At 69.1% G+C, this 97,573-nt stretch carries 85 protein-coding genes; 48 read left to right on the forward strand and 37 right to left on the reverse strand.

The genetic code is table 11. The features are described 5' to 3' along the window. Positions 1-78: 78 nt before the first annotated feature. On the reverse strand, positions 79-534 hold the full coding sequence (locus RHOFW104R8_RS05150) for a hypothetical protein (protein ID WP_068093058.1): 456 nt from the start codon (positions 532-534) through the stop codon (positions 79-81). Between the two features lie 229 nt (positions 535-763). Here RHOFW104R8_RS05150 and RHOFW104R8_RS16885 point away from each other — a divergent pair, with 229 nt between their 5' ends. The 3 genes from RHOFW104R8_RS16885 (at position 764) to RHOFW104R8_RS05165 (ending at position 2,628) form a co-directional block, all read left to right on the forward strand. Beyond that, entirely contained in the window at positions 764-1,225 is a 462-nt protein-coding gene (locus RHOFW104R8_RS16885; RefSeq protein ID WP_082823542.1) for a glycine zipper 2TM domain-containing protein, read from the forward strand. Between the two features lie 29 nt (positions 1,226-1,254). Then, complete coding sequence (locus tag RHOFW104R8_RS05160; RefSeq protein WP_068093056.1) at positions 1,255-1,671, forward strand: universal stress protein; 417 nt, start codon at positions 1,255-1,257, stop codon at positions 1,669-1,671. 135 nt (positions 1,672-1,806) lie between these two features. Continuing rightward, the gene (locus RHOFW104R8_RS05165; protein ID WP_068093052.1) at positions 1,807-2,628 is read left to right on the forward strand and encodes a ferritin-like domain-containing protein; all 822 of its coding nucleotides are present in this window, start codon (positions 1,807-1,809) and stop codon (positions 2,626-2,628) included. Between the two features lie 3 nt (positions 2,629-2,631). Here RHOFW104R8_RS05165 and RHOFW104R8_RS05170 read toward each other — a convergent pair whose 3' ends face one another. Together RHOFW104R8_RS05170 and RHOFW104R8_RS05175 are read right to left on the reverse strand one after the other, a co-directional pair. After that, on the reverse strand, positions 2,632-3,102 hold the full coding sequence (locus RHOFW104R8_RS05170; protein ID WP_068093048.1) for a DUF6491 family protein: 471 nt from the start codon (positions 3,100-3,102) through the stop codon (positions 2,632-2,634). A gap of 46 nt (positions 3,103-3,148) precedes the next feature. Then, complete coding sequence (locus RHOFW104R8_RS05175) at positions 3,149-3,880, reverse strand: hypothetical protein (protein ID WP_068093046.1); 732 nt, start codon at positions 3,878-3,880, stop codon at positions 3,149-3,151. A 121-nt stretch (positions 3,881-4,001) separates the two neighbouring features. On the opposite strand from RHOFW104R8_RS05175, the gene RHOFW104R8_RS05180 reads away from it, so the two are divergent. From RHOFW104R8_RS05180 to RHOFW104R8_RS05200, 5 genes are all read left to right on the forward strand, one after another. Next, complete coding sequence (locus RHOFW104R8_RS05180) at positions 4,002-4,919, forward strand: arginine deiminase-related protein (RefSeq protein WP_068093043.1); 918 nt, start codon at positions 4,002-4,004, stop codon at positions 4,917-4,919. A gap of 47 nt (positions 4,920-4,966) precedes the next feature. Then, positions 4,967-6,820, forward strand: coding sequence for a family 43 glycosylhydrolase (locus RHOFW104R8_RS05185; protein WP_201028728.1), 1,854 nt, complete (start codon positions 4,967-4,969; stop codon positions 6,818-6,820). Positions 6,821-6,857: 37 nt separating this feature from the next. Continuing rightward, positions 6,858-7,526 carry a glutathione S-transferase family protein gene (locus RHOFW104R8_RS05190; protein WP_068093040.1) on the forward strand — a complete coding sequence of 223 codons (669 nt, stop codon included), beginning with the start codon at positions 6,858-6,860 and terminating at the stop codon, positions 7,524-7,526. An 88-nt stretch (positions 7,527-7,614) separates the two neighbouring features. Then, a complete protein-coding gene (locus RHOFW104R8_RS05195; protein ID WP_068093036.1) occupies positions 7,615-7,944 on the forward strand; it encodes a hypothetical protein in 330 nt (109 codons plus the stop codon). A 92-nt stretch (positions 7,945-8,036) separates the two neighbouring features. Beyond that, entirely contained in the window at positions 8,037-9,650 is a 1,614-nt protein-coding gene (locus tag RHOFW104R8_RS05200; RefSeq protein ID WP_068093034.1) for an MFS transporter, read from the forward strand. Positions 9,651-9,702: 52 nt separating this feature from the next. Here the strand turns inward: RHOFW104R8_RS05200 and aceE are convergent, their stop codons facing one another. The 4 genes from aceE to rsgA form a co-directional block, all read right to left on the reverse strand. Then, positions 9,703-12,417 (reverse strand): pyruvate dehydrogenase (acetyl-transferring), homodimeric type, encoded by a 2,715-nt coding sequence (gene aceE / locus RHOFW104R8_RS05205; RefSeq protein ID WP_068093031.1) that lies wholly within the window; start codon positions 12,415-12,417, stop codon positions 9,703-9,705. A gap of 206 nt (positions 12,418-12,623) precedes the next feature. Beyond that, positions 12,624-14,915, reverse strand: a complete 2,292-nt coding sequence (locus RHOFW104R8_RS05210; protein WP_068093029.1) for an NADP-dependent malic enzyme — start codon at positions 14,913-14,915, stop codon at positions 12,624-12,626. Positions 14,916-15,027: 112 nt separating this feature from the next. Continuing rightward, the gene (locus tag RHOFW104R8_RS05215; protein ID WP_068093027.1) at positions 15,028-16,311 is read right to left on the reverse strand and encodes a flavohemoglobin expression-modulating QEGLA motif protein; all 1,284 of its coding nucleotides are present in this window, start codon (positions 16,309-16,311) and stop codon (positions 15,028-15,030) included. A gap of 126 nt (positions 16,312-16,437) precedes the next feature. Then, positions 16,438-17,493 (reverse strand): ribosome small subunit-dependent GTPase A, encoded by a 1,056-nt coding sequence (gene rsgA, locus RHOFW104R8_RS05220; protein WP_068093023.1) that lies wholly within the window; start codon positions 17,491-17,493, stop codon positions 16,438-16,440. Between the two features lie 169 nt (positions 17,494-17,662). Here rsgA and RHOFW104R8_RS05225 point away from each other — a divergent pair, with 169 nt between their 5' ends. The 4 genes from RHOFW104R8_RS05225 (at position 17,663) to grxD (ending at position 21,491) form a co-directional block, all read left to right on the forward strand. Then, entirely contained in the window at positions 17,663-18,907 is a 1,245-nt protein-coding gene (locus RHOFW104R8_RS05225) for an aminotransferase class I/II-fold pyridoxal phosphate-dependent enzyme (RefSeq protein WP_068093021.1), read from the forward strand. A gap of 7 nt (positions 18,908-18,914) precedes the next feature. Further along, the gene (locus RHOFW104R8_RS05230; RefSeq protein WP_068093018.1) at positions 18,915-19,526 is read left to right on the forward strand and encodes an SGNH/GDSL hydrolase family protein; all 612 of its coding nucleotides are present in this window, start codon (positions 18,915-18,917) and stop codon (positions 19,524-19,526) included. 93 nt (positions 19,527-19,619) lie between these two features. Then, on the forward strand, positions 19,620-20,486 hold the full coding sequence (locus RHOFW104R8_RS05235; protein ID WP_068093016.1) for a UDP-2,3-diacylglucosamine diphosphatase: 867 nt from the start codon (positions 19,620-19,622) through the stop codon (positions 20,484-20,486). 81 nt (positions 20,487-20,567) lie between these two features. Further along, positions 20,568-21,491, forward strand: coding sequence for a Grx4 family monothiol glutaredoxin (grxD, locus tag RHOFW104R8_RS05240; RefSeq protein ID WP_068093014.1), 924 nt, complete (start codon positions 20,568-20,570; stop codon positions 21,489-21,491). Positions 21,492-21,586: 95 nt separating this feature from the next. On the opposite strand, the gene RHOFW104R8_RS05245 is transcribed toward grxD, so the two are convergent. Next, positions 21,587-22,549, reverse strand: a complete 963-nt coding sequence (locus RHOFW104R8_RS05245; protein ID WP_235604368.1) for an aspartyl/asparaginyl beta-hydroxylase domain-containing protein — start codon at positions 22,547-22,549, stop codon at positions 21,587-21,589. Between RHOFW104R8_RS05245 and RHOFW104R8_RS17785 the strand changes: the two genes are divergently transcribed. Beyond that, positions 22,535-22,915, forward strand: coding sequence for a hypothetical protein (locus RHOFW104R8_RS17785; protein WP_235604367.1), 381 nt, complete (start codon positions 22,535-22,537; stop codon positions 22,913-22,915). The genes RHOFW104R8_RS05245 and RHOFW104R8_RS17785 overlap by 15 nt on opposite strands. 88 nt (positions 22,916-23,003) lie before the next feature. Here the strand turns inward: RHOFW104R8_RS17785 and RHOFW104R8_RS05250 are convergent, their stop codons facing one another. From RHOFW104R8_RS05250 to RHOFW104R8_RS05270, 5 genes are all read right to left on the reverse strand, one after another. After that, positions 23,004-24,386: a sulfotransferase gene (locus tag RHOFW104R8_RS05250; protein ID WP_082823543.1), complete on the reverse strand. Its 1,383-nt coding sequence runs from the start codon at positions 24,384-24,386 to the stop codon at positions 23,004-23,006. Continuing rightward, positions 24,383-24,985, reverse strand: a complete 603-nt coding sequence (locus RHOFW104R8_RS05255; RefSeq protein WP_068093007.1) for a 2OG-Fe(II) oxygenase — start codon at positions 24,983-24,985, stop codon at positions 24,383-24,385. Before RHOFW104R8_RS05255 ends, RHOFW104R8_RS05250 begins: the two co-directional genes overlap by 4 nt. Beyond that, entirely contained in the window at positions 24,975-26,849 is a 1,875-nt protein-coding gene (locus RHOFW104R8_RS05260; RefSeq protein ID WP_235604366.1) for a sulfotransferase, read from the reverse strand. The genes RHOFW104R8_RS05255 and RHOFW104R8_RS05260 overlap by 11 nt, the downstream gene beginning before the upstream one ends. Positions 26,850-26,888: 39 nt before the next feature. Then, entirely contained in the window at positions 26,889-29,747 is a 2,859-nt protein-coding gene (locus RHOFW104R8_RS05265; protein ID WP_082823544.1) for a TonB-dependent receptor domain-containing protein, read from the reverse strand. Positions 29,748-30,202: 455 nt separating this feature from the next. Further along, positions 30,203-30,994: an AMP nucleosidase gene (locus RHOFW104R8_RS05270; protein WP_068093004.1), complete on the reverse strand. Its 792-nt coding sequence runs from the start codon at positions 30,992-30,994 to the stop codon at positions 30,203-30,205. 195 nt (positions 30,995-31,189) lie between these two features. On the opposite strand from RHOFW104R8_RS05270, the gene RHOFW104R8_RS05275 reads away from it, so the two are divergent. Next, positions 31,190-32,134, forward strand: a complete 945-nt coding sequence (locus RHOFW104R8_RS05275; RefSeq protein WP_201028727.1) for a DegV family protein — start codon at positions 31,190-31,192, stop codon at positions 32,132-32,134. Positions 32,135-32,173: 39 nt separating this feature from the next. On the opposite strand, the gene RHOFW104R8_RS05280 is transcribed toward RHOFW104R8_RS05275, so the two are convergent. Further along, positions 32,174-32,956: an SDR family oxidoreductase gene (locus RHOFW104R8_RS05280; protein ID WP_068092997.1), complete on the reverse strand. Its 783-nt coding sequence runs from the start codon at positions 32,954-32,956 to the stop codon at positions 32,174-32,176. Between the two features lie 102 nt (positions 32,957-33,058). On the opposite strand from RHOFW104R8_RS05280, the gene RHOFW104R8_RS05285 reads away from it, so the two are divergent. Further along, entirely contained in the window at positions 33,059-33,268 is a 210-nt protein-coding gene (locus RHOFW104R8_RS05285) for a hypothetical protein (protein ID WP_068092993.1), read from the forward strand. 103 nt (positions 33,269-33,371) lie between these two features. On the opposite strand, the gene sppA is transcribed toward RHOFW104R8_RS05285, so the two are convergent. After that, complete coding sequence (gene sppA / locus RHOFW104R8_RS05290; RefSeq protein WP_068092982.1) at positions 33,372-35,252, reverse strand: signal peptide peptidase SppA; 1,881 nt, start codon at positions 35,250-35,252, stop codon at positions 33,372-33,374. Between the two features lie 36 nt (positions 35,253-35,288). Further along, positions 35,289-36,674 carry an MATE family efflux transporter gene (locus tag RHOFW104R8_RS05295; protein WP_068092979.1) on the reverse strand — a complete coding sequence of 462 codons (1,386 nt, stop codon included), beginning with the start codon at positions 36,672-36,674 and terminating at the stop codon, positions 35,289-35,291. Between the two features lie 106 nt (positions 36,675-36,780). Between RHOFW104R8_RS05295 and RHOFW104R8_RS05300 the strand changes: the two genes are divergently transcribed. Next, positions 36,781-37,977, forward strand: a complete 1,197-nt coding sequence (locus RHOFW104R8_RS05300) for a DUF3667 domain-containing protein (RefSeq protein WP_068092977.1) — start codon at positions 36,781-36,783, stop codon at positions 37,975-37,977. Positions 37,978-38,374: 397 nt separating this feature from the next. Continuing rightward, the gene (locus RHOFW104R8_RS05305; protein ID WP_068092975.1) at positions 38,375-40,549 is read left to right on the forward strand and encodes a primosomal protein N'; all 2,175 of its coding nucleotides are present in this window, start codon (positions 38,375-38,377) and stop codon (positions 40,547-40,549) included. A gap of 21 nt (positions 40,550-40,570) precedes the next feature. On the opposite strand, the gene tatC is transcribed toward RHOFW104R8_RS05305, so the two are convergent. The 4 genes from tatC to RHOFW104R8_RS05325 form a co-directional block, all read right to left on the reverse strand. Beyond that, positions 40,571-41,329, reverse strand: coding sequence for a twin-arginine translocase subunit TatC (gene tatC, locus RHOFW104R8_RS05310; protein WP_068092973.1), 759 nt, complete (start codon positions 41,327-41,329; stop codon positions 40,571-40,573). Continuing rightward, entirely contained in the window at positions 41,316-41,768 is a 453-nt protein-coding gene (gene tatB, locus RHOFW104R8_RS05315; protein WP_068092970.1) for a Sec-independent protein translocase protein TatB, read from the reverse strand. Before tatB ends, tatC begins: the two co-directional genes overlap by 14 nt. 27 nt (positions 41,769-41,795) lie before the next feature. After that, the gene (gene tatA, locus RHOFW104R8_RS05320; protein WP_068092966.1) at positions 41,796-42,038 is read right to left on the reverse strand and encodes a twin-arginine translocase TatA/TatE family subunit; all 243 of its coding nucleotides are present in this window, start codon (positions 42,036-42,038) and stop codon (positions 41,796-41,798) included. A 61-nt stretch (positions 42,039-42,099) separates the two neighbouring features. Then, positions 42,100-42,789: a lipid-binding SYLF domain-containing protein gene (locus RHOFW104R8_RS05325; protein WP_068092964.1), complete on the reverse strand. Its 690-nt coding sequence runs from the start codon at positions 42,787-42,789 to the stop codon at positions 42,100-42,102. 98 nt (positions 42,790-42,887) lie between these two features. Between RHOFW104R8_RS05325 and hemH the strand changes: the two genes are divergently transcribed. Continuing rightward, on the forward strand, positions 42,888-43,943 hold the full coding sequence (gene hemH, locus RHOFW104R8_RS05330) for a ferrochelatase (protein WP_068093079.1): 1,056 nt from the start codon (positions 42,888-42,890) through the stop codon (positions 43,941-43,943). Continuing rightward, positions 43,940-44,791, forward strand: coding sequence for an alpha/beta fold hydrolase (locus tag RHOFW104R8_RS05335; RefSeq protein WP_068092960.1), 852 nt, complete (start codon positions 43,940-43,942; stop codon positions 44,789-44,791). The genes hemH and RHOFW104R8_RS05335 overlap by 4 nt, the downstream gene beginning before the upstream one ends. 92 nt (positions 44,792-44,883) lie before the next feature. Here RHOFW104R8_RS05335 and RHOFW104R8_RS05340 read toward each other — a convergent pair whose 3' ends face one another. Continuing rightward, positions 44,884-46,611 (reverse strand): dipeptidyl-peptidase 3 family protein, encoded by a 1,728-nt coding sequence (locus tag RHOFW104R8_RS05340; RefSeq protein WP_068092957.1) that lies wholly within the window; start codon positions 46,609-46,611, stop codon positions 44,884-44,886. Positions 46,612-46,764: 153 nt separating this feature from the next. On the opposite strand from RHOFW104R8_RS05340, the gene RHOFW104R8_RS05345 reads away from it, so the two are divergent. The 5 genes from RHOFW104R8_RS05345 to RHOFW104R8_RS05365 all read left to right on the forward strand — a co-directional run bounded on the left by RHOFW104R8_RS05345 (position 46,765) and on the right by RHOFW104R8_RS05365 (position 51,540). Beyond that, positions 46,765-48,117: a TCR/Tet family MFS transporter gene (locus tag RHOFW104R8_RS05345; protein WP_068092954.1), complete on the forward strand. Its 1,353-nt coding sequence runs from the start codon at positions 46,765-46,767 to the stop codon at positions 48,115-48,117. Continuing rightward, positions 48,114-48,620 (forward strand): DUF1993 family protein, encoded by a 507-nt coding sequence (locus RHOFW104R8_RS05350; protein WP_068092952.1) that lies wholly within the window; start codon positions 48,114-48,116, stop codon positions 48,618-48,620. The genes RHOFW104R8_RS05345 and RHOFW104R8_RS05350 overlap by 4 nt, the downstream gene beginning before the upstream one ends. A gap of 152 nt (positions 48,621-48,772) precedes the next feature. Next, entirely contained in the window at positions 48,773-48,994 is a 222-nt protein-coding gene (locus RHOFW104R8_RS05355; protein WP_068092949.1) for a hypothetical protein, read from the forward strand. A 153-nt stretch (positions 48,995-49,147) separates the two neighbouring features. After that, positions 49,148-50,812 (forward strand): NAD(P)/FAD-dependent oxidoreductase, encoded by a 1,665-nt coding sequence (locus tag RHOFW104R8_RS05360; RefSeq protein WP_068092947.1) that lies wholly within the window; start codon positions 49,148-49,150, stop codon positions 50,810-50,812. A gap of 74 nt (positions 50,813-50,886) precedes the next feature. After that, complete coding sequence (locus tag RHOFW104R8_RS05365; RefSeq protein WP_068092943.1) at positions 50,887-51,540, forward strand: DsbA family oxidoreductase; 654 nt, start codon at positions 50,887-50,889, stop codon at positions 51,538-51,540. 6 nt (positions 51,541-51,546) lie between these two features. On the opposite strand, the gene RHOFW104R8_RS05370 is transcribed toward RHOFW104R8_RS05365, so the two are convergent. Then, positions 51,547-54,498 carry an EAL domain-containing protein gene (locus RHOFW104R8_RS05370; RefSeq protein ID WP_068092940.1) on the reverse strand — a complete coding sequence of 984 codons (2,952 nt, stop codon included), beginning with the start codon at positions 54,496-54,498 and terminating at the stop codon, positions 51,547-51,549. 205 nt (positions 54,499-54,703) lie between these two features. Here RHOFW104R8_RS05370 and dinG point away from each other — a divergent pair, with 205 nt between their 5' ends. From dinG to RHOFW104R8_RS05405, 7 genes are all read left to right on the forward strand, one after another. Then, a complete protein-coding gene (dinG, locus tag RHOFW104R8_RS05375) occupies positions 54,704-56,809 on the forward strand; it encodes an ATP-dependent DNA helicase DinG (protein ID WP_068092937.1) in 2,106 nt (701 codons plus the stop codon). Beyond that, positions 56,806-57,363 carry a HutD family protein gene (locus RHOFW104R8_RS05380; protein WP_068092934.1) on the forward strand — a complete coding sequence of 186 codons (558 nt, stop codon included), beginning with the start codon at positions 56,806-56,808 and terminating at the stop codon, positions 57,361-57,363. The genes dinG and RHOFW104R8_RS05380 overlap by 4 nt, the downstream gene beginning before the upstream one ends. Before the next feature lie 69 nt (positions 57,364-57,432). Next, positions 57,433-58,011, forward strand: coding sequence for an NnrU family protein (locus tag RHOFW104R8_RS05385; protein WP_068092931.1), 579 nt, complete (start codon positions 57,433-57,435; stop codon positions 58,009-58,011). 80 nt (positions 58,012-58,091) lie between these two features. Beyond that, entirely contained in the window at positions 58,092-58,289 is a 198-nt protein-coding gene (locus RHOFW104R8_RS05390) for a hypothetical protein (protein WP_068092927.1), read from the forward strand. Between the two features lie 117 nt (positions 58,290-58,406). Further along, positions 58,407-59,468, forward strand: coding sequence for an STAS-like domain-containing protein (locus RHOFW104R8_RS05395; RefSeq protein WP_068092925.1), 1,062 nt, complete (start codon positions 58,407-58,409; stop codon positions 59,466-59,468). 2 nt (positions 59,469-59,470) lie between these two features. Then, positions 59,471-60,070 carry a DUF938 domain-containing protein gene (locus tag RHOFW104R8_RS05400; protein WP_068092922.1) on the forward strand — a complete coding sequence of 200 codons (600 nt, stop codon included), beginning with the start codon at positions 59,471-59,473 and terminating at the stop codon, positions 60,068-60,070. A 55-nt stretch (positions 60,071-60,125) separates the two neighbouring features. Then, on the forward strand, positions 60,126-60,527 hold the full coding sequence (locus RHOFW104R8_RS05405; RefSeq protein WP_068092918.1) for a YchJ family protein: 402 nt from the start codon (positions 60,126-60,128) through the stop codon (positions 60,525-60,527). Positions 60,528-60,530: 3 nt separating this feature from the next. Here RHOFW104R8_RS05405 and ligB read toward each other — a convergent pair whose 3' ends face one another. Continuing rightward, positions 60,531-62,222, reverse strand: coding sequence for an NAD-dependent DNA ligase LigB (gene ligB, locus RHOFW104R8_RS05410; protein ID WP_068092916.1), 1,692 nt, complete (start codon positions 62,220-62,222; stop codon positions 60,531-60,533). Positions 62,223-62,315: 93 nt separating this feature from the next. Next, complete coding sequence (locus tag RHOFW104R8_RS05415) at positions 62,316-63,092, reverse strand: NRDE family protein (RefSeq protein WP_068092915.1); 777 nt, start codon at positions 63,090-63,092, stop codon at positions 62,316-62,318. A gap of 379 nt (positions 63,093-63,471) precedes the next feature. Here RHOFW104R8_RS05415 and RHOFW104R8_RS05420 point away from each other — a divergent pair, with 379 nt between their 5' ends. Both RHOFW104R8_RS05420 and RHOFW104R8_RS05425 read left to right on the forward strand, forming a co-directional pair. Further along, positions 63,472-64,692, forward strand: a complete 1,221-nt coding sequence (locus tag RHOFW104R8_RS05420) for a murein hydrolase activator EnvC (RefSeq protein WP_068092913.1) — start codon at positions 63,472-63,474, stop codon at positions 64,690-64,692. A gap of 119 nt (positions 64,693-64,811) precedes the next feature. Then, on the forward strand, positions 64,812-66,206 hold the full coding sequence (locus tag RHOFW104R8_RS05425) for a S41 family peptidase (protein ID WP_068092911.1): 1,395 nt from the start codon (positions 64,812-64,814) through the stop codon (positions 66,204-66,206). Between the two features lie 85 nt (positions 66,207-66,291). On the opposite strand, the gene rpoH is transcribed toward RHOFW104R8_RS05425, so the two are convergent. From rpoH to RHOFW104R8_RS05455, 6 genes are all read right to left on the reverse strand, one after another. Then, positions 66,292-67,155: an RNA polymerase sigma factor RpoH gene (rpoH, locus tag RHOFW104R8_RS05430; protein ID WP_068092909.1), complete on the reverse strand. Its 864-nt coding sequence runs from the start codon at positions 67,153-67,155 to the stop codon at positions 66,292-66,294. Positions 67,156-67,314: 159 nt separating this feature from the next. Further along, positions 67,315-68,037: a uracil-DNA glycosylase gene (ung, locus tag RHOFW104R8_RS05435; RefSeq protein ID WP_068092907.1), complete on the reverse strand. Its 723-nt coding sequence runs from the start codon at positions 68,035-68,037 to the stop codon at positions 67,315-67,317. Beyond that, on the reverse strand, positions 68,034-68,876 hold the full coding sequence (locus RHOFW104R8_RS05440; protein WP_068092902.1) for a response regulator: 843 nt from the start codon (positions 68,874-68,876) through the stop codon (positions 68,034-68,036). The genes ung and RHOFW104R8_RS05440 overlap by 4 nt, the downstream gene beginning before the upstream one ends. Positions 68,877-69,014: 138 nt before the next feature. Further along, entirely contained in the window at positions 69,015-69,995 is a 981-nt protein-coding gene (gene ftsX / locus RHOFW104R8_RS05445; protein ID WP_068092898.1) for a permease-like cell division protein FtsX, read from the reverse strand. Then, positions 69,992-70,669, reverse strand: a complete 678-nt coding sequence (gene ftsE, locus RHOFW104R8_RS05450; RefSeq protein ID WP_068092894.1) for a cell division ATP-binding protein FtsE — start codon at positions 70,667-70,669, stop codon at positions 69,992-69,994. Before ftsE ends, ftsX begins: the two co-directional genes overlap by 4 nt. A gap of 110 nt (positions 70,670-70,779) precedes the next feature. Continuing rightward, positions 70,780-72,513, reverse strand: coding sequence for a DEAD/DEAH box helicase (locus tag RHOFW104R8_RS05455; protein WP_068092891.1), 1,734 nt, complete (start codon positions 72,511-72,513; stop codon positions 70,780-70,782). 388 nt (positions 72,514-72,901) lie between these two features. Here RHOFW104R8_RS05455 and trxA point away from each other — a divergent pair, with 388 nt between their 5' ends. The 3 genes from trxA (at position 72,902) to RHOFW104R8_RS05470 (ending at position 76,805) form a co-directional block, all read left to right on the forward strand. Continuing rightward, positions 72,902-73,228 carry a thioredoxin TrxA gene (trxA, locus tag RHOFW104R8_RS05460; RefSeq protein WP_068092890.1) on the forward strand — a complete coding sequence of 109 codons (327 nt, stop codon included), beginning with the start codon at positions 72,902-72,904 and terminating at the stop codon, positions 73,226-73,228. Positions 73,229-73,415: 187 nt separating this feature from the next. Further along, entirely contained in the window at positions 73,416-75,218 is a 1,803-nt protein-coding gene (gene rho / locus RHOFW104R8_RS05465; protein WP_068093077.1) for a transcription termination factor Rho, read from the forward strand. Positions 75,219-75,437: 219 nt separating this feature from the next. Next, a complete protein-coding gene (locus RHOFW104R8_RS05470; protein ID WP_068092888.1) occupies positions 75,438-76,805 on the forward strand; it encodes a glutamate--cysteine ligase in 1,368 nt (455 codons plus the stop codon). A 77-nt stretch (positions 76,806-76,882) separates the two neighbouring features. Here RHOFW104R8_RS05470 and pyrC read toward each other — a convergent pair whose 3' ends face one another. The 3 genes from pyrC to hemB all read right to left on the reverse strand — a co-directional run bounded on the left by pyrC (position 76,883) and on the right by hemB (position 80,335). Next, positions 76,883-77,935 (reverse strand): dihydroorotase, encoded by a 1,053-nt coding sequence (pyrC, locus tag RHOFW104R8_RS05475; protein ID WP_068092886.1) that lies wholly within the window; start codon positions 77,933-77,935, stop codon positions 76,883-76,885. 855 nt (positions 77,936-78,790) lie between these two features. Next, positions 78,791-79,294, reverse strand: a complete 504-nt coding sequence (locus RHOFW104R8_RS05480) for a hypothetical protein (protein WP_153021679.1) — start codon at positions 79,292-79,294, stop codon at positions 78,791-78,793. Between the two features lie 48 nt (positions 79,295-79,342). Further along, the gene (gene hemB / locus RHOFW104R8_RS05485) at positions 79,343-80,335 is read right to left on the reverse strand and encodes a porphobilinogen synthase (RefSeq protein ID WP_068092882.1); all 993 of its coding nucleotides are present in this window, start codon (positions 80,333-80,335) and stop codon (positions 79,343-79,345) included. A 159-nt stretch (positions 80,336-80,494) separates the two neighbouring features. Between hemB and RHOFW104R8_RS05490 the strand changes: the two genes are divergently transcribed. The 4 genes from RHOFW104R8_RS05490 (at position 80,495) to RHOFW104R8_RS05505 (ending at position 84,388) form a co-directional block, all read left to right on the forward strand. Then, positions 80,495-82,129 (forward strand): protease pro-enzyme activation domain-containing protein, encoded by a 1,635-nt coding sequence (locus RHOFW104R8_RS05490; protein ID WP_068092879.1) that lies wholly within the window; start codon positions 80,495-80,497, stop codon positions 82,127-82,129. A 111-nt stretch (positions 82,130-82,240) separates the two neighbouring features. Continuing rightward, entirely contained in the window at positions 82,241-83,248 is a 1,008-nt protein-coding gene (glk, locus tag RHOFW104R8_RS05495; protein WP_068092876.1) for a glucokinase, read from the forward strand. A gap of 34 nt (positions 83,249-83,282) precedes the next feature. Beyond that, positions 83,283-83,966, forward strand: a complete 684-nt coding sequence (locus RHOFW104R8_RS05500) for an HAD family phosphatase (protein ID WP_068092872.1) — start codon at positions 83,283-83,285, stop codon at positions 83,964-83,966. Positions 83,967-84,070: 104 nt separating this feature from the next. Continuing rightward, positions 84,071-84,388, forward strand: a complete 318-nt coding sequence (locus tag RHOFW104R8_RS05505) for a hypothetical protein (protein ID WP_068092870.1) — start codon at positions 84,071-84,073, stop codon at positions 84,386-84,388. Between the two features lie 8 nt (positions 84,389-84,396). On the opposite strand, the gene RHOFW104R8_RS05510 is transcribed toward RHOFW104R8_RS05505, so the two are convergent. From RHOFW104R8_RS05510 to secB, 3 genes are all read right to left on the reverse strand, one after another. Continuing rightward, a complete protein-coding gene (locus RHOFW104R8_RS05510; RefSeq protein WP_068093075.1) occupies positions 84,397-87,414 on the reverse strand; it encodes a DEAD/DEAH box helicase in 3,018 nt (1,005 codons plus the stop codon). A gap of 101 nt (positions 87,415-87,515) precedes the next feature. Continuing rightward, the gene (locus RHOFW104R8_RS05515; protein ID WP_068092867.1) at positions 87,516-88,541 is read right to left on the reverse strand and encodes an NAD(P)H-dependent glycerol-3-phosphate dehydrogenase; all 1,026 of its coding nucleotides are present in this window, start codon (positions 88,539-88,541) and stop codon (positions 87,516-87,518) included. A gap of 9 nt (positions 88,542-88,550) precedes the next feature. Next, positions 88,551-89,054 carry a protein-export chaperone SecB gene (secB, locus tag RHOFW104R8_RS05520; protein ID WP_068092865.1) on the reverse strand — a complete coding sequence of 168 codons (504 nt, stop codon included), beginning with the start codon at positions 89,052-89,054 and terminating at the stop codon, positions 88,551-88,553. A 295-nt stretch (positions 89,055-89,349) separates the two neighbouring features. On the opposite strand from secB, the gene rpmB reads away from it, so the two are divergent. Further along, on the forward strand, positions 89,350-89,586 hold the full coding sequence (rpmB, locus tag RHOFW104R8_RS05525; protein ID WP_007513766.1) for a 50S ribosomal protein L28: 237 nt from the start codon (positions 89,350-89,352) through the stop codon (positions 89,584-89,586). Between the two features lie 10 nt (positions 89,587-89,596). Next, positions 89,597-89,764 carry a 50S ribosomal protein L33 gene (gene rpmG, locus RHOFW104R8_RS05530; protein ID WP_007513765.1) on the forward strand — a complete coding sequence of 56 codons (168 nt, stop codon included), beginning with the start codon at positions 89,597-89,599 and terminating at the stop codon, positions 89,762-89,764. Positions 89,765-90,120: 356 nt separating this feature from the next. On the opposite strand, the gene RHOFW104R8_RS05535 is transcribed toward rpmG, so the two are convergent. Beyond that, complete coding sequence (locus RHOFW104R8_RS05535; protein WP_068092863.1) at positions 90,121-91,314, reverse strand: acyl-CoA desaturase; 1,194 nt, start codon at positions 91,312-91,314, stop codon at positions 90,121-90,123. A 172-nt stretch (positions 91,315-91,486) separates the two neighbouring features. On the opposite strand from RHOFW104R8_RS05535, the gene RHOFW104R8_RS05540 reads away from it, so the two are divergent. The 6 genes from RHOFW104R8_RS05540 (at position 91,487) to RHOFW104R8_RS17295 (ending at position 97,300) form a co-directional block, all read left to right on the forward strand. After that, positions 91,487-92,251: an ABC transporter ATP-binding protein gene (locus RHOFW104R8_RS05540; protein WP_068092860.1), complete on the forward strand. Its 765-nt coding sequence runs from the start codon at positions 91,487-91,489 to the stop codon at positions 92,249-92,251. Further along, positions 92,248-93,018 carry an ABC transporter permease gene (locus RHOFW104R8_RS05545; RefSeq protein WP_068092858.1) on the forward strand — a complete coding sequence of 257 codons (771 nt, stop codon included), beginning with the start codon at positions 92,248-92,250 and terminating at the stop codon, positions 93,016-93,018. Before RHOFW104R8_RS05540 ends, RHOFW104R8_RS05545 begins: the two co-directional genes overlap by 4 nt. Beyond that, positions 93,018-94,373: a GldG family protein gene (locus RHOFW104R8_RS05550; RefSeq protein ID WP_068092854.1), complete on the forward strand. Its 1,356-nt coding sequence runs from the start codon at positions 93,018-93,020 to the stop codon at positions 94,371-94,373. The genes RHOFW104R8_RS05545 and RHOFW104R8_RS05550 overlap by 1 nt, the downstream gene beginning before the upstream one ends. Before the next feature lie 3 nt (positions 94,374-94,376). Then, entirely contained in the window at positions 94,377-94,868 is a 492-nt protein-coding gene (locus tag RHOFW104R8_RS05555; protein ID WP_068092852.1) for a hypothetical protein, read from the forward strand. Between the two features lie 5 nt (positions 94,869-94,873). Next, a complete protein-coding gene (gene mutM / locus RHOFW104R8_RS05560) occupies positions 94,874-95,701 on the forward strand; it encodes a bifunctional DNA-formamidopyrimidine glycosylase/DNA-(apurinic or apyrimidinic site) lyase (protein ID WP_068092848.1) in 828 nt (275 codons plus the stop codon). Positions 95,702-96,556: 855 nt separating this feature from the next. Next, the gene (locus RHOFW104R8_RS17295) at positions 96,557-97,300 is read left to right on the forward strand and encodes a DUF5343 domain-containing protein (protein ID WP_153021678.1); all 744 of its coding nucleotides are present in this window, start codon (positions 96,557-96,559) and stop codon (positions 97,298-97,300) included. The last annotated feature ends 273 nt before the right edge of the window (positions 97,301-97,573 follow it).

A 97,573-nucleotide genomic window follows, 5' to 3' on the forward strand; every position in this document is an offset into this window, starting at 1 on the left:
CAGCCGCCACAGTCTACGCGTCGCGGCGGGGGGAGGGTGCGCCGTCCGCCGCCCTCCCCCGCCGCGTCATTGCGGGCGTCAGCGCTCGTTGATGCTGAACTTGCCCACCGAAATGCCCAGGTTCACGCCTTCGCCGGTGCCGGACAGCGCCAGCGAGGTGGTGCCCTTGGTCAGCAGTTGCACGGTACCGCTCTTCACCACGCCGGCCTCGGCGCCGGCCTGCACGTAATCGCCATAGACGTCGGCGATGCCGTGCACCTTGCTGATCTCGCCCTTGCCGTTGTCGATGCGGTACTTGCCGGCCGTGAGGCCGCCGCCAACCAGCGTGATCTTCACGTTCGCACGCTGGCCATTGTTGCAGGTGATCGTGCCGCTGCCCTCGGCATGCTTGTAGAGCAGCGACCAGCCCTCGAGCTTGTAGCTGAGGTCGCATTTCACCTGCGCGCCTTCGGCCCGAGTCGGGGTCGCCGGCAGCAGCGTCGCACCGCCAGCACAGGCCAGCAGCAGGGTCAAGCCGAGAATGTGTCTGTTCATGGTTGTCTCCTTCGATTGCGGCGGAGGGGGATCCTCACGCCGGCGCAGGCGACGTCACGTCGCGAACCGTCCGGTGCGCCCGGACTCGCGATCGAGCATCGGCAAGCCGGCGTGACAGGCATGTGCAGGCACGCCGCACGTCGTCGTAGGATGCATCGCTGCATCCTTGATGTTTCGCTAACAAACTTCCGCGCAGACTGCCTGCCAGGTCCGACGACGAGGTGGTGCCATGAGAAAGCATTTGGTGTTGTCCGCGAGTTTCATCCTGCTGCTCGCCGCGACCCCGCTCGTACTGGCCCAGTCCGGCAGCGCTTCGCCCACAGCAGCGAGCACGGCCGGCACGCCACACCACACCACGACCAAGCACCACACCACGACGAAACATCACACCACGACCAAGCACAAGGCGTCCAAGCCCACCGCCGCGGCCGCCGCCCAGCCGAAGACCCGCACGGTGTGCGAAGACGTCGTGGTACAGGACACGCCGAAGGACAACAACCAGATTGCCGGCATGGCGATCGGCGCGGTGGCCGGCGGCCTGCTCGGCAACCAGGTCGGCGGCGGCAAGGGCCGCACGCTGGCAACCGTGGCCGGGGCCGTCGGCGGCGGTTATGCCGGCAAGAAGGTCCAGGAGCACCAGCAGGCGAAGAACACGCATACCGAGCGGCGCTGTCACGAAGTCACCGACTGAGCGGCTTGGCCCACGCGCAGGGAGGACGCATGCTCAAGTATTCGCTGGTCGGCTACGACGGCTCCAAGTCCTCGCAGCGGGCCTTCCGGTTGGCCGTCGCGCTGGCCCGAGCCTGCGGGGGCCGGGTGCGGGCGGTGTCCGTGCTGCGCGTCGTCGAGGGCGGCGCCGACCTCTGCGCCCTGATGATGACCGACTCCGGCACGCAACGCGTGCAGGAACTGCGCGACGAACTGGCCGCGCTGGCCCCGGACGCCGCCGACCTGGTCGACCTGGAGGTGGTGCACGGCAGCCCCGGCGACGTGCTGCTCAGCCAGGTCGAGCAGCATGGCGTGGACCACATCGTGATCGGCCACACCGAGCGCGGCGCGCTGGCGCGCTGGCTGCTCGGCTCGGTGTCCGGCAACGTGCTGGCGCGTGCCCATGTGCCGGTGACGGTGGTGCGCTGAAGTGCGGCGACGCCGTCGTGCGAGTCGGGCCGCGTTAATCCGGCGCGGCGCCCGCGTCGTATCCTGTGTCATCTTTCCGTCACACGGTCGCCTGCCGCGACGGCCGGCGACCGCCTTGCCCTGTGGGAAATCCGCTTGAGTTATTCCACCGCCCTGCCCTGGACCCTGGAAAGCATCGATCTGGACCGGATCGAGGTTGCGCGCATACGCCACGACGAGGACCTGTTCTTCCTGTTGTGCAGCTCGTCCTTCGTCGAGAGCGGCTCGGACCTGTACACGCAGAACCTGGTCCGCCACTTCGCCGGCGACGAAGAGCTGGGCACCTGGCTCAGCCAGCACTGGGAGCAGGAGGAACTGCAGCACGGCCGCGCGCTGGCCGCCTATGTCAGGAGGGTCTGGCCGGAGTTCGACTGGGACAAGGGCTTCGCCTCGTTCTGGCAGGAGTACGGCGCGGTGTGCACCGCCGAGCAGCTCGAACCCGACCGCGGGCTGGAACTGGCCGCGCGCTGCGTGGTGGAAACCGGCACCGCCAGCCTGTACCGCGCGCTCAACGAGATCACCGACGAGCCGGTGCTGAAGCTGCTGACCAACCACATCAAGAGCGACGAAGTCCGCCACTTCAAGTATTTCTACCAGCATTACCGGCTGTACCGCGAGCGCGGGAGCTTCGGCCGCTACCAGGTGTTCCGGGTGATCCTGCGCCGGGTCAACGAGATCAAGAGCGAGGACGGCGACATCGCGCTGCGCCACGTGTTCAACCAGTGCTATCCGCAGCACCAGGGCAACGAGGCCGAGTTCCGCCGCATCAGCGACCGCGCCCAGGGCCTGCTGCGCCGGCACATTCCAGCCGCGATGACGGTGAAGATGCTGCTCAAGCCGCTGGACCTGCCCGCGCGCCTGCAGAACGCGCTGGAAAAGCCGCTGGCGAAGGTCACCGAGAAGCTGTTCCTGCACTGACGTTCACGGCGATCCGGCAGGTTGGTCCTTGCTGCGCGCCTTGCTGTCGATCTGCCGCTGCTCCTGCTGCGCGACCTTCAGGCGCTTCACGTCGACCGGGCGGATCCGGGTGATCGTGCAGGGGAAATTGCGCGCCCCGGTGAGCACCTTGTCGAAGCCGACCATCACCTGGCCGAGGTTGGAGGTGAGCCCGATCGCGTTGACGAATTCCAGCTCGTGGCAGCCGCCGAGGTCGAGCAGCCATGCCTCGTTCGGCCGCGTGTAGACCACCAGCTCGGTGTCGCCCAGCGGCTCCCACGTGTACAGGCTGGAGTAGCGGAAGCTGCGCACCGGCGCGCCGGCCGCGGCGGCATACGCGGCCTGGCGCTCGTTGACGCGCTGCGTGTAGGGCGCGCCGGTGCAGGCGCCGAGCAGGATGGCCAGGGTCGTCGCCAGCAGAAGCCGCGTCTTGGTGGTCACGTCGTCGGATTCCATCGGCGGGATGCATGAAAACGCACGAGACGGCTTTTCGCGTACCCCGCTACTTCTTTTTCTGCTTGCCGACGGCAACCCACCTGGCCGGGTCGAAGCCGGCCACTTCGTAGACCAGGGTCTGCTTCTTCTCGCCGTCGACCAGGGTGACGTCCAGCGCGATCTTCTTCGCCTTGCGCAGCATCGCGATGAAGCCGTTGTCGTCGCGGACCATCAGCGCCGGCTCGCCGGTAGACGGCGCGAACGCCTTGATCCGCACCGGCTTGCCGTCGGCGGTGCCGGCGATGGTGCAGTTGCCGCGGCAGACGAAGCCGGGCTTGCTGCCGTACAAGAACACGCTCTGGCCCCACTCGGTGTGCCGGCGCAGCACCAGCCGCACACGGTCGCCGCCGGCGGGCTGGCTGTTCTCGATGGCGGCGGTGGACTGCGTGCCGCCGGCCATCGGCGCCACCTGGTACAGCCACAGCCCGGCCAGCCGGCTCTTCTCGCTGGCCTCGGCGTAGCGCTGCTCGATCGCCGGCAGGGTCTGCTGCACTTCCTTCGCCGCGTCGCTGTCCGGGAAGCGCTTGACGATGTCCTTGCCCATCGACACCGCCATCTCGTCGTTGCGGATGCGCAGCAGCTGGCGGTAGGTGTCGAGGTTGCGCGCCGCATCCGCCGCCTGCGCCTGCGCCGCCTGCTGTGGCGCGCCCGGTGCCGGCGCCCCGCCCTGCGAGCAACCGGCGAGCAGCGCGGCGACACAGAAAACCACGGCGGCGGAGCGGGAAAAGTCGGGATTCATCGGCGGGCTGCCTGGCGGGAACGGGAGGCTAGCTTGGAACGACCCGCCGCCGGCATGCAACCGGCGCCGCGCCAGGCCGGCCGGCAGCGGATATCCTCCGGGTTTCCGGAAGGAGCCCGTCTTGATCACCACCTCGCGCACCGCGTTCCTCGACGCCCATGCCGCACTGGCGCCGTTGCCGCAGGCCGCGGCGACCGCGCGGGCCGCGTTCATGGTGGCGCCGGCCGAATTCGCCCTGGCGCAGGAATCGGCGCGCGACAACCGCTACATGGACCTGAGCCTCGCGGTCGACCCGCTCAAGGCGCTGGCCCAGCATGCTGCGCTGGCGCAGGCGCTGCGCGCGGACGTGCCGGTGATCACCTTTCCCGGCGACCCGGCGACGCCCGACGCGGTGTTTCCGAACAACGTGTTCGCCACCGCGCCGGGGCGGCTGATCGTCGGCCGCATGCGCCACCCGGTACGCCAGCGCGAGGCCGCGCGCGCGGACATCCGCGGGTTCTTCGGCAACGTGCTTGGCTACCGCGAGATCGACCTGTCCGGCCGCAGCGACCTGGTTGCCGAGCTGACCGGTTCGCTGGTCATCGACCGTGCCCGCGGCATCGGTTATTGCGGCCTCAGCGAACGCTGCGACCTGGCCGGCGCCGAGGCGATGCACCAGGCGTTCGGCCTGCGCCTGACGTACTGCTTCGAGCTGGCCGAAACCGAGTACCACACCAACGTGGTGCTGACCCTGCTGGCCGGCCGCGCCGCGATCATCGCCGCCGACGGCTTCCGCGACCCGGCCGACGCGCAGGCCATCGCCCATGCTTGCGGCGATCGCGCAATCCGGCTCACCCCGGCGCAGAAGCAGGCCTTCGCCGGCAACGCGATCACCCTCTCCGACGACCGCGTGTGGATGAGCGCCCGCGCCGCCCGCTCGCTCACCGACGCCCAGCGCGAAGCGCTGGCCGGCTACGGTTTCGCGGTGGGCGCGGTGGAACTGGGCGAAATCGAGAAGGCCGGCGGCAGCCTGCGCTGCTGCGTGGGCGAGATCTACTGAGGCTGGTCCGCGTTGCACAGCCGGCATCGCCGGGGCATGCTCGGCGCATGCCAGCGTCGATACCTTGCACGCGCCTGCTCCAGCTGATCGCGCCCGCGATCCTGCTGGCCGCGGCGGGTGCGACGGCCGCGCCCGCCGTCACGGGCGGACGCACCTGGGCCAACCCGCTGGACATCGACTACCGCTACAACTACGAACAAATGAACCAGGGCATCTCGTACCGCACCGGCGCGGACCCCGCGTTCGTGCGCTACGGCGATGCGTACTACCTGTTCCTAACCCTGGCCGACGGCTACTGGCGCTCGACCGACCTGGTGCACTGGCGGTTCGTGCAGCCGGACAGATCGCCGTTCGATGGCCCGGTGGCGCCGGCCACCCTGGTCGCCGACGGCAAGCTGTTCCTGATGTCGTCGGCGATGGAACCGCGCCCGCTGCTGTACTCGACCGACCCGGCGCACGGCCGCTGGCAGTTCTGGACGCGCCTGCTGCCCGCGGTACCGGGCGCGGTGTGGGCCGGCCACGAGAGCGAAATGAAACCGGGCGACCTGCCGCCGGGGCCGTGGGATCCGGGCCTGTTCCGCGACGAGGACGGCAAGACCTACCTGTACTGGGATTCGTCCAACGTCTTCCCGCTGTACGGCGCGCAGATCGACCTGGCGCTGGACCACGCCGACGAGGGCGAAGGCAAGCGGATGGCCTTCGCCACGAAACCGGCCCCGCTGCTCAGGGCCGATCCGGCCGCGCACGGCTGGGAGCGCTTCGGCCGGGACCACACCGACACCCGCATCGCGCCCTACGTCGAGGGCGCCTGGATGAACCGCCACGGCGACCGCTACTACCTGCAGTACGCCGCGCCAGGTACCGAGTACAACGTCTACGCCACCGGCGTCTACGTCGGCAGCAAGCCGCTCGGGCCGTTCACCTACGCACCGTACAACCCGGTCGGCTACAAGCCCGGCGGCTTCGCCACCGGCGCCGGCCACGGCTCGACCTTCCAGGATGCCTGGGGCAACTGGTGGAACAGCGGCACCATGTGGGTCGGCCTGAACTGGACGTTCGAGCGGCGCGTCGAGCTGTTCCCCGCCGGCTTCCATGCGGACGGCCAGATGTGGGTCGACACGCGCTTCGGCGATTTCCCCCAGCGCATGCCCGACCGCGCCCTGCGCGAGGGGGAGAGCACCTTCACCGGCTGGATGCTGCTGTCGTACCGCAAGGCCGCGCGCGCCTCGTCGCAACTGCCGGGGCACCCGCCCTCCGCCGTCGCCGACGAGAACCCGCGCACGTTCTGGGCGGCGGCAAGCAACACCGCCGGGCAGACGCTCACGCTCGACCTCGGCGGCCTGCGCACGGTGCGCGCGGTGCAGGTGGACTACGCCGACTACCGGTCCGGCCGCTACGGCGACGCGCCCGACATCGTCGCCCGGTTCCGCCTCGAGGGCTCGGCGGACGGCCAGCGATGGATCGCCCTGGCCGACCTCTCGCACGAGACCCGCGACCGCCCGAACGCCTACCTCGAGCTCGCGCATCCGGCGCGCATCCGCTACCTGCGCTACGTGCACGGCCACGTCGGTGCACGCACGCTGGCGATCTCCGACCTGCGCGTGTTCGGCAACGCCGACGGCCCGCCGCCGCCGGCACCGGTGCTGGTCTCCGCCCGCCGCCTGGCCGACACCCGCGATGCCGAGATCGTGTGGAAGCCGGTGCCCGGCGCGGTCGGCTACAACGTGCGCTGGGGGCTGGCCGCCGACCGCCTGCACGAGACCTGGCAGCGCTTCGCCGACCAGCCGACCCGGCTGACCCTGCGCGCGTTGAACAAGGGCGTGACATACGTCGTGGCGGTTGAGGCGTTCGACGAGCGCGGCGTGTCGACGCTGTCGCGGGCCGCCGTGCTGCAACCCTGAGCTTGCGCGCACCCGTGCCGTGCGCTCTGATGCACGGATGATCGTCGTCCACCATCTGAACAATTCGCGCTCGCAGCGCATCCTGTGGCTGCTGGAAGAGCTCGGCGTGCCGTACGAGATCAGGTGCTACCAGCGCGATCCGCAGACCATGCTGGCGCCACCGGCACTGCGCGCGATCCACCCGCTGGGCAAGTCGCCGGTGATCACCGACGGCGAGCTCACCCTGGCCGAGTCCGGCGCGATCGTGGAATACCTCGCCGACCGCTACGGCGCCGGCACCCTGATCCCCGCGCACGGCACGCCCGCGCGGCTGCGCTGCAACTACTGGCTGCACTACGCCGAAGGCTCGGCGATGCCGCCGCTGCTGCTGAAACTGGTGTTCCGCCGGATCGAGACGAGGCCGATGCCGTTCTTCACGAAGGCGGTCGCGAAAGGCATCGCGCGCAAGGTGCAACGCAGCTTCGTCGACCCGCAGCTGAAACTGCACCTGGATTACCTCGAAGGCGAACTCGGCAAGAGCGAGTGGTTCGGCGGCGACACGTTCGGCGTCGCCGACACCCAGTTGAGTTTCCCGCTGGAAGCGTTCGCCGCGCGCGGCGGGCTGGATGACCGTTACCCGCGGCTGGCCGCCTTCCTGCAGCGCATCCACGCGCGGCCGGCTTACCGGCGCGCGCTGCAGCAGGGCGGCGAATACCGCCTCGGCTGAACGGGGCGCGACGCTGCGCGGCGCTGTTTACGCCTCGCTCACGAGGGCCCTGGCAGCCTCGGAAGCCCGCCGACGAGGAGAACACTCCATGCACAACCACGATATCGAGAGCCGACTCCGCGACGCCGGCGAGCGCGCCGGCGAACAGGCGCGCCGCTACGCCGACGGCGCCGCCGAGCGCGCGCATACCCTGTTCGAACGGGGCCGCGAGCTGGGCTCACGCTGGAACCAGCGCGGCGATTCGTACGGCCGCCGGCTGTCGCATGCGGCCGAGGATCTCGCCGACGAGGCGAACTACCACTACCGCCGCCTGCGCCGCCAGGCAAGCCGCCACCCGCTGGCCACGGCGGCGATCGTCGCCGGCACGCTCGGCGCCTTCCTGCTGCTGCGCCGCGCGTTCCGCAACGACGACGAATGAACGCGGCGCGCGCCGCCTGGGCGCGGCGCGCGCCGGCGGACGCCCGTCCGCCGCTGCTATGCTGGTAGCCTGTACGTCAGGCTGGCCGATGCATGCGTTCGAAGGACCTCACCTTCCACCATCCGGTGGCGTTCTGGCTCGGTTGCGCCATGGTGATCGCCGGCGTGCTGGCGCACCTGCCGATGCTGGCGATGGCCGCGCCGATGCACTACCAGCTCGCCGGCATGCCGATGGACAACGCGATGCTGGCCGGGATGGTGCTGGTGCCGCTGGGCGTGCTGCTCGCCGGTTACGGCCTGATGCCGCGGCTGGAACAGATGCGGCGCACGCTGCATCCCGACCGCGACCCGCTGCCGTTCCACGCCGCCGACCACGTACCACTCAACCGCGAGCACTGGAAGCTGGTGACCGTGCTGACCATCGCGCTGGCGGTGGACGTGATGAAGCCGGCGACGATCGGCTTCGTGATGCCAGGGCTGTCGGTGGAGTACGGCATCGGCGCCTCGACCGCCGGCCTGCTGGCGTTGTCGGCGCTGACCGGCACCGTGATCGGCTCGGTGGTGTGGGGCCGCCTCGGCGACCTGTTCGGCCGCCGCGCGACGATCCTGCTGTCGGCGCTGATGTTCATGGGCACCTCGATCTGCGGCGCGATGCCGGCGTTCGGCTGGAACCTGGTGATGTGCTTCATGATGGGCGCCGCCGCCGGCGGCATGCTGCCGATCACCTTCACCCTGATGGCGGAGACCATCCCGACCCGCCATCGCGGCTGGCTGCTGGTGGCGCTGGGCGGCGTCGGCACCTCGGCCGGCTACCTGCTCGCCTCCGGCGCCGCGACCCTGGTCGAACCCGGCTTCGGCTGGCGCGCGCTGTGGCTGCTCAACCTGCCCACCGGCACGCTGATCATCCTGCTCAACCGCTACATTCCCGAATCGCCGCGCTTCCTCGCGCTGGCCGGCCTGGAGGATCAGGCCCGCGCGGTGCTGCAGCGGTTCTCGGGCACGGCGGCACCGACGGCTGCGCCTGTCCACGCCGCGGGCGAAGCGGCCCGACCCGACCCGCATGCCTCTGCCCGCATCGGCATGCGCCAGCTGCTGCGCGGAAGGCATGCGGCGATCAGCTGGGGGCTGATGGTGTGCGCGGTGGCCTGGGGGCTGGCGAACTTCGGCTTCCTGCTGTGGCTGCCGGCAAACCTGGTCAACCTGGGCATCGACGCGCAGGCCAGCGCCGCGCTGCTGGCGCGCTCGGCGATCCTGGCACTGCCCGGCATCGGCGTGGTGGTGTGGTTCTACCAGCGCTGGAGCAGCATCCGCACCCTGGTGCTGTTCATCGGGCTGACCGCGCTGTCCCTGCTGTTCTTCTTCGCGATCGCGCTGGCCAACCTGCACTCGACGACGCTGACCATCGTCGGCACGGTGGCGCTGCTGCTCAGCATCAGCGGGGTGATCGCCACGCTGATCCCGTATGCGGCGGAGATCTACCCGGTGCACCTGCGCAGCACCGGCGCGGGGCTGATCGCCGGGGGCTCGAAGTTCGGCGGCATCCTGGGCGCGGTGATCGGCGTGGCCGGCCTGTTCGAGCACTTCATGCTGTCGGCGCTGCTGATCGCGCTGCCGATGGCAGTGGCCGGCTGGATGCTCGCGCGCAGCGGCATCGAGACGCGCGGGCACGGGCTGGAGGCGATCCAGCAGGCGCTGTCGGCGGAATAGCCCACAGCGAAAAGCCGCCCCTCGGGGCGGCTTTTCGGATCGCGCAGGGCGCTCAGACGGTCAGCGGGTTCGGCTTGTCCGGGTCGAGCTTGTACTCGCGGATCGCGCGCGCCACGTCCTTGGCGTTGACCTTGCCTTCCTTCGCCAGCGCGGCCAGCGCGGCGTGGGCGATCCAGTAGCGGCTGATCTCGAAGAACTCGCGCAGGTGCTCGCGGGTGTCCGAGCGGCCGTAGCCGTCGGCGCCCAGCGCGGTGAAGGAGCGGCCCTCGGGCACGAACGCGCGCACCTGGTCCACCACGCCGCGCACGTACTCGCTGGCGGCGATCACCGGGCCGTCGTGCCCGTCCAGGCACTGCGCGACGTGGGGCACGCGCGGTGCCTTCGCCTCCGGATGCAGGCGGTTCCAGCGTTCGCAGTCGAAGCCGTCGCGCGACAGTTCGCTGAAGCTGGGGCAGGACCACACGTCGGCCTTCACGCCGAAGTCGGCATCCAGCAGTTCGGCCGCGGCGATCGCCTCGATCAGCGAGCCGCCCGCCGCCATCAGCTGCACGCGCGGCGCGCCGTTCTTGCCCTTGCCCTTGGCCGTGCCGGCGCCCGAATCGCGGAACAGGTACATGCCCTTGACGATGCCGTCGTAGCAGCCCTCGGGCATGTCCGGATGGGTGTAGTTCTCGTTGGTGGTGGTGATGTAGTAGAAGACGTCCTGCTGCTCCTCGTACATCTCCTGCACGCCGCGATGCAGCAGCACCGCCACCTCGTAGGACCAGGTGGGGTCGTAGGCGCGGCAGTTGGGCACGGTGCCGGCCATCAGCTGCGAAGCGCAGTCGGAGTGCTGCAGACCCTCGCCGGGGAAGCTGGCGCCGGCGGTGGCGCCGATCAGGAAGCCGCGCGCGCGCTGGTCGCCGGCCGCCCAGATCAGGTCGCCCACGCGGCGGAAGCCGAAGAACGAGTAGTAGATGAAGAACGGCAGCATCGGCTGGTTGGACACCGAGTAGCTGGTGGCCGCCGCGATCCACGCCGACATACCGCCGGCCTCGGAGATGCCTTCCTGCAGCACCTGGCCGTCCTGCGCCTCGCGGTAGTACAAGAGCTGGTCGGCGTCCTGCGGGCGGTACTTCTGGCCGAACGGCGCGTAGATGCCGATCTGGCGGAACATGCCTTCCATGCCGAAGGTGCGCGCCTCGTCGGCCACGATCGGCACCACGCGCGGGCCGAGCTGCTTGTCGCGCAGCAACAGGTTCATGCCGCGCACCAGCGCCATGGTGTTGGAGATCTCGCGCTCGCCGGTGCCGGCGGTGATCTGCGCGAAGGCGGACAGCTCCGGCGCCTTGCACGGCACGTCGGTGCGGCGGCGGCGCTGCGGCAGGTGGCCGCCCAGCGCGCGGCGGCGCTCCGCCATGTATTCCACCTCGGCCGAGTTCGCGCCAGGGTGGTAGTAGGGCACGCTGTCGAGCTTGTCGTCGGCAATCGGGATCTGGAAGCGGTCGCGGAAGTGCCGCACCGCGTCGCCGGTCATCTTCTTCTGCTGGTGGGTGGGGTTTTCCGCCTCGCCCGAGCCGATGCCCATGCCGTAGCCCTTCACCGTCTTGGCCAGGATCACCGTGGGCATGCCCTTGGTGTTCACCGCCGCGTGGTAGGCGGCGTAGACCTTGTGCGGATCGTGGCCGCCGCGGTTGAGGCGCCAGATGTCGTCGTCGCTGAGGTTGGCGACCATCTCGCGGGTCTGCGGGTACTTGCCGAAGAAGTGCTCGCGCGTGTACGCGCCGCCGAACGCCTTGCAGGCCTGGTACTCGCCGTCGACGGTTTCCATCATCAGCTTGCGCAGCACGCCGTCGTTGTCGCGCGCCAGGAGCGGATCCCAGTAGGAACCCCAGATCACCTTGATCGCGTTCCAGCCGGCGCCGCGGAATACGCCTTCCAGTTCCTGGATGATCTTGCCATTGCCGCGCACCGGGCCGTCCAGGCGCTGCAGGTTGCAGTTGATCACGAAGATCAGGTTGTCCAGCCGCTCGCGGCCGGCCAGCGCGATGGCGCCGAGCGATTCGGGCTCGTCCACCTCGCCGTCGCCCAGGAAGCACCACACCTTGCGGTCGGACTTGGGCACCAGGCCGCGGTTCTCCAGGTAGCGGAAGAACTGCGCCTGGTAGATCGCCTGGATCGGGCCCAGCCCCATCGACACCGTGGGCATCTGCCAGTAGTCGGGCATCAGCCACGGGTGCGGGTAGGAGGTGAGCGAGCGCTGGCCGCCGATCACGTCGGCGCGGAACAGGTCCATCTGCTCCTCGCTGATGCGGCCTTCGAGGAAGGAGCGCGCGTAGATGCCGGGGCTGATGTGGCCCTGGTAGCCGATCAGGTCGCCAGGATGCTCGGCGCTGGGCGCGCGCCAGAAATGGTTGAAGCCCACGTCGTACAGCGTGGCCGAGGAGGCGAAGCTGGCGATGTGGCCGCCCAACATGCCGGGCTTGCGGTTGGTGCGCACCACCATCGCCATCGCGTTCCAGCGGATCAGCGAGCGGATGCGCCATTCCATCGCCGCGTCGCCGGGGCTCTTGGCCTCGTTCGCCGGCGCGATGGTGTTGACGTAGGCGGTGGTCGGGTCGAACGGCAGATGGCCACCGGAGCGGCGGGTGGTATCGACCATCTTCTCCAGCAGGAAATGCGCGCGTTCGGTGCCGTCGTGATGGATCACCGCATCGAGCGAGTCGATCCACTCACGGGTTTCGGTGGGGTCGATGTCCTGGTTGAGGATATCGTCGAGCTGATCCATGAAGATTCTCCGCGGCGCCGTTGCAGCGCCCATGCTTGAAGGGGGACACCCCGCCGCCGAGGACCGCGGCGGGATCAACGTCCAAGTCTAGCCGCTGGACCCGAAGGCCGCCAATTCGGCATCCATGCGCCGGCGGATGGCGACGGGTCGGCGGCGATGGGTTGGCGGCGATGGGTCGGTCGCTCGTCCGGAGCGGCCCGGCCCGGTCAGCCCGTGTGGCGATTCGCCGCGCGGATCTGCGCCTCGACGCAGGCCACCGCGCTCATGTTCACCACCCGGCGCACGGTCGACTGCGGCATCAGGATGTGCGCCGGCTTGGCCACGCCCATCAGGATCGGCCCGATCACCACGCCGTCGGAGAGCATGCGGGTCATGTTGTAGGCGATGTTGGCCGCGTCCAGGTTCGGGAACACGAACACGTTCGCCTTGCCCTCCAGCCGCGAGTTCGGGAACAGCTTCTCGCGCAGCGCGGGCACCAGCGCCACGTCGGCCTGCATCTCGCCCTCCACCTCCAGCCGCGGCGCGCGGGCGCGGATCAGTTCCAGCGCCTTGCGCATCTTCTTCGCGCCGCAGGTATCGAGGCTGCCGAAGTTGCCGCCGGACAGCAGCGCGATCTTCGGCGTGATGCCGAACAGCTTCAGCCGGATCGAGGCCTGCAACGTCGCCTCGGCGATCTGCTCGGGACAGGGGTCGTCCTGCACATGGGTGTCGAGGTAGAAGAAGGTACCCTTGTCGGTGGCCACCGCGGCCATCGCCGACGGCTCCACCACGCCGGCATCCAGCCCGATGATGTCGCGGATGTAGCGCAGCTTGCCCTGGTACTGGCCGACCAGGCCGCAGATCATCGCGTCGGCCTCGCCGCGCTCGACCATCAGCGAGGCGATCGCGGTGGGCCGCGAGCGCACCACCGCCTTGGCCATCGACGGGGTCACCCCGCGGCGCTCCATCAGCCGGTGGTAGTGCTGCCAGTAGTCGTCGAAGCGCGGGTCGGAGTTGATGTTGCAGATCTCGACGTCCACGCCCGGGCGGATGCGCAGGCCGGCGCGCTTGATGCGCTTCTCGATCACCTCCGGGCGGCCGATCAGGATGGGCTTGGCCAGCCCTTCGTCGACCACCACCTGCACCGCGCGCAGCACGGTCTCCTCCTCGCCCTCGGCGTAGACCAGCCGGCACGGCGCGGACTTGGCCCGCTCGAACACCGGCTTCATCAGCAGGCCGGTGCGGAACACGAAGCTGGTCAGCTGGTCGATGTAGGCGGCGAAGTCCGCGATCGGCCGCGTCGCCACGCCCGAATCCATCGCCGCCTGCGCCACCGCCGGCGGCAGCTGCAGCAGCAGGCGCGGGTCGAACGGCTGCGGGATCAGGTAGTCCGGGCCGAAGCTGGGCGGCTTGCCGCCGTAGGCGCGCGCGCTGACGTCGGACGACTCGCGCCGCGCCAGCGCCGCGATCGCCTTGACGCAGGCGATCTTCATCGGCTCGTTGATCACCGTGGCGCCCACGTCCAGCGCGCCGCGGAACAGGTACGGGAAGCACAGCGCGTTGTTGACTTGGTTCGGGTAGTCCGAACGGCCGGTGGCCATGATGCAGTCCGGCCGCACCGCCTTCGCCTCCTCCGGGGTGATCTCCGGGTTCGGGTTGGCCAGCGCAAAGATGATCGGCCGCGCGGCCATCGTGGCGACCATCTCCGGTTTCAGGATGCCGCCGGCGGAAAGGCCGAGGAACACGTCCGCGCCCTCGACGATCTCGGCCAGCGTGCGCGCCTTGGTGTCGCGCGCGTAGCGCTGCTTGTCGGGGTCGAGGTCGGTGCGCTCGTTGTGCAGCACGCCGTGGCGGTCGAACGCCAGGATGTGCTCCGGCTTCACGCCCAGCGCCACCAGCATGTCGAGGCAGGAGATGCCCGCCGCGCCGGCGCCGGTGGTGGCCACGCGGATGTCCTCGATCTTCTTGCCGACTACCACCAGCGCGTTGACCAGCGCCGCGCCCACGATGATCGAGGTGCCGTGCTGGTCGTCGTGGAACACCGGGATCTTCATCCGCTCGCGCAGCTTGCGCTCGACGATGAAGCACTCCGGCGCCTTGATGTCCTCCAGGTTGATGCCGCCGAAGGTCGGCTCGAGGCTGGCGATGATGTCGACCAGCTTGTCCGGGTCGTTCTCGTCGATCTCGATGTCGAACACGTCGATGCCGGCGAACTTCTGGAACAGCACGCCCTTGCCTTCCATCACCGGCTTGGCCGCCAGCGGCCCGATGTTGCCCAGGCCGAGCACCGCGGTGCCGTTGGTGATCACCGCCACCAGGTTCGAGCGCGCGGTGTACTCGGCCGCCGTGGTCGGATCCTCGACGATCGCGTCGCAGGCCGCGGCGACGCCGGGCGAATAGGCCAGCGACAGGTCGCGCTGGGTCAGCAACGAGGTGGTCGGGGTGACCTTGATCTTGCCGGGGCGCGGCAGGCGGTGGTACTCGAGGGCGGCGAGGCGCAGTTCTTCGGGAAGGCTCATGGATGCTTTTTTAGGGGTGAAGGGGGCGGCGAGCGCCTCGACGGGGAATGGCCTGTGATGTTAGCACCGGGGCGGACCTGCCTGGCCGGCACCTGCGACGCGACGACACGTCTCAGCCGCCCTGCAGCAGTTCGTCGCCCTGCACCCGGTTCATGTGGATGCCGTTGATGAACACCGAGAACGCCAGCTTGCCGGCCAGCCCGTGCACGTGCTGCATCCACGGCGGCAGCCAGCGCGGCGGCAGGATCGCGCCGGAGGCGAAGTGCGGCTGCAGCGCCACCACGTCGTGCAGGGTCAGCTTGCCGGCGAACAGGTGGCGCAGCAGGTCCATCCGCCGCTGCTTCAGCGCCCAGCGGAAGAACGTGTGCACGGTGAGCAGGCCGGAGAGGTAGACGTTGTCCTTGGCGAACGCCACGCCGCCGCCCGGCGGCACGCCGCGGAACACGCGCTGGGCCGAGTGGAAGCTGTCCGCCGCGCTCTGCCCGCAGGCGCTGAAATAGCGGTAGACCTCCACGAAATCGGCGCCGTTGAGCGCCATGTCGATGGCCAGGATGCGCAGGCTGATGCGCTTGAGCCGCGCGATGTCGATCGCGCCGGACATCAGCTCGGCGAACACCGCCAGGCCTTCCTGGGTCGCGGTGACCCGCGGCGAGGTGCGCGCCAGCGAGGCCAGCAGCGGCTGCCGCCGGCCGTTCAGCGCGGTCAGCGAATGCACGAACGCCTCGTGCGCCAACAGCTGGTGGCGGTCGTATTCGCTGAAGCAGGTGCCGCCGCGCAGGCGGATGCGGGTGGCGCCGGCGGCCGCCTTGGCGGTCAGCTCGGGGTCGACCTCGACCTTGATCGTGCCGGCGCCGAAGAACGCGTCCAGCGTGGCGGCCAGGTCCGCGCGCAGCTCGTCGGCCGGCATGTTCACGCTGGTGTCGTCGGCCAACAGGTCCGCGCCGAGCTCGTCGGACAGCTCGACGAAGTAGCGCGCCGCGTCCAGGTTGCTGCGCTGGCTGCCGGGGATGGCGTCGTCCGGACGCCCGTACAGCACGATCGACGGCGCGGTGAAGCCGCTGGTGCCGACCGATTCCAGCATCTCCGCGGCGATCCGCCACGACTCGGCGGTGCGCCGCAGGTAGTCGCCCAGCGGATCGATGTCCGCCGCGTCGCCGCCGCCTGCGGCCGTCTCGATCGCGGCCAGTTCGGCGCGCGCCGCGGCCAGGTCCGGCCGCACGTAGTCCACCTGCGGCAGCGCGAACCGGCCCTTGCTGTAATCCGCGATCATGCGGTTCTCCAGCGAGGCCGGCCACGCCACGGTCGGCAGGATGCGGATGCCGCGCACCGCCGCCAGCAGGCGCTGGTCGAGCGCCGCGTAGCGCTGCAGCGCGGCGTCCGTCGCGGGCGCGCTCACCGGCGCCCCGCGCGCTTCGACATGCCAAGCCCTGCCGTCATCTGCCCTCGATCTCCTGCATGGGCTGCCGGGCCCTGTCGTTCCGGCAGCGCGTCGAAATCCCGTATCCGCGGCTCGCCCACCGGCTCACTCCCGCTCGTGCCGCCCGCGATGCCCGTGCGGCCGCTCGATCGGTCGGCCGCCACGCTGGCGGCGCAGGCGCGCCTCCAGCGTGGCGGCCTGCTCCTCGCGCTCGTCGTGCAGCTTCAGGTAGTTGCGCCAGCGCGCCGCGGTCAGCTCGCCGTTGTCCAGCGCCGCCTGCACCGCGCAGCCCGGCTCGCTGCCGTGGCCGCAGTCGGCGAAGCGGCATTGTTCGGCCAGCAGCCCGATGTCAGCGAACAGGTCGAGGTTTTCCTCGCCGGTCAGCTTCAGCTCGCGCATCCCCGGGGTGTCGATCAGGCAGCCGCCCGAGGGCAGCTGCAGCAGGGCGCGGTGGGTGGTGGTGTGGCGGCCACGGCTGTCGTGGCTGCGCACGGCGGCGGTGGCCATGCGCGCCGTGCCGAGCAGGGTGTTGGTGAGGGTGGACTTGCCGGCACCGGAGGAGCCGACCAGCACCGCGCTGTCGCCCGGCTGCAGGTACGCCGCCAGCGAGGCCACGCTGGCCGGGTCCTTGCCGTTCAACGCATGGATCGGGGTGCCGGCGGGCAGCCGCGCGCGCAGGGCCGCGACCTGCGCCGCGGCGTCCTCGCGCACGTCCAGCTTGCTCAGCAGCACCACCGGCTGCGCGCCGGAATCCTCGGTCAGCGACAGGTAGCGCTCGATCCGCGCCGGGTTGAAGTCGCCGTCCAGCCCGGTCAGCACCAGCACGTAGTCGATGTTGGTGGCGATCAGCTGCCGCTCGTAGCGCTCGCCGGCGGCCGCCCGCGACAGTACCGTGCGCCGCGGCAGCACGCTGACGATGTGCGGCGGGGTGCCGGCGGCGACCTCGACAAAATCACCCACCACCGGCCGCTCGGCGGGATCGAGGCCGCGCTTGAGGAAACGCCCGTCCGGCTGCGCGCCGAACAGGTTCGCGCCGTCGTGCAGCTCGTAGCCGGCGCGATGCTGGGCCACCACCCGGGCCAGGCGCAGGCCGCCGGCCGGCAGGGCCTCGCCGCGCCAGCCGATGCGGCGCAGGCGTTCGATCGTTTCGGCGTCACTCATGGGAAGGATCAGTCGGCACGGTTCGCCGATTATGCCCTGCCCCGGGATGGCCCGAGGATGAACCGGAAATTGCCTCACGGGACCCTCGCGCTGCACTGCATCACGCTGCTAGCATCCCTCTTGCCGGCGGTTGCCGCCGGCCCACCCCCACTCGTTCAGGACTCCGGCGTTGGCTCCAATTACCCCCAGTGCGCACCTGGCGGACGTGCGCTACGAAATCCGCGGCGCACTGACCCGGCGCGCGCGCGAGCTGGAGGCCGCTGGCCTCGACATCATCAAGCTCAACATCGGCAACCCCGGCCGCTACGGTTTCGCGGCACCGGCGCACCTGCGCGAGGCGATCGCCGGCCACCTGCACGACAGCGAAGCCTACGGCCACGAACAGGGGCTGGAGCTGGCCCGCGAGGCGATCGCCGCGCAGCAGCGCGCGCGGGGTGCGCGCGGCGTCGAACCCGAGCGCATCTTCATCGGCAACGGCGTCAGCGAGCTGATCGACCTCAGCCTGCGCGCGCTGCTGCAGCCCGGCGACGAGGTGCTGCTGCCCAGCCCGGACTACCCGCTGTGGAGCGCCGCCACCATCCTCAACGGCGGCCAGCCGCGCTATTACCGCTGCCTGGCCCGTGACGGCCACCTGCCCGATCCGGACGAGGTCGAGGCGCTGATCACCCCGCGCACCCGCGCGCTGGTGCTGATCAACCCGAACAACCCGACCGGCGCGGTGTATCCGCGCGCGCTGCTGCAGCGGCTGGTGGATATCGCGGCACGGCACCGGCTGCTGCTGCTGTCCGACGAGATCTACGACGAGATCCTGTACGACGGGGCCAGCTTCCAGCCGCTGGCCGAAGTGGCCGGCGAGGTGCCCTGCCTCAGCTTCGGCGGCCTGTCCAAGGTGCACCGCGCCTGCGGCTACCGGGTCGGCTGGGCGAGCCTGTCCGGCAACCCCGCCCACACCGCGGCCTACCGCGACGCGCTGCAGCTGCTCGCCGCGCTGCGCCTGTGCGCGAACGTGACCGCGCAATGGGCGGTGCCGCCGGCGCTGCAGGCCGCGCCCACGATCAGCGCCCTCACCGCGCCCGGCGGCCGCCTGCACGAGGCGCGCCGCCTGGTGCTGGAAGGCGTCGCCGCCAGCGACTACCTGGAGCTGGCGGCGCCGCAGGGCGCGCTGTATGCGTTCCCGCAGGTACGCGCCGACCGCATCGCCCACTTCGACGACGAGGCCTTCGCGTTGCGCCTGCTGGAGGAGGAGTCGGTGCTGGTGGTGCCAGGCAGCAGCTTCAACGTGCCGTGCAGCCACCACTTCCGGCTCACCCTGCTGCCGCCGCCGGCGCAGCTGCAGGAGGTGTTCGTGCGGATCGAGCGGGTACTGGCGCGGATGGCGCGCGAGCAGTTGCCGCGGTCGGCCGCGGTCGCCTGATCCCACGATGCCGGCCGCGCTTCCCCGCTTCCTCGCCCTCGGCGACTCCTACACCATCGGCGAAGCGGTGGCCGCGCACGAAAACTGGCCGGCCACGCTGACGCAACGCCTGCGCCAGGCCGGCATCCCGCTCGACGGACCGCGGATCGTCGCCGTCACCGGCTGGACCACCGACGAACTGGCGCAAGGCATGAACGCCGCCGCGCTGGTGCCGCCGTACGACCTGGTCAGCCTGCAGATCGGCGTCAACAACCAGTACCGCGGCCGCCCGGCCGAGGATTACCGCGGCGAGTTCGCCGGCCTGCTGGTGCGTGCGGTCGGGCTGGCCGGCGAGCGCGCCAGCCGCGTGGTGGTGGTGTCGATCCCGGACTGGGGCGTCACCCGCTTCGCCCGCGAACAGGATCGGGACCCCGCCCGCATCGGCGCCGAGCTGGACGCCTACAACGCGATCGCCCGCGTCGAAGCCAGGCGCACCGGCGCCGGTTTCGCCGACATCACCGGCATCTCGCGCCGGCATCCCGAGCTGCTCGCTGCCGATGGCCTGCACCCCTCGGCCGCGCAATACGCCTTGTGGGCGGAGGCGATTGAGCCGGCGGTGCGCGCCGCCCTGGATTCGTAGCCGCCGCCGCAACCGCGCTGCAATCTGTCCGCCATCGCACGGTGACGTGGCGATCGCACACTGGCGCCCCGGGCCACCACCGGGGACCGTGCCATGAACAGCTTCCATTGCCGCAGCGCCTTCATCTCCGATGTGCACCTGGGCACGCCGGACTGCAAGGCCGCCTACCTGCTCGACTTCCTGCGCCGGCTGCGTTGCGAAAAGCTCTACCTGGTCGGCGACATCGTCGACCTGGAGGCGCTGTCCCGGCGCCACTGGTGGCATGCCGAGCACAGCGCGGTGATCGCCGAGGTGTTGGCGCTGGCGCGCCGCGGGGTCGAGGTGGTCTACATCCCCGGCAACCACGACGCGCCCATGCGCGGCCTGCACGGGCAGAACTTCGCGGGCGTGCGGATCGAACTGGACGCCGTGCACGTGGGTGCCGACGGCCGCCGCTACCGGGTCAGCCACGGCGACGAGTTCGACCCCGAGCGGATCGGCCGCCGCTGGATGCTGCTGCTCGGCGAGGCGATGCATCGCCTGATCTGCTGGAGCAACCGCCGGCTGCACGCGCTGCGGCGACGGCTGGAACTGCCGTACCTGCCGCTGTCGATCATCGTCAAGTCGCACGTGGGCAAGGCGCTGGCGTATATCCGCGCCTACGAGCAGCGCGTCGCCGACGACGCGCTGCGGCGCGGCTTCGACGGCCATATCTGCGGGCACATCCACTTCGGCCACGTGCGCGAGCTGGGCGGCGTGCTCTACCTCAACGACGGCGACTGGGTCGAGCACTGCACCGTACTGGTCGAGGACCACGCCGGCGCGATGGAGCTGATCCACTGGAGCGAACAGTCCACCGCGCTGGGCCGCGCCAGCCGCGAGCGGGTGTGGCCCTCGCCCGCCGCGGTGCTGGCGCTGGCGCCGCTGGGCACGGCGCGCCGCGGCGATCCGGACCCGGGCGAGCTGCATCGCGCCGCCTGAGCGGGCGGCCTTGAAGGCCGGCGGGAGCCCCGCATATCGGGGCGGCGTATCATGGCCGTCTTCCCTGCCGGAGTTATCCCCATGTCCCTCGACAGCGCCACCCGCGAACGTATCGAAACCCTGCTCAAGGACCACCGCGTGGTGCTGTTCATGAAGGGCAACCGCCAGCAGCCGATGTGCGGCTTCTCCGCGGCGGCCACCAACACGCTGAACGAGCTGCTGCCCGAGTACCACACAGTCAACGTGCTGGAGGATCCGGAAATCCGCGAGGGCATCAAGGCCTACGGCGACTGGCCCACCATCCCGCAGCTGTACGTGGAGGGCGAGCTGGTCGGCGGCGCCGACATCATCCGCCAGATGTACGGCAGCGGCGAGCTGCACCAGCTGTTCGGCCTCGCCGCGCCGGATCGCACGCCGCCGGAAATCACCATCACCGACGCCGCCGCCGAGGCGATCCGCCAAGGCACCGCGAACGCGCAGGGCGTGGCGCTGCACCTGGAGATCGGCCCCGACCACAGCGCCGGCTTCCAGCTGGCGCCGGCCGGCGAACACGACATCGTGGCCCATGCGAACGGCCTCGAAGTGCACTTCGACCCGGCCAGCGCGCAGCGCGCCAAGGGCATCGTGATCGACTGGGTCTCCACCGTGCAGGGCGAGGGCCTGAGCCTGAAGTTCCCCGGTGCGCAGGAGATCAAGCCGCTCAGCGTGCAGCAGCTGCGGGACCGCCTCGCCGCCAACGACCTCGTGCTGATCGACGTGCGCCCCGCCGCCGGCCGCGCCATCGCCGCACCGCTGGCGCGGGCGCGGGTGCTGGAGGAGGAAGGCTACGAGGCCCTCGCCGGCCTGCCGAAGGACACCGCGCTGGCTTTCATCTGCCACCACGGCATGTCCAGCCGCGCCATGGCCGAGCGCTTCGCCGCGCACGGCTTCGTCAACGTGTACAACGTCGAGGGCGGCATGGACGCGTGGGCGCGCGAGGTGGACCCGGGCGTGCCGCGTTACTGATCATCCGGCCGACCGCATCGCGTCGCGGAAGGCCCCGGCACGAGGCCTTCCGTTTGCCGGCGATCGGGCATTCCGCGCGAACTGCTCCCCCCGGCTCAGTCCCCGGGCAGGTCGCAGCTCCGGTTGAAATCGCCGATGCCGGCGACCAGTTCGGCAAGCGCGGCGCGTTCGGCTTCGCTCAGGTCGGGATTCCAGCAGTCCATGATCAGCACCACGCGCGTCTCGCCGCTGCGGTTCCACGCCTCGTGCTCGAACGTGTCGTCGAAGGTGACGCAGCGGCCCTCCTGCCACTCGTGAACCTCGCCGCCCACGTTCAGCGCGCAATCCGGCGGCACGATCAGCGGCAGATGGGTGACCAGCCGCGCGTTGGTGACGCCGCGGTGCGGCAGGATATGGGTGCCCGGCCGCAACACCGAGAACAGCGTCTCCGGCCCGTGCTCGCGAATGCGCGACAGCGGCATCCGCTCGATCAGCGCGGCGGTTTGCGGGCAGCGGGTGCAGTGCGCGTCGTAGCGCTGGCCGTGCCGGTAGAAGAAGTAGGCGTCCCACGCCGCCTGCTGCGCTCCGGAGGCGCGCAGCATGGTCCCCATGTCCTGCGGCGAGTCGACCTTGAGGAAGGCCTCCAGGTCGCGCGGCCGCTCCAGCACCGCGCGCAGCTCCGCGCGGATCGCCGCGGTGCCGGCCTCCAGCGCCTCGAATTCCGGGAAGCGTTCGCGCGGATAGTAGGGCTGGCTGGGGATGCCCGGGAAATACAGGAACTTCGGCTGTTGCCGCGGATCGGGCAGGTCCGCCGGCTGCTCGTGCAGGTAGATCGCCAGGCACTGTTCGACGCGCCGCAGTTCCGAACGGCCGTAGCGTTCGCGCAGCGGCTCCAGGATGCCGTCGAACAAGGCATGCCGGCCGGCATCGACGTAGCGCATGGCGTGCTTGACCGCGTCGCGCATCCCCGGCGCGGTGCTCGCGTCGCTGAGCCAGCGCCCCTGCGCCTGCGCAGAGCTGATCGCAGCGAAATACGCCACCAGCGCTTCGTGCGAGTGCCCGAGATGCTCCAGCGCCACGCCGAGTCGGAGCCGTACGGTGAAAAGCTGCGGCTCGAGATCAAGCGCCCTGCGCAGGTCGCCGGTGGCGCCCGCGTTGTCACCCGCCACCATCCGGGCCGTGCCCAGTTGATGCAGCACGCCCACGCTTTGCGGGTGTGCCTGGTGCGCAACAAGCAGATGCTCGATCGCCCGATCCGCCTTGCCAGTCGCAAGCTCGCGCATGGCCAGGAACTGCAATGCCTCGAGGTCGGTCGGTTCGATGCCAAGAAGGCGCACGAAAGCCTGCTCCGCCACCAGCTCGTCACCGTGATTCAAGGCGAAACGCGCGCGCTCACGGTAATGCGACGTATCGAGCAGCTGTTCATTCATGGTGGGTTTGCCTGACGGGCGATGCGCGACCATGCGCGTCTGGCACGGCTTGCGGACGGCAAGCATGATAGACCGTTATCGAAGCCCTGATCCCGGGGTGTCATCAGCCATCCGCATCCGCGAACTTTTCCGCCAGCTCGGGCACGAACGGCGCATACAGCCGCCAGCGTGCCACCGAGCGCCGATAGACCGGCTGGCGCGCCTGCCACATGCTGGCCGAGCTTATCGCGTATTCCCGCGACACCGGCTTGCTGGCTTCCTGCTCGCCGACTTCGCCGGGAAGGCCGAGAAATGCCCTCAGGCCAGCCATGGTTCGTTCGGGCTGTTCCACCATCTGCTCGTAGTCGACCGTGTGGATCGGCAGCACCATTCGTTGCCGCCAATGCTCCATCAGACGGTCACAGCCCGCACCAAAGGCGGCGATATCGTCGAAATCGTACGCGTAGTCGTTGTCCATGTGGCCGAACAGCTGGCTCCAGATCGACAGGGCGTTGTCGCGGCGATTGCGTCGGCAATGGATGATCCGCGCCTGCGGAAACAAGCTGGCGATCTGCCCGAGATAGCGGAAGTTCAGCGGGTGCTTGTCCACGTACCACGTCGCCGGCGCATCGTCTTGCCGAAGATGCGCCAGGTAGATCCTGCGCGCTTCGGCGAGCGCCTGCGGATCGGCGGCAAGGCCGTGTGTTGCCAGCTGGCCCGCCAGGTAGCCGATGAACGGCATTTCGCCGCGGTTGCGCACGGCCGGGTCGCGACCGAGGCGGTCAGCCACCAGCGTGGTGCCGCTGCGCACCATGCCGACGATGAATACCGGGATGCAGTCGGATTCCGCCTTTCCCGGCACTTGGGGCGCCCGCACCCGCAACTGGTCGGCGACGAACCTGTCCCAGTCTCCGCGCGCCCAGGCTATCGTGCTCCGCGCCAGCGCGTTCGCTTCGCGCAACAGCCCTGCTGCGCGCGCGTGATCGCCGATGTCGTCGCAGGCCTTGCCGAAAGCGAACAAGATGGATGCGCGCGCGCGCGCGGTCAGCGCCGGATCACGAAGATGCGTTTCAAACAGCGCGAAGTCGGGATGGCCAACATCGGTGTAGCGCGTAGTATTTGCCAGCGCCTGCAGCACGAACCACTCGTTGATGTTCACGCCGGTGCGCAGGGCTGCCAGATAGTGCGCGCGCGCCTCGTCGAATCGCCCCAGTTCGTGGGCGATACTCCCTGCCAGCGCGAACAACCGGGGACTTCGCTGACCGGCCCACAGCTGTTGCTCGCATACCTCGGCCGCCTGGGCGTGGCGACCGCACTCCCTGATGAACTTGGCACAATCGAACATGGCGTCCGGGTCGCCTGCATGCCTGTGCGCAAACTCCCGCATCGCGGTCGTGGCTGCCTCCAGCCGCCCCTGCGAACGCAGCTCCGACGCCCGCGCAAAGCTGCTTGCGGCGTCGCTGGCATCAGTGAGCTGAGGCATGGGAGGATGAATCGGGTCGCTCATGCCGGCGCCGGAGGAAAGAGCAGGTAGGTCGACAGAATGTACTTGTCGCCCGATATCGGCGGACGACCGGCATGCTGGAACATCCAATAGGGCGGAAACATGAGCAGGCGCCCGGTGCGGGCACTTACCTTGATGCCCAAGTCGCAGAATTCCGTTTCGCCGCCCTTTTCCACATCATTCAGGTACCAGAGAAAAACCATATAGCGGTTGGACACTTCCCCCAGCGAATCGAAGTGCGGCTGGAAGGCCTCGCCGCTGCCGGCGACGTAGCGCTTGATGCGCAGCGAATCCAGCAGCGTCGACGTCGGCACCGGGATGGTCAGTCCGAACTGCCGGTTGTACAGCGACAGGTAATCATCGATCTTCCGATAGAAGAAGCCCTTGAACGCATCGTCCGCCAATGGCGTGATGTCGAGTTCCGTCCACGAGCTCTCGTCCAGCCCGGCGCGCCAGCCCTTGCGGCGCGTCACATGGCGGTCCCTGGCCTGATGGAAGGAGGCGACCAACTGCTGGCAGAACGACACCGGCAACGAATCGTCGAAAACCTGCACGTAGCCGCGCAAGTCGCAGATGGGCGGGGAAACGGTTTCAGGCGTCATAGCCCCAATGCTCCATGACTTCCCGCAGAACCGGCAGCAATGGCTCGAATGCGCTCTCGTAGCGGCGCCACCGCCCCATCGCTTGCCTGTTGGGCGGTTGCGTCACCTGCGAATAACTTGGCGTACTGATGAAGCCTTTTTGCCGGGCATGCTGATGGAAATTGCGCAAGGGATCTGCGTCATCCAATCCGATGAAGCTGCCGATCCGCTCCACCATCCCGTCGAAGTCGTCCAGCAGATCCTCGTAACGCAGGTGCAGCACCTGCAGTCCCAGCAGCGCTTCGTGATGGATGACGTACTGCATGGCATGGACGTAACCGCGTGCAAGTCGTTCGAGCGACGAACACATCACCTGGAATCCGGGCGAACGGAAATCCTGCATGTAATTGCTGAGGATCACGTCGCAAGGATGGCGCAGCGCCAGAATGACCTTGGCGTCCGGGAACAGGCGCCGTATCAATGGCAGGTGCAACAGGTTCAGCGGGTTCTTGTCCACCAGCTGCTGCCCCGGCTTCAGCTGCACGACATCGGCCACCCGTGCCCAATATGCCTGCCGCAACGCTTCGCAGCGCGACTCGTCGAGTTGGCCCAGGGCCTCGGGGTAGAGCACGCCCCATCCCTGCAGCTCTTCCACCAGTTCCTGCATGAACGGGCGCTCGTCCATCGACGCCAACGCGGGATGGGCATCGAGCATCTGCTCCAGCATGGTGGTACCGGAGCGGGGGAAGCCCACCACGAATACCGGCGAAGGCCTCGCCGCGGGCGCCAGGCCGGTGGGCCACCCGGCCACGTCGGCCGCCGTCATCCGCACCAGCGCCGGCGCCAACGGCTCCACGCCCGGAGCCATAAGCTCGGGCACCAGCTGGGCGGCGGTTTCGAGTTGCGCCGCGTGGGCCTGGGCCAGGGCATGCATGACGGCCTCGGTGTCGCCGAGCCTGTCGCAGGCCTTCGCCAGCGCGAAGTAGAGGTTGCTGCGATGCCTGTGCTCGCGTATCTGCGCGATCAGTTGCTCCAGCTGATGTCTGGCGGCCGCCGGGTCGGCGCCGCGCATGGCCATCGTGCAGATGGCCGCCGCGACGTCCTCCCGCTCGCTGTCATCCGCCAGTGTCCGCGGTTCCGGCAGGCGCGCCAACAGGCTTCGCGCCTCGTCCAGCCGATTGACGCGCTCATACAACAGGATCAGCCTTGCGATCGTGCGCGGGCGTTCGCCGTCGAGCACCATCGCCTTGTCCAGCAGTTGCTCGGCCTCCGCCACGCGTCCCGTCTGCGAGAACAGCCAGGCCAGGTCGATGCGCAATTGCCCGTCCAGCTCCGGCCAGGCGCGCCAGTCCGCCAGCAGATGCTCCACCGCCAGGGTATCGCCGCATTCGTGCGAGACGAGCGCGGCGTTGATCCGCAAGGAAAGATCGCCGGGCTGGTGCAAGGCGGCGTCCAGCAGGAGATCGCGCGCCTGCACCAGCTCGCCGCGTTCCATGCACAACAGGCCCAGGTTGGCCTTGGCGAGGATGTCGTCCGGCTCCAGCCGCAGCGCCTGTTCATAGCATTGCTGCGCCTCCGCAAGACGCCCGACAGCACGCAGCAGGGTGCCGAAATTGCCCCAGTGCCTCCCCGCCTTCGGATAAAGCACGGTCAGCCGCTGGTAGGTTGCCAGAGCCTCGTCCATCCTCCCCTGTTGCTGCTGGGCGTAGGCCAGCCACAACAGCGCGGACTCGTCATCGGGAATGGCCTGCAGCCAACCCCGGCATTCGCGTTCCGCACGGACCGCATCGCCAGCCTCCAGCGCCTGCCGAATGCGTTCGTTGTTGCCGGTTACTGTCATGGTCTGGTCGCCGTGCTCCAGAAAAAAAAGCCGCGCGGCTTGCACCGCGCGGCTTCAATTCTAGCGAAACAGCCTGCTAGAGGATCAGAACTTCACGGTCACACCGGCGAAGAAGTAGCGGCCGATGGTGTCGTACGTGTTCACGTCGGTGTTCGCGTTGAGCACGTTGTTCTGGTACATCAGCGGCGGCTGCTTGTCGAACACGTTGTCAACACCGGCGTTCAGCGTGGTGTTCCACCGGGCGATGTTGTAGGCGACCGCGAAGTCGTTGTAGATCATCGTCGGCACCCGCAGGACCACGTTCGGCAACGATTGATCCGCGCTGAAGGTCTCGGTGGTATTGCGCGAACCGACGTTCAGGGCGCCGAAGTAGCGCATCTTCCACGTCGCGCTCCACGGGCCGGTGCTCCAGTTCAGCATGCCGACGCCGCGCCAGCGGGTGTAGTTGCCGTAGCCGTTGTTGTACATGCCCGCAAGGTGGTTGATCACGTCGCCGGCCTGGCCCGGGGCGGTATCGTTGTCGTACTTGATCAGGTAGGTGGTGTTCAACGACAGCGCGAAGTCGCCGATGTTGGTGCCGGCTACGTCGAAGTGCGGGATCTTGTACTTCCCGGTGAAGTCGATGCCGCTGGTGTTCAGCGTGCCCAGGTTCACCGTCGGCGAGTTGATGAAGAGGATCTGGCCCGTGTCGTCGCGGTGGATGAAGCTGCAGAACGGGCTGCTGCCGTTCGCGTAGCAGATCGACATGGTGTTCTGCACGCCGAGCGGGGTGATCGTGTCGTTCAGGTGCACGCGCCAGTAATCGGCACTCAGCGACAGGCCCGGGATGAAATGCGGGTCGTACACCGCGCCGAAGTCGAACGACTTGCCGTATTCCGGCTTCAGGTTGTAGCCGGCGGCCACCGAGCCCGACACCACGGCCGTGGTCTGACCCAGGCCCGAGCCCTTGAACGAACCGTTGGTCGGCACGTTCGCGCATGCGGCCGCATGGCCGCCGGTGTAGCCGATGCAGGGATCGGTCAGCTGCGGCGCCGAGCCGGCCGCGCCGGCGTACAGGTCGCTGATGGTCGGCGCACGGAACACGCCCTCCATCGTGCCGCGTACCAGCAGGTCGTCAACCGGGCGCCACTCGAGCGCCACCTTGTTGGAGGTGCGGCTGCCCGCCGAGGAATAGCTCGAATAACGCGAGCCCAGGGTCAGGTTCAGCGACTTGATGCCCGGCAGGCCGGTCAGCAGCGGCACGAACAGCTCGCCGTAGACTTCCTTCACGTTGAAGGAGCCCGCCAGCGGCGTGGCGCAGGCCTCCTGCGAGATGAAGCAGGTGCCGCCGGTGCCGCTGGTCCGGGCGATGTAGTCGACCTGGGTGTTCTGGTAGTCCTTCTCGTAGTCGGCGCCGACCGCCAGCGAGACCGTGCCAGCCGGCAGGCTGAACAGGTCGCCGTTCGCGTTGACTTCGGCGCGGCGGGTGGTGATCAGGGTATGGCCGAACGGAGCCGCCGCATAGTTGCCCAGCGTGCTGACCGTCTGGGGGTCATTCACGTTGAAGATGTTCAGCGGGGTGCAGCCGGAGACCGGCGCGGTCGGCGTGCCGCAGGTCACCTTGCCGGAAACCGGGTCCAGGAACGACGGACCCAGGGCCGACTTCAGGCCGTTGTAGTACACGTAGCCATGCTGAACCGTATCCTGGCCGACGTGGCCGTAGTTGAGGTCAGCGGACCACTGCCAGCTGGTGTCGCCCACGGAGCCCTTCAGGCCGGCGTCCACCTGGCCGGTCTGGGTCGCGAAATCCTCCATGCGCTGGCCCAGCGTGGTGAAGCGGCTGCGGAAGGTCCTGCCGCCCGGCCCGAAATTGATGCCGAACGGGTTGTAGTAGTTCTGGGCCGAGACCACCACGCCGTCGCTCTTCGCGTCGAATGGCAGCGGGGCGATCGCGAAGTGCGAGCTGGTCTTGTTGTAGAAGAAGTCCAGATGGGCCTGGAGATTGTCGGTCACCTGGTAGGTTGCCAGCGCAAACGCGTTGAAGCGTTCCTGCGGCGTGGTGATCAGGTTCACCGCCTGGTAGTTGAACGAGTCGGTCTTGGAGTTGTACGGACGATAGTCGCTCGTCGAGGTCTTGCCGTTCACCGGATGCGCCAGCGTGACCGGTCCGGTCGGCAGACTGACGTAGCCGTTGGGGTTGCGGCTGGAACCGCCGTGATACACCGAACCGCTCGACAGGTAGGTGGCGTACTTGGAGAAGTCGCGCTTGGCCGAGGAGATTTCATCGAACTTGTTGTAGTCGATGCCCGCCGTGATGCTGCCCTTGTCGCCGGCGGTGCCGAAGAGGGCCGAGAAGCCGCGGCGGGTACCGTCGTTGTGGTCGGATTCGCCGACGTTGGCGCTGAGCTCGAGGCCCTGGAAATTCTTGCGCAGGATGAAGTTCACCACGCCGCCGATCGCGTCCGAACCGTACGTGGCCGACGCACCGTCCTTCAGGACTTCGATGCGGTCGATCATGCTGGCCGGGATCGCGTTGATGTCGTTGCGGGCGACGCGGTGGCCGTTCACCAGGATCAGGGTGCGCTGGGAGCCCAAGCCACGCAGCGATACGGTCGAGGCACCGTCACCACCGCCGTTGTTGACGTTCGGGTTGGTCGCCGCGCCCGCTACCGCGGGGAGTTCCTGCAGCAGATCGCCGGCCGTCAGCTTGCCGCTGGACTTGATCTCCTCGCGCGTCACGGTAGTGACGGGGTTGGCCGTTTCGAGGTCGACGCGGCGAATGCGCGAACCGGTGACCACCACGGTCTGCAGCGTCTTGGCATTCTGCTGATCAGCCGGCTGGTTGTTTTGCTGACCGCTCGTATCCTGCGCGAAGGCCGAAGTGGACACGCCCACCGCGATGACAGCACCCAGCGAAAGGCCGAGACGGACCGCCGAAGAAAGTTTCTTGACCCCAAGTTTCATGAAAGCACCCTCCGATTAATTATTTAATGCGTCAGTAAAACCAATTCCCACAAGGCGATTGTGAGTTGACGTGACCTTCTCTCGGCTCCTGCTGAGTGCCAGGCCATGGGAACTCCCGATCCGGGCCGATACTAACAGGGAAATAACACTGCGAGAACACAGCAGCCTCGCGATGGCCAGTACCGCGGAGGGCACCGGAAAGCGTTACGGCTGGCTTGTCGACCCTTCAGCCCGCTCCACGTGTGATCCGTCTTTATTACGCTTCATTTACGCATTGTCAACAAATTTTCTATAGCAAGAATTTACGCATTCACGATTATCTTGTGCGTAAAAACTTACGCATAGACCCTGATTGCGATCATCATCGCGATTCCCTGTCGATGCGCGCAGTAATAACTTGCGATACAGCTTGACTTGCCCCGCATCCGACCGCCGACCAAGGAGCGTCGTGCCCCCTACTCGTTCTCCCCGTCGGCCTCGAAGCGCAGGTGCTTCACGCTGCGGCCGTTGCGGCGCACCAGCTTGAGTGCCTCGATGCCGATGCGGATGTGCGCCTCGACGAATTCCGAGGTGATCCGGCGGTCGCTGGCCTCGGTCTTCACGCCTTCCGGGATCATCGGCTGGTCGGACACCAGCAGCAGCGCGCCGCACGGGATGCGGTTGGCGAAGCCGGCGGCGAAGATGGTGGCGGTCTCCATGTCCACCGCCATGCAGCGGGTGCGCCGCAGGTAGTCCTTGAACGCCTCGTCGTGCTCCCACACGCGCCGGTTGGTGGTGTACACCGTGCCGGTCCAGTAGTCGTGGCCGAGGTCGCGGATCATGGTGGAGACCGCGCGCTGGAGCTGGAACGCCGGCAGCGCGGGCACCTCCGGCAGCAGGTAGTCGTTGCTGGTGCCCTCGCCGCGGATCGCCGCGATCGGCAGCACCAGGTCGCCGAGCTGGTTCTTCTTCTTCACCCCGCCGCACTTGCCGAGGAACAGCGCGGCCTTCGGTCCGATCGCGCTGAGCAGGTCCATCATGGTGGCGGCGTTGGGGCTGCCCATGCCGAAGTTGATCAGGGTGATGCCGTCGGCGGTGGCGCTCGGCATCGGCCGGTCGCGCCCCTGCACCTCCACGCCGTGCCATTGCGCGAACAGCTCCACGTAATGGCCGAAGTTGGTCAGCAGGATGTGCTCGCCGAACTGCTCGAGCGGCACGCCGGTGTAGCGCGGCAGCCAGTTGGAGACGATTTCCTGTTTGCTTTTCATGGATGAAGCGATACCTGGTGGGGTTGCCGGCGACGCCACGCCGGCGGAATGCCAGACACATGCGGTGGTCATTCTAGGGCCGGACCATGCGCCACGGCCCCCGGCATCCCCGCGCCATGGGCACTTTTTCCTGTGACCGCAGTCACTTGTGCCATGTTATGTTGCACTTGCCATTCATGACGGGGGAGGAAACGTATGCGGATGGGCCTGGCAATCGACGCGGCCTGCGACCTGTCGCAGGCGTTCCTGCAACAGCACAATGTTGCGGTGATGCCGATCACCGTGAGGGTGGACAGCGAAGTCTTCATGGACGACCGCAAACCGGCCGAGATCCAGCGCTTCATCGATCGCCGCCTGGGCAGCCGCAGCCATTCGGCGGAGACCGAGCCGTGCCCGGTGGACGAGGTGCAGAAGCTGTTCCTGGAGAAGCTGGTGCTGGAGCAGGACTGCGTGTTCTGCCTGACCATCACCGCCACCCGCAGCCCGATCAACGAGCACGTCAACAAGGCCAGTTTCGGCATCCTCAAGAACTACCGGCAGGTGCGCGAGCGGGCCGGCGTGCCCGGCCCGTTCATGATGCGCGTGATCGACACCCGCAACATCTTCGCCGGCGCGGCACCGGCGGTGTACGAGGCGGCCCGGCTGATCGCGGCCGACGAGACGCCCGGGCTGATCCGCGAACGGCTCACCCACCTCGCCAACCACACCTACGGCTACATGTTGCCGCGCGACCTCTACTACCTGCGCGCCCGCGCCAAGAAGAAGAACGACCGCAGCGTCGGCCTGGTCAGCGCGATGCTGGGCTCGGCGCTGGACATCAAGCCGATCCTGCGCTGTTTCCGCGGCGAGACCGGCCCGGTCGGCAAGGTGCGCGGCTTCGAGCAGGGCGCGGAGGCGCTGTTCGGCTATGCCGCACAGCGCGTGCGTGCCGGCCTGCTGGTGCCGATGGTCTGCGTCAGCTACGGCGGCGACCTCGAGGTGCTGCCGCACCTGCCCGGCTACACCGAACTGCGCGCCGTCTGCGAAGAGCACGGCGTCGAGCTGATGGAAGCGCCGATGAGCATCACCGGCATGGTCAACGTGGGCGAAGGCGCGGTGACGGTCGGCTTCGCCGCCGAGGAGCACGAGGCCGAGTTCTGACCGCCGGCTGCCGCGGCGTGACGACGGACGGCCGGGTGTTCAGAACCCGTAGTTGAGGAACCCGCCGTCCACCGCCAGCACCTGGCCGGTGATGTAGCTGGCTGCCGGCAGGCACAGGAAGGCGATCGCCGCGGCCACTTCCTCCGGCTCGCCGATCCGCTTCAGCGGCGTGCGGTCGAGCACCTCGTCCAGGTAGTCGGCATCGGCCAGCGCGGGATCGGTGCGCTGGGTGCGGATGTACCACGGCGCCACCGCGTTGACGCGGATGCCGTCCACCGCCCACTCGGCGGCCAGGTTGCGGGTGAGCTGGTGCAGCGCCGCCTTGCTCATGCCGTAGGGCGCGCCGGTGCGCACGTGGGTGACGCCCGACACCGACCCCACGTTCACGATCGCCGCATTCGCGTGCTGCACCAGCTGCGGATGCGCCAGCCGGCACATCTCGAACGCGGAGAACAGGTTCTGCTCGAAGATCGCGCGGTAGTCGTCCTCGCGGTAGTCCAGCGCGGCGGCCGGCTGGTTGCCGCCGGCGTTGTTGACCAGCAGCGAAACCGGCGCGCCGAGATCGGCGATCCAGTCGAACACGGCCAGGCGCTCCTCCGCGTCGACCAGGTCGGCGCCGAACGCCAGCACCTCGACGTCGGCGAACTCGTCGGCCAGCTCCACCCGCACCTGCTCGAGGTAATCCTCGTCGCGCGCCACCAGCAGCAGGTCGGCGCCGCGCCCGGCCAGCTCGCGCGCGGTGGCGTGGCCGATGCCCTTGCTGGCCCCGGTGATCAGGGCGGTGTGGCCATGCAGATGCCAGGCGTCGAGGCGGTTGTCCATGCGCGCAGCTTAAAGCGTCGATCACGCCGCGCCTAGGCGGCGCCTTGCCTGCGGCAGGGCATGGCGGGACACTCGGCCGGTCGATCCCGCGCGAGAACCGCCATGAAACCGCTGCCGCTCCTGCTCTGCGTCCTTGCCCTCGGCGCCTGCTCCGGCAAGCCGCCGGAACCCCAGGCCAAGCCGGCCGCGGCCGACACCGCCACGCCGTTCGACGCGCTGAAGGCGGACGAGCAGCGCGCGAAGGACGTGCAGAAGGCCGTCGACAAGCAGGCCGAGGAGCAGCGCAAGCAGATCGAGGCGCAGGAACAGTAGCGATTGAACACTCGCGTAGGAGCCCGCTGGCGGGCGATGCTTCTGCTCTGAATATCCAGAAAAGAGCATCGCCCGCCAGCGGGCTCCTACGAGGCGGCAGCGCTCAACGTGGGCTGCACAGGCAATCCGCGTAGATGTTCGGCGTGCCGGCCTTCGCGCTGCGCAGCAGTTCGAGTTCCGGCGCCAGCGCCGGCAATTGGGCGAACCAGGGCGGCAGGCGCACGCCCCACGACTGCAGCAGACGCACGCCGGCGCCCTGGTTGAGCCCGATCAGGAAACGCTCGAAGCCACCTAGCGGCGCCTCCACGTAGCGCACCGGGTAATCCTTGCCCAGCCTGGCCAGGCCGGCCGCGTCGGCGACGGCCGCGTCCAGCCCGCCGAGCCGGTCGACCAGGCCGCGCTCGATCGCCTGCTTGCCGGTCCACACCCGGCCCTGCGCGATCGCGTCGATCGCCTCGTAACTCTTGCCGCGCGCCTTCGCCACGTTGCCGACGAAGTCGCGGTAGCCCTTGTCGATGATCGCCTGGATCACCGCGCCGACCTTCGGGTCGAGCGGGCGGCTGATGTCGAATGCGCCGGCCATCGGCCCGGTGCCGACGCCGTCGCTGCGGACGCCCAGCTTGGCCAGCGTGTTCGGCACCGTGTAGTACATGCCGAAGATGCCGATCGAGCCGGTGATGGTGTTCGGCTCGGCGTAGATGCGGTTCGCGTTCATCGCAATCCAGTAGCCGCCGCTGGCCGCCACGTCGCCCATCGACACCACCACCGGGATGCCCGCGCTGCGGGTCAGCTCGATCTCGCGGCGGATCTGCTCGGCCGCGTAGACCTCGCCGCCGGGCGAGTTGACCCGCAAGACCAGGGCCTTGGTCTTGCGATCCTCGCGCGCGCTGCGGATCAGCGCCGCGGTGGATTCGCCGCCGATCGAGCCGGCCGCGCGCTTGCCGCCGGCGATCTCGCCCTCGGCCACCACGATCGCCACGCTGGGCGCGAACGCGCCGCCGTCGCGCGGCAGGCCGGCGGCGTAACGGCCCAGATCGACCTGGCGGAAGCTGTGCCCTTTCCTGTCGGCCGGCACGCCTTCCCTGCGCATCATCGCGATCAGTTCGCTGCGCGTGGCCAGCCCGTCCACCAAGTGCTGGTCCAGCGCCAGCTGCGCCAGGTTGCCGCGGGTGCCGGCGATATGCTGCGGCAGGTTGTCGACGTCGTCGCGCAGCGTCGCCGGATCCAGCCTGCGCATGGCCGCCACCTCGTCGAGCCAGCCGTCCCACAGGCCGCCCATCCAGTAGCTGTCGGCCTGCTTCGCCTCGGCCGAGGCGTGGTCGAGGATGTACGGCTCGGCCGCGCTCTTGAACTCGCCCACACGGAACAGGTGCACGTCGACGCCGAGCCTGTCCAGCAGGTCCTTGTAGAACAGCCGGTAGTTGGCCAGCCCGGTGATCATCACGCCGCCCTGCGGGTCGACCAGCAGGCGGTCGGCATGCGCGGCCAGGTAGTACTGGCCCTGGTCCAGGTTCACCGCCCAGGCCACCACCGGCTTGCCTGCAGCGCGGAAGCGGTCCAGCGCCGCTCCCACCTCGCGCAGCGCGGCGAAGCCGCCGCCCTGCAGCTCGTCCGGCAGCAGCAGGATGCGGCTGATCCGCCGATCCTTCGCCGCCGCGTCGATCGCGTCGACCAGGTCGCGCAGCTGCACCTGCTTCGGCTGCTCGCCGGACAGGCCGGCCAACGCACGCTGCAGCGGATCGATGCTGTACTGCTCGACCAGCTGGCCCTGCGGCCGGATCACCAGCACGCTGTCGTCCTGCACCGCGCGCTCCATGCGGCTGCCGAACACGCCCGCGGTCAGCAGCAACAGCAGCACGGCCAGCACGCCGAAGAACACCAGGTTGAGGATCACCAGCCGCAGCAGGTTGATGCCGCGGCCAAGCGAGCGCAGGAAGGCCCGGAAACCGTTGCGGCGAGGCGGTAGCGGTGGCGGAAGCGTCATGGAGGTATCCGGAATCGTCGGGCCAAGCGTAGCCGGTCAGGCCAGCGCGGTCACCGGCGCATGGCGGCGCCAGCGCTGCCTCCACGCGCTGCGCCAGAAGCGGGTGAACAGCATCGCGGCCGCCACCGACAGCCCGGCGATCAGGCCGACCCACATCCCGCGCGCGCCCATGCCATGGTGGAACGCCAGCCACCAGCCCACCGGCATGCCGACCATCCAGTACGCGAACAGGGTGATCGCCATCGGCACGCGGGTGTCCTTGAGGCCGCGCAGCGCGCCGTTGGCGGCGACCTGGATGCCGTCGGAGAACTGGAACAGCCCGGCCAGCATGATCAGCTGCGCGGCCAGCGCGATCACCTTCGGCTCGTGCGTGTACAGCGAGGCGATGAAGTGCGGCAGGCCCAGCATCAGGCCGGCCGAGAACAGCTGGGTGACCAGGGTCAGGCCGATCCCGCAGAAACCGGCGTAGCGCACGCCGCGCTCGTCGCCGCGGCCCACCGCGTTGCCCACGCGCACGGTGATCGCCATCGCCAGGCCGAGCGGGATCATGAAGAACAGCGAGGCGATGTTGATCGCCACCTGGTGGCTGGCGATCACGTCCTCGCCCAGCGTGGCGATGATCAGCGCGGTGGCCACGAACAGCCCGGCCTCGGCCAGCAGGGTCACCGCCATCGGCAGGCCGATATGCACCAGCTGGCCGATCCGGCCCAGGTCCGGCCACTGGAAACGATCGAACAGGCCCAGCCCGCGATAGTTGCGCCGCAAGACCACGTAGACGCCGAACGCCAGCAGCTCCAGCCACAGCACGATCGCGGTGGCCATGCCGCAGCCGTGCGCGCCCTGCGGCGGAATGCCCAGCTTGCCTAACATCAGCACGTAGCCCAGTGGCACCAGCAGCACCAGACCGCCCAGGCTGAAGTACATCGACGGCCGGGTCAGCGACAGCCCTTCGGACAGGCCGCGCAGCGCGAAGTAGCAGGTCAGCGCCGGGGCGCCCCAGCTGATCGCCAGCAGGAAGCGCTGCACGTCGTGGCGAAGGCTCGCCGTCACCCCGATCAGCTCGATCAGCGGCCCCGCGTGGCGCACCGCGAACCACAGCAGCGCGCCCATGCCCAGCGCCAGCCACAACGCCTGGTGGAACACCGCGCCGACCTCGCCGCGGCGCCCGGCGCCGTCGAGCTGGGCCACCGACGGCGGCACCGCCATCATCATGCCGATGCCGCAGACGATCGCCAGCGACCAGATGCTGGCGCCCACCGCCACCGCGCCCAGTACGTGCGCGCTGACGTGCCCGGCCAGCACCGCGTCGATCACGTTGCTGCCGACCGCGGCCAGCTGGGCACAGATCAACGGCAGCGCGAGACGCACGGTGGCGCGCACCTCGTGCAGCAGATGGGCGCGCTCGGGATGGAAGGGTTTCATCGGCACAGCAGACTCCAGGGCCGGTCATTCTACCTGAGCCATAGGTCACGCCCGGCCGGCCGCCGCGCTGTGCGAAGATCTTCCGCTGTCGCGAACGGGAACCTCGATGAAGCAGCTGATCAGCTACGAAGGCTTGCGTTGCGCCAACTGCGGCGCCGCGATGCAGGGCGAGTTCTGCCACGAGTGCGGGCAGTCGATCCACAGCGTGCTGAAGCCGATGCACCACATGGTCGAGGAAACCGTCGAGACGGTGCTGCACATCGACGGCCGCATCGTGCACACGCTGCCGCCGCTGCTGCTGAAACCTGGCTTCCTCACCCTGGAATACTTCGCCGGCCGGCGGGTGCGCTACATCGCGCCGTTCCGGCTGATGTTCGTGCTGTGCCTGCTGTCGTTCTTCGTGTTCCACTTGGCGATCGACCAGGTCGCCGGCAAGATGCCTGCGAACGGCCGCCCCCTGCTGAGCGTGGACAGCCGGGCGATCGAGACCGCCGCCAGCCCGGCCGGGGTGCGTGAGGCCTTGCAGAAGGAACTGGATGACCTGCAGAGCGCCCGGGCGACCGGCATGCTGCCGCCGAACCTGCTGGAACAGGCCGATGTCGCCGAACGCGACCTGCGCCGGAAGGCCGACCGCCGGCTGGCCGAACTCGGTGCGGCGCCGGTCCCGACCGCCGCCGTGGCGGCGAAGCCGCCGGAAGCCGCGAAAACCGCCGCCGCTCCACCTGGCGATGCCACGCGCCGGGCGATCCGGCGGGAATCGTCGCCGGTCCGCATCGGCTGGCTTCCCGACGCCGCCAACGCGCGCCTGACCGAGCTGGGCCACCACCTCCAGGACAACTTGCAAACCTTCAGGCATGGCGATACCGCGGCCAGCGCCGAGGCGAAGCAGCGGATGATCAACGGCGTCTTCGGCACGCTGCCGCCGACCATGTTCGTGCTGATCCCGGTATTCGCGGTCCTGCTCAAGCTGTTCTACGTGTTCCGCCGGCGGCTGTACATGGAACACCTGATCGTGGCCCTGCACAGCCATGCGTTCATGTTCCTCAGCCTGCTGCTGGTCACCCTCGCCGGCATGCTCTCGACTTGGCTGCAGCCGCATGCGGCCTGGGCCGGTAACGTGCTGGGCTGGCTGCAGGCCGCGCTGATCCTGTGGATTCCGGTCTACCTGCTGCTCACGCAGAAACGGGTCTACCGCCAGGGCTGGCCGATGACCCTGCTGAAATTCTGGTGCATCGGCTGGTGCTATTTCTGGCTGCTGGCATTCGCGCTGATGGTGGCCTTGCTGCTCGGCGCGGCCCACTGAGGCCACTTCCGGGCCACGAAGCCGGGGTTTTGCACAGCGTCATGGACCTGTCAAGGCGACCGGGGGTGGTTTGTCAATTGTGTGAACTGCAACCGAACAAAATTTTCAAGCCATTGAGAAAGATAGATATTTTTATCTGACCAAAACCTCGTCAGACTGTCGAAAAAGGCGCTGCGGCGCGCTTTGAGGCTCCCCCTCCCCGCTGCATCCACAGACTTATCCACAGCTACTGTGGATAAGCGCAAAAACTTCCCGGGGATAGCCACTTAGCCCCAATTCCTCGATAACCGGGCAGCAAGTTCGCGCAACTCCAGCAGGCACGCCACGCTTGCCGTCACCAGCTTCGCCACGGGCCCGGCGACGGCCGCAGCTACACTGTGCCGCCACGAGGTAGTCCATGCCCGCCGTCCTTCGCGTCGCCCTGCCGGTTCCCCTGCCCAGCCTGTTCGATTACCTGCCGCCCGCGGCGGGCGAGGCCCGCGTGGGCAGCCGGCTTCAGGTGCCGTTCGGGCGGCACCGACTGGTCGGCGTGGTGGTGGCGATCGAGGCCGAGGCGGCGGTCGGCGGCGGCCGCCTGAAGCAGGCGCTGCGGCTGCTCGACGACGACGCGCTGCTCGACGCCGAACTCATGCAGACGCTGGCCTGGGCCGCCGACTACTGGCTCGGCGCGCCGGGCGAGGCCTACGCCAATGCCTTGCCGCTGGCCCTGCGCGAGGCGAAGCCGCTGCCGCCGATCGGCGACGAATACTGGTCGCTCACCGGCGCCGGCCGCAGCGCCCACGATGCCGGCAGCCGCCGCGGCGGCAGCCGGGCGCTGCTGGCCCTGCTCGGCGGCGGTGCGCTGAGCGCGCAGGAGCTGGGCGAACGCCAGAGCGGCTGGCGCGAGGCGGCGCGCCGGCTGGCCGCGGCCGGCCTGCTCGAACGCAGCGAACGGCCGCCGCCCGATCGCCCGGCGCCGCCATCGCTGGCACCGCAACTCAGCGACGAACAGCAACAGGCGGTCGCCGCCGTAAGCGCCAGCCTCGGCCGCTACCAGCCGTTCCTGCTCGACGGCGTCACCGGCAGCGGCAAGACCGAGGTCTACCTGGCGCTGATCGAGCAGGTGCTGGCGCAGGGCAAGCAGGCGCTGCTGCTGGTGCCGGAGATCGGCCTGGCGCCACAGACCGAGCGGCGCCTGCGCGAGCGGCTCGGGGTGAACGTCGAGGTACTGCACTCGAACCTTTCCGAAGGCGACCGCGCGCGCGCCTGGCTGCGCGCCCGCGCCGGCGGCGCGCGGGTGATCCTGGGCACCCGCTCGGCGGTGTTCACGCCGCTGCCGCAGGCCGGGCTGATCATCGTGGACGAGGAGCACGACGGCGCCTACAAGCAGCAGGAAGGCTTCCGCTACCACGCCCGCGACCTCGCCCTGGTGCGCGCCCGCACGCTGGGCGTGCCGGTGCTGCTGGGCTCGGGCACGCCCTCGCTGGAATCGCTGGCCAACGTCGACGCCGGCCGCTACCGCAGCCTGCACCTGCGCGCCCGGCCCGGCGCGGTGCGGCCGCCGCAGGTGCAGATCATCGACATGCGCGCGCAGCGGCTGGAGCACGGCATGTCGCCGGCGCTGCTGGCGGCGGTGGCGGAGACGGTGGCGCGCGGCGAGCAGGCGCTGGTATTCCGCAACCGCCGCGGCTACGCGCCGGTGCTGCTGTGCCACGCCTGCGGCTGGCACGCCGGCTGCCCGCGCTGCGAACATCCACTGACCCTGCATGCCGCCCGGCGCCAGCTGATCTGCCATCACTGCGATTATCGCCAGCGCGTGCCGGCCGCCTGCCCCGCGTGCGGCGCAGGCGACCTCAAGCCGCAGGGCCAGGGCACCGAGCGGCTGGAGGAGGCGCTGGTCGCGCAGTTCCCGCAGGTGCCGGTGCTGCGGGTGGACCGCGAGACCACCCGCCGCCGCGACGCGTTCGAGCAGCTGCTGGCCATGCTCGAGGACGACCGGCCGGCGATCCTGGTCGGCACCCAGATGCTGGCCAAGGGCCACGACCTGCCCAACCTCACCCTGGTCGCGATCGTGGGCGTGGACGAGGGCCTGCACAGCATCGACTTCCGCGCCGGCGAACGGCTGGCGCAGCTGGTGGTGCAGGTAGCCGGCCGCGCCGGCCGCGCGCGCAAGCCCGGCCGCGTGCTGCTGCAGACGCACCAGCCGGAACATCCGCTGCTGCGCAGCCTGCTGGCGCAGGGTTACGCCGCCGCTGCGCGCGAGCTGCTGGCCGAACGCCGGCTGATCCAGCTGCCGCCGTACAGCCACCAGGTACTGCTGCGCGCCGAGGCGCCGCAGCGCGAGCAGGTCGAGGCGTTCCTCGCCGCGGCGCATGCCGCGCTGCCGATCAACGATCAGTTGCAGGTCGCCGGGCCGATGCCCGCGCCGATGCCGCTGCGCGCGGGCCGCCATCGCGGCCAGCTGCTGCTGGAGGCCGCCAGCCGGCAGCTGCTGCACGCGATGCTGCGACCGTGGCAACTGGCGCTGACCGCACTGCCCCCGGCACGCAAGGTGCGCTGGTCGCTGGACGTCGACCCGATCGACCTGTATTGAACGCTCCGCGTCGAACCGGGCTCATCCCGCGCCGGGCTTCAGCGAGCCCGGCTTCACCAGCCAGCGCACCGCCAGCATGCCCAGCTCGTAGAGCAGGCACATCGGCACCGCCAGCATGATCATCGAGGTGATGTCCGGCGGGGTGATGAAGGCGGCGATCGCAAACGCGCCCACGATGGCGTAGCGCCGGCTGCTGCGTAGCTTGTCCAGGTCGACGACGCCCACCGCAGCGAGGATCACCACCGCCACCGGCACCTCGAAGCACAGGCCGAAGGCGAAGAACATCAGCATCACGAAGTCGAGGTAGTGGGTGATGTCGGTCATCATCTCCACCCCCTGCGGCGTGATCGCGGTGAGGAAGCGGAACGCCGCCGGCAGCACCAGGAAATAGGCGAACGCGCAGCCCAGGTAGAACAGCACCAGTGCCGCAGCGAGCAGCGGCCGGGCCAGGCGCTTCTCGTGCTTGTACAGGCCCGGGCTGACGAAGGCCCACAGCTGGTACAGGATCATCGGCATGCTGATGAACAGCGCCGCGTAGAACGCCAGCTTCAGCGGCGTGACGAACGGGCTGGCCACCTCGGTGGCGATCAGGTGCGCGCCCTCGGGCAGCCGCGCCACCAGCGGCGCGGCCAGTTCCGCGTACAGGCGGTTGGCGAACGGCACCAGCGCCAGCAGCACCGCCAGCACGGTGGCGCTGGCCTTGAGCAGCCGCGAACGCAGTTCCAGCAGGTGCGAGAACAGCCCCTGCTGCAGGTCGACCTCGGGCTCAGGCGTGGCCATGCGGCGGCTCCCTGGCGGCCGTCGCGGCGGTGCCCGCGAACAGGTCGCCGGTGGCAGGGTCCGGTGCGCCTTCCGGCAGGTTTTCCGCCGTGGCTTCCGCTCCGAGGGCAGGGCCGGCTGCCGCCGCGTTCGCCGCGCCGGTCACGGCTTCATGGTCAGGCGCCACGACGACGTGCTGCACGTCGCGCACCTTCTGCACGGCGGCGTCCAGTTCCGCCTGCGCCGCTTCCGCCTTCGCGGCGGCCTCGCGCGCGGCGCGCTTGATTTCCTCGACCTGCAATTCGCGCTCCACCTCGGCGCGCACGTCGTCCCAGCCGCTGCGCATGCGCCGCAGCAGCGCGCCGGCCGTGCGCGCGGCGCCCGGCAGTTTCTCCGGGCCGAGCACGATCAGCGCGATCAGCGCGAGCAGCACCAGCTTGCCGAAGCTGATCTCGATCATCGCCGCGAACCCGCCCGTCGCCGCGGCTTACTTCGCGTCGCTGGAGTCGCGCTGGCCTTGCGTCGCCTTGTCGGCGGAGGCGGCCGGCGGCGGATCGGCGCGCAGGCGCTCGGCCTCTTCCTTGCGCTTGGCCTCGTCCTCGTCGCCGTTGAGGCCTTTCTTGAAATCCCGCATGGCGTTGCCGAGATCGGAGCCGATGTTGCGCAGCTTGCCGGTACCGAAGATCACCACCACCACGACCAGCAGGATTATCAGATGCCAGATGCTCATGTCTTACCTCGAAAACGGACCGGACCGGAAATTCCTTCGCGCGGCGCGCCGGTCTTCCGTATCAGCGCGAAGTGTACTCCTCAAGCCGGTCGCGGAAATCCACCACCGGCGTCGGCACGTTGCTGACGCCGCCTTCGAAGATGCGCCGCGGCGTGATGCCGGCGCCGTAGATCGCGGCGTTCGCGTCGTAGTCGATGCGCAGCGCCGAGCCGTCCAGCGCCACGCCGGCGAACAGGCCGCGGCTGCGCGAGTACGAGTAGATCTCGGCCTTCATCTGCGCGTCGGTGGATGCCGTGGCGGTGCGCCCGACCGGGCCGGCCGCGGCGGACGCGTCGGCGCCCAGGGTGAACTTGCCGTTGACGATCGAATCCACGCCGCGCTGGGTGCGGAACACCAGGATCACGTCGGTCGAGGACACGCCGACCTGGAAGCCCACGCTGCCGCCGGTCATGGTGATGAAGCTGGGGTTGGACCAGGTGCCATCCGGACCCTTCACCGAGATCAGCCCCTCGCCGCGGCGGCCGCCGAAGATGAAGCCGGCCTTGATCATGTCAGGGATCACCGCGATCGCCCTGGCGTTTTGCAGCAGGTCCTGCGGGATCGACTTGTCCGGCGCCTGCATGATGTCGTTGAGCACGCGCACGGCGTTGCTGGCGCGCACCAGCGGCGGATCCTCGGCGTGCACGGCCATGGCCGGCAGCAACAGGGCCAGTCCGGCCAGCAGCAGGCGTTGCAACGATGTCTTCAACATGGGGCAGCTCCACGCTCGGGTTCGGGGGAAGGCGCGGCGCCACGCGGTACGCCGGGCTTGTGGCAGACTGCGCGGTTCCAGCGGCCACGACTGTCATGATGCCACGCAGCAACCACTATACCGGCGTTGCCGAGGATTCCGACGCGCCGGTCGTTCAGTCCGTTCAGGCTGGCGTGCTGCTGGTCAACCTGGGCACGCCGACCGCGCCGACCGCCAGCGCGGTGCGGCCGTACCTGGCCGAATTCCTGGGCGACCCGCGGGTGATCGACTACCCGCGCTGGCTATGGTGGCTGATCCTGCATGGGGTGATCCTGCGCGTGCGGCCGCGGCGCTCGGCGCACGCCTACGCGCGGATCTGGGACGACCGCGGCTCGCCGCTGCGCTACGGCAGCGAGGCGCTGGCCGCCGGCCTGCAGGCCGAACTGGACCGGCAACGGCCCGGCACGCTGCGGGTGGCGCTGGCGATGCGCTACGGCGAGCCGTCGGTGGCGCATGCCATCGGACGGCTGCAGCGCGAGGGCGTGCGCCGGCTGCTGGTGCTGCCGCTGTATCCGCAGTACTCGGCCACTTCCACCGGCTCGGTGATCGACGCGGTGGCGGACGCCTTCAAGCGGCTGCGCTGGCCGCCGGAGCTGCGCATCGTCAACGACTACCACGACGACCCCGGCCACATCGAGGCGCTGGCCGCCGGCATCGAGCGCTGGTGGGCGGCGAACGGCCGCGGCGAGAAGTTGCTGCTGTCGTTCCACGGCATCCCCGAGCGCTACGTGCGGCTCGGCGATCCGTACGCGGAGCAATGCCGACGCACCGCGCAGCTGCTGCGCGAACGGCTGCAACTGGGCGAAGACGGATTGATCGTCAGCTTCCAGTCGCGGGTGGGCCGCGAGCGCTGGCTGCAGCCGTACACCGACGCCACCGTGCGCCGGTTGGCCGCCGACGGCGTGCGCAAACTCGACGTGGCCTGCCCCGGCTTCGCGGTGGATTGCCTGGAGACGCTGGAGGAGATCGCGATGCAGAACCGCGACTTCTTCACCGCCGCCGGCGGCGAGGCGCTGCGCTACATCCCCGCCCTCAACGACAGCGCCGGGCAGGTGGCCAGCCTCGCCGCACTGGTGCGCCGGCAGCTGGGCGGCTGGCCGGAAGCCGCCGCGTGACGACTCCCGCCGAGCGCCGCATCGCGCTGCCGCACCTGTCATTGGCCGCGCAGGTGTGGGGCGACGACACGCGCCCGCCGCTGCTGGCGCTGCACGGCTGGCTCGACAACGCCGGCAGCTTCGCGCATCTGGCGCCGCGGCTGGCCGCACGCTGGCGGGTGATCGCGCTGGACCTGCCCGGCCACGGCCACTCCGGCCATCTCGCCACTGGCGCCAGCTACCACTACGTCGACCATGTGCAGGCCGTGCTGGCCGCCGCCGACGCACTGCGGCTGGATCGCTACGCCCTGCTCGGCCACTCGCTGGGCGCGGGCATCGCCGCCCTGGTCGCCGCGGCGCGGCCCGAGCGGATCGAACGCCTGCTGCTGATCGAAGGCCTCGGCCCGCTCGGCGACGACGGCTCGCACACCCTGCAGCGCTTCCGCGACGCACTGGCCCCGCGCGGCGACAACGGCAAGCCGTTGCGGGTGTTCCGCGACGTCGATCTGGCGATCAGCGCGCGCAGCCTTGCCAGCGGCCTCTCCGCCGCGCTGGCGCGACTGATCGTCGAACGCGGCCTGGTCGCAACCGACGGCGGCTGGCGCTGGCGCAGTGACCCGCGGCTGACCCGCCCCAGCGCCGCGCGCCTGGCCGAAACGCAGGTGCGCGCGCTGCTGCGCGGCATCGCCGCGCCCACCGCCCTGCTGCTGGCGCGACCGGCCACCTCCTACCTGCCCAGCGCGCCGATGCAGGCGCGTGCCGAGTGCGTGGCGAACATCACGGTCAGCCATCTCGACGGCGGCCACCACCTGCACCTGGAACACCCACAGGCCGTCGCCGACTGGATCGGCCGATCACGAAACCCGTAGGAGCGCACCCTGTGCGCGATGGCTCTTCGTCGCGTGCACGTGGCGGAAAGCATCGCGCACAGGGTGCGCTCCTACGGAAATTACCCGCGACGTCAGGGTTGCTTCAGCCCCAGCACGTCGAGGCCCTGCTCGAAGCGGATGTCGACCGGGATGTGCGCCTGGTCGAGCCGCTTCAGGTCGCCGGCCAGTTCGGCGTCGACGGCACCCATCTGGTCGGTGAGCTGCTTCGCGGCCTCGTAGTCGCCGTCGCCCTGGATGGTCAGCAGCTTCGCCGACAGCGCGTTCATCGCCGCGGTCATCTTGTCGAAGTCGACGCGGTAGCGGCCGGTCTTTTCGTCGCGGCTGAACGCGCCCTGCTGCTTGAAGAAATTGAAGCGCACCATGTTCGCCTTGGCGTGCGCGTCGCTGGCGCCGAAGCGCACCGAGCGCAGGATGCCGGCGAGGAAGGTGACGTAGTTGTCCATCAGCTTCGACTTGTCCAGCTCGCCCTTGCCGGCCAGCTTGCTGACCATGTACAGGCCGAGGATGTCGGCCTTGCCTTCCTCGAAGCTGGAGGCCTGGTCCTTCAGCGCCTTGCGCACGGTGCCCTTGCCGTCCAGCCCGCTCTTGCCAAGCACGTTCTTGATGCCCAGCCCGTGCGCCACCTCGTGGAACATGGTGTTCTGGAAGAACGCGTCGAAGCTGAGGTTCTTCTGCTGGTCGTCGGCGATCAGCGCCTTCGCGATCGGCAGCATGATCCGGTCGAACTTCGCCTGCATCACGTTCTCCAGCTGCAGCCGGCGCGCACCCTTCTTCAACTGCACCTGCTCGTCGTTGGGCAGGTTGATCGCGATGGTCTTGGCGCCGGAGTTGGCGTCGCCGCCGTAGTAGATCGCGAAGTAGGCGTTGAGGTCGGCGTCGGAGCCGGGCTTCTCCGCCTTGTACTTGTCGGCCACCGGCAGCTCGCGCTGCAGTTCGGGCAGGTACCCGGCGAAGCGGGCCAGCTTCGCGCTCCAGGCCTGGTCCTTGATCAGCACGTAGGATTCGTAGCTGGCCTTGTAGCCGTACAGCTGGTCCTCGTAGGTCTCGATCGGGCCGATCACGATGTCGACCGGGTTGTGCTTCATATCCATCCAGGCAAAGTCGCTGGCCTGGTAGTCGTCGCTCAAGAGCGCGTCGGCACGCAGCGTGAGGTACTTGCGAAAGCCGGGGTCGCGCGCCAGCTTCGCGGCTTGGCGCAGCAGGCCGGCGGTCTTCTCCAGCTCGGCCTTGTACGCCTCGTGGTAGGGCACGGTGATCAGCTGGCCCTGGGCGTCGCGGCGCAGCAGGGTGTACAGCGAGGTCTTGTCCTTCAGCGAGGACTTTTCGAACTCGGCCTTGCCCATGTCGGCCGGATAGAACTGCGCGCCCGGCGGACGCGCGCCGACGCCGTCGACGAACGGCTGGTCGTTGTCCAGCCGGTCCCACGGGCCGTAGTTGATCTCGGCGAATTCGCGCGTGGCCGGGTCGGCGATCTTCTGCAGCAGCGCGTTCTTGTCGCCCCATGCCTGCTGCCAGTAGATCGCGTTCATGCTGTCGGCCGCCTCGACCAGCAACGCGATCATCTTCTTCTGCCTGGCGTCGAACTTCGACAGGTCGGCGCCGAGCTTCACCGTGGCGTAGTCGGCCAGATGCCGCTGCACCGCGGTGCCGGTCCCGTCGCCGGTGGGTGCCAGGGCGGGCGCGCTGGCGGTCGGCGCCGGCGCCAGCTCTTCCTTCGACACCGGAGCCGGCGTGTCCTGGCGGGAGGAGCAGGCGGCCAGCGCCAGCAGCAGGCATACGGGCAACAGGCGTCGGACCATGGCGATTCCTTGGCGGGGGATGGCCCATGGTATCGCGCTCTCCGCCATGTCGGCGTCCGCGCGTTGCGTGCCGCATCGCGGCGCCTGACGAGCTGCACGTGCCGCATCGCCGGCGTTCGGCTATCGTGCGCCTCTCCCAGCCACGCCATGTCCATGGACCAGCCGTCGACTCCCGCCGAACCGCGCCACCGTGCCGTACTGGCCTTCATCTACGTCACGGTGCTGCTGGACATGCTGGCGTTCGGCATCATCATCCCGGTGTTGCCGCACCTGATCGAGCAGCTGGCCGGCGGCGGCATCGCGAAGGCGGCGTGGTGGGTGGGCATCTTCAGCACCGTGTTCGCGATCGTGCAGTTCGTGTTCTCGCCGGTGCAGGGCGCGCTGTCGGACCGCTACGGACGACGCCCGGTGATCCTGGTTTCCAACCTGGGCCTGGCGGTGGATTTCGTGGTGCTGGCGCTGGCGCCCACGCTGTGGCTGCTGTTCCTGGCACGCATCCTGCTCGGGATGACCGCCGCCAGCTTCAGCACCGCCAATGCCTATATCGCCGACATCACGCCGAAGGAAAAGCGCGCCGCCGCGTTCGGCATCCTCGGCAGCGCGTTCGGGCTGGGCTTCATCATCGGGCCCGGCCTGGGCGGGTTCCTTGGCGGCATCGCGCTGCGCCTGCCGTTCTGGGTGGCGGCGGGGCTGGCGCTGTGCAACTTCCTGTACGGCTGCTTCATCCTGCCCGAGTCGCTGCCGAAGGAGCGCCGCACCCACCGGCTCGAACTGCACAGCGCGCATCCGTTCGGCTCGCTGAAGCTGCTGCGCCGCTACCCGCAGGTACTCGGCCTGGCGGTGGTGCTGTTCCTGGTTTACCTGGCGCACTACGTGCTGCAGACGGTGTTCGTGTTGTACGCGGACTACCGCTACCACTGGGGCCCGCAGGCGGTCGGCTACGTGCTGATGCTGGTCGGCGCCTGCGACGGCGCGGTGCAGGCGCTGCTCACCGGCAGGCTGGCGCCGCGCTTCGGCGAACGCCGCGTGCTGCTGGCCGGCATGCTGTTCGGTGTGGGTGCGTTCCTGGTGATGGGTGTCGCCGATACCGGCTGGGTGTTCCTGCTCGGCGTGCCGCTGCTGGCGCTGTGGGGGCTGGCGATGCCGCCGATCCAGTCGATCATGACCCAGCAGGTCGACCCTTCCGAGCAGGGCCGGCTGCAGGGCGCGATCAGCAGCCTCGGCAGTTTCGCCGGCATCTTCGGGCCCTATCTGTTCGCCCAGGTCTTCGCGCTGTCGATCGCCCCGGCTTTGCCCGTGCACCTGCCCGGTGTAGCCTTCGTGCTTTCCGCCGCCCTGATGCTGGCCGGCATGCTGATCGCTGCCCGGGTGACGCGAAGCCTGCCGATTGCCGCCGCTCCGCGGCCGGCCGAGCCGGTTCCCGCCGTGTTCCCCGGTGACCTGCCCCCGCTCGCCACCGCCCATCCCTCCGAACCCCCTCACCCACCACAGGAAGATCACCCATGACCATCTCGATGTACCAGGTCGCCGTTCCCGTCTTCGTCCGCGCACTGGGCAACCTCGCCCACGTGCTGAAGAAGGGCGAGCAGCACGCGAAGTCGAAGAACGTCAGCGACGAAGTGCTGCTGCAGACCCGGCTGATCCCCGACATGCTGCCGCTGATCAAGCAGATCCAGATCGCCTGCGACATGGCCACCCGCGGCACCGCCCGCCTGGCCGGCGTGGAGCCCAAGAGCTTCGAGGACAACGAGACCACGCTGGAGCAGGCCCACAGCCGCATCGAGCGCTCGATCGCGTACATCGAGAGCTTCAAGCCGGAGCAGATCGACGGCAGCGAGACCCGCGCGATCCACCTGAAGATGCGCAACGGCGAGATGAACTTCGAAGGCCAGGCCTACCTGCTGCATTTCACCCTGCCGAACCTGTTCTTCCACTGCACCACCGCCTACGACATCCTGCGCCAGGCCGGCACCGACATCGGCAAGACCGACTTCATCGGCAACACCTGAACAGGCGGCATGGCGGCGGCCCACGGCAGGGTCGCCGCAGCCAAATGCAAAAAATGTGATGTACTCCGCATTTTGCCACCGGCTGATGGCTCGACTTCTGCTTGAAGGGAAAGGACACCTCCACCGTCCCTCCCTTTATTCGAGCAAGCGTCATGGAACAGATCAAATGCATCATCGTCGGCGGCCCGCAGCATGGCCTGGTGCTCCGCCATCCGTGGGACCGGCGCCGCCCGGTCCCGTTGTGCGTGACCGCCGCCGATGGCGAGCCGTGCGTCGTCGCCGCCCGCCGGCATGACCGAAGCATGCGTCCGCACTACCTGCTGCTGCACCCCCGCGCCACGGGCGAACAAATCCTGACCATGCTGGCGGCATGAACTGACCCGCCGGGTCACTTCGGGGCCGCGCCGCACGCGCTGGCGGCCGCCCGGGGACCGGACACGAGGCCGCAGGCCCTGCTGCGCTTGTCGAGTGCGCGCCATCGCATCGACAATAGCCGATCGGGCCAACGCCCATCTTTCCGGGCCCCCATGCTGCGACTGACCGACCTCAAGCTGCCGCTCGATCACGGCGAGGCCGCGCTCACCGCCGCGATCCTCAAGCGGCTGGACATCGACGCCGCCGCGCTCACCGGCTACAGCGTCGCCCGGCGCGGCTACGACGCCCGCAAGCGCGGCGCGATCATGCTGATCTACGCGCTGGACATCGACACCCCGCGCGAGGCCGAGCTGCTGCAGCGCTACGCCGACGACCCGCATGTGCAACCCACGCCGGACACGAACTACCGCTTCGTGGCCCAGGCGCCGCCTCGACTGGAGCACCGCCCGCTGGTGATCGGCTTCGGCCCCTGCGGGCTGTTCGCCGGATTGGTCCTGGCGCAGATGGGCTTCCGTCCGATCATCCTCGACCGCGGCAAGGAAGTGCGCGAGCGCACGAAAGATACCTGGGACCTGTGGCGCAAGCGCCAGCTGCACCCGGAGTCGAACGTGCAATTCGGCGAGGGCGGCGCCGGCACGTTCTCCGACGGCAAGCTGCACAGCCAGATCCGCGACCCGCAGCACCACGGCCGCAAGGTGCTGACCGAATTCGTCAAGGCCGGCGCGCCGGAGGAAATCCTCTACGTCAGCAAACCGCACATCGGCACGTTCCGGCTGGTCTCGATGGTGGAGAACATGCGCGCCACGATCGAAGCGCTGGGCGGCGAGATCCGCTTCAGCCAGCGCGTGGACGACCTGCTGATCGACACCGACGCCGCCGGCGAACGCCACATCCGCGGCGTCGCCCTGGCCAGCGGCGAGCAGTTGCGCGCCGACCACGTGGTGCTCGCGCTCGGCCACAGCGCGCGCGACACCTTCGCCATGCTGCACGCGCGCGGCGTCTGCCTGGAGGCCAAGCCGTTCTCGATCGGCTTCCGCATCGAGCACCCGCAGTCGGTGATCGACGGCTCGCGCTTCGGCCCGCAGGCCGGCCACCCGATCCTCGGCGCCGCCGACTACAAGCTGGTGCATCACGGCAGAGGGGGGCGCTCGGTGTACAGCTTCTGCATGTGTCCCGGCGGCACGGTGGTGGCCGCCACCAGCGAACCCGGCGGGGTGGTCACCAACGGCATGAGCCAGTATTCGCGCAACGAGCGCAACGCGAACGCGGCCGTGGTGGTCGGCATCGACCCATCCGATTTCGCGCCCTACGACTCCACATCTGATGAAAGCGACGGCGGCCCGCTCGCCGGCATCGCCCTGCAGCGCGCACTCGAAAGCCACGCCTATATGCTGGGCGGCGAAAACTACAGCGCCCCGGCGCAACTGGTCGGCGACTTCCTTGCCGGCCGCGCCTCGCGCGAATTCGGCGACGTGCAACCCTCGTACAAGCCCGGCGTCACCCTGGGCAGCCTCGACAGCGCGCTGCCCGGCTACGCGATCGCCGCGATCCGCGAGGCGTTGCCCGCGTTCGAACGGCAGCTTCGTGGTTACGCGATGCACGACGCCATCCTAACCGGCGTCGAGACGCGCACCTCCTCGCCGGTGCGGATCAGGCGCGACGACAGCCTGCAAAGCCTCAACACCCGCGGCCTCTACCCCGCCGGCGAAGGCGCCGGCTACGCCGGCGGCATCCTGTCCGCCGCGGTGGACGGCATCAAGGTGGCCGAGGCGGTGGCGCTGAACATCGCCGGCAGCCAGGTTTCGTCCTGCGCTTGATTGCGCCCGTGGCGGCCGCATCTTGATCGGGTCCGCGGCACCCGCGCTGCCCGCCTCACGATGAAGGTATCCCGATGTCCACGCCCGCTCCTCTCCGCATCGACTTCGTTTCCGACGTTTCCTGCCCGTGGTGCGCGATCGGGCTGGCTTCGCTGCAGCAGGCGCTGGCGAAGCTGGAGGGCGAGGTCAGCGCGGAGATCCACTTCCAGCCGTTCGAGCTGAATCCGCAGATGGCGGCGGAGGGCGAGGACGCCGTCGAGCACCTGGTGCGCAAGTACGGCAGTTCGGCCGGGCAGATCGCGGCGAACCAGGAGGCGATCCGCGAACGCGGCGCGGCGCTGGGCTTCACCTTCGACATGGATCGGCGCGGCCGCGTCTACAACACGTTCGACGCGCACCGGCTGCTGCACTGGGCCGAGTTGGAAGGCCGCCAGCTCGCGCTGAAGCAGGCACTGCTGCGCGCGTACTTCACCGACGGCGAGGATGTCGGCGCGCACGACACGCTGGCGCGGCTGGCCGGCGAGGTCGGCCTGGACATCGAACGCGCGCGGCAGATCCTGGCCAGCGGCGAGTTCGCCGACGAGGTGCGCGCGCAGGAGGAGTTCTTCACGTCGCGCGGCATCCATTCGGTACCGGCCACCATCGTCAACAGCCGGCACCTGATTTCCGGCGGGCAGCCGCCGGAGGCGTTCGAGCGGGCGCTGCGGCAGATCGCCGCCGCGGCGTAACCCGGCTCACGCGCCGGCGGCGTGCGGCTCCTGCGGCGGGGTGATCAGCGCCGGATGGCCGAGCAGATAGCCCTGGCCCATCTCGCAGCCCATCGCCATCAGCGCGCCGTGCTGGATCGCCGTCTCGATGCCTTCGGCGATCACCTGGATGTTCAGCGCGCGGGCCAGCGCCAGGATCGCGGCCACCACGGTGGTGCTGGAGGTGTTGGCGCCCTTGTCCAGCTCGTTCACGAATGCGCGGTCGATCTTCAGGATGCGCAGTGGCAGCGAGTGCAGGTAGCTGAGCGAGGAGTAGCCGGTGCCGAAGTCGTCCAATGCCGCGCCTACGCCGATCGCGCGCAGGCGGTCGAGGGTGGCGCGCACGTGCTCGGGATTGTCCAGCAGCGCGCCTTCGGTGACTTCTATCACCAGCCGCGACGGTGACAGGCCGGTGCGCTCCAGCAACCGGACCAGGCGCCGGTCGAAATCCGCATGGCGCAGGTGCAGCGCCGAGACGTTCACCGTTATGAAGACGTCGGTGCGGTGCAGCTGCAGCAGCCGCCTGCAGCTGAGTTCGAACATGCGCCAGTCGATCGCCTCGACCAGGCCGCTGTCCTCGGCGATCTTCAGGAAATCGCCCGGCCGCAGCAGGCCGCGCTGCGGATGGTTCCAGCGGATCAGCGCCTCGTAGCCGACCACCCGGTCGCTGCCGTCGAGCGCGCAGATCGGCTGGAAGTGCGGCTCGAACTGGTCGTGCAGCAGCGCCTGGCGCAGCTCGCCTTCCATCGCCAGCACGTCGACCACGTCCCTGGCCAGCCTCTCGTCGAACAGCTCGTAGCGCTTGCGCCCCAGCTCCTTGGCCCGGTACAGCGCGATGTCGGCGTCGCGCAGCACCTCGTCGGCGCCCGCGTGGCGGCTTTCGCCAACCGCGATGCCCACGCTGGCGGTCACCTGCAGCTCCTTGCCCGCGACCAGCATCGGCGCGCCCAGCGCATCCAGCACGCGCTGCGCCACGATGGTGGCCGCCGACGGCAGGTCGTCCTGTTCCAGCAGGATCGCGAACTCGTCGCCGGACAGCCGCGCCACCAGGTTGGGATGACGCACGCAGCCGGCCAGCCGCGTCGCCACTTCCTTCAGCACCTCGTCGCCGGCGAGGTGGCCGAGGCTGTCGTTGATGATCTTGAAGCGGTCCACGTCCAGGTACAGCAGTACGCAGCGACGCGGCGGCTCGCGCCGCATCGTGGCCAGCGCGCGGTCGATGCGGTCGCGCAGGTAGCTGCGGTTCGGCAGCCCGGTGAGCGAGTCGTGCATGACCTGATGGCGCAACTGGTCCTGCATGCGCTCGCGCTCGATGATTTCCTTGCGCAGCGCCAGCGTGCGCTCCTCCACGCGGTGTTCAAGCTCCTCGTAGGCCTGCTTCAGCGATTCGGCGGAGCGGCGCCGGGTGAGGCTGTTGGCGACCTGCGAGGCGACGAAGCTGAGCAGTTCCTGGTCGGCCGGGCCGTACGCCACGTCGGCCCGGTAGCTCTGCACGGAGACCAGGCCGATCACTTCGTCGCCGACCATCAGCGGCACGCCCAGCCAGGATTCGGCCGGCGAGTTCATGCGCCCCGGCGCAATCTCGCCGCGGCGCTCCAGTTCCTCGATGTCCGGATTCTCGACGCGCAGCGCCCGGCCCAGGCGCAGCACGTACTCGCTCAGGCCGCGTCCCAGCGGACGTTCGGCCGGCGGCGCCAGCACCGCGTCCACCGAGTAGGGAAAGGCCAGCCGCCGGCCGTCGTCGGAGAGCAGCGCGATGAAGAAGTTCTCCGCGTTCAGCAGCTCGCCGACCACCGCGTGCACGCGCCGGTAGAACGCGTCCTGGTCGACGTCCGCCGTCGCCAGCTCGGCGAGCTGGAACAGCGCCGACTGCAGGTGCTCGGCGCGCTGGCGCTCCAGGATCTCCAGCTGCAGGCCGCGGTTCGCCTCGGCCAGCTGCAGCGTACGCAGTTGCACGCGCTGCTCCAGCTCTTCCTTGCCCTGCTTGCGCTCCAGCGCGGTGAGGATGTGACTGCCGACGAACTGCAGCAGAGCGAGGTCCTCGTCGGTGAAGCCGATGTCCGGGCGATAACTCTGCACCACCAGCACGCCACACGGCTGGCTGCCGCGCAGCATCGGCACGCCGAGCCAGTCGTGGCTGTCCGGACCGATCAGGGCCACCGGCCCGGCCACCTGGCTGCGCAATTCCTCGGCGTCGCCCATGCGGGCCTTGCCATCGCTGATCACGTGCCAGGTCAGCGTGTGCTCGATCGCGCTCAATGGCAGGTCACGGCCGACCTCGAACAGGGGTGGCGACTTGACATCGACGAAATACAGGAAACGGATCGTGCTACGCGCGACATCGTGCAGCACGATGAAGAAATTCTCCGCGTACATCAGCGTGCTGACGATCGCATGGATGCCGCGCAGCATGTCCGGCATGTCGCGCTCGGAACCGGCCAGGTCGGAAATCGCGAACAACGCGCGCTGGAGCGCCTCGGAACGTTCGAGCTGCTCGTGCGAATCCTGCAGCTCGGCCCATTCCATGGCGCGCCGCAGGTGCTGGCCGGCGAGCCGCAGCGGCGCCTCCAGATCGTCGAAAAAACCGCCGGCCGCCGGTTCGTCCAGCTGCAGCAGCAGCAAGGCCGGCTGCGGCTGCACGCACAGGCGGACCGCCACGCGCGATCCGTCCGGATGCCGGTGCGGGGCGGTCGCGCGAACGGCGCCGGCCAGCCATGCCTCATCCATCGCGGCCGGCAACGGCGGCACGCTGCGCCAGGTTGCGCCATCGTCCAGCCCCCACACCACGCAGGCGGCGGAACAGCCCGGCAAGGCCTGCGCCAGCTCGGCGATCGCGCCGGCCACCTCGTCCGGCGCATGCGCGGCGGTCAGCCGGGCCAGCCAGCCCAGCTGCAACGATCCTTCGTACGACATCGACCCGACGGCACCGTCATGCTTCATCGATGAGCTTCCCCCTTGCCCGGGCGTCCCCTCGCCCATCGGTCGAACCGCTCCTGCCGACCGCATGGCGACGCCGGGCTATCGCCAGCCTGCCTGCATGCGGGTGAACGCGCAATACCGATAAACTGCCGCCTGCCGTCCGGCGTCACGCTCGCCGCCGCCATGCACCTCGCATCATCAGCGCCACAGGCTTCCGATCCACCGCATGCTCGCCGACTCCACCAAAGACGCCATCCGCGCCGCCTACACGCGCCTGAAGGACGGCCTGCCGGATTTCCGTGCGCGCGCCTCGCAGGGACGCATGATCGCCGAGGTGGCCAAGGCACTGGCCACCGAAGGCGGCGTGGCGGTGATCGAGGCTCCCACCGGCACCGGCAAGTCGATGGCCTACCTGATCGCCGGGGTGGCGGTGGCGCGCTTCCAGAAGAAGAAGCTGCTGATCGCCACCGCCACCGTGGCGTTGCAGGAACAGCTGGTGCAACGTGACATCCCGCTCTACCTCGGGCTCAACGGCATCGAGGCGAAGGTGGCGCTGGCCAAGGGCCGCGGCCGCTACCTGTGCCCGCGCAACCTGCTGATGGCGCGCAACAGCATCAACGACAGCGCACAGATGGGCCTGGCCGGTTTCGATGCGGATCTCGCGCTGTGGAGCAAGCCGCCGCAGGCGCGCGACAAGCAGGCGCTGGCCAAGCTCGGCGCCGCGTTCGACCGCAACGAGTGGGACGGCGACATGGACGGCGCGCCGGAGCCGGTCAGCGACTTGCTGCGGCCGATGATCACCACCAGCGCCGGCGGCTGCACCAACCGCAAGTGCGGCCAGTTCATGATCTGCCCGTTCTTCGCCGCGCGCCGCGCGGTGGACGACGCCGAGATCATCGTAGCGAACCAGGACCTGGTGCTGGCCGACCTCACCATGCCGGGCGAGGATGAGAGCTGGGGCGGCGTGATCCTGCCGCGTCCGGACGAAACGCTGTACGTGTTCGACGAAGCCCACCACGTGCCGGGCAAGGCGATCGACCGCGGCGCAGCCGAGGTCTACATGACCGCCACCGTGCGCCAGCTGAGCCGGCTCGGCCGGCAGGTGCACGCGGCGTATTCGCTGACCGACAAGGAAAGCCTGGGCAAGCTCGCGCTGGATGCCGGCGACGCGAAGCTGCAGGAACTCAGCGACGCGCTGGAGGAGCTGGAAAAGGCCATCCGCCTCGGCTGGCTGCCCGACCCGGCCGAGACCGAGCCGATGTACCGCGGTTCGCTGGGCCAGCTGCCCGAGCCGTGGGTGGAGCACGCGCGCATGCTCAGCCTGCTCACCGGCGAGGTGCAGCGCTGGCTCGGCGCGGTGCGCCGCGCGGTGGTCGAGATGACCGACGGCGGGCCGACCCAGGAGGCGCTGTCGCGCGAGCTGGGCATCGCGCTGGAACGCATCGGCCGACAGGCGGCCTGCTGGCGCGTATGGTCCGGCGACGATCCCGACGACGCGCCGCCGCTGGCGCGCTGGGTCACCCTGGGCGGCGACCAGCAGTTGGTCTGTCACGCCTCGGCGGTCTCCGCCGCCGGCCTGCTGCGCAGCGTGCTGTGGGGCAACGCCAGCGGCGTGCTGCTGACCTCGGCCACGCTGAGCGCCGGCGGCAATTTCCGCGGCTTCGCCGATGCGGTGGGCCTGCCCGACGACGCGGTGACGCTGAGCCTGCCCTCGCCGTTCGACCTCGCTGCACAGGCGCGGCTGGAAGTGCCGGCGATGCGCAGCCTTCCCGACGCGCGCGAAGCGCACGCCGAGGAAATCAGCGCGTGGCTGGCGGAAAACCTCGACTGGGATGCCGGCAACCTGGTGCTGTTCACCTCGCGCGCCAAGCTCGACCGCGTGCTGCAGAAGCTGCCGATCGCGCAGGTGCGCAGGGTGCGCGCGCAGGGCTCGCTGGGCAAGTCGCAGCTCGTCGCCGAGCACTGCGCCGACATCGAGGCGGGCAAGGGCAGCACGCTGTTCGGGCTGGCCTCGTTCGGCGAGGGCCTGGACCTGCCCGGCAAGCTGTGCGAGACGGTGGTGATCACCCAGCTGCCGTTCGCCGTGCCTACCGACCCGGTCGGCGCCACCTATGCGGAGTGGCTGGAATCGCGCGGGCGCAACCCGTTCATCGAGGTCAGCATCCCCGAGGCCACGCGCCTGCTCACCCAGTACTGCGGCCGCCTGATCCGCAACGAGACCGACCACGGCCGCATCGTGCTGCTGGACCGCCGTGTGGTCACCAAGCGCTACGGCGCCGGCATGCTGAAGGCGCTGCCGCCGTTCCGGCGCGTCATCGAGAGAACCGCATGATCATCCGCCTGGCCGATTGCCCGCCGCAGCCGTGGAAGAACGGCCTGGGCCGCACCCGCGAAATGGCCGTCCAGCCGACCGTCGACGGCAGCGGCGGCTTCCTCTGGCGGATCAGCGTGGCCGAGGTCGACAGCGCCGCGCCGTTTTCCTCGTTCCCCGGCATCGACCGGCAGATCGCGCTGCTCGACGGCGCCGGCTTCACGATGGCGCTGGACGACGGCCGCGTGCACGCGCTGACCACGCCGTTCGCGCCGTTCGCGTTTCCCGGCGAGGCGAAGGTGGACGTGGCGCTGGCCGGCGGCCCCACCCGCGACTTCAACCTGATGCTGCGCCGCGGACACGTGCGCGGCGGCATCGAGGTGTGGCGGGATGCGGGCGCGCGCGCAGCCGACGCCGCCACCGTGCTGGTGTACTGCGCCCGCGGCACGATCGGCAGCGCCGACGGCGTGCTGCAGGCGGGCGACGCCTGGTGGCGCTCGTTGCCCGCGTCCGCAGCGCTGACCTTGCAGCCGGGTGCGCTGGCGCTGGTCGTGCGGATCGAGGCCGTCGCCTGACGACTGTCACTATGGCGGAGGGCGCCACGCCCCTACGCTTGTCACTCACCGTCCCCTGGAGTTTCGACCATGCCCGTGCTGATCCTCGGTCTCGTGTTGTTCCTCGGTGTGCATTCGCTGCGCATCTTCGCCGACGGCTGGCGCAACCGGCAGCGCGCGCGACTGGGCGAGCTGCGCTGGAAGGGCCTGTACGCGCTGGTATCGCTGATCGGCTTCGCGCTGATCTGCTGGGGCTTCGGCCTGGCGCGCCAGCATGCGGTGCTGCTGTACGTGCCGCCGCTGGCCCTGCGCCACGCCAACGCGCTGTTCACTTTGATCGCGTTCGTGCTGGTGGCTGCCGCCTATGTCCCGCACAACCATCTCAAGGCGGCATTCGGCCATCCGATGCTGCTCGGCGTGAAGGTGTGGGCGTTCGGCCACCTGCTGGCCACTGGCATGCTGCATGACGTGCTGCTGTTCGGCGCCTTCCTGCAGTGGGCGGTGGTGCTGTTCATTGTGTCGCGCCGGCGCGACCGGCTGGCCGGCACTGTCTACCCGGCGGGCAGGCTGCAAGGCGACATGCTGGCCGTGGCGATCGGCGTCGCGGCCTGGGCGGCCTTCGCACTGTGGCTGCATCTGTGGCTGATCGGAGTGAACCCGATGCCGTGAGGGGTGTCGGGAGTCACCCGCGCGCAGGCCTCGGCCTGCGCTACAGTGAGCGTCGTCCAACCCTTCGCGAGGATCGGCGCATGGCTGCCTTCCTGCTCTGGCTGTTGCTGCTGGTGTTCTGCTGGCCGCTGGCGCTGCTGGCGCTGGTGCTGTACCCGATCGTGTGGCTGCTGTTGCTGCCGCTGCGCCTGGTCGGCATCACCGTGGGCGCCGTATTCGCCTTCCTCGACGCCCTGCTGATGCTGCCGGCACGCGTGCTGCGCGGGCGCCCGGTCTAACACCGGCTCCGCCCTTTACGCCGGTGTCTCGCTGGTTTGAAGGGCCAAAGCCCTTCATAACTTTACAATGGGGCCAAATAACTATCCAATAAGCACCGCATACTTTATGGTGCACGCATGGCCCGACCCAATCGTTCTGCGGAAATTGATGCATCACTGCTGGCCCAGCTCCAGAGCCATCCCAACGACCTGGTACGCGTCGTCGCCGAAGTGCTCGGCCTAAGCCGCGCCGCCGTAGCTACGCGTGCTCGCGCGCTGATCAGCGAGGGCTATCTGGCCAAAGTCGGAACGACACGGCCAACTTATCGTCTCGGCAGCTCCCGCCGCGCCACTTTTCGCTATCTGCTGCATGGTCTCGCCGAAGATCGCGTATGGACACGTGATGTTGCGCCGATGCTGAAAGGGCTGCCGGCGAACGTCGTCGACATCAGCCACCACGGTTTGACCGAAATGGTCAACAACGCCATCGATCACTCCGAAGGAAAACACCTCAGGGTTCTCGTGGATCGCAACGGCCGCCAGATTGCCATGATGGTGGCGGACGATGGCATCGGCATTTTTCGCAAGATCACTCGCGCGCTGGATCTTCCCGACGAACGGCTGGCATTGCTTGAGCTTTCAAAAGGAAAGTTGACCACCGACCCAAGGCGCCATTCGGGCGAAGGCGTGTTTTTCACTTCGCGCATGTTCGACCGTTTCCAGATTGCTTCCGGCGACCTGGTTTTCGACCACGACGATGGAGCGGGCGACGACCTGCTTTTCGACATTGACATGCGCCGTGTCCGCCATGGCACGACGGTGCTTATGGAAATCAGGGCCGACACCACCAGGACGGCCAAGGAAATTTTCGACCAATTCTCCACCGGGCCGGACGATTACACCTTCGCCAAGACAGTCGTTCCTGTCAGGCTGGCCAAGGTTGGTGACGAGAACCTGATCTCGCGCTCGCAAGCCAAGCGCCTGATGCAACGGGTAGAGCGATTCCGCACCGTGGTACTCGACTTCGAAGCGGTCACCAGCATCGGCCAGGCCTTTGCGGATGAAGTGTTCCGTGTCTTTGCGCACGACCACCCCGATGTGACCCTGGTTCCGGTGCATGCGGTTCCCGCGGTTCAGCAGATGATTCGTCGAGCTGAAGTCGCACGCGATGCAGAAGGCGATCAACTCCCGCTGCTCTGACCATGGCCATCAAACCGTACTCGCCCGCCTGCGAGCGCAACCGCGAACCGATCCTCGGCGTGCTGCGCGAGTATTTCGCCGACCGCCGGCACGCGCTGGAGATCGGCAGCGGTACCGGCCAGCACGCGGTGCATTTCGCTGCGGCGCTGCCGCAGTTGAGCTGGCAAAGCTCCGATCGCGCGGAAAACCTGCCCGGCATCCGCGCCTGGCTGGACGAGGCGGCGCTGCCGAACACTCCGCCGCTGCTGGAACTGGACGTCGAACGCGCCTGGCCGCCAGGCCCGTTCGACGCGGTGTTCAGTGCCAACACCCTGCACATCATGGCCTGGCCCGAAGTACAGCAGTTGTTCGCGCAGTTGCCCGCGATCACCACCGGCGATGCGGTGCTGGCGATCTACGGCCCGTTCAACGACCGGGGCCGCTACAGCAGCGACAGCAATGCGGCGTTCGACGCATGGCTCAAGGCACGCGGCACGCACATGGCGATCCGCGACGCCGAAGCCGTGGACGCGCTGGCCGACGCCGCCGGTTTCCACCTGCTCGCCGACGTCGCGATGCCGGCGAACAACCGCTGCCGCGTGTGGCGGCGCCACCACGGCTGAGCAGCGCCTGCACGGCATGCCTGCATAACCGCACCGAACCGGGTACAAAGGCGGCATGAAGTCGATCGACACGCTGACCCCCTGCCCCTGCGGCAACCCGGCCGGTTACAGCCAGTGCTGCGGCCCGCTGCACGACGGCGCCATCGCCGCCACGGCCGAGCAGCTGATGCGCTCGCGCTACAGCGCCTACGTGCTCCGGCGCGAGGACTACCTGCTGGCCAGCTGGCATGCCGACACCCGCCCGGCCTCGCTGCGCCTGGCCGCGCAGCAGCCGCCGCCGACCTGGCTGGGGCTGGAGGTGCGCCGCCAGCAGGTCGTCGACGACGACCACGCCGTCGTGGAGTTCGTCGCCCGCTACCGCCTCGGCGGCGGCCGCGCGCAGCGCCAGCACGAGACCAGCCGCTTCGTGCGCGAAGACGGCCGCTGGTACTACCACGACGGCGAGCTGAAGAGCTGACGCTCAGAAACCCTGCACGCCGGCCGCATGCAGGCGCGTGGCCAGCGTGCGAACCTCGGAGCAGGCGAAGAACGCCACCAGCTGGTTCGCGCGGCCGCTGCCGAGGCCCTCCAGCGCCTGCCAGTCGTTCGCCCCGCGCGCGCTCAGCGCGGCCCAGTCGGGAAGCCCGTCAGCCACGCTGGAGGGCACGCCCAACGCCTGCAGCCAGCGCGCGAACGGGCGATCGCGCGCATCGGCGAAGGAACGAGCCAGCAGCGCGGCGCGCGCCGGACCGAGGCCCGACACGGTGGCGAGTCGGGCCGGCGTGAGCTCCATCCAGTCCAGCAGGCCGTGCACCAGCCCGGCGTCGATCAGCGCCTGCCAGGTATCCGCACCGAGCCCCTCCAGCTGCAGGCCCTGCCGGCCGCCCAGCCATACCAGCCGCGCACGGAACTGCTGTTCGCAGCCCGGCGTGGCCTGCCAGCAGGTCAGCGGGCCGTGTTGCGCCGGATCCGGCGGCGTCACCGCCACCCGCTGCTGCGCGCGCCACGCCACCGACTGCAGGCGCGGGATGGTCAGCCCGGCCAGCGCCACCTCGACCTGGTCGCCGGGGCGGATGTCGAGTTGCTGCCAGCGCCTGAGCGAACCTACGCTGACCCGCTGCACGCGACGGTCGTCCAGCTGCACCGGCGCCAGCTCCAGCACCGGCGTGATGCGACCGCTGCGGCCCACGGTGAATTCCACCGCGCGCACTTCGGCCAGCGCCGACGCGGCCGGATACTTCCACGCCACCGCCCACTCCGGCGGCACCGCCGGCCAGCTCGCGGCCGGTGGCCGGCGGCCCTGGCGCAGTACCGTGCCGTCGGCGGCGAACGGCATCGCGTGGCGATACCACCGCTCGCGCCACTGCTTCACGTCATCCGGCGTGGCGACCGGCCGCGTATACGCCACGCTGTCGGCCAGGCCCATCGCCGCGAGCCCGGCCAACCGCGCCGGCATGTCGGCCGGCCCGCTGGGCCAGTCCCACACGAACAGGCCGATCCGCGCCGCGCTGTCGGCATCCAGCGAGCGGCGCGCCAGCGCGCCGGCCACCGCCGAGCGCGCGTTGGCACCGCCGTCGTCGGCCTGCACGTGGCCGGGCAGGCGCCAATACAGCTCGCCCTGCAACACCACCCGCGCCGGCGCGTGCGGCAGGCGCTTGGGAATCGCCTCGATCGCCTGCGCCGGCTGCGTCCAGTCCGAGCCCTGCAAGCCGTCGCCGCGGCTGGTCGCCTGGCGCAACTGGCCATCCACGTACAGCAAGGTGACTGCCACGCCATCGACCTTCGGCTGCACCCACAGGTCGCGGCCGCCGCGCGCGTGCATCCATGCGCTGATCGCCATGCCGTCCGGCAACTTGGCCAGGCCGGTTTGCGCCACCGGCGCACGTACCCGGCCGCCGGCGCCGGCCAGAGGCGCCAGCGGCACCGGTGCCTGGGCGGGGAAACAGTCCTGCCATGCAGCGAGGCGTTGCATGGCCTGGTCGTAGACCGCATCGCTCACCGGCGATCGCCCGCCGGCCCGATACGCGCGGTTCCAGCCGTCCAGCCGGTCATGCAGCGCGGCCAGTTCCTGCCGCGCCTGCGCCGGCGACCAGTCCGGGCAATCGGCCGCGTGCGCCGCGCCGGCGATGGACAGCACGATGCCGACGACCCGCGAAAACCATCCCCTGCGCATGCGCCCGCTCCGTTCCGTGGACCTGGCGACAGGCTAGCCGCCGGCCGCACGCACCGGCAGCCGACGATGCCGATCGCTCGCGTAGGCGCCAGGCTAGCGGTGCAGCGCGAACGGGCCGAAGCGCAGCATCGTCTCGCCGTGGAAGCGGCCGTCCGGGCCGAAGCGCCGTTCCGCGATCACCCCCTCGCCGTCATGGCCGATCGCCACCACGGTGCTGGCGCGGGTACCGTACTGCTCGCCGCGGATGAACGCGGGCGACAGCAGGCGCTCGCGCTCCAGTCCCACGCCGGTATCGGGCAATTGCGCATCCGGCGCCTGCCGCTCGTCGGCAAGCGCCTCGAACAGCGGCGCGAAGTCCGCGTCGCCGCCGGCGTCGATCCACTGCTGCAGCCGCTGCATCAGCGCGCGGGTCTTCGGCCACGGCGTGTTGAAGTCGGCGTTCGACAGGCCGTGCACGCCGGGGCTCACCGCCTGCGCCCTCGGCTCGGGGCGATTGCCGAGATAGAACGCCTCGCGCGCATCGAAGGTGAGCAGGTTGAACGGGCGGTAGTCGGCGGCCGCGCGCAGCAGCCGTCGGGCGTGCGCGGCGGCATCGGCGTCGCCGATGAGGTAGTCGGTGGCGAGCAGGCCGCGCGAGGCGCCCAGCTGCGGATCGCGCGGGTCGCGCACATTGGTCACCACGCAGCAGCGGCCGCCGTCGGTGACCCCGAGCCAGGTACCGCCCGCCTCGAGATCGCGCCCGCCGACGATCGGCGCATCGTCCCAGCGTGCCAGCGCCGCGCTGGGACGCGCGTGGAACTCATCGCGGTTGCCGGCCAGCAGCAGGCGCCAGCGCGGGTGGGCGTCCCAGGCGAAGGCAATCAGGCACATCGCGGCGACCCGGACGGGGCAGGCCGCGCCGGCATCCGGTGGCGGTCGCCGCGGATGGCGTCGAACGCGCCGTCACGCGCGGGCGGGCCGAAGCCGCCGCCGTCGAGTCCGGAAACCGGTGCATGGAGTATGGAGTCGCCTGGCTGCGCCATCGTGTCTTCCGTCGTGGGCGTACCGGGCGCATGCCCGCCGGTGACACCGTCGCGGCACGCGGATGGACGCCCACTAAAGCACAGCTGTTGCGACGCGTCAAAAGGGATTTGGACGGCCATACGCTTTCGGTTTTGAGCAGCCATCGGCGAGATCCACCCGGGAAGTCGCCGGTCAGCCGTGGCGAGGTCGTCTCGCCTGGGCCAGCCGGCTCGGTGATAATCCGGACATGCCCAAGCCCGCCCGCCTGCTTCGCCACGCCCTGCCCATCCTTGCCATCGGCCTGGCCATCGCTTTCGCGCCACCCGCGCTGCAGGCGCGCCAGGACGGCAGGAGCCGCAGCGAGCAGGTCGAGGCGAAGCAGAAGCTGGCCGAACTGCGGCACCGGATGGAAGCGCTGGCGAAGGAGCAGGCCGACACCGCCGCCCGCCGCGACAGCGCGAATGCGGAGCTGGCGCGGCAGGCCAATGCGCTGGCCGGTGCGGCGCGCGCGGTGCGCCAGACCGATGCCGAACTGGCCGCCAAGCAGCGGCAGCTGGACCAACTGCAGCAGCAGCGCGCCGAACTGGGCAGGAAACTGGACGGCCAGCGCGCCGCGATTGCCGACCTGCTGCGCGCCACCTACGCGCTCGGCCACGGCTCGGACCTGCGCCTGCTGCTGGGCGACGAGGACGTGGCGCGAATCGCGCGCGCGCTGGTGTACTCGAAATATTTCCAGCAGGACCGCGTGCGGCGCGTGCAGCAGCTGATGGCCGACCTGGCTCAGCTGCAGGAATTGGAGCGTGCGATCACCGCCGAACAGCAGGCGCTGCAGGCGGCCAGGACCCAGCGCGAGCAGCAGGCTGCGGTGCTGGCGCAACAGCGCGCCGCGCAGCAGAAGCTGGCCGCCGCCACCGACGCGCAATACCGGGACCAGGCGCAGCGGCTGGCCGCGATGAAGCAGAACGCGCAGTCGCTCAACCACCTGCTCGAGAAGCTGCAGAAGGCGATCGATGAAGCCGCCGCCCGTGCCGCTGCCGAGCGCGCGGCGGCGGCGCGCAAGCATCCCGGCCACAAGCCGCCACCACCGGTCGAGGTCGGCGGCGCCGTCGCCAATATCCGCGGCAACCTGCCGTGGCCGGCCAGCGGCGTGGTCAACAGCTACGGCAACGGCGTGCTGATCAAGGCCGGCGGCGGCAGCGAGGTGCATGCGGTGGCACGCGGGCGGGTGATCTACGCCGGCTTCCTGCGCGGCTACGGCATGCTGCTGATCCTCAACCACGGCAACGGCTGGATGAGCATGTACGGCAACAACGAGGCCCTGCTGCACGATGTCGGCGACCAGGTCGAGGCCGGCCAGGCGATCGGCACCGCCAGCGCGCCTACCGGCGTCAACACCGGCGTGTATTTCGAGCTGCGCAGGAACAACCAGCCGGTCGATCCGCGCGGCTGGCTGGCCCAGCGCCGCTGACGCGGCCGGCATGGCGTCGCGGGCTGCCGATGAATTACGCTGGCATTCCGTTGTCAAAGCCGGAAGCCATTCCTTCCGTCGCGTGACAACGCGACGTCGCCGCCGTACGGAGCCACCCCATGCGTCCTTCCCCCCGCCGCCCGTTCGCCCTGTTGCTGGCCGTGCCGTTCCTGCTGCTGGCCGTGCCGGGCGCCCGCGCGCAGAGCGCACCGGCCGGGGCCGGCACGGCCGCGCCGCCGGCCAACCTGCCGGCCGCCACCAGCAGCGCCGCCGCGCCGGCCAGCGCCAGCTCCGCCGACCAGGTGGACCTGGACGACATCCGCAATTTCAGCCGCGTCTACGAGGTGGTGCGCCAGGCCTACGTGGAGAAGGTCGACAACAAGACCCTGATGAAGGCCGCGATCACCGGCATGCTCAGCGGGCTCGACCCGCACAGCGAATACCTCGACAAGGACGGCCTCACCCAGCTCAACGAGGACACCACCGGCGAGTACAGCGGCCTCGGCATCGAGGTGCTGCAGGTCGACGGCGGCCTGCGCATCGTCTCGCCGATCGACGACACCCCCGCGGCGCGCGCCGGCATCAAGCCGGGCGACAGCATCGTCAAGGTCAACGGCACCGTGGTCGACACGCAGAACGTGGACGAGATGTTCAAGCAGCTGCGCGGCAAGCCGGGCAGCAAGATCGACCTGACCATCGTGCACCAGAACAGCGACAAGCTGATCGACCTGCACCTGGTGCGCGAGAACATCGCCATCAGCAGCGTCAAGGTGCGCGAGCTGGAACCGGGCTACGTCTACGTGCGGGTCAGCCAGTTCCAGAGCGATACCGCCACCGACCTCGAGAAGAAGCTGGGCCAGCTGATCGCGAAGAACGGGCCGCCGAAAGGCGCCGTGTTGGACCTGCGCAACAATCCCGGCGGCCTGCTCACCGCGGCAGTCGGCGTCAGCGACGACTTCCTCGACGCCGGCACCATCGTCACCACCCGCGGCCGGCTGCAGGACGCGAACATGAGCTTCAGCGCCCACCCCGGCGACCAGCTGGCCGGCGCGCCGATGATCGTGCTGACCAACAACGGCACCGCCTCCGCCGCCGAGATCGTCTCCGGCGCGCTGAAGGACAACCACCGCGCGCTGATCATGGGCCAGCGCACGTTCGGCAAGGGCGTGGTGCAGACGGTGCTGCCGCTGGATGCCGATCACGCGGTAAAGATCACCACCGCGCGCTACTACACACCGAACGGCACCTCGATCCAGGCCGAGGGGATCAAGCCCGACATCGCACTGGCCGATCTTTCCGTGAACCCGTCCGACCGCGGACCGGTGCTGATCAGCTCGGAAGCCGACCTGCCCAACCACCTCGCCAACGAGAAAGCCAAGGCCGGCAGCGACATCAACGACGACGGCAGCGCCGCCGACGCCAAGCTGGCCACCAGCGACTACGCGCTGTCGCAGGCGCTGAACGTGCTCAAGGGCATGGCGCTGCGCCAGCCCGCCGGCGCCGCGCGCCGCTGAACGCCACGCCGCCCGCCCGGACATGCAAACGGCCCCTTGCGGGGCCGTTTCATTGTTGCGGCGGCGGCAGCCTTGGCGACTAGGCTCAGGCCGCCGCGACGAACAGGCCGCGCATCTTCTTCATGGCGTTCGCCTCGACCTGGCGGATGCGCTCGGCGGAGACGCCGTACTCGTCGGCCAGGTCCTGCAGCGTGGCCTTGTCGTCATCCAGCCAGCGACGCTGGATGATGTTCCGCGAGCGCTCGTCCAAATGGCTCAGCGCGTCGCTCAGCGTCTGCATCTGGTTGTCGGCGTAGTCCTCGTCGGCTACGTTCTCGTACGGGTCGGCGCCGTCGTCGACCAGGAACGCCGCCGGCGCCGGCTTGGCGTCGTCGTCGGCATCGGCCGGAGCCTCGAAGCCGATGTCGCGGCCGGACAGTCGCGATTCCATCTCGCGCACGGTCGCCTCGGGCACGCCCAGGTCCTTCGCCACGGTGCTCACTTCGGCCGCGTTCATCCAGCCCAGGCGCTTCTTGCTCTTGCGCAGGTTGAAGAACAGCTTGCGCTGTGCCTTGGTGGTGGCGACCTTGACGATGCGCCAGTTCTTCAGGATGAACTCGTGCATCTCGGCACGGATCCAGTGCACCGCGAAGCTGACCAGACGCACGCCCTGGTCGGGGTCGAAACGCTTGACCGCCTTCATCAGGCCGATGTTGCCCTCCTGGATCAGGTCGGCCAGCTGCAGGCCGTAGCCCGAGTAGCCACGCGCCACATGCACCACGAAACGCAGGTGCGACATCACCAGCTTCTTCGCGGCGGCCAGGTTGGCCTCTTCGAGGTAGTCGCGCGACAGCGCCTGCTCTTCTTCCGAACTCAGCACCGGAATGCGATGGACCGCGGAGATGTATGCATCCAAACTGCCGACGACACTCGGCAGCGGGAAGTTGGCGGTCACCAAGGCTTGAGACATGGGTGGAACCTCCTGAATAGGATCGAAGTTTAGCACTCGGGTGGTTGGAGTGCTAAAGCGCGGCATTGGTTCCGCGCTTTAATGAACCATATAGTACAGATATTTGCCACCCTTGTCCAGCGCCTCGCCCGATCCGACATGAGGCTGGCGAAACGGCCTTCAAGTGGGCGTGAAATGGCCTTGCAATGCGGCTCGTGGCGGCAGCGACCAGTCGATCGGCGGCTGCCCGCGGGCCTCCAGGTAGCGGTTGGCGGCAGAGAAATGGCCGCAGCCGAGGAAGCCGCGGTGGGCCGACAGCGGCGACGGGTGCACCGCCTTCAGCACGCAGTGCCGGCGGGTGTCGATCAGCTGGCCCTTGCGCTGGGCATAGCTGCCCCACAGCAGGAACACCAGGCCTTCGCACTCGCGGTTGAGCGCATCGATCGCGGCGTCGGTGAAACCCTCCCAGCCCTTGCCCTGGTGCGAACCGGCGCGGCCTTCCTCCACGGTCAGCACGCTGTTGAGCAGCAGCACGCCGCGATCGGCCCACGGCGTGAGGCAGCCGTGGTCGGGGCGCGGGATGCCGAGGTCGCGCTGGATCTCCTTGAAAATGTTCTCCAAGGACGGCGGCACCCTTACGCCGGGACGCACCGAGAAACACAGGCCGTGCGCCTGGCCGGGACCGTGGTACGGATCCTGGCCGAGGATCACCACCCGCACCGCGTCGAACGGAGTGTGCCCGAACGCGGCGAAGATCTCCGGGCCGGGCGGGTAGATCCGTTTGCCGCGACGGATTTCCTCGCGCAGGAACACCGCCAGCGCCTGCATCTCGGGACGTAGCAGGTAGTCGCCGATGCGCGCCTTCCACGACGGTTCCAGCTTGATCCGCGCCGTGTCGCTCATGCCTCGGCCGCGTGCCCGCGCAGGTGCTTCGCCACGCGCAGCTGGAACAGCAGCTTGGTGACCAGCAGTCTTTCCTCGACCGGCTTCTCGACCAGGTCGTTGGCGCCGGCCTTGATCAGCGCGGCCTGGTTGGCCGGGTTCTCGTCGCCGGTCATCACCAGCACCGGCAGCCGGCCCTTGCCGTAGCCGAATTCGCCGCGGATGTGTTCGAGCAGGTCGCCGCCGGTGAGTTCGCCCTTCAGGCTGACGTCGGTGAGCACCACGTCGGCGCCCACCTCACCTTGCGCTTTCGCGGTTTCCAGCAGCGCCAGCGCATCCTCTACGCTGACCACGTGGCGCACGGTGAGGCCGATCTTCTCCAGCATGCGGCGGGTCGCCAGCGCCACCACGCGACTGTCCTCGACGTACAGCACCACGCCCTCGGCGGTGTCCTCCGGCCGCACGTAGCCGCGGATGAATTCAGCCAGCGCCTGGAAGCCCAGCGCCTTGTCGAAATAGTCGGTGACATGCTCACCCAGCGAGCGGCTGTGCAGACGGCCCTCGACATCGCCTGACACCACCACGATCGGCACGTAGGCCTGCGGCGCCGAATCGCGCACCAGCCGCGCCAGCTCCAGCCCATCCATGTCGGGCAGGCGCAGCGCGATGGTGATGAAGTCGAACACGCCTTCGCCGAGCACCTGCTGCGCCTCGGCACCGCTGCCGCAGCCGACCACCTCGACGCCGGGCAGTTCGGCCACCAACACACGGGTGATCAACTGGCGTACCACGCGCGAACCGTCGACCACCAGCACCCGCGGTGCATCGGTCAGCAGACGGCCGCTGATATTCGTACTCATGCCTCAGTTCACCCACCTGACCATGGCGATCCTTCGCCCATGAACCGGCGAGCGCACCCCTGCGCCCGCCTCGACTGCCGATCGTGCACCAAACGCGGCACCGGCGGCTGCGATTCGCGTCACCCCGGCGCAAGACCGTCACGCCGCCTTGCGCAATTGCCACGCGCTGACCAGTCGCGCGCCGAGCCAGCCCAGCGCGGCGGCGGCCAGCGGCACCGCCAGCAGCAGCCACAACGGCAGGCCGCCGACCTGCAGCTTGCCATCATAGGCCTGGCTCAGCTGCGCCACCGGGGCGGCCAGCGCGAATTCGATCAGCACCGCGAGCAGGGCAGCCAGAATGCCGCTGAACAGGCCATACCAGATCCCGGCGTACAAATAAGGCCGCCGCACAAACGCGCCACTGGCGCCGACCAGCAACAGCACACCGATCTCCTCGCTGCGGCTGGCGATGTCCACGCGCACCGTGTTGCCGACCACCAGCAGCGCCGCCAGCGCCAGCAACGAGGCAAGCACCAGCACCACGCGGTTGCCCACGCCGAGCAGCGCATCCAGACGTTTCCGCCAGCTGCCGCTGTCCTGCACCATGTCGACGCCACGCATGCCGCGCACGTCGGCGACCAGCTGCTCCAGCGCCTGCGCGCTCGCCCCGGCACGCGGCTGCAGCTGCAGCACGTACGGCAGCGGGTTGTCGTCCAGCGTCTGCAGCGCGCCGGAGAAGCCCTGCATCCGGGCCAGCTCGTCCATGCCCTGCTGCGGCGTCTTCACCACCACCGCGGCCAGCTCGGCACGGTCGGTCAGCTGCGTGGCCAGCAGTTGCGCCTGCGGCGCGGCCTGGCCGGGCTGCAGGAACACGCTGATCGCCTGGCTCTGGCCCAGCGCATCGCCGAGTTTCTGCACGTTGCCCAGCAGCAGGTAGAACGCCAGCGGCAGGGCCAGCGCCAGCCCCATCACCGCGATCGTCAGCAGGCTGCCGAACGGGCGCGAGGCGAGCCGGCGCAGGCTGGACGCCGCGCTCCAGCCATGGTGCTCGCGCCAGTTGCCGAAGCGGTTGCCGCGACTGTGGACATTGCGCGGCGCGGCGTCCGCCGGCGTGTGCAGGGATTCCGGCGACGCGTTCACAGCACCTCCTGCGCGGCCAGGTCGGCGACCAGGCGGCCGTGGTCGAGCACGATCACGCGCTTCTTCATGCGCTTGATCAGCGGCAGGTCGTGACTGGCGATCAGCACGGTGGTGCCGACCTGCTGGAATTCGCCGAACAGGCCCATGATCTCCACCGCCAGCTGCGGATCGAGGTTGCCGGTGGGCTCGTCGGCGATCAGCAGGCCGGGGCGCGCCACGATCGCACGGGCAATGCCCACGCGCTGCTGCTCGCCAGCGGAAAGCGTGGCCGGCAACTGCCGCTCGTAGGCGAGCAGGCCGACCTTCTCCAGCGCCGCGCGCACCCGCCGCGCGCGTTCGGCGCGGGCGATGCCGCCGATCGCCAGCGGCAGCTCGACGTTGGCGAACACGCTGCGGTCCATCAGCAGGCGATGGTCCTGGAACACCATGCCGATGTGCCGGCGCCACTTCGGGACGCCGCTGTGGCGGATCTTCGCCAGGTTCTTGCCGTCCACGCTGATGATGCCGTGCGACGGCCGCTCGATCAGGCCGAGCAACTTGAGCAGGGTGCTCTTGCCGGCGCCGGAGTGCCCGGTGACGAAGGCCATTTCGCCGGTCGGCACCTCGAACGAAAGCTGCGAGAGCGCCTCGTGGCCGCCCTCGTAGCGCTTGCTGACTTGATCGAACTGGATCACCGCGCGTCCCCGAGCCTGCGTGTCGTCACAACGACGGCAAGGATAAGGGATGCCGGCGCCCAGATGCGGCATCCGCCCGCCGCGGGTTCAGCCCGCGGCGGAGATGGTGCTCAGCGGCCGGTGAACAGCCGGGTGAGCCGGCGAAACAACCCCGGCTTCTTCGCCTGGGCATGCTCGCCCGGCTTGCCGGCGACCGCGGCGACCTGCCGCGAAGGCCGGCTGTGCGGCGCGCCGGCGGAGTCGGCCGCATTGCGCTCACGCGCCGGGCGATGCTCGCCGCGCGCCGCGCGGCTGCCGTCGACGGCCGGGCCGTTGTGCCCCGCGACCTCGACAGCGGCGCCCGGGGCGCCCTCGCGCCGCCGGTTGCGCCCGCCGCGGCGGCGGCGGCGCTTGTGCGCGGCATCGGCACTGGCGTTGTCGTCGGCAGCCGGCGCGGCCCCGGCCGGGGGGGGGCCGGCCGGGGGGGCCGCCACCGGCGCCTCGGCGGCCACCGCCGGCTTGCGCTCGCGCGGCGGGCGCGAATCGCTGCGGCCGCCACTGCGCTCGCCGCGGCCGGCGCCGCCGGAACGGCGCGGCTTCTCGCCGGGGCGCGGCGCCACCACGTCGCCGAATGCGGCGCTGTCGGCGGCGGCGTTCGCGGCGAACTCGGCGTCGATCGCGTGCGGCTTGGGCATCACCAGCAGTTCCGGATCCATCGCCGCTACCGGGATGCTCTGGCCGATGTAGGTCTCGATGTCGGGCAACGACATCGCGTACAGGTCGCAGGCGAAGCTGATCGCGTCGCCTTCCGCCCCGAGACGGGCCGTGCGGCCGATGCGGTGCACGTAATCCTCGGCTTCGTGCGGCAGGTCGTAGTTGAAGACGTGGCTGACGTGGGGAATGTGCAGGCCGCGCGCGGCCACGTCGGTGGCCACCAGGATGTCGAGCTGGCCTTCCTGGAAGCGCTGCAGCAGCTTCTGCCGCTTCAGCTGCGGCACGTCGCCGGAGATCGCGCCGACGCGGCAGCCGTGGCGCTTGACCCGCTCGGTGACACGCTCGGCGGCGGCCTTGGTGTTGACGAAGATGATGCTGCGGCTGGGCTTGAGCCGGTCGATCAGGTTCAGCAGCAGCGGCATCTTCTCTTCCTTGGCCGGGAAGTAGACCAGCTGGCGCACCTTGTCGGCGGTGACGTTGTCGCTCTCCACCACCACCTTCTCGGCCTCGTGCATGTGCTCGTAGGCCAGCTCCAGCACGCGATGGCTGAGCGTGGCGGAGAACAGCAGCACCTGGCGCTGCTCGCGCGGCGGCAGCTTGCGGAAGATGAAGCGCACGTCCTTGATGAAGCCGAGGTCGAACATGCGGTCGGCCTCGTCGATCACCATCACCTCGACGCTGTTGAGGCTGAACACGCCCTGCTTGTGGTAGTCGAGCAGGCGGCCGGGCGTGGCGATGACGATGTCGCAGCCGTCCTTCAGCTGCTGGCGCTGCTTGTCGTAGTCGACGCCGCCGTAGATCAGCGCGGTCTTCAGGCCGGTGTGGCGGCCGATGTTGCGCGCGTCCTTGTCGATCTGGATGGCCAGTTCGCGGGTGGGAGCGATCACCAGCGCGCGCGGGTCGCTGTCCTTGCGGTCGGCCACCGCGGGAGTGGTCAGCAGGCGGTTCATCAGCGCGACCAGGAACGCGCAGGTCTTGCCGGTGCCGGTCTGCGCCTGGCCGGCGACGTCGCGCCCGGCCAAGGCCAGCGGCAGGGTCAGCTCCTGGATCGGCGTGCAGCGGGTGAAGCCGCTGTCGTCCAGGCCCTGCTGCAGCAATGGATGAAGATCGAAGTTGGCGAAGAAGGTGTCGGTGAGTACGGTTTGTGACATATGCGGATGGTTGACCTTGCCTGACGGCGGCGTGATGCGCTGCACCCGCTCCTGGCGCCGGTGTGGCGGAGGGCGGTGCAGGACGGTGCGCGATGCGCAGCGAAGCGGCTCAATGTCAGGGTCAACAAGGTCGCGCCGCGGCTGGCGACGCCGTATTTGCCGGCGGTCTGACGGGCGGCCGTGCCGGCCGCCCTTGAATCGTGCCCGGAGTTGCGCTGGAATGAAACCTCGCCGCCATGGCGAGGACTCGTCCGGCCCAACCCGCGCTTCGTGGGCGCCTGAGTGTAGCCGATGATGGTCCCGCCCGTCGTCACTCCTTGTTTTTCGGCCCCGGCCGCCCCATTGTTTTCCATCTGCCAATTCTGGCCCCCAGCCACGGAGATCCCCGGTGAGCGACCTGATTACCCATGTGAATGACGACGCCTTCGAAGAGCAGGTGCTCAAGTCCGAAACCCCGGTGCTGCTGGATTTTTGGGCGGAATGGTGCGGCCCGTGCAAGGCCATCGCGCCGATGCTGGACGAGATCGCCCAGCAGTACGAAGGCAAGCTGCGCATCGTCAAGGTCAACATCGACCAGAATCAGCAGACCCCGCGCACCTACGGCGTCCGCGGCATCCCGACCTTGATGGTGTTCAAGAACGGCAAGGTCGAGGCCACCCAGATCGGCGCCGTCAGCAAGGGCCAGCTGACCCAGATGATCGACAAGGCCATCTGACCCTCCCGTTGCCCGCCCGCTGCGCGCAGCCTGCCCGGCCCGGTCCGGCAGGCTCGCCAGGCTTTACGCCGATACGCGGCGAGTGCTAGATTCATCGCGTCCGTCGGGACAGTCCTGTCCCCCTGCGCCCTCCGCGCGACGCACACCCTCCCTCCTGTAATTCAACGGCGCCCCGCGAGGATTGCCCGTGTCCGATACCGAAAACAAAGTCCCGAACGACGCCCAGGGCGCCGACGCCCGGCCCGTGGCCGAAGGCCGGCCCGAGCCGCGTGCCCGCGCGCCGCGCCGCACGGCCGCGGCGATTGCGGCGGCGAATGCGGAAAAGGCGGCAGTCGCCGACAAGCCCGCCGTTCCGCCAGCACCGGTTCCCGCAGCGCCCGCACCGGTAGCGGCCAGCCTGCCGGCGGAGCCGGCGGCCGTCCGCCCGGCACAAGAGCCGCGTGACTTCGCGCCGCAGACCGCGCCGAACCAGGAGTCGCCGCAAGCCCAGCCAACCCCGGGCCAGGCGCAGAATCCGAATCCCGGCCAGGGCCAGAATCCGAACCAGAACCAGAACAACGGCGGCCGCGAGGGTCGCGAAGGTCGCGGCCGGCGGCGTCGCAACGAACGCGGCGGCAATCCGAACCAGCAACAGCAAGGGCGCCCGCAGGGCGGTGGTCATCCGCGCCCCAACCCGAACGGCCTGCCGGTGGACGACGACAACGCCGATCCGGGCAGCAACGACCGGGTGATCAACCTCACCGAGCTCAAGCGCATGAAGGCGCCGCAGCTGCTGGAATTCGCCGAGTCGCTGGGCGTATACGAAGGCGTCGCCCGCGCCCGCAAGCAGGACGTGATCTTCAACGTGCTCAAGGCGCACGCCCGCTCCGGCGGCGGCATCTGGGCCGAAGGCGTGCTGGAAATCCTGCAGGACGGCTTCGGCTTCCTGCGCTCGGCCGACGAGTCGTACCTGGCCGGCCCGGACGACATCTACGTGTCGCCCAGCCAGATCCGCCGCTTCAACCTGCGCACCGGCGACTACATCACCGGCCGCGTGCGCCACCCGAAGGAAGGCGAGCGCTACTTCGCGATGCTGCGCGTCGACGACATCAACGGCGATCCGCCGGAGGCGTCGAAGAACAAGATGCTGTTCGAGAACCTCACCCCGTTGTTCCCGCGCAAGGCCTTTCGGCTGGAGCGCGGCAACGGTTCGAGCGAGGACATCACCGGCCGCATCCTCGATTTGATCGCGCCGATCGGCAAGGGCCAGCGCGGCCTGATCGTCTCCCAGCCGAAGTCCGGCAAGACGATGATGCTGCAGAACATCGCCCAGGCCATCCAGTACAACCATCCCGAAGCGCACCTGATCATGCTGCTGATCGACGAGCGTCCGGAGGAAGTGACCGAGATCGCCCGCACCGTGCGCGCCGAAGTGATCAGCTCCACCTTCGACGAACCGGCGGTGCGCCACGTGCAGGTCGCCGAGATGGTGATCGAGCGGGCCAAGCGCCTGGTCGAGCACAAGAAGGACGTGATCATCCTGCTCGATTCGATCACCCGCCTGGCGCGTGCCTACAACACCGTGATCCCCAGCTCCGGCAAGGTGCTCACCGGCGGCGTCGACGCCAACGCATTGCAGCGCCCGAAGCGCTTCTTCGGCGCCGCCCGCAACGTGGAGGAAGGCGGCAGCCTGACCATCATCGCCACCGCGCTGACCGAAACCGGCAGCAAGATGGACGAGGTGATCTACGAAGAGTTCAAGGGCACCGGCAACATGGAAGTGCACCTGAGCCGTCGCATCTCCGAGAAGCGCGTCTACCCGGCGATCGACATCAACCGCTCCGGCACCCGCCGCGAGGACCTGCTGATCGACCCGGACATGCTGGCCAAGATCTGGATCCTGCGCAAACTGCTGCACCCGATGGACGAGCTGGCCGCGATGGAATTCATGCTCGACAAGATGAAGAACACCAAGTCCAACGACGAGTTCTTCAATTCGATGAAGCGCTGAGCAGCCGGGGACGGGAATCGCAAGATACGCCGATCCCGTCCTGCCATGGAACGGCGGCCACGGGCCGCCGTTTTTCTTCGCGGGCGGGCCTGATCCAGCTCAGGGCACCACCGGTCCGAACCGGGTCCAATGAGGTTCCGACCCCGCAACCCGCGACACCCCCTTTTCGTCGCCTTGCGCCGCCCCCATAGTGTCGGCTTCCCCAGCGAGGCTTCGCCCGTGTCCATACCCAGTGCCGTCAAGAGCACCCCGATCCAGGGCCGCCAGCAGCTTGCCGATTACCTCGCTGCCGGCGAGAAACCCCGCGAGGCGTGGCGTATCGGCACCGAGCACGAGAAGTTCGGCTTCCGCACCGACGATCTGCGCCCACCCCCGTTCGAGGGCGAGCGCGGCATCCGCGCGCTGCTCGAAGGCATCGCGGTGCGCTACGGCTGGGAGATCGCCCGCGAGGGCGAGATTCCGGTGGCGCTGTCGCGCGGCAAGGCCTCGATCACGCTGGAGCCGGCTGGCCAGTTGGAACTCTCCGGCGCACCGCTGGAGACCATCCACCAGACCTGCTGCGAGGTGAACTCGCACCTGGAGGAGGTGCGCTCGGTGGCCGACGGCATGGGCCTGGGTTTCCTCGGCATGGGCTTCCAGCCGAAGTGGCGCCGCGACGAGATGCCGTGGATGCCCAAGGGCCGCTACAAGATCATGCGCGAGTACATGCCGAAGGTCGGCTCGCTGGGCCTGGACATGATGACGCGCACCTGCACGGTGCAGGTGAACCTGGATTTCTCCAGCGAAGCGGACATGGTGAAGAAATTCCGCACCAGCCTCGCGCTGCAGCCGATCGCCACCGCGCTGTTCGCCGATTCGCCGTTCACCGAAGGACGGCCGAACGGCTATCTGTCGTACCGCTCGCACATCTGGACCGATACCGATCCGGACCGCACCGGCATGCTCGACTTCGTGTTCGCCAACGGCTTCGGCTACGAGCGCTACGTCGACTACATCCTTGACGTGCCGATGTACTTCAGCTACCAGGACGGCCGCTACATCGACCTGGCCGGCCAGGACTTCAAGCGCTTCCTGGCTGGCGAGCTGCCGACGCTGCCGGGCACCCACGCCACCATGAAGGACTTCGCCGACCACCTCACCACCGCCTTTCCCGAGGTGCGCCTGAAGCAGTACCTGGAGATGCGCGGCGCCGACGGCGGTCCGTGGAACCGCCTGTGCGCGCTGCCGGCGTTCTGGGTCGGCCTGCTGTACGACGACGAGGCGCTCGATGCAGCGTGGGACCTGGTCAAGGACTTCACCCGCGAGGAACGCCACGCGCTGCGCGACGGCGTACCGAAGCACGCGCTGAAACTGCCGTTCCGCAACGGCACTGTGCGCGATCTCGCCGAGGAGGCGCTGAAGATCGCCGGCCATGGCCTCAGGCGTCGCGCCCGCCTCAACCGCAACGGCGCCGACGAGAGCATCTTCCTCGAACCCATGATCGAGATCGTGCAGGCCAACCAGACCCCGGCCGAACGCAAGCTGGAGCTGTTCCACAGCGCGTGGAACGGCAGCGTCGATCCGGTGTTCCGCGAGTTTGCCTACTGAGCCCGCCGATCCGAGCGGCAGGTATCCGGAACACCTAGCAAGCTCGGGGCGGCCGTCCGGAGCGACCGCCGCCCGAATCAGCGAGCGGTCGTCTCCACCATCGACCATGCGACTGAGCCGCCCGCCCGCATCGGCTTGCAGGCCGATCCGGCCAGCGGGTACTCATCCGGCACGATCCATGGCGTGCGCTCGAGCGTGATGCGATCCCGGTTGCGCGGCAACCTGTAGAAATCCGGGCCATGGAAGCTGGCAAACGCTTCCAGCCGATCCAGCCGGCCCGCCTGCTCGAACGCCTCGGCATACAGCTCCAGGGCCGCATGAGCCGTATAGAGCCCCGCGCATCCGCAGGCCGACTCCTTCGCTTCGCGCGGATGCGGCGCGCTGTCCGTGCCGAGAAAGAAGTGCGCGTCGCCACTGGTGGCCGCCTGCAGCAAGGCGGTGCGATGCGTCTCCCGCTTGAGGATCGGGGCGCAGTAGTTATGCGGACGGATGCCACCCTCGAACAGCGCGTTGCGGTTGAGCAGTAGATGATGCGCGGTGATCGTGGCCGCCACGTTGGCCGGGGCGCGGCTGACGAAGTCGACCGCGTCGCGGGTGGTGATGTGCTCCAGCACCATGCGCAAGGCCGGAAACCTGGCCTGCAGCGGCATCAGGTGGCGTTCGATGAAGACGCGTTCGCGATCGAAGATGTCGATGTCCGGATCGGTGACCTCGCCATGCAGCAGCAGGGGCAGCTCGTGCCGCTCCATCACCTCGATCACGCGGTACACCCGCGACAGTTCGCGCACGCCGGATTGCGAATTGGTGGTGGCGCCGGCGGGGTAGTACTTCACCGCAAAAACGCTGTCGCTGTCTTTCGCACGCGCGATCTCCTCGACCGGCGTGTCCTCGGTGAGGTACAGCGTCATCAGCGGCTGGAAGCGCGCGCCCGGCGGCAGGCTGGCCAGAATCCGCCGCCGATAGTCTTCAGCCTGCGCAACCGTGGTCACCGGCGGCTTCAGGTTCGGCATCACGATGGCGCGCGCAAAACGCTGCGCGGTATGGGCGATCACCGAGGCCAGTGCGTCGCCGTCGCGAAGGTGCAGGTGCCAGTCGTCGGGGCGGGTGATTTCTATGCGCGTTGGCGTCATGACTGGCGAGCCTGGGTTGCGATCGGAGACCGTAATGGTATCGCGCAGGCGCGCTCCGGGCCTGCGCCGAGTGCATACATTGCAAGCAAGAGCTTGGGCCTCCTGCGGAGGGCGAAATCCCTTTCCCTTGCGTAACCCATGTAGGAGCGCGCTTGCGCGCGATGCTCTTGCCTCGTTCAGAGCGAAAGCTCCAGAGGCAAGGGCTTTCGTCTGCCTACGGCAGCCGAGTTACTTTTCTCTTGCGTGGCCAAGAGAAAAGTAACCCAAAGAGAAGGCCACCCCGATGGCGCGCCCTTCGGGTGCGCGGGTGGGCTACGGGGTTTGTCGACAGGGCATCCTGCCCTGACGACAAACTGGCCGGCATCCCTGCCGGCCACCCTGCGGGCTTTCCTTCGCCCACCCGCCGCGCCATAGGGGCCCGGGCAGAGCAGCGCGCATCCTGCGCGCACTTCTCAGAAGAGCCATACCAACAACCAAAGCAAGAGCAACGGCACGCTGCTTCGCTCTGGTTCAGGCTCCAGCTTACGCTTTTGCTTCTGCGCTTCATCACCGAGTGCGGGCCACGATGGCCCGCCGCTCTACCCGGGGTCCCTTGCGCGGCGGTGAGGCGGGGACGACAGGCCGCGCAGCGGGAACCGACAGGGATGTCGGTTCCTTTTCGCACGGGCAGGATGCCCGTTCGAAAAGCCCGACCCCGGCTCACGGACTTGCCGGGCACGATGCCCGGCAAGCGCCAAGCGGGGTGGCCTTTCTCTTTGGCCACGCAAAGAGAAAGTAACTCGGGCGCCAAGGGCGCACGAAAGCTTTTGCTTTCACGAGAGCCAAGGCTCACGGCAAACCGAATCTGATTTCGCGCTAGAACTTCCCGCAAATTTCAATCCGTTTGCGAGCGCCCTCCTCACCTATCAAGAGCGCCAAACAATAATCGTGTAGTTCGTGCGTGAACCTTTTCGCCAACGAAGAAATCAAGGACCAGAATGGGAGTTCCTTGACCCCGATCTTTATGTAACGGAACTCATGCGTCTCGTAATGCCTACTCAAACTAGACACGAGTTGTCGGTCAAGGTCATCGAGCGAAACCAAGTTGTTAAGGCCGAGGCTTTCGGCCTCCGCGATCAGGCCACTGAGATTGTGTCCGAGTAGCGGTCCACGCAGCCGACTGTTCTTTAAGCCCTTCGAGAGCAAATAGGCCTTCAGGCTCAGCTCAATCGATTGGGCAATGAGATTGTAAGCGAGCATCAGCAACCTGCTCTCCAGTGGATTGCAATCACCGATCACTTGTTCGGCAGCAATGCGGTAATACTCCGCGTAGCGCAGCATGCCGAACGACGAGGGCTCATTAATTTCATCGCCAATCACGCAGATGACCTCAGAGAATCGACATGCCCTACTACTTCTCTGCCTCAACTACTCCCCGCGCAACCACCTGGCCGCATCGATTGCGTAATAGGTCAGGATTGCATCCGCCCCCGCCCGCTTGAACGCGGTGAGTGATTCCAGCACCACCGCCTTCTCGTCCAACCAGCCGTTCTGCGACGCGGCCTTCAGCATCGCGTACTCGCCGGAAACCTGGTAGACGAAGGTGGGCGCGCCAAAGGTGTCTTTCACCCGGCGCAACACGTCGAGGTACGGCATGCCGGGTTTCACCATCACCGCGTCGGCGCCCTCGAGCAGGTCCAGTTCGACCTCGCGCAGCGCCTCATCGCTGTTGCCCACGTCCATCTGGTAGGTGTGCTTGTTGCCCTTGCCGAGATTCCCCGCCGAACCGACCGCATCGCGGAACGGGCCGTAGAAGGCGGAAGCGTATTTCGCCGAGTAGGCGAGGATGCGGGTGTGGATGTGGCCGGCGGCTTCCAGCGCGTCGCGGATCGCGCCGATGCGGCCGTCCATCATGTCCGACGGCGCCACGAAATCCATGCCCGCCTCGGCCTGGGCCAGCGACATCCTGATCAGCGCCTCGACGGTGGGCTCGTTCATCACGTAGCCGGTGTCGTCGATCAGGCCGTCCTGCCCGTGCGTGGTGTACGGGTCCAGCGCCACGTCGCCGATCAGGCCCAGCCCGGGGTACGTCGCCTTCAGCGCGCGGGTGGCGCGGTGCATCAGGTTGTCGGGGTTCCATGCCTCGGCGGCATCCTCGCTCTTCACCGCGGAACCCGGCGATGGGAACAGCGCCAGCGCCGGAATGCCCAGGCTCATGCACTCGCCGGCCAGCTTCAGCAGTTCGTCGATGGACAGCCGATCCACCCCCGGCATCGACGGCACCGGCTCACGCCGGCCTTCGCCCTCGATCACGAACGCGACCATGATCAGGTCGCTGGGCAGCAAGGTGTGCTCGCGCATCAGCGCGCGGGAGAAGGCGTCGCGGCGCATGCGGCGCATGCGGATGGCGGGAAAGCTCATGGCAGGTCCTGGCGGGTCGTATCCCGCGCATTTTAGGCCACAACGCCGAACCCGCGGCCGCGCCGCGACATCCGCGACACGCCGGCGAAACCCGGCCATAACATTTCCCGGGGCACTCTCGGTGCGGCATCCGACGCCATCCCCTCGGGAGAAAGCCTCATGAGCACGGCCCGAACCGCCACCCCGACCACCCACCGGCATCAGCCGCCCGGCGCCCGCTACCTGGGCCGGCACGCTCCGGATGCGTCGCTCGACGTGACCCTGGTGCTGCGGCGCCGGAACCCGCTGGGCACGATGGCCCCGCCTGCCTCACGCGCCGCGCGGCATGCCGACTTCGAGGCGAAATACGGCGCCGATCCGGCCGACGTGGATCGCCTGCGCAGCTTCGGCCGCCAGCATGGCCTGCAGGAACTGGCCAGCGAACCGGGGCGGCGCGCCCTGCACCTGCGCGGCACGGTGCAATCCCTGCAGCAGGCGTTCGGCGTGCAGTTGGGCCGTTACGAGCTGATGCCCGGCGGGGTGTCCTATGTCGGCTGCGCGCAGGCGCCGACCCTGCCGGATCCGTCGGTCATCGCCGTGCTGGGCCTCGACCGGCGCCCGGTCGCCCGGCCGCACTTCCGCGTGGCGCAGGCGCAGCCGGTGAACACCTACACCCCGCTGCAGGTCGGCCAGTTGTACGACTTCCCCGCCGGCACGGACGGCAGCGGCCAGGTCATCGCGATCATCGAACTGGGTGGCGGTTATCGGCAGGCCGATCTGGATACCTACTTCACGTCGCTCGGCCTGGCGACGCCCTCCATTACCGCCATCTCCGTCGACGGCGGCAGCAACCAGCCCGGCGGCGCCGCGGATGCGGAGGTGATGCTGGACATCGAGGTCGCCGGCGCACTGGCGCCGGCGGCGAAGCTGGCCATCTATTTCGCCCCGAATACCGACCAGGGCTTCTACAACGCGATCTCGCAGGCCGCGCACGACAGCAGCCGGCCGGCCACGGCGATGTCGATCAGCTGGGGCGCTCCCGAGGACAGCTGGACCACGGCATCGCGCAACGCGATGGAAACCGCGCTGGAGGACGCCGCCGCGCTCGGCGTGACGGTGACCGCGGCGGCCGGCGACAGCGGTTCCGGCGACGGCGAAAGCGATGGCCAGCCGCACGTGGATTTCCCCGCCGCCAGTCCATCCGTGCTGGCCTGCGGCGGCACGAAACTGGTCGGCGTCGGCAGCACGATCAGCAGCGAGGTGGCATGGAACGAGACCGCGGCCAACGAGGGCGCCACCGGCGGCGGCGTGAGCACCGTGTTCGCGCGGCCGGGCTGGCAGGCGGCCGCACAGGTGCCCACGGCGGCCGGAAGATTCGCCGGACGCGGCGTGCCGGACGTCGCGGGCAACGCGGACCCGCTCACCGGCTACGCCGTGCGCGTGGACGGCCAGGACGAGGTCGTCGGCGGCACCAGCGCGGTCGCGCCGTTGTGGGCCGCGCTGGTGGCTCGCCTCAACCAGCAACTCGGCCGCACGCTGGGTGCGGTCCAGGCCGCCCTGTACGGTCTCGGCAACGGCGCATTCCACGACATCACCCAGGGCGACAACGGCAGCTACGCGGCGGGTCCGGGCTGGGACGCCTGCACCGGACTGGGCAGCCCGGACGGACAGGCCCTGCTCGGCGCGTTGCAGGCGGGGGCAGGCAAACCCATTCCGGCCCCGCCCGGCCACAAGCCCAAGCACGGGGGCCACAAGCCCAAGCATGGCGGCCACAAGCCACCTGCGAAGGGCGGCAAGCACAAGGGCAAGCCGTAGGATCGCCCGGCACGCGCAGGGCGGCCCAGCCTGCCGGATGCGGCCGGTGCTGGACGCTGGCCCGCATTCACGGCAGGCTTGCTGCTTTCCGTGTCCCCTTCTGGAGCCTCGATGCGCGTTACCGCCCCCACCCTGCTCGTCGATCTCGGCGGCACCAATGTCCGTTTCGGCGTGGCCGACCCGTCGCGCGACAAGCCGCTGCTGCCCGACAGCATCCGGCGCTACCGCGTGGCCGAGCACGACTCGCTGGTGGCTACCGCGAAGCACTACCTCGCCGACACCGGCCTCAAGGTGAGCCGCGCCATCGTGGCCGCCGCCGGGCGCATCGTCGATGGCGAGACGGTCAAGGTCACCAACAATCCGTGGGCGATCTCGGCGCAGCAGACCGCCAGCGCGCTGGGCCTGGAATACGTGCACCTGGTCAACGATTTCGCCGCGCAGAGCATGGCGGTGACCCTGCTGCAGGGCGACGACCTGGTCGACGTGGGCATGGTGCCGCGCCCGGTGGTGGGTGCCGAAGCCGAGCAGACCTTCGCCGTCGTCGGCCCCGGCACCGGTCTGGGCGTGGGCGGCCTGCTGGTGCGCGGCGGCCACTGCAGCGTGCTGCAGACCGAGGGCGGCCACGCGGGCTTCGCCGCGCACACGCCGGAGGACATCGCCATCCTCGACTACCTCAACCACAAGTTCGGCCGTGTCTCCAACGAGCGGCTGATCTGCGGCCAGGGCCTGGTGAACCTGTACGACGCGATCTGCCACATGGTCGGCGCGCAGCCCGAGGCGCTCAAGCCGGAGGACATCACCGCCCGCGCGAAGGACGGCAGCTGTTCGCTGTGCACGCGCACGGTGGAGACCTTCGCCGGCATCTTCGGCAGCGTCGCCGGCGACCTGGTGCTCACGCTCGGCGCGTGGAACGGCGTCTACCTCACCGGCGGCCTGATCCCGATCCTGCTGCCGTGGCTGGAACGCGGCCGCTTCCGCGAACGCTTCGAGGCCAAGGGCCGCTTCCGCGACATCATGGAGAAGGTGCCGACCCAGGCGATCATGAACCCCGAGCCGGGCCTGCTCGGCGCGGCGGCGCTGGCGGTGCTGGAGTCGGGGCGCTCGCTGCTGCCGCGATAGCCCATCCGCCTGGCCGATCCGGGAGAAACCGCCCATGCCCCGCCACGACACCGCCTTCCTGTTCGACCTCGACGGCACGCTGATCGACAGCGTCTACCAGCACGTGCTGGCGTGGAAGGAGGCGCTGGACGGGGAAGGCGTGGAGCTGTCGGTGTGGCGCATCCACCGCAAGATCGGCATGAGCGGCGGGCTGTTCGCGAACATCCTGCTGCGCGAGACCGGGCTGGCGATCACCGAGGAGCGCCTCGACCGCCTGCGCCGACGGCACGCCGACGCGTTCAACCGGCAGCATGCCCAGGGTTCGGTGCGGCCGCTGCCGGGTGCGCGCGAGCTGCTGGATTACCTCACGGCGCAGGGCATCCCGTGGGCGATCGCCACCAGCGGACGGATGGAAACCGCCGCACCCAACCTGGCGGCGCTCGGCGTCGACCCGGCGCAGGTGCCGGTGGTGACGCGCGACCAGGTGCGCCACGCCAAGCCCGATCCGGACCTGTTCCTCGCCGCCGCCGCGCGGCTGGGCGTGGACATCCGGCAATCGCTGGTGATCGGCGACAGCGTGTGGGACATGCTCGCCGCGCAGCGCGCCCGCGCGCTCGGCGTCGGCCTGCTCGCGGGCGGCTATGGCCTGGCCGAGCTGCAGCAGTCCGGCGCATTCCGCGTGTACGACGACCCGGCCGACCTGTTGCGCCACGTCGATGAAGTGGCCGCGCGTGATTGAGCCTGCGGCCGTCGCTGAACCGCACGCCCGCGCATCATGAAAAATTAATCCCCAGTGCGCGGTCCGGGGGTAGGCTTCTTCACCATCCGCTCACGGAGCCGCCCATGCGCCGCCTCGCCGCCAGCCTGCCGCTAGCCCTGCTGCTTGCCGCATGCTCGCCCTCGCCGGCGCCACCGCAAGCCGGCGCCGGCCGGAACGCGCCGGCGGATGCCGCACTCGGCTCGCCCGAATGGTACGTGTGGGTCGACCGCTCGCTGCACATCGGCGACAACGGCCACGGTCCCGAGCACGGCTCGCCCGCATGGAACCAGGCCGTGCAAAACAAGCTGGGCCAGGAAGCGCCGCAATCGGAACCCGGCTCGCCGCAGTGGCAGCAGTCGGTGGATGCGCTGCTGCGCGCGCGGCTGCCGCCGTCGTCCTGACGGGCGTCTCACTCCGGCGCCAGCAGCGTCTCCAGGTCGCTTTCGTCGAAGCGCAGCCTCTCGCGGGTGCCGCCGCCTTCGAGCACGGCGGCGGCCAGCTCGGCCTTGCGCTCCTTCAGCTGCTCGATGCGCTCCTCCACCGTGCCCGAGGTGATCAGGCGGAACACGAACACCGGCTTGTCCTGGCCGATGCGGTGCGCGCGGTCGCTGGCCTGCGCCTCGGCGGCGGGGTTCCACCACGGGTCGTAGTGGATCACGGTGTCCGCGGCGGTGAGATTGAGGCCCACGCCGCCGGCCTTCAGCGAGAGCAGGAACAGCGGCACCTCGCCGTTCTGGAAGCGCTGCACCGGCTCGGCGCGGTCGCGGGTGTCGCCGGTAAGGGTGACGTAGCGGATGCGCCGGCGGTCCAGCTCGGCGGCGATCAGTTTCAGCATGCCGGTGAACTGCGAGAACAGCAGCACCTTGCGGCCCTCGTCGAGCAGCGCCGGCAGCATGTCCATCAGCAGCTCGAACTTGGCCGATTCGTTCACGCCGCGCGCCGCTTCGAGCTTGACCAGCCGCGGGTCGCAGCAGACCTGGCGCAGTTTCAGCAGCGCGTCCAGCACCACGATGCCGGAGTGCGCGATGCCGCGCTGGGCGATCACCTCGCGCAGTTCCTCGGCCAGCGACAGGCGCAGGCCTTCGTAGAGATCGCGCTGGCGCCCCTCCAGCACCACGCGGCGGGTGATCTCGGTCTTCGGCGGCAGCTCCTTCGCCACCTGCGCCTTGGTCCGGCGCAGGATGAACGGCGCGATGCGCAGGTTCAGCCGCTGCTGGCATTCCTCGTCGTGCTGCTTCTCGATCGGCACGCGGTAGAAGCGGCGGAACGCACCCTCGTCGCCGAGCAGGCCGGGCACGGCCAGGTCGACCTGCGACCACAGCTCGCCCAGGTGATTCTCCAGCGGCGTGCCGGTGAGGCAGACATAGCGCGGCGTGCGCAGGCTGAGCAGGGCGCGGCGCGCCTGCGTGCGCGGGTTCTTCACCTGCTGCGCCTCGTCCAGCACGATCAGCGCGAACGGCTGCTTGCGCAGCGCGACCACGTCGCGCGGCAACAGCGCATAGCTGGTCAACACGATGTCCTGCGCGCCGAGCTGGATGAATTCCTCGGCGCGCTGCGGCCCGTGCAGAGTCAGTACGTGCAGCATCGGCGCGAAGCGCGCGATCTCCGACTGCCAGTTCGGGATCAGGCTGGTCGGCACCACCACCAGCGCCGGCTGGGTCAGCGTGCCGGCCTGCTTCAGCGCCAGGAGATGGGTGATCAGCTGCAGCGTTTTCCCCAGGCCCATGTCGTCGGCGAGCACGCCGCCGACGCCGGCTTCGGCCAGCGCGTTCAGCCAGCGCAGGCCCTCGCGCTGGTAGGGCCGCAGCTCCACGGTGAGCCCGTCGGGCACCGCGTCGCTGGCGCGTTCAGCGGCATCGCGCAGGCGCGCGGCGAAACCAAGCAGCGGTTCGGCCGCCTCCAGCGTGCCGTCGCCGGGCATCGCCGCGGCGAGTTCCTCCAGCCGGCCGGCCTGCACCCGCGGCAGGTGCAGTTTCTTGCGCGGCTTCTCCAGGTATTCGGCCAACGGCGCCAGCAGCCCGCGCAACTCCTTCAGACGCACCGGCACGCGCCGGCGCGCGTCGACCGGCGCGTACCACACCGCGTCCTCCGGCTCGTTCGGCGCGGGGCTGAGGTTCAACTGGTGCTCGGCCAGCGCCTGCGCCACGGCCGGCAGCAGGTTGTGCCGCTGGCCGTCCAGCTCGATGCCGATCTCCAGGTCGAACGCGTGGTCGTCGGCATCCTCCACCGCCTGGCCGTACCAGTGCACCGGGCCTTCCAGCACCTCGAACGGGAAACTCGGCGCGTACTCGACCTGGAAGTTCTCTGCCTCGAGCTTGGGCCGCAAGGCCAGCCAGCGCGCCGGCGTGTTGACCTCCAGCGCGCCGGCATAGCCGGTACCGGGAAACAGCCAGGCGTCGTCGGGCAGGGTCTCGGCCACGTCCCACGGCAGGCCCTCGGTATCCACGCCGGGAGTGAGCCCGGCGCGTTCGAGCCGTTCCATCGCGCTGAGTTCCTCGGCGCGGCGGCGGATGATCTCGACCAGCTGGCTGTTGCGCACGCGCCGCACCAGTGGCTCGCCGCCCCGCCCGGGCAGGCGTTCGCCGGCGTAGTCGAAGGCCAGCCGCGCATAGCCCAGCGGCGGCGTGCCGGCGGCGAGCCGGGCATGCCGGGTCAGCGCGTGCAGGATCAGCACCGGCTTCGGCGCGAGCGCCGAGCGGCGCACCTCGCCGAACACCAGCGGCGGCGGTACCCGCGTGGCCAGCCGGCTGCCGGCCAGGCGGCCACGCAGGCGGCGGCCGTGCTCGTGTTTCAGCGGCGGCAGTTCCAGCCAGTGCGCTTCCTCGGGCGCGGCGTCGAAACGGCCCACGGTGGCGCGCTCGACGTCCAGGTACCACAGGCCGTCGATGCGCAGCAGGCGCTGGCTGTGCGGCAGCACCGGCAGCAGGCGCTGGCTGCCGTCCGGCTCCAGCTGCCAGTGCCAGTTGAGCGGATGCGACCTGCCGCGCGACAGGCGCAGGCCGGCCAGGCCGCCGAGGAAGCACGGCGCGGTATCGAGGATCTCGGCCAGCAGGGTATCGCCGACGTGGCCGCCGAGGCGCGCGTAGCTGCGGCCCTTGCGCACGTTCTGCGGCAAACCCAGCATGGTCGCGGCCAGGCGCTGCTCGTGCGGCTGCAGCGGCGACTGCGCCAGATGCCGGCTGTCCAGCGGCACCGGCCGCGCATAGCGGCCGTGCTCGACCACTGCCAGCAGCACCGGCGCCACGTCCAGCCGGGCAAACGGGGCGCCCTCTTCCGGCATCACCTCCAGGAAGAAACCGAGTACGCCATGCTCGCCGGCCACCGCCGGCTTCGGCGCGGCCAGCAGCCGCCGCCAGGCCGGCGGCAAGGCTTCGTCGTCGCCGGATGGCGGGACGGCGACGTGCTGTTTCTCGTCCGGTTGCTGCATGCGCATGCGGTCCGCGGCGACGACCAAAACATTGAGCTTAGCAGTGCGGCGGCAGGATGCGACCGTCGCCGGCGCGACAAATCGCGTCGCCGCCGGCGGGGTCAGCCGGTGCCGAACAGGCCGTGCGGATATTCCGGCTTCTGCTCGCGCGCCATCAGCGCCTTGAGCCCGTCGACCGGGGTGACCTCGCCGTGCAGCACGGCGCGCACGCCCGCGCTGATCGGCAGGTCCAGGCCGTGCTTGTCGGCCAGCCGCGCCACCTCGTCGGCGGTGAGGATGCTTTCCACCACCTGGCCGATCCGGCGCACCGCCTCGTCGATCGCCACGCCCTGGCCCAGCGCCAGGCCGAGCCGGCGGTTGCGCGAGAGATCGCCGGTGCAGGTCAGCACCAGGTCGCCGAGGCCGGACAGGCCGATCAGCGTCTCCGGCCGCGCGCCCAGCGCCACGCCGAGGCGCAGCATCTCGTTCATGCCGCGGGTGATCAGGCCGGCGCGGGCGTTCAGGCCCAGCTGCATGCCGTCGGCGATGCCGGTGGCGACCGCCAGCACGTTCTTCATCGCGCCGCCCAGCTCGGCGCCGAGCACGTCGCCCCCGGAATACGCGCGCAGGTTCGGCGCGTGCAGCAAGGTGGCCAGCTGCTGCGCAAACGCCGCGTCGTCCGAATGCACGGTGACCGCGCTGGGCAGGCCGGCGGCGACTTCCTTCGCGAACGACGGGCCGGTAACCACCGCCGCGGCGCGACCGGGCAGCCGTTCGGCCACCAGTTCGTGCAGGAAGCGGCCAGTGCCCGGCTCGAAGCCCTTGGTCGCCCAGGCGATCGCGGTGCCCGCATCCAGCAGCGGGGCCAGCTCGGCCAGCATCGCGGCGAACGCATGGCTGGGCACCACGATCAGCACGATCCCGGCACCGCGCACGGCGGCAGCCAGGTCGGCTTCGTAGGTCAGCTGCGCCGGCAGCTCGGTGTCCGGCAGGTAGCGCCGGTTGCGACGGCTTGTCGCCATCACCGCCAGTGCCTCGCGGTCACGCCCCCACAGCGTGGTCGGGACGCCGTTGCGCGCGGTCAGCGCCGCCAGCGCGGTGCCCCAGGAGCCGGCTCCGAGGATGGTCAGCTTCGGGTTTTCAGCCATGCACGCGGCTCAGCTGTTGAGCATGGCCGGGGCGTTGTCGCCACCCATCGCGCGGCGCTGCTGCTCGGCGAACAGCGCATCGAAGTTGATCGGCTGCAGCAGGAACGGCGGGAAGCCGCCCTCCAGCACAAGCGAGGAAATCACCTGGCGGGCATACGGGAACAGCAGGTTGGGGCAGTAGCTGCCGATGATCCCGGCATGGTCCGCCTCGCTGAAACCGGCAATGCCGAACAGGCCGGCCTGTTCCACCTCGGCCAGGTAGGCGGTGCGCTGGCCGACCGTGCAGGTCAGGGTGAGGCTGAGCACCACCTCGTACAGGTTGTTGCCCAGGTCGGTGGCTTTCTGGCCCAGGTTCAGCTGCACCTGCGGCTGATCCTTCTCGTCGAGTTCCTGGAAGATCTGCGGCGCATTCGGCGCCTCGAAGGACACGTCCTTCACATAGATCTTCTGCATCACCAGCTGCGGCTGACTGGCCTGGCCATTGGCCTGGTCGTTGGTGATCTCTTGTGCCATCGGGGAGTTCCTCGGGTTTCGGTGTCGTGTATAAAAGAGGTCGATTGTTCCATACAACACCACCGCGCGCACGTCGGAAGCCGCCCGGCCGACCGGGGCGGATTGCGCACGGCCTTGTTTTTCTGCGAGAATACGCGGCTCGCCTCTGTCGACCCGGTGCTTCCGGGCGGTCCGCCACGCGGTACGGACCCCACGATCATGCGTTGCGACAACTCCAGCATCGCGTGGCGCATGGCGCCGCTGGGCCGATCTCACCCTGGCCAACGGGTGTCAACCAAAAATTACGGAGGTCGTCATGGCCCGTGTATGTCAAGTCACCGGTAAGGGTGTGCAGAGCGGCAACAACGTCTCGCACGCCAACAACCGCACCCGTCGCCGCTGGTTGCCGAACCTGCATGAGCGTCGCTTCTGGGTGCCCAGCGAGAACCGCTGGATCAAGCTGCGCGTTTCCAACAACGCCCTGCGCACGATCGACAAGAATGGCATCGAGGCCGTGATTGCCGAGATGCGCGCCCGCGGCGAAAAGGTCTGAGGATTGAGCCATGGCTAACAAATCGCAAGACAAGATCCGCATGATCTCCTCGGCCGGCACCGGCCACTTCTACACTACGCAGAAGAACAAGAAGAACACGCCGGAAAAGTTCGAGTTCAAGAAGTACGATCCGGTCGTGCGCAAGCACGTGATCTACAAGGAAGGCAAGATCAAGTGACATTCTGGCGCGTCCGCGCGTAGCGCGTACGCCTTTGCCAGAACGTCATCCCGGCGCAGGCCGGGATCACCTCTGCTTCTGCAACAGCGAGACTGATACCTCCAGGAAAACCCGCCCTCGTGGCGGGTTTTCTTTTGCTCGAATGGAATGGCCTGACCGACGCGCCATGGCGAACCTGGTCATCCATGTTGCTTTTGCGCAAGGCCCGATGGATGACCAGCTCCGCCGTTGAAAAGCTCCTCCGGCCTTCGCCGGAATGACGAAGTTCGGAGATTATTCGGGTCTCCCCGCAGACCCAAATAAACAAAACCCGCCACGAAGGCGGGTTTTGTCGAACCGTCGTGCCGCCGGACGAATCAGGCCGTCGCGACGCTGTAGCCCTTGAGCCGTTGCGCGAACTCCTGCAGGGCGCGGATGCCGCTTTCCTCGGCTTCGTGGATCCACTGCTGCAGGCCCTTCAGCGCCTGCTCGGCACCACGCTGTTCCATCAACGCCGCAAGGCGGCTGCGGAAGTCGCACACGGTCTTCAGCGTCGGGCGCCGCGCAAGCACGGCCTGCATGCGGTCGCGGCCTTCGTTGTCGAGCCAGCGGCCGCCGTCGGCCAGCGCCAGGCGCATGCGGCGCGGCATCGACTTGATGCTCTCGCCGGCGTGCTGCGCCTCGTCGCTGATGGTCGGCAGGATCACGCCGCGGTAGTAGTCGGTCATCGCCTGGAAGCGATGGGTGAGCACGGCCCTCAGCGTATCCGCATCGGGCAGGCGCACGTTCGGGCGCACGTCCAGCGACGGCGCCACGCGCAGCACCTTGGCCAGGCCCAGCGCGCGCAGGCCGCAGATCGCCGCCCAGCCGATGTCGAACTCCCACTTGCGCAGCGCGAACTTGGCCGAGCTGGGGAACGCGTGGTGGTTGTTGTGCAGCTCCTCGCCGCCGATCCAGAAACCCCATGGGATCAGGTTGCGCGCGGTGTCGGCGCTCTCGAAGTTGCGGTAGCCGGCCCAGTGGCCGATGCCGTTGACGAAGCCGGCGGCCCAGAACGGGATCCAGACCATCTGCACGGCCCACAGCGCGGCGCCGATCACGCCGAACAGGGCCAGGTCGATCAGCAGCATCAGGGCCGGGCCCCAGTACGGATGCGCGCCGTAAACCTTGTGCTCGACCCAGTCGTCCGGGGTGCCGCGGCCGTACTGCTCCATGTCCTGCTTCGACTCGCAGGCATCGCGGTACAGCGAGACGCCGTCCCAGAACACCTTCTTGATGCCGTAGATCATCGGGCTGTGCGGGTCTTCCTCGGTCTCGACCTTGGCGTGGTGCTTGCGATGCACCGCCACCCACTCGCGGGTGACCATGCCGGTGGTCAGCCAGCCCCAGAAACGGAAGAAATGCGCCAGCGCCGGGTGGAAGTCCACGCCGCGATGGGTCTGGCTGCGGTGCAGGTACAGCGTCACCGTGAAGATGGTGAGCTGGGTCACGATCAGCATGTAGACCAGCATCTGGCCCCAGCTTGCGCCGGTAAAACCGTCGTTCAGGAAATTGAGTACGGCGTCGAGCATGGAAGGCACCGGGTGAGGGATGGGGCAGTGTAGATCGGGGGTTTCCATACCCGCCAGCACGGCAAACCACGGATGATAGCAGCCGGTCAAGAGCGGGGCGCTAAAGCGACGTTATTCGCGCCCGCAGCCTGCGCCTGTTGTCTAACGATGGGGGCGCCGTGACAATCACGCAATGACCTCACGCATTTCCGATTCACCCCGCACCGTCCTGCGACTGCACCGGCTCAGCCGCCGCCGCGCCGGCCGCGTCGCCGTGCAGGACCTCAGCCTGCAGCTGCAAGCCGGCCAGGTGATGGGCTTGCTGGGCGTGAACGGCGCCGGCAAATCCACCACCTTGTCGATGATCGCCGGCGCGCTCAGGCCCGACAGCGGCGGCATCGAGCTGAACGGCGAGGATTTCCTGGAGCACCCGGTACTGGCCCGCACGCAGATCGGCTGGCTGCCGGAACGCGCGCCGGTCTGGGCCGAACTCAGCGTCGAGGAGCATCTCGACGCGCACGGCCGCCTGCGCGGCATGGGCGGCGCCGCGCTGCGCCAGGCGCGCACCGCGATCATCGAGCGGCTGGAGCTGCAGCCGCTGGCACGGCGCCTGGCCGGCGTGCTGTCGCAAGGCCAGCGCCAGCGCCTCGGCCTGGCCTGCGCGCTGCTGCACCGCCCCGCGCTGCTGGTGCTGGACGAGCCGGCCAACGCGCTCGATCCGGTGCAGGTGGCCGCGCTGCGCGCGTTGATCCGCGAGCAGGCCGCCGCCGGCACCGCGGTGATCCTGTCCACCCACCTGCTGGCCGAAGTCACGGCCGTGTGCGACCGCGTGGCGATCCTGCACGAGGGCACGCTGCGCCACGACGGCCCGGTGCGCGCCGACGACCACGCGGCGCTGGAAAAAACCTTCTTCGGGATCGCGATGAACGGCGGCACCGAACCGGCGCGCGCCGCATGAGCCACGCTTTCGTGAACACCCTCGCCGTGACGCGGCTGGAATGGCGCCGGCTGCTGGTGCGCCCGCTGGCCTGGGTACTCGCCGCGCTCACCCTGGCCTGGCTGGCGTGGAACTTCACCCTGCTGCTGGGCGGTTTCCTCGCCGGGCAGATCCAGCGCGCCGCGCTGCCGGACGGCCCCGGCTTCATCGACCTGGTCGGCGTGCCGCTGCTGGCCCAGCTGGCCCAGCTGGCGTTCCTGGTGGTGCCGTTGCTGTGCATGTCGGCGCTCGCCGGCGAGCGCCGCAACGGTACCCTGCCGCTGCTGTTCGCCGCCGGCGTGCCGGCCTGGCGCATCGTGCTGGGCAAGTACCTGGGGGTGCTGGGCTGGCTGCTGCTGTGGCTGGCGCTGACCCTGGCGATGCCGCTGGCGCTGATGCACGCCACGCACTTCGACTGGGGCAAGCTGGCCGCCGCCACGCTGGGGCTGGCGCTGATGCTGGCCGCGCTGGCCGCGATCGGCGTGGCCTGCTCGAGCTTCGCCTCGCACCCGGCGCTGGCCGCTGCCGCCGCGCTGGTGGTCGCGCTGGCGCTGTGGGGCGTGAACCTGGGCGCGCAGATGGCCGGCGTCAACGGCGGCGCGATCAACTGGCTGGCGATGAGCACGCACCTGCAGCCGATGCTGCGCGGCCTGGTCTCGAGCACCGACATCGTGTGGTTCGTGCTGCTGATCGCGCTGGCGCTGGCGCTGGCCGCACGCCGGCTCGATGCCGACAAGGAGCGTGGCTGATGCGCAACCTGTTCAGGCGTCTGGACGGCTGGTTGTTCGCGCTGCTGCTGGTGCTGGCAGCCGGCGCGGCCGGCTACCTCAGCACGCGCTACGCGCACCAGGCCGACTGGACCGCCAACGGCCGCACCAGCCTGTCGGCGGAAAGCCGCGCCGTGCTGGCCAGGTTCGACGGCCCGGTGGAAATCGTCAGCTACGCGAACCCGCAGGGCGACCTGCGCCGGACCGTGGCCGGTTTCCTGCAGCGCTACCAGGCGGTGAAACCCGACCTCGGCCTGCGCTTCGTCGACCCGCAGCTGGACCCGGCGAAGATGCGCGAGCTGGGCATCACCGTCGATGGCGCGCTGATCCTGCACTACAAGGATCGCGAGCAGCGACTGGACGAGTTGTCCGAGCGCAGCCTCACCAACGCGCTGGAACGGCTGCTGCGCGGCAGCGACCGCATCGTGGCCTTCGTCACCGGCGACGGCGAGCGCCGCGCCGACGGCCAGGCCAATGCCGACCTCGGCACCTTCATGGCGCAGCTGGAAGCGCGCGGCATGCGCGCGGTGCCGCTGAACTTCGCGCAAGTGCCCGCGGTGCCCGAACACACCGACCTGGTGGTGCTGGCCAGCCCGACCCTGGCGCTGCCGCCGGGCGCGGTGCAGGCACTGGTCGGCTACGTGCAGAACGGCGGCAACCTGCTGTGGCTGACCGAGCCGGCAAACGACGACCTCGGCCTCGGCCCACTCGCTGCCGCGCTCGGCGTGCGCATGCTGCCCGGCGTGCTGGTCGACGGTTCCGGGGCCGCGCTCGGCCTGCACGACCCGCGCCTGATCGCGCTGGGCGACTACCCGGCGCAGGCGATCACCCGCGGCTTCAACCTGACCACGCTGTTCCCGCAAGCCTCCGCGCTGGCGCAACTGGCGCAGGGCGGCTGGGCGGTCAAGCCGTTCCTGCGCTCCGGCGCGCAGAGCTGGACCGAGTTCCGGCCGATCGACAACAGCAAGCCCTCGGAGATCCGCTACGACGCCGATGCCGGCGAGCTGAAGGGGCCGCTGGACTTCGGCTTCGCGCTGAGCCGGCTGTCGCCCAGCCCGGACAAGAGCGAACAGCGCGCGGTGGTGATCGGCGACGGCGACTTCCTCTCCAACACCTTCCTCGGCAACGGCGGCAACCGCGCGCTGGGCGAGCGCGTGTTCGACTGGCTGCTGGGCGACGACAAGCTGGTCCAGTTGCCGCCGCGCGGCGCGCCGGACCGGCTGCTGGAAATCTCGCAAGCCGGCTTGAACGCGCTGAGCCTCGGCTTCCTGGTCGTGCTGCCGTTGTTGCTGCTGCTGGCCGGTGGCCTGATCGCGTGGCGCCGGCGGCGGCGCTGAGCGATGAAGCGCGCCACCCGCCAGCGCCTGTTCCTGCTGCTCGCCGCGATGGCGCTGCTGGCGCTGGCGTCCTGGCAGTGGCAACGCGATGCCCGCCACGCCACCGGCAACCTCACCGCGCTCGATCCGGCCGCCATCACGCACGTCGCGCTCACCCTGCCCGATGCGCCGGCCCAGCACTATGAAAAGCGTGACGGCCACTGGTGGCGCCTCGACGGCACGCCGCAACGCGCCAACGATGCCCGCCTCAACGACCTCGCCGGCACCGCCGCCGCACCCGTGCTGAGCTGGCGCCCGGCCGGCGATTTCGATCCAGCGAAGATCGGCCTGGCGCCGCCGCGGGCATCGCTGGTGCTGGACGGGCAGACGCTGGAATTCGGCGAGGGCTCGGTCACCGGGCCGCAACATTACGTGCGCGTGGGCCGGCGCATCGCGCTGGTGTCGACCCGCTACATGCCGCGCTCGCCGGCCACCTCCACCACCGAGCTGCACTGAGCGCCGTGCCCGAGCTGCCCGAAGTCGAGACCACCCGCCGCGGCATCGCGCCGTACGTGATCGGGTGCCGCGTCACCGGCGTGATCCTGCGCCGGCCCGACCTGCGCTGGCCGATTCCGCCGGAGATCAGCGAACGGCTGCCCGGCCAGCGCATCGACGCGGTGGAGCGGCGCGCGAAATACCTGCTGCTACACACCGCGGCCGGCAGCGCGCTGCTGCACCTGGGCATGTCCGGCGTGCTGCGCGTGCTGCCGCCGGACGCGCCGATCGGCAAGCACGACCACGTCGACATCGCGCTGGAGCGCACCCCGGAGCAGGCGCCGCGCATCCTGCGCTTCACCGACCCGCGCCGCTTCGGCTGCCTGCTGTGGCAGCCGCCCGGCGAGACGCATGAACTGCTGGCGAAGCTCGGTCCGGAGCCGCTGACTGACGCCTTCGACGGCGACCTGCTGTGGCATCTCTCGCGCGGCCGCACGGCGGCAGTGAAATTGTTCCTGATGGACAACGCCGTCGTCGTCGGCGTGGGCAACATCTACGCGAGCGAGGCGCTGTTCCGCGCCGGCATCGACCCGCGCAAGCCGGCCGGCAGCGTCTCGCGGGCACGCTACGCGCGGCTCGCCGCCGAGGTCAAACGCCTGCTGGCCTGGGCGATCGAGCGCGGCGGCACCACTCTGCGCGACTTCCTCAACCCAGACGGCGCGCCCGGCTACTTCTTCCGCGAGCTGATGGTCTACGGCCGCGCGGGCGAACCGTGCCACGCCTGCGGCACGCCGATCAGGCAGGTCACGCTGGGGCAGCGCTCCACGTTCTGGTGCCCGCGCTGCCAGCGGTGACGTTCTTGTTGACGCGGCTCGCGCCGTTGCCGCCAGTATCTGCACTTGCGCAGCCGTGGGGATCAGAGCGATTTCGTGCGCCTGGCGGGGCGGCGCCCGAGTTCCTTGTTCTCTGCGTGGCCAGAGAAAAGGAACCAAAAGAGAGGCCCCCCCCGGGGCTGCGCTCGCCGGGCTCCTGCCCGGCAAGTCCGTGAGGCGGGACCGGGCTTTTCGACCGGACTCCTGCCCGGGCGAAAAGGCGTTGCCCCTGCCGATGCCCGCTGTGCGGCCTGATCGCCCCGCCTCACCGCCGCCCAGGGGGACCCGACAAAAGCAGCGCGCATCCCGCGCGCTCTCGAAGAGCCAATCCAACCGTCCGTTGCACCCCGCTGGCGATCCCAACAATCCGCTGGTGTTCGAGTCGCAGCACGCTTACCAAGCGCCGCAAAATCACCGAGCCGTTTCCGCATCTGCCACGCATTGAATCCGCCACTAGGCGGAATTCGCTGCGATAACACCTAAAGCGATTGCTGCTGCTCCTAAACCCCTCGGCACCTTTCCGGGTATTGGCTTCGCGGCACACTGAGCAAGAAAGCTGGGACAGTCCCACCTCAAGAGACAGAGGTTTGGCGCCACGCAGGAAGGAAAAATATCTCTCTTCAAACCATGTTACGCCGCAGATAGTGCATCACAATTTTCGAAACATATCAATGCAACATATTGATACATAAATATATTTACATGCAAAATCTATACTGTTCATACACAAATAACAATCTTGTAACATTTTTATGTGCAGGATCGCTTGCACTCTTCTTCGTGTCATGTAACTATGCGTCTTAACGTGCCACTCTCGCAAGAGGAAGGACTGACGTCATGAGCGAAAAGACCATCAAACCGCCGTACTCTACTTATCGGAGCTTCACCGGCTTGATCGACGAGTTGCGTAGTCATGACGTGATGCCTGGGGTCATTGATCGCAGCTTCCTAAGCAGGCGATCAGGCTCCGAACAGTCCGCACTTATCTTCACGCTGAAGTGGTTCAGACTTACGGATGAAAGTGGTGCACCTACTGCGCTTCTGCGCAAGTACGTTAGTGCCGACGAGGAAGCCGCGAAGTCATTGTTTGCTGACATGGTTCGCAGCTCATACAGTGCGGTTACCGATGGCACGTTTGCTCTCGGCAGCGCGACGACGAACATGCTTGCTGACAAGTTTCGCGAGTACGAGATCAGCGGATCCACTCTCTCAAAATCGATCAGCTTCTTCCTATCTGCAGCCAAGGATGCGGGCATTACCGTCAGTCCGCATGCGAAGGCTCCAGCCGCCCCCTCAAACGGCGGTAGTAAGCGCAAATCTAAGTCGCCAGCAGGCGCGCAGCCTCCGACACTTCCGCCCGGTGCTGGTGTCCAAGACGCGACTAAGCCCAAGCCGCCGAGGGAAAAAATGGTGGCGATTCCGATTCCGATTTTCGGCGGCCAGGACGGCGTTATTTATCTGCCGGGGCACATGACTGCAAAGCAGTGGGAGAACGTAATCAGGATGACGGAGTTCATCCTCAAGAACTACCGCGACACGATGGCCGACGAGGCACCCGCAGAAAATGGAGATGACTCATGACATTAGAGCGTGGCTGCTCGTTGATGCCCGCCGCCGCGAGTAGCCCAGAAAAAGCAACGCCCCAACTCAAGTTTCCCGTCGCGAAACAGGCTTGAGTTGAGGCGTCAGGTAGGCAACCGCTGGTGAGGTTGGTTCGGAGTTGAAAGTCACCTCTGCAAAGGTGACCGTCAACAGGTTCCGAGCAATCTCGCCGGCTTCACGGCAAGGTGGTTGAGGGCGTCCCTCTACCGGTTACCGAGGCCCATACAGCGTAGGGAGTATACCCCCTGGACC

The organism is Rhodanobacter sp. FW104-R8 (assembly GCF_001617365.1).
Lineage (GTDB): Bacteria > Pseudomonadota > Gammaproteobacteria > Xanthomonadales > Rhodanobacteraceae > Rhodanobacter.

What these genes read in the sequence shown, in the direction of transcription:
- RHOFW104R8_RS05150 (WP_068093058.1), bottom strand. Translation starts at nt 534, where the DNA reads ATGAACAGACACATTCTCGGCTTGACCCTGCTGCTGGCCTGTGCTGGC.
- RHOFW104R8_RS16885 (WP_082823542.1), top strand. Translation starts at nt 764, where the DNA reads ATGAGAAAGCATTTGGTGTTGTCCGCGAGTTTCATCCTGCTGCTCGCC.
- RHOFW104R8_RS05160 (WP_068093056.1), top strand. Translation starts at nt 1,255, where the DNA reads ATGCTCAAGTATTCGCTGGTCGGCTACGACGGCTCCAAGTCCTCGCAG.
- RHOFW104R8_RS05170 (WP_068093048.1), bottom strand. Translation starts at nt 3,102, where the DNA reads ATGGAATCCGACGACGTGACCACCAAGACGCGGCTTCTGCTGGCGACG.
- RHOFW104R8_RS05175 (WP_068093046.1), bottom strand. Translation starts at nt 3,880, where the DNA reads ATGAATCCCGACTTTTCCCGCTCCGCCGCCGTGGTTTTCTGTGTCGCC.
- RHOFW104R8_RS05185 (WP_201028728.1), top strand. Translation starts at nt 4,967, where the DNA reads ATGCCAGCGTCGATACCTTGCACGCGCCTGCTCCAGCTGATCGCGCCC.
- RHOFW104R8_RS05190 (WP_068093040.1), top strand. Translation starts at nt 6,858, where the DNA reads ATGATCGTCGTCCACCATCTGAACAATTCGCGCTCGCAGCGCATCCTG.
- RHOFW104R8_RS05195 (WP_068093036.1), top strand. Translation starts at nt 7,615, where the DNA reads ATGCACAACCACGATATCGAGAGCCGACTCCGCGACGCCGGCGAGCGC.
- RHOFW104R8_RS05200 (WP_068093034.1), top strand. Translation starts at nt 8,037, where the DNA reads ATGCGTTCGAAGGACCTCACCTTCCACCATCCGGTGGCGTTCTGGCTC.
- aceE (WP_068093031.1), bottom strand. Translation starts at nt 12,417, where the DNA reads ATGGATCAGCTCGACGATATCCTCAACCAGGACATCGACCCCACCGAA.
- RHOFW104R8_RS05210 (WP_068093029.1), bottom strand. Translation starts at nt 14,915, where the DNA reads ATGAGCCTTCCCGAAGAACTGCGCCTCGCCGCCCTCGAGTACCACCGC.
- rsgA (WP_068093023.1), bottom strand. Translation starts at nt 17,493, where the DNA reads ATGAGTGACGCCGAAACGATCGAACGCCTGCGCCGCATCGGCTGGCGC.
- RHOFW104R8_RS05230 (WP_068093018.1), top strand. Translation starts at nt 18,915, where the DNA reads ATGCCGGCCGCGCTTCCCCGCTTCCTCGCCCTCGGCGACTCCTACACC.
- RHOFW104R8_RS05235 (WP_068093016.1), top strand. Translation starts at nt 19,620, where the DNA reads ATGAACAGCTTCCATTGCCGCAGCGCCTTCATCTCCGATGTGCACCTG.
- grxD (WP_068093014.1), top strand. Translation starts at nt 20,568, where the DNA reads ATGTCCCTCGACAGCGCCACCCGCGAACGTATCGAAACCCTGCTCAAG.
- RHOFW104R8_RS17785 (WP_235604367.1), top strand. Translation starts at nt 22,535, where the DNA reads ATGCTCCAGCGCCACGCCGAGTCGGAGCCGTACGGTGAAAAGCTGCGG.
- RHOFW104R8_RS05250 (WP_082823543.1), bottom strand. Translation starts at nt 24,386, where the DNA reads ATGAGCGACCCGATTCATCCTCCCATGCCTCAGCTCACTGATGCCAGC.
- RHOFW104R8_RS05255 (WP_068093007.1), bottom strand. Translation starts at nt 24,985, where the DNA reads ATGACGCCTGAAACCGTTTCCCCGCCCATCTGCGACTTGCGCGGCTAC.
- RHOFW104R8_RS05265 (WP_082823544.1), bottom strand. Translation starts at nt 29,747, where the DNA reads ATGAAACTTGGGGTCAAGAAACTTTCTTCGGCGGTCCGTCTCGGCCTT.
- RHOFW104R8_RS05270 (WP_068093004.1), bottom strand. Translation starts at nt 30,994, where the DNA reads ATGAAAAGCAAACAGGAAATCGTCTCCAACTGGCTGCCGCGCTACACC.
- RHOFW104R8_RS05275 (WP_201028727.1), top strand. Translation starts at nt 31,190, where the DNA reads ATGCGGATGGGCCTGGCAATCGACGCGGCCTGCGACCTGTCGCAGGCG.
- RHOFW104R8_RS05280 (WP_068092997.1), bottom strand. Translation starts at nt 32,956, where the DNA reads ATGGACAACCGCCTCGACGCCTGGCATCTGCATGGCCACACCGCCCTG.
- RHOFW104R8_RS05285 (WP_068092993.1), top strand. Translation starts at nt 33,059, where the DNA reads ATGAAACCGCTGCCGCTCCTGCTCTGCGTCCTTGCCCTCGGCGCCTGC.
- sppA (WP_068092982.1), bottom strand. Translation starts at nt 35,252, where the DNA reads ATGACGCTTCCGCCACCGCTACCGCCTCGCCGCAACGGTTTCCGGGCC.
- RHOFW104R8_RS05295 (WP_068092979.1), bottom strand. Translation starts at nt 36,674, where the DNA reads ATGAAACCCTTCCATCCCGAGCGCGCCCATCTGCTGCACGAGGTGCGC.
- RHOFW104R8_RS05300 (WP_068092977.1), top strand. Translation starts at nt 36,781, where the DNA reads ATGAAGCAGCTGATCAGCTACGAAGGCTTGCGTTGCGCCAACTGCGGC.
- RHOFW104R8_RS05305 (WP_068092975.1), top strand. Translation starts at nt 38,375, where the DNA reads ATGCCCGCCGTCCTTCGCGTCGCCCTGCCGGTTCCCCTGCCCAGCCTG.
- tatC (WP_068092973.1), bottom strand. Translation starts at nt 41,329, where the DNA reads ATGGCCACGCCTGAGCCCGAGGTCGACCTGCAGCAGGGGCTGTTCTCG.
- tatB (WP_068092970.1), bottom strand. Translation starts at nt 41,768, where the DNA reads ATGATCGAGATCAGCTTCGGCAAGCTGGTGCTGCTCGCGCTGATCGCG.
- tatA (WP_068092966.1), bottom strand. Translation starts at nt 42,038, where the DNA reads ATGAGCATCTGGCATCTGATAATCCTGCTGGTCGTGGTGGTGGTGATC.
- RHOFW104R8_RS05325 (WP_068092964.1), bottom strand. Translation starts at nt 42,789, where the DNA reads ATGTTGAAGACATCGTTGCAACGCCTGCTGCTGGCCGGACTGGCCCTG.
- hemH (WP_068093079.1), top strand. Translation starts at nt 42,888, where the DNA reads ATGCCACGCAGCAACCACTATACCGGCGTTGCCGAGGATTCCGACGCG.
- RHOFW104R8_RS05340 (WP_068092957.1), bottom strand. Translation starts at nt 46,611, where the DNA reads ATGGTCCGACGCCTGTTGCCCGTATGCCTGCTGCTGGCGCTGGCCGCC.
- RHOFW104R8_RS05345 (WP_068092954.1), top strand. Translation starts at nt 46,765, where the DNA reads ATGGACCAGCCGTCGACTCCCGCCGAACCGCGCCACCGTGCCGTACTG.
- RHOFW104R8_RS05350 (WP_068092952.1), top strand. Translation starts at nt 48,114, where the DNA reads ATGACCATCTCGATGTACCAGGTCGCCGTTCCCGTCTTCGTCCGCGCA.
- RHOFW104R8_RS05355 (WP_068092949.1), top strand. Translation starts at nt 48,773, where the DNA reads ATGGAACAGATCAAATGCATCATCGTCGGCGGCCCGCAGCATGGCCTG.
- RHOFW104R8_RS05360 (WP_068092947.1), top strand. Translation starts at nt 49,148, where the DNA reads ATGCTGCGACTGACCGACCTCAAGCTGCCGCTCGATCACGGCGAGGCC.
- RHOFW104R8_RS05365 (WP_068092943.1), top strand. Translation starts at nt 50,887, where the DNA reads ATGTCCACGCCCGCTCCTCTCCGCATCGACTTCGTTTCCGACGTTTCC.
- RHOFW104R8_RS05370 (WP_068092940.1), bottom strand. Translation starts at nt 54,498, where the DNA reads ATGAAGCATGACGGTGCCGTCGGGTCGATGTCGTACGAAGGATCGTTG.
- dinG (WP_068092937.1), top strand. Translation starts at nt 54,704, where the DNA reads ATGCTCGCCGACTCCACCAAAGACGCCATCCGCGCCGCCTACACGCGC.
- RHOFW104R8_RS05380 (WP_068092934.1), top strand. Translation starts at nt 56,806, where the DNA reads ATGATCATCCGCCTGGCCGATTGCCCGCCGCAGCCGTGGAAGAACGGC.
- RHOFW104R8_RS05385 (WP_068092931.1), top strand. Translation starts at nt 57,433, where the DNA reads ATGCCCGTGCTGATCCTCGGTCTCGTGTTGTTCCTCGGTGTGCATTCG.
- RHOFW104R8_RS05390 (WP_068092927.1), top strand. Translation starts at nt 58,092, where the DNA reads ATGGCTGCCTTCCTGCTCTGGCTGTTGCTGCTGGTGTTCTGCTGGCCG.
- RHOFW104R8_RS05395 (WP_068092925.1), top strand. Translation starts at nt 58,407, where the DNA reads ATGGCCCGACCCAATCGTTCTGCGGAAATTGATGCATCACTGCTGGCC.
- RHOFW104R8_RS05400 (WP_068092922.1), top strand. Translation starts at nt 59,471, where the DNA reads ATGGCCATCAAACCGTACTCGCCCGCCTGCGAGCGCAACCGCGAACCG.
- RHOFW104R8_RS05405 (WP_068092918.1), top strand. Translation starts at nt 60,126, where the DNA reads ATGAAGTCGATCGACACGCTGACCCCCTGCCCCTGCGGCAACCCGGCC.
- ligB (WP_068092916.1), bottom strand. Translation starts at nt 62,222, where the DNA reads ATGCGCAGGGGATGGTTTTCGCGGGTCGTCGGCATCGTGCTGTCCATC.
- RHOFW104R8_RS05415 (WP_068092915.1), bottom strand. Translation starts at nt 63,092, where the DNA reads ATGTGCCTGATTGCCTTCGCCTGGGACGCCCACCCGCGCTGGCGCCTG.
- RHOFW104R8_RS05420 (WP_068092913.1), top strand. Translation starts at nt 63,472, where the DNA reads ATGCCCAAGCCCGCCCGCCTGCTTCGCCACGCCCTGCCCATCCTTGCC.
- RHOFW104R8_RS05425 (WP_068092911.1), top strand. Translation starts at nt 64,812, where the DNA reads ATGCGTCCTTCCCCCCGCCGCCCGTTCGCCCTGTTGCTGGCCGTGCCG.
- rpoH (WP_068092909.1), bottom strand. Translation starts at nt 67,155, where the DNA reads ATGTCTCAAGCCTTGGTGACCGCCAACTTCCCGCTGCCGAGTGTCGTC.
- ung (WP_068092907.1), bottom strand. Translation starts at nt 68,037, where the DNA reads ATGAGCGACACGGCGCGGATCAAGCTGGAACCGTCGTGGAAGGCGCGC.
- RHOFW104R8_RS05440 (WP_068092902.1), bottom strand. Translation starts at nt 68,876, where the DNA reads ATGAGTACGAATATCAGCGGCCGTCTGCTGACCGATGCACCGCGGGTG.
- RHOFW104R8_RS05455 (WP_068092891.1), bottom strand. Translation starts at nt 72,513, where the DNA reads ATGTCACAAACCGTACTCACCGACACCTTCTTCGCCAACTTCGATCTT.
- pyrC (WP_068092886.1), bottom strand. Translation starts at nt 77,935, where the DNA reads ATGACGCCAACGCGCATAGAAATCACCCGCCCCGACGACTGGCACCTG.
- hemB (WP_068092882.1), bottom strand. Translation starts at nt 80,335, where the DNA reads ATGAGCTTTCCCGCCATCCGCATGCGCCGCATGCGCCGCGACGCCTTC.
- RHOFW104R8_RS05490 (WP_068092879.1), top strand. Translation starts at nt 80,495, where the DNA reads ATGAGCACGGCCCGAACCGCCACCCCGACCACCCACCGGCATCAGCCG.
- glk (WP_068092876.1), top strand. Translation starts at nt 82,241, where the DNA reads ATGCGCGTTACCGCCCCCACCCTGCTCGTCGATCTCGGCGGCACCAAT.
- RHOFW104R8_RS05500 (WP_068092872.1), top strand. Translation starts at nt 83,283, where the DNA reads ATGCCCCGCCACGACACCGCCTTCCTGTTCGACCTCGACGGCACGCTG.
- RHOFW104R8_RS05505 (WP_068092870.1), top strand. Translation starts at nt 84,071, where the DNA reads ATGCGCCGCCTCGCCGCCAGCCTGCCGCTAGCCCTGCTGCTTGCCGCA.
- RHOFW104R8_RS05510 (WP_068093075.1), bottom strand. Translation starts at nt 87,414, where the DNA reads ATGCAGCAACCGGACGAGAAACAGCACGTCGCCGTCCCGCCATCCGGC.
- RHOFW104R8_RS05515 (WP_068092867.1), bottom strand. Translation starts at nt 88,541, where the DNA reads ATGGCTGAAAACCCGAAGCTGACCATCCTCGGAGCCGGCTCCTGGGGC.
- secB (WP_068092865.1), bottom strand. Translation starts at nt 89,054, where the DNA reads ATGGCACAAGAGATCACCAACGACCAGGCCAATGGCCAGGCCAGTCAG.
- rpmB (WP_007513766.1), top strand. Translation starts at nt 89,350, where the DNA reads ATGGCCCGTGTATGTCAAGTCACCGGTAAGGGTGTGCAGAGCGGCAAC.
- rpmG (WP_007513765.1), top strand. Translation starts at nt 89,597, where the DNA reads ATGGCTAACAAATCGCAAGACAAGATCCGCATGATCTCCTCGGCCGGC.
- RHOFW104R8_RS05535 (WP_068092863.1), bottom strand. Translation starts at nt 91,314, where the DNA reads ATGCTCGACGCCGTACTCAATTTCCTGAACGACGGTTTTACCGGCGCA.
- RHOFW104R8_RS05540 (WP_068092860.1), top strand. Translation starts at nt 91,487, where the DNA reads ATGACCTCACGCATTTCCGATTCACCCCGCACCGTCCTGCGACTGCAC.
- RHOFW104R8_RS05545 (WP_068092858.1), top strand. Translation starts at nt 92,248, where the DNA reads ATGAGCCACGCTTTCGTGAACACCCTCGCCGTGACGCGGCTGGAATGG.
- RHOFW104R8_RS05550 (WP_068092854.1), top strand. Translation starts at nt 93,018, where the DNA reads ATGCGCAACCTGTTCAGGCGTCTGGACGGCTGGTTGTTCGCGCTGCTG.
- RHOFW104R8_RS05555 (WP_068092852.1), top strand. Translation starts at nt 94,377, where the DNA reads ATGAAGCGCGCCACCCGCCAGCGCCTGTTCCTGCTGCTCGCCGCGATG.
- RHOFW104R8_RS17295 (WP_153021678.1), top strand. Translation starts at nt 96,557, where the DNA reads ATGAGCGAAAAGACCATCAAACCGCCGTACTCTACTTATCGGAGCTTC.